The sequence below is a fragment of the Pseudomonas sp. LTGT-11-2Z genome, assembly GCF_003691445.1.
Taxonomy (GTDB): domain Bacteria; phylum Pseudomonadota; class Gammaproteobacteria; order Pseudomonadales; family Pseudomonadaceae; genus Aquipseudomonas; species Aquipseudomonas monteilii.
Genome location: NZ_CP033104.1, coordinates 2184133 through 2298703, shown reverse-complemented (window position 1 = coordinate 2298703; position 114571 = coordinate 2184133). Strand labels below are relative to the sequence as shown.

At 61.5% G+C, this 114571-nt stretch carries 108 protein-coding genes and 1 tRNA gene (2 of these 109 running past the window's edge); 44 read left to right on the top strand and 65 right to left on the bottom strand.

From position 1 onward, the window contains the following. Positions 1–342: the 5' end (the start) of an AMP-binding protein gene (locus tag D8767_RS10645; RefSeq protein WP_016711543.1), read on the bottom strand. The gene continues 1341 nt to the left of window position 1, outside the view; the window shows 342 of its 1683 coding nt (coding positions 1–342); the start codon lies at positions 340–342; its stop codon lies off the left edge, out of view. Between the two features lie 208 nt (positions 343–550). Between D8767_RS10645 and D8767_RS10640 the strand changes: the two genes are divergently transcribed. Genes D8767_RS10640 through D8767_RS10625 form a run of 4 tightly spaced genes read left to right on the top strand, consistent with a single transcriptional unit; the run spans position 551 to position 6109 of the window. Continuing rightward, a complete protein-coding gene (locus D8767_RS10640) occupies positions 551–1714 on the top strand; it encodes an isovaleryl-CoA dehydrogenase (protein ID WP_016711544.1) in 1164 nt (387 codons plus the stop codon). Between the two features lie 19 nt (positions 1715–1733). Beyond that, positions 1734–3341, top strand: coding sequence for a carboxyl transferase domain-containing protein (locus D8767_RS10635; protein ID WP_016711545.1), 1608 nt, complete (start codon positions 1734–1736; stop codon positions 3339–3341). A gap of 3 nt (positions 3342–3344) precedes the next feature. After that, on the top strand, positions 3345–4160 hold the full coding sequence (locus D8767_RS10630; protein ID WP_016711546.1) for a gamma-carboxygeranoyl-CoA hydratase: 816 nt from the start codon (positions 3345–3347) through the stop codon (positions 4158–4160). Beyond that, positions 4157–6109 (top strand): acetyl/propionyl/methylcrotonyl-CoA carboxylase subunit alpha, encoded by a 1953-nt coding sequence (locus tag D8767_RS10625; protein WP_016711547.1) that lies wholly within the window; start codon positions 4157–4159, stop codon positions 6107–6109. The genes D8767_RS10630 and D8767_RS10625 overlap by 4 nt, the downstream gene beginning before the upstream one ends. Positions 6110–6142: 33 nt before the next feature. Here D8767_RS10625 and D8767_RS10620 read toward each other — a convergent pair whose 3' ends face one another. Continuing rightward, complete coding sequence (locus tag D8767_RS10620; protein WP_121757729.1) at positions 6143–6850, bottom strand: LexA family transcriptional regulator; 708 nt, start codon at positions 6848–6850, stop codon at positions 6143–6145. 88 nt (positions 6851–6938) lie between these two features. Between D8767_RS10620 and D8767_RS10615 the strand changes: the two genes are divergently transcribed. Both D8767_RS10615 and D8767_RS10610 read left to right on the top strand, forming a co-directional pair. Further along, positions 6939–7250, top strand: coding sequence for a DUF6124 family protein (locus D8767_RS10615; RefSeq protein WP_016711549.1), 312 nt, complete (start codon positions 6939–6941; stop codon positions 7248–7250). 438 nt (positions 7251–7688) lie between these two features. Then, positions 7689–8204 (top strand): DUF4880 domain-containing protein, encoded by a 516-nt coding sequence (locus D8767_RS10610; RefSeq protein ID WP_016711550.1) that lies wholly within the window; start codon positions 7689–7691, stop codon positions 8202–8204. A 422-nt stretch (positions 8205–8626) separates the two neighbouring features. Here D8767_RS10610 and D8767_RS10605 read toward each other — a convergent pair whose 3' ends face one another. From D8767_RS10605 to D8767_RS10440, 34 genes are all read right to left on the bottom strand, one after another. Beyond that, entirely contained in the window at positions 8627–9646 is a 1020-nt protein-coding gene (locus D8767_RS10605; RefSeq protein ID WP_016711551.1) for an IS630 family transposase, read from the bottom strand. Between the two features lie 151 nt (positions 9647–9797). Beyond that, positions 9798–11069, bottom strand: a complete 1272-nt coding sequence (locus tag D8767_RS28670; protein WP_155738425.1) for a hypothetical protein — start codon at positions 11067–11069, stop codon at positions 9798–9800. Between the two features lie 141 nt (positions 11070–11210). Next, positions 11211–11690 carry a hypothetical protein gene (locus tag D8767_RS10595; protein WP_080578073.1) on the bottom strand — a complete coding sequence of 160 codons (480 nt, stop codon included), beginning with the start codon at positions 11688–11690 and terminating at the stop codon, positions 11211–11213. 84 nt (positions 11691–11774) lie between these two features. Then, positions 11775–12221 (bottom strand): hypothetical protein, encoded by a 447-nt coding sequence (locus D8767_RS10590; RefSeq protein WP_016711553.1) that lies wholly within the window; start codon positions 12219–12221, stop codon positions 11775–11777. Next, positions 12211–12930: an oxygen-regulated invasion protein OrgB gene (locus D8767_RS10585; protein ID WP_167470813.1), complete on the bottom strand. Its 720-nt coding sequence runs from the start codon at positions 12928–12930 to the stop codon at positions 12211–12213. The genes D8767_RS10590 and D8767_RS10585 overlap by 11 nt, the downstream gene beginning before the upstream one ends. Continuing rightward, positions 12902–13474 carry a hypothetical protein gene (locus D8767_RS10580; RefSeq protein WP_016711555.1) on the bottom strand — a complete coding sequence of 191 codons (573 nt, stop codon included), beginning with the start codon at positions 13472–13474 and terminating at the stop codon, positions 12902–12904. Before D8767_RS10580 ends, D8767_RS10585 begins: the two co-directional genes overlap by 29 nt. Continuing rightward, positions 13458–14180, bottom strand: coding sequence for an EscJ/YscJ/HrcJ family type III secretion inner membrane ring protein (locus D8767_RS10575; RefSeq protein WP_016711556.1), 723 nt, complete (start codon positions 14178–14180; stop codon positions 13458–13460). Before D8767_RS10575 ends, D8767_RS10580 begins: the two co-directional genes overlap by 17 nt. Next, positions 14177–14485 (bottom strand): type III secretion system inner rod subunit SctI, encoded by a 309-nt coding sequence (sctI, locus tag D8767_RS10570; protein WP_028699025.1) that lies wholly within the window; start codon positions 14483–14485, stop codon positions 14177–14179. The genes D8767_RS10575 and sctI overlap by 4 nt, the downstream gene beginning before the upstream one ends. A 68-nt stretch (positions 14486–14553) precedes the next feature. Then, the gene (locus D8767_RS10565) at positions 14554–14814 is read right to left on the bottom strand and encodes an EscF/YscF/HrpA family type III secretion system needle major subunit (RefSeq protein WP_016711558.1); all 261 of its coding nucleotides are present in this window, start codon (positions 14812–14814) and stop codon (positions 14554–14556) included. 16 nt (positions 14815–14830) lie between these two features. Further along, positions 14831–15997 carry a PrgH/EprH family type III secretion apparatus protein gene (locus tag D8767_RS10560; RefSeq protein ID WP_177412718.1) on the bottom strand — a complete coding sequence of 389 codons (1167 nt, stop codon included), beginning with the start codon at positions 15995–15997 and terminating at the stop codon, positions 14831–14833. Between the two features lie 94 nt (positions 15998–16091). Next, entirely contained in the window at positions 16092–16772 is a 681-nt protein-coding gene (locus D8767_RS10555) for a winged helix-turn-helix domain-containing protein (protein ID WP_080578074.1), read from the bottom strand. Between the two features lie 211 nt (positions 16773–16983). After that, the gene (locus D8767_RS10550; RefSeq protein WP_016711560.1) at positions 16984–17265 is read right to left on the bottom strand and encodes an acyl carrier protein; all 282 of its coding nucleotides are present in this window, start codon (positions 17263–17265) and stop codon (positions 16984–16986) included. After that, the gene (locus tag D8767_RS10545; protein ID WP_028699022.1) at positions 17258–18211 is read right to left on the bottom strand and encodes an IpaD/SipD/SspD family type III secretion system needle tip protein; all 954 of its coding nucleotides are present in this window, start codon (positions 18209–18211) and stop codon (positions 17258–17260) included. The genes D8767_RS10550 and D8767_RS10545 overlap by 8 nt, the downstream gene beginning before the upstream one ends. Positions 18212–18225: 14 nt before the next feature. Continuing rightward, entirely contained in the window at positions 18226–19254 is a 1029-nt protein-coding gene (locus D8767_RS10540) for an IpaC/SipC family type III secretion system effector (protein ID WP_016711563.1), read from the bottom strand. A 19-nt stretch (positions 19255–19273) separates the two neighbouring features. Next, positions 19274–21031 carry a type III secretion system translocon subunit SctE gene (gene sctE, locus D8767_RS10535; RefSeq protein ID WP_016711564.1) on the bottom strand — a complete coding sequence of 586 codons (1758 nt, stop codon included), beginning with the start codon at positions 21029–21031 and terminating at the stop codon, positions 19274–19276. Next, a complete protein-coding gene (gene sicA, locus D8767_RS10530; RefSeq protein WP_016711565.1) occupies positions 21031–21528 on the bottom strand; it encodes a type III secretion system translocator chaperone SicA in 498 nt (165 codons plus the stop codon). The genes sctE and sicA overlap by 1 nt, the downstream gene beginning before the upstream one ends. Before the next feature lie 138 nt (positions 21529–21666). After that, a complete protein-coding gene (locus D8767_RS10525) occupies positions 21667–22698 on the bottom strand; it encodes an EscU/YscU/HrcU family type III secretion system export apparatus switch protein (RefSeq protein ID WP_016711566.1) in 1032 nt (343 codons plus the stop codon). A 1-nt stretch (position 22699) separates the two neighbouring features. Continuing rightward, positions 22700–23479: a type III secretion system export apparatus subunit SctT gene (gene sctT / locus D8767_RS10520; protein WP_016711567.1), complete on the bottom strand. Its 780-nt coding sequence runs from the start codon at positions 23477–23479 to the stop codon at positions 22700–22702. 6 nt (positions 23480–23485) lie between these two features. After that, a complete protein-coding gene (locus D8767_RS10515; RefSeq protein WP_016711568.1) occupies positions 23486–23740 on the bottom strand; it encodes an EscS/YscS/HrcS family type III secretion system export apparatus protein in 255 nt (84 codons plus the stop codon). A 9-nt stretch (positions 23741–23749) separates the two neighbouring features. Next, a complete protein-coding gene (locus tag D8767_RS10510; RefSeq protein WP_028699021.1) occupies positions 23750–24412 on the bottom strand; it encodes an EscR/YscR/HrcR family type III secretion system export apparatus protein in 663 nt (220 codons plus the stop codon). Next, positions 24405–25313, bottom strand: coding sequence for a FliM/FliN family flagellar motor switch protein (locus D8767_RS10505; protein WP_060709680.1), 909 nt, complete (start codon positions 25311–25313; stop codon positions 24405–24407). Before D8767_RS10505 ends, D8767_RS10510 begins: the two co-directional genes overlap by 8 nt. Beyond that, complete coding sequence (locus D8767_RS10500; protein ID WP_016711571.1) at positions 25310–26299, bottom strand: hypothetical protein; 990 nt, start codon at positions 26297–26299, stop codon at positions 25310–25312. The genes D8767_RS10505 and D8767_RS10500 overlap by 4 nt, the downstream gene beginning before the upstream one ends. Continuing rightward, entirely contained in the window at positions 26296–26751 is a 456-nt protein-coding gene (locus D8767_RS10495; RefSeq protein ID WP_016711572.1) for a hypothetical protein, read from the bottom strand. Before D8767_RS10495 ends, D8767_RS10500 begins: the two co-directional genes overlap by 4 nt. Next, the gene (gene sctN / locus D8767_RS10490; protein ID WP_016711573.1) at positions 26735–28036 is read right to left on the bottom strand and encodes a type III secretion system ATPase SctN; all 1302 of its coding nucleotides are present in this window, start codon (positions 28034–28036) and stop codon (positions 26735–26737) included. The genes D8767_RS10495 and sctN overlap by 17 nt, the downstream gene beginning before the upstream one ends. Positions 28037–28047: 11 nt before the next feature. Continuing rightward, complete coding sequence (locus D8767_RS10485) at positions 28048–30099, bottom strand: EscV/YscV/HrcV family type III secretion system export apparatus protein (RefSeq protein WP_016711574.1); 2052 nt, start codon at positions 30097–30099, stop codon at positions 28048–28050. A 21-nt stretch (positions 30100–30120) separates the two neighbouring features. Then, positions 30121–31224, bottom strand: coding sequence for a type III secretion system gatekeeper subunit SctW (gene sctW / locus D8767_RS10480; protein ID WP_016711575.1), 1104 nt, complete (start codon positions 31222–31224; stop codon positions 30121–30123). 1 nt (position 31225) lies between these two features. Beyond that, the gene (gene sctC, locus D8767_RS10475) at positions 31226–32884 is read right to left on the bottom strand and encodes a type III secretion system outer membrane ring subunit SctC (protein WP_080578075.1); all 1659 of its coding nucleotides are present in this window, start codon (positions 32882–32884) and stop codon (positions 31226–31228) included. A 4-nt stretch (positions 32885–32888) separates the two neighbouring features. Next, positions 32889–33659, bottom strand: a complete 771-nt coding sequence (locus D8767_RS10470; RefSeq protein WP_029380202.1) for a helix-turn-helix domain-containing protein — start codon at positions 33657–33659, stop codon at positions 32889–32891. A gap of 335 nt (positions 33660–33994) precedes the next feature. Then, positions 33995–34070, bottom strand: a tRNA-Gly gene (locus tag D8767_RS10465). Between the two features lie 64 nt (positions 34071–34134). Beyond that, complete coding sequence (gene pgsA, locus D8767_RS10460; protein WP_016711578.1) at positions 34135–34695, bottom strand: CDP-diacylglycerol--glycerol-3-phosphate 3-phosphatidyltransferase; 561 nt, start codon at positions 34693–34695, stop codon at positions 34135–34137. Between the two features lie 33 nt (positions 34696–34728). Continuing rightward, the gene (gene uvrC / locus D8767_RS10455; RefSeq protein WP_016711579.1) at positions 34729–36552 is read right to left on the bottom strand and encodes an excinuclease ABC subunit UvrC; all 1824 of its coding nucleotides are present in this window, start codon (positions 36550–36552) and stop codon (positions 34729–34731) included. 5 nt (positions 36553–36557) lie between these two features. Beyond that, on the bottom strand, positions 36558–37196 hold the full coding sequence (uvrY, locus tag D8767_RS10450; protein ID WP_003251380.1) for a UvrY/SirA/GacA family response regulator transcription factor: 639 nt from the start codon (positions 37194–37196) through the stop codon (positions 36558–36560). Between the two features lie 63 nt (positions 37197–37259). Then, a complete protein-coding gene (locus D8767_RS10445; protein WP_016711580.1) occupies positions 37260–37649 on the bottom strand; it encodes a helix-turn-helix domain-containing protein in 390 nt (129 codons plus the stop codon). A gap of 117 nt (positions 37650–37766) precedes the next feature. Further along, positions 37767–38198 carry a GNAT family N-acetyltransferase gene (locus tag D8767_RS10440; RefSeq protein ID WP_016711581.1) on the bottom strand — a complete coding sequence of 144 codons (432 nt, stop codon included), beginning with the start codon at positions 38196–38198 and terminating at the stop codon, positions 37767–37769. A gap of 211 nt (positions 38199–38409) precedes the next feature. Between D8767_RS10440 and D8767_RS10435 the strand changes: the two genes are divergently transcribed. Next, on the top strand, positions 38410–40026 hold the full coding sequence (locus D8767_RS10435; RefSeq protein WP_028699015.1) for an inorganic phosphate transporter: 1617 nt from the start codon (positions 38410–38412) through the stop codon (positions 40024–40026). Between the two features lie 5 nt (positions 40027–40031). Here the strand turns inward: D8767_RS10435 and D8767_RS10430 are convergent, their stop codons facing one another. The 3 genes from D8767_RS10430 to D8767_RS10420 form a co-directional block, all read right to left on the bottom strand. Then, positions 40032–40727, bottom strand: coding sequence for a glutathione S-transferase N-terminal domain-containing protein (locus D8767_RS10430; RefSeq protein WP_016711583.1), 696 nt, complete (start codon positions 40725–40727; stop codon positions 40032–40034). Between the two features lie 87 nt (positions 40728–40814). Continuing rightward, complete coding sequence (locus D8767_RS10425; protein WP_016711584.1) at positions 40815–41312, bottom strand: PaaI family thioesterase; 498 nt, start codon at positions 41310–41312, stop codon at positions 40815–40817. Positions 41313–41369: 57 nt separating this feature from the next. Beyond that, a complete protein-coding gene (locus tag D8767_RS10420; protein WP_016711585.1) occupies positions 41370–42752 on the bottom strand; it encodes an amino acid permease in 1383 nt (460 codons plus the stop codon). A 255-nt stretch (positions 42753–43007) separates the two neighbouring features. Here D8767_RS10420 and gcvA point away from each other — a divergent pair, with 255 nt between their 5' ends. After that, a complete protein-coding gene (gcvA, locus tag D8767_RS10415) occupies positions 43008–43904 on the top strand; it encodes a transcriptional regulator GcvA (protein ID WP_016711586.1) in 897 nt (298 codons plus the stop codon). Positions 43905–44024: 120 nt separating this feature from the next. Beyond that, on the top strand, positions 44025–45275 hold the full coding sequence (locus tag D8767_RS10410) for an aspartate aminotransferase family protein (RefSeq protein ID WP_016711587.1): 1251 nt from the start codon (positions 44025–44027) through the stop codon (positions 45273–45275). Between the two features lie 3 nt (positions 45276–45278). Here D8767_RS10410 and D8767_RS10405 read toward each other — a convergent pair whose 3' ends face one another. After that, a complete protein-coding gene (locus D8767_RS10405) occupies positions 45279–45581 on the bottom strand; it encodes a hypothetical protein (RefSeq protein WP_016711588.1) in 303 nt (100 codons plus the stop codon). A 140-nt stretch (positions 45582–45721) separates the two neighbouring features. On the opposite strand from D8767_RS10405, the gene D8767_RS10400 reads away from it, so the two are divergent. Then, positions 45722–46147: a hypothetical protein gene (locus tag D8767_RS10400; protein ID WP_016711589.1), complete on the top strand. Its 426-nt coding sequence runs from the start codon at positions 45722–45724 to the stop codon at positions 46145–46147. Positions 46148–46220: 73 nt separating this feature from the next. After that, the gene (gene fusA, locus D8767_RS10395; protein ID WP_016711590.1) at positions 46221–48332 is read left to right on the top strand and encodes an elongation factor G; all 2112 of its coding nucleotides are present in this window, start codon (positions 46221–46223) and stop codon (positions 48330–48332) included. 69 nt (positions 48333–48401) lie between these two features. Here fusA and D8767_RS10390 read toward each other — a convergent pair whose 3' ends face one another. Together D8767_RS10390 and D8767_RS10385 are read right to left on the bottom strand one after the other, a co-directional pair. Continuing rightward, the gene (locus tag D8767_RS10390; protein ID WP_016711591.1) at positions 48402–49844 is read right to left on the bottom strand and encodes a SulP family inorganic anion transporter; all 1443 of its coding nucleotides are present in this window, start codon (positions 49842–49844) and stop codon (positions 48402–48404) included. Between the two features lie 91 nt (positions 49845–49935). Then, a complete protein-coding gene (locus D8767_RS10385) occupies positions 49936–51096 on the bottom strand; it encodes a hypothetical protein (protein WP_016711592.1) in 1161 nt (386 codons plus the stop codon). A gap of 165 nt (positions 51097–51261) precedes the next feature. Between D8767_RS10385 and D8767_RS10380 the strand changes: the two genes are divergently transcribed. From D8767_RS10380 to nuoN, 16 genes are all read left to right on the top strand, one after another. After that, on the top strand, positions 51262–51996 hold the full coding sequence (locus D8767_RS10380; protein WP_028699013.1) for a secretin N-terminal domain-containing protein: 735 nt from the start codon (positions 51262–51264) through the stop codon (positions 51994–51996). Between the two features lie 493 nt (positions 51997–52489). After that, positions 52490–53815 (top strand): isocitrate lyase, encoded by a 1326-nt coding sequence (aceA, locus tag D8767_RS10375; RefSeq protein ID WP_016711593.1) that lies wholly within the window; start codon positions 52490–52492, stop codon positions 53813–53815. 464 nt (positions 53816–54279) lie between these two features. Then, the gene (locus D8767_RS10370; protein ID WP_016711594.1) at positions 54280–54543 is read left to right on the top strand and encodes a hypothetical protein; all 264 of its coding nucleotides are present in this window, start codon (positions 54280–54282) and stop codon (positions 54541–54543) included. Positions 54544–54924: 381 nt separating this feature from the next. Then, positions 54925–55338 (top strand): NADH-quinone oxidoreductase subunit A, encoded by a 414-nt coding sequence (locus tag D8767_RS10365; RefSeq protein WP_003251427.1) that lies wholly within the window; start codon positions 54925–54927, stop codon positions 55336–55338. A gap of 10 nt (positions 55339–55348) precedes the next feature. Further along, positions 55349–56026 (top strand): NADH-quinone oxidoreductase subunit B family protein, encoded by a 678-nt coding sequence (locus tag D8767_RS10360; RefSeq protein ID WP_003251429.1) that lies wholly within the window; start codon positions 55349–55351, stop codon positions 56024–56026. A gap of 79 nt (positions 56027–56105) precedes the next feature. Beyond that, entirely contained in the window at positions 56106–57887 is a 1782-nt protein-coding gene (nuoC, locus tag D8767_RS10355; protein WP_016711595.1) for an NADH-quinone oxidoreductase subunit C/D, read from the top strand. Positions 57888–57889: 2 nt separating this feature from the next. Beyond that, the gene (gene nuoE, locus D8767_RS10350) at positions 57890–58387 is read left to right on the top strand and encodes an NADH-quinone oxidoreductase subunit NuoE (RefSeq protein WP_012273294.1); all 498 of its coding nucleotides are present in this window, start codon (positions 57890–57892) and stop codon (positions 58385–58387) included. After that, positions 58384–59763 (top strand): NADH-quinone oxidoreductase subunit NuoF, encoded by a 1380-nt coding sequence (nuoF, locus tag D8767_RS10345; RefSeq protein ID WP_016711596.1) that lies wholly within the window; start codon positions 58384–58386, stop codon positions 59761–59763. The genes nuoE and nuoF overlap by 4 nt, the downstream gene beginning before the upstream one ends. 133 nt (positions 59764–59896) lie before the next feature. Continuing rightward, positions 59897–62611 carry an NADH-quinone oxidoreductase subunit NuoG gene (gene nuoG / locus D8767_RS10340; RefSeq protein ID WP_016711597.1) on the top strand — a complete coding sequence of 905 codons (2715 nt, stop codon included), beginning with the start codon at positions 59897–59899 and terminating at the stop codon, positions 62609–62611. After that, positions 62608–63615, top strand: coding sequence for an NADH-quinone oxidoreductase subunit NuoH (nuoH, locus tag D8767_RS10335; protein WP_003251440.1), 1008 nt, complete (start codon positions 62608–62610; stop codon positions 63613–63615). Before nuoG ends, nuoH begins: the two co-directional genes overlap by 4 nt. 11 nt (positions 63616–63626) lie before the next feature. Beyond that, the gene (gene nuoI / locus D8767_RS10330; RefSeq protein WP_016488223.1) at positions 63627–64175 is read left to right on the top strand and encodes an NADH-quinone oxidoreductase subunit NuoI; all 549 of its coding nucleotides are present in this window, start codon (positions 63627–63629) and stop codon (positions 64173–64175) included. 10 nt (positions 64176–64185) lie between these two features. Further along, a complete protein-coding gene (gene nuoJ / locus D8767_RS10325; protein WP_016711598.1) occupies positions 64186–64686 on the top strand; it encodes an NADH-quinone oxidoreductase subunit J in 501 nt (166 codons plus the stop codon). 3 nt (positions 64687–64689) lie between these two features. Beyond that, positions 64690–64998, top strand: a complete 309-nt coding sequence (gene nuoK / locus D8767_RS10320) for an NADH-quinone oxidoreductase subunit NuoK (protein ID WP_003251446.1) — start codon at positions 64690–64692, stop codon at positions 64996–64998. Then, a complete protein-coding gene (gene nuoL, locus D8767_RS10315) occupies positions 64995–66848 on the top strand; it encodes an NADH-quinone oxidoreductase subunit L (protein ID WP_016711599.1) in 1854 nt (617 codons plus the stop codon). Before nuoK ends, nuoL begins: the two co-directional genes overlap by 4 nt. Before the next feature lie 40 nt (positions 66849–66888). Continuing rightward, the gene (gene nuoM / locus D8767_RS10310) at positions 66889–68421 is read left to right on the top strand and encodes an NADH-quinone oxidoreductase subunit M (RefSeq protein WP_016711600.1); all 1533 of its coding nucleotides are present in this window, start codon (positions 66889–66891) and stop codon (positions 68419–68421) included. Positions 68422–68428: 7 nt separating this feature from the next. Next, on the top strand, positions 68429–69898 hold the full coding sequence (gene nuoN, locus D8767_RS10305) for an NADH-quinone oxidoreductase subunit NuoN (protein ID WP_012273301.1): 1470 nt from the start codon (positions 68429–68431) through the stop codon (positions 69896–69898). A gap of 90 nt (positions 69899–69988) precedes the next feature. Here nuoN and D8767_RS10300 read toward each other — a convergent pair whose 3' ends face one another. Beyond that, complete coding sequence (locus tag D8767_RS10300) at positions 69989–70252, bottom strand: ogr/Delta-like zinc finger family protein (protein WP_028699011.1); 264 nt, start codon at positions 70250–70252, stop codon at positions 69989–69991. A 179-nt stretch (positions 70253–70431) separates the two neighbouring features. Here D8767_RS10300 and D8767_RS10295 point away from each other — a divergent pair, with 179 nt between their 5' ends. Then, positions 70432–70824, top strand: coding sequence for a helix-turn-helix domain-containing protein (locus D8767_RS10295; RefSeq protein ID WP_016711601.1), 393 nt, complete (start codon positions 70432–70434; stop codon positions 70822–70824). Here D8767_RS10295 and D8767_RS10290 read toward each other — a convergent pair. Genes D8767_RS10290 through D8767_RS10280 form a run of 3 tightly spaced genes read right to left on the bottom strand, consistent with a single transcriptional unit; the run spans position 70821 to position 71783 of the window. Further along, a complete protein-coding gene (locus D8767_RS10290; protein WP_016711602.1) occupies positions 70821–71183 on the bottom strand; it encodes a hypothetical protein in 363 nt (120 codons plus the stop codon). The genes D8767_RS10295 and D8767_RS10290 overlap by 4 nt on opposite strands. Further along, positions 71176–71523, bottom strand: a complete 348-nt coding sequence (locus D8767_RS10285) for a head completion/stabilization protein (RefSeq protein WP_016711603.1) — start codon at positions 71521–71523, stop codon at positions 71176–71178. Before D8767_RS10285 ends, D8767_RS10290 begins: the two co-directional genes overlap by 8 nt. 11 nt (positions 71524–71534) lie before the next feature. After that, complete coding sequence (locus D8767_RS10280) at positions 71535–71783, bottom strand: helix-turn-helix domain-containing protein (RefSeq protein ID WP_016711604.1); 249 nt, start codon at positions 71781–71783, stop codon at positions 71535–71537. 220 nt (positions 71784–72003) lie between these two features. Here D8767_RS10280 and D8767_RS10275 point away from each other — a divergent pair, with 220 nt between their 5' ends. Next, a complete protein-coding gene (locus D8767_RS10275; protein WP_063977225.1) occupies positions 72004–74067 on the top strand; it encodes a TonB-dependent receptor domain-containing protein in 2064 nt (687 codons plus the stop codon). Positions 74068–74120: 53 nt separating this feature from the next. On the opposite strand, the gene chrR is transcribed toward D8767_RS10275, so the two are convergent. Then, on the bottom strand, positions 74121–74681 hold the full coding sequence (gene chrR, locus D8767_RS10270) for a class I chromate reductase ChrR (RefSeq protein WP_016711606.1): 561 nt from the start codon (positions 74679–74681) through the stop codon (positions 74121–74123). A gap of 157 nt (positions 74682–74838) precedes the next feature. Between chrR and D8767_RS10265 the strand changes: the two genes are divergently transcribed. Beyond that, on the top strand, positions 74839–75057 hold the full coding sequence (locus D8767_RS10265) for a hypothetical protein (RefSeq protein ID WP_016488235.1): 219 nt from the start codon (positions 74839–74841) through the stop codon (positions 75055–75057). Here D8767_RS10265 and D8767_RS10260 read toward each other — a convergent pair. The 4 genes from D8767_RS10260 to D8767_RS10245 form a co-directional block, all read right to left on the bottom strand. Next, positions 75041–77290: an Orn/Lys/Arg decarboxylase N-terminal domain-containing protein gene (locus D8767_RS10260; protein WP_029380205.1), complete on the bottom strand. Its 2250-nt coding sequence runs from the start codon at positions 77288–77290 to the stop codon at positions 75041–75043. The genes D8767_RS10265 and D8767_RS10260 overlap by 17 nt on opposite strands. Before the next feature lie 146 nt (positions 77291–77436). Next, complete coding sequence (gene dnaQ / locus D8767_RS10255) at positions 77437–78195, bottom strand: DNA polymerase III subunit epsilon (protein ID WP_016711608.1); 759 nt, start codon at positions 78193–78195, stop codon at positions 77437–77439. 51 nt (positions 78196–78246) lie between these two features. Further along, positions 78247–78693: a ribonuclease HI gene (gene rnhA, locus D8767_RS10250; protein ID WP_016711609.1), complete on the bottom strand. Its 447-nt coding sequence runs from the start codon at positions 78691–78693 to the stop codon at positions 78247–78249. A 13-nt stretch (positions 78694–78706) separates the two neighbouring features. After that, on the bottom strand, positions 78707–79480 hold the full coding sequence (locus tag D8767_RS10245) for a class I SAM-dependent methyltransferase (RefSeq protein WP_016711610.1): 774 nt from the start codon (positions 79478–79480) through the stop codon (positions 78707–78709). Positions 79481–79565: 85 nt separating this feature from the next. Between D8767_RS10245 and gloB the strand changes: the two genes are divergently transcribed. From gloB to D8767_RS10200, 9 genes are all read left to right on the top strand, one after another. Then, a complete protein-coding gene (gene gloB / locus D8767_RS10240) occupies positions 79566–80345 on the top strand; it encodes a hydroxyacylglutathione hydrolase (protein ID WP_016711611.1) in 780 nt (259 codons plus the stop codon). Between the two features lie 100 nt (positions 80346–80445). Continuing rightward, positions 80446–81876: a lytic transglycosylase domain-containing protein gene (locus D8767_RS10235; RefSeq protein ID WP_016711612.1), complete on the top strand. Its 1431-nt coding sequence runs from the start codon at positions 80446–80448 to the stop codon at positions 81874–81876. A gap of 122 nt (positions 81877–81998) precedes the next feature. Next, complete coding sequence (locus D8767_RS10230) at positions 81999–83828, top strand: extracellular solute-binding protein (protein ID WP_201296070.1); 1830 nt, start codon at positions 81999–82001, stop codon at positions 83826–83828. Further along, positions 83825–85660: an extracellular solute-binding protein gene (locus tag D8767_RS10225; RefSeq protein ID WP_016711614.1), complete on the top strand. Its 1836-nt coding sequence runs from the start codon at positions 83825–83827 to the stop codon at positions 85658–85660. Before D8767_RS10230 ends, D8767_RS10225 begins: the two co-directional genes overlap by 4 nt. A gap of 1 nt (position 85661) precedes the next feature. Then, positions 85662–86735 (top strand): microcin C ABC transporter permease YejB, encoded by a 1074-nt coding sequence (locus tag D8767_RS10220; RefSeq protein ID WP_016711615.1) that lies wholly within the window; start codon positions 85662–85664, stop codon positions 86733–86735. A gap of 1 nt (position 86736) precedes the next feature. Continuing rightward, positions 86737–87756 (top strand): ABC transporter permease, encoded by a 1020-nt coding sequence (locus tag D8767_RS10215; RefSeq protein ID WP_016711616.1) that lies wholly within the window; start codon positions 86737–86739, stop codon positions 87754–87756. 1 nt (position 87757) lies between these two features. Continuing rightward, positions 87758–89383: an ABC transporter ATP-binding protein gene (locus D8767_RS10210; protein WP_016711617.1), complete on the top strand. Its 1626-nt coding sequence runs from the start codon at positions 87758–87760 to the stop codon at positions 89381–89383. Positions 89384–89674: 291 nt separating this feature from the next. After that, positions 89675–92605 carry an aminotransferase gene (locus D8767_RS10205; RefSeq protein WP_028699006.1) on the top strand — a complete coding sequence of 977 codons (2931 nt, stop codon included), beginning with the start codon at positions 89675–89677 and terminating at the stop codon, positions 92603–92605. A gap of 375 nt (positions 92606–92980) precedes the next feature. Next, positions 92981–93886, top strand: a complete 906-nt coding sequence (locus D8767_RS10200; protein ID WP_016711619.1) for a LysR family transcriptional regulator — start codon at positions 92981–92983, stop codon at positions 93884–93886. A 32-nt stretch (positions 93887–93918) separates the two neighbouring features. Here the strand turns inward: D8767_RS10200 and D8767_RS10195 are convergent, their stop codons facing one another. From D8767_RS10195 to D8767_RS10130, 14 genes are all read right to left on the bottom strand, one after another. Beyond that, the gene (locus tag D8767_RS10195) at positions 93919–94614 is read right to left on the bottom strand and encodes a response regulator (protein WP_016711620.1); all 696 of its coding nucleotides are present in this window, start codon (positions 94612–94614) and stop codon (positions 93919–93921) included. After that, positions 94611–97265, bottom strand: a complete 2655-nt coding sequence (locus D8767_RS10190) for a sensor histidine kinase KdpD (RefSeq protein WP_016711621.1) — start codon at positions 97263–97265, stop codon at positions 94611–94613. The genes D8767_RS10195 and D8767_RS10190 overlap by 4 nt, the downstream gene beginning before the upstream one ends. A gap of 77 nt (positions 97266–97342) precedes the next feature. Continuing rightward, a complete protein-coding gene (gene kdpC / locus D8767_RS10185) occupies positions 97343–97894 on the bottom strand; it encodes a potassium-transporting ATPase subunit KdpC (protein ID WP_016711622.1) in 552 nt (183 codons plus the stop codon). Positions 97895–97904: 10 nt separating this feature from the next. Further along, entirely contained in the window at positions 97905–99959 is a 2055-nt protein-coding gene (gene kdpB, locus D8767_RS10180; protein ID WP_016711623.1) for a potassium-transporting ATPase subunit KdpB, read from the bottom strand. A 9-nt stretch (positions 99960–99968) separates the two neighbouring features. After that, positions 99969–101663 (bottom strand): potassium-transporting ATPase subunit KdpA, encoded by a 1695-nt coding sequence (gene kdpA, locus D8767_RS10175; protein ID WP_016711624.1) that lies wholly within the window; start codon positions 101661–101663, stop codon positions 99969–99971. A 9-nt stretch (positions 101664–101672) separates the two neighbouring features. Next, complete coding sequence (gene kdpF / locus D8767_RS10170; RefSeq protein ID WP_003251485.1) at positions 101673–101762, bottom strand: K(+)-transporting ATPase subunit F; 90 nt, start codon at positions 101760–101762, stop codon at positions 101673–101675. Between the two features lie 176 nt (positions 101763–101938). Then, positions 101939–102991, bottom strand: a complete 1053-nt coding sequence (locus D8767_RS10165) for an AI-2E family transporter (RefSeq protein WP_016711625.1) — start codon at positions 102989–102991, stop codon at positions 101939–101941. Positions 102992–103003: 12 nt separating this feature from the next. Then, positions 103004–103798, bottom strand: coding sequence for a DUF4892 domain-containing protein (locus D8767_RS10160; RefSeq protein ID WP_016711626.1), 795 nt, complete (start codon positions 103796–103798; stop codon positions 103004–103006). Between the two features lie 109 nt (positions 103799–103907). Beyond that, positions 103908–104762 (bottom strand): alpha/beta hydrolase, encoded by an 855-nt coding sequence (locus D8767_RS10155; RefSeq protein WP_016711627.1) that lies wholly within the window; start codon positions 104760–104762, stop codon positions 103908–103910. Next, complete coding sequence (locus D8767_RS10150; RefSeq protein ID WP_016711628.1) at positions 104759–105547, bottom strand: alpha/beta fold hydrolase; 789 nt, start codon at positions 105545–105547, stop codon at positions 104759–104761. Before D8767_RS10150 ends, D8767_RS10155 begins: the two co-directional genes overlap by 4 nt. A gap of 93 nt (positions 105548–105640) precedes the next feature. After that, a complete protein-coding gene (locus D8767_RS10145) occupies positions 105641–106027 on the bottom strand; it encodes a hypothetical protein (protein ID WP_016711629.1) in 387 nt (128 codons plus the stop codon). Positions 106028–106124: 97 nt separating this feature from the next. Next, complete coding sequence (gene sixA, locus D8767_RS10140) at positions 106125–106583, bottom strand: phosphohistidine phosphatase SixA (RefSeq protein ID WP_016711630.1); 459 nt, start codon at positions 106581–106583, stop codon at positions 106125–106127. After that, positions 106580–106927 carry a DUF4389 domain-containing protein gene (locus tag D8767_RS10135; RefSeq protein WP_016711631.1) on the bottom strand — a complete coding sequence of 116 codons (348 nt, stop codon included), beginning with the start codon at positions 106925–106927 and terminating at the stop codon, positions 106580–106582. The genes sixA and D8767_RS10135 overlap by 4 nt, the downstream gene beginning before the upstream one ends. Before the next feature lie 36 nt (positions 106928–106963). Then, positions 106964–107989, bottom strand: a complete 1026-nt coding sequence (locus D8767_RS10130; RefSeq protein WP_121757731.1) for an NAD(P)H-dependent glycerol-3-phosphate dehydrogenase — start codon at positions 107987–107989, stop codon at positions 106964–106966. Between the two features lie 139 nt (positions 107990–108128). Here D8767_RS10130 and D8767_RS10125 point away from each other — a divergent pair, with 139 nt between their 5' ends. The 5 genes from D8767_RS10125 to fabB form a co-directional block, all read left to right on the top strand. Beyond that, positions 108129–110276 (top strand): TonB-dependent siderophore receptor, encoded by a 2148-nt coding sequence (locus D8767_RS10125; RefSeq protein WP_016711633.1) that lies wholly within the window; start codon positions 108129–108131, stop codon positions 110274–110276. After that, positions 110276–111166: an ABC transporter substrate-binding protein gene (locus tag D8767_RS10120; RefSeq protein ID WP_016711634.1), complete on the top strand. Its 891-nt coding sequence runs from the start codon at positions 110276–110278 to the stop codon at positions 111164–111166. The genes D8767_RS10125 and D8767_RS10120 overlap by 1 nt, the downstream gene beginning before the upstream one ends. After that, positions 111163–113094 (top strand): ATP-binding protein, encoded by a 1932-nt coding sequence (locus D8767_RS10115; RefSeq protein WP_016711635.1) that lies wholly within the window; start codon positions 111163–111165, stop codon positions 113092–113094. The genes D8767_RS10120 and D8767_RS10115 overlap by 4 nt, the downstream gene beginning before the upstream one ends. Positions 113095–113301: 207 nt before the next feature. Then, complete coding sequence (gene fabA / locus D8767_RS10110) at positions 113302–113817, top strand: 3-hydroxyacyl-[acyl-carrier-protein] dehydratase FabA (RefSeq protein WP_003251509.1); 516 nt, start codon at positions 113302–113304, stop codon at positions 113815–113817. Positions 113818–113828: 11 nt separating this feature from the next. Then, positions 113829–114571 carry the 5' portion of a beta-ketoacyl-ACP synthase I gene (fabB, locus tag D8767_RS10105; protein WP_016711636.1) on the top strand. It continues 478 nt past the right edge of the window, so only the first 743 of its 1221 coding nucleotides appear in the window; its start codon is at positions 113829–113831; the stop codon falls past the right edge of the window.

The window sequence follows — 114571 nt, the reverse complement described above, 5'->3', positions numbered from 1 at the left end:
GCGCAACACGTATTCCAGTTCGCCCACGCGGTAGGCGGGGTTGATGTTGACGAGAATGGCGCCGACCTTGGCGCTGGCCAGTTGCAGGATGCACCACTGCGCGCAGTTGGGTGACCAGATGCCGACCCGGTCCCCGGTGTTGACGCCCAGGGCCATCAGGGCGCGGGCATGGGTATCGACCTGCTCGGCCAGCTGTCGCCAGCTGTAGCGAAAGCCCTGATGACGCGACACCAGTGCCTCGCCGTCAGTACAACGGGCCACCGTGGCATCGAAGGCCTGGCCGATGGTCTGGGTCAGCAAGGCTTGGTCCTGGCGACCGCGGGTATAGCTCGGTTGACTCATGGGTGTCCCTTCTTGTGGTTGTTCTGGGCACGGCTGAAGCAGCGGGAATACTCTGGCGCAGATTTACGTTTACGTAAAGGTGACGAGCAGATTGACAGTCATCGCACACAGGTTTACGTTAACGTAAAGGTGATCAACAGCACAGGGCCGGTGTAAAGGCCTTGAGCTACGGTGTAACCCAATTTCAAGAACAAGAAGGTGCCCCAGCATGCATTACCCCTCCCTGAACTTCGCCCTGGGCGAAACCATCGACATGCTCCGCGACCAGGTCCGCGCCTTCGTCGCGACCGAACTGGCCCCGCGCGCCGCACAAATCGACCACGACAACCTGTTCCCTGCCGACATGTGGCGCAAGTTCGGCGACATGGGCCTGCTGGGCATCACCGTGTCGGAAGAGTACGGCGGCGCAGGCCTGGGCTACCTGGCCCACGTGGTGTCGATGGAAGAAATCAGCCGTGGCTCAGCCTCGGTGGCACTGTCCTACGGGGCCCATTCCAACCTGTGCGTCAACCAGATCAACCGCAACGGCACCCATGAGCAGAAGCTCAAGTACCTGCCCAAGCTGATCAGCGGCGAGCACATCGGCGCACTGGCCATGAGCGAGCCCAACGCCGGCTCCGACGTCGTGTCGATGAAGCTGCGTGCCGAGAAGCGCGGCGACCACTATGTGCTCAACGGCAGCAAGACCTGGATCACCAACGGCCCCGACGCCAACACCTACGTGATCTATGCCAAGACCGACCTGGACAAAGGCCCGCACGGCATCACCGCCTTCATCGTCGAACGTGACTGGAAAGGTTTCAGCCGCAGCAACAAGTTCGACAAACTGGGCATGCGCGGTTCCAACACCTGCGAGCTGTTCTTCGACGGTGTGGAAGTGCCGCAAGAGAACATTCTCGGCCAGCTCAACGGTGGCGTGCGCGTGCTGATGAGCGGCCTGGACTACGAGCGCGTGGTGCTGTCCGGCGGCCCGACCGGCATCATGCAAAGCTGCATGGACCTGGTGGTCCCCTACATTCATGACCGCAAGCAGTTCGGCCAGAGCATCGGCGAGTTCCAGCTGATCCAGGGCAAGATCGCCGACATGTACACCCAGCTCAACGCCAGCCGTGCCTACCTGTACGCCGTGGCCCAGGCTTGCGACCGTGGCGAGACCACCCGCAAGGACGCCGCCGGGGTCATCCTGTACACCGCCGAACGCGCCACGCAAATGGCCCTGGAGGCGATCCAGATTCTCGGTGGCAACGGCTACATCAACGAATTCCCGGCCGGCCGCCTGCTGCGCGACGCCAAGCTGTACGAAATCGGTGCCGGCACCAGCGAAATCCGCCGGATGCTGATCGGCCGCGAACTGTTCAACGAAACCCGCTGAACATAAAGGACGGGCGCACATGGCTACCTTGCACACCCAGATCAACCCGCGTTCGGCGGAGTTCGCCGGCAACAGCGCGGCCATGCTTGAACAGGTCCAGGCCCTGCGCGGCCTGCTTGCCCAGGTGGCCCAGGGCGGCGGGCCCAAAGCCCAGGAGCGGCACACTTCACGCGGCAAATTGCTGCCGCGCGAGCGCATCGACCGCCTGCTGGACCCAGGCTCGCCGTTCCTCGAAATCGGCCAGCTGGCCGCCCATGAGGTGTACGGCGAAGACGTGCCGGCTGCGGGCGTGATTGCGGGTATCGGCCGCGTCGAAGGCGTGGAATGCATGATCGTGGCCAACGACGCCACGGTGAAGGGCGGTTCGTACTACCCGCTGACGGTGAAAAAGCACCTGCGCGCGCAGGCCATCGCCCTGCAAAACCGTCTGCCATGCATTTACCTGGTGGACTCGGGCGGCGCCAACCTGCCGCGCCAGGACGAAGTATTCCCGGACCGCGAGCACTTCGGCCGGATCTTCTTCAACCAGGCCAACATGAGCGCGCAGGGCATCCCGCAGATCGCCGTGGTGATGGGTTCGTGTACCGCTGGCGGTGCGTATGTGCCGGCCATGGCCGACGAAGCGATCATGGTACGCCAACAGGCAACGATCTTCCTCGCCGGCCCACCGCTGGTAAAAGCCGCCACCGGTGAGGTGGTCAGCGCCGAAGACCTCGGCGGCGCCGATGTGCACTGCCGCACCAGCGGCGTGGCCGACCACTATGCCGACAACGACGAACACGCCCTGGCGATCGCCCGGCGCAGCGTGGCCAACCTCAACTGGCACAAGCTGGGCAAGCTGCAGCGCCTGGCCCCGGTGGCGCCGCTGTATGCGGCCGACGAGCTGTATGGCGTAGTGCCGGCCGATGCCAAGCAACCGTTCGATGTACGTGAGGTGATCGCTCGGCTGGTCGATGGCTCGGTGTTCGATGAGTTCAAGGCGCTGTTCGGCACCACCCTGGTGTGCGGTTTCGCCCACCTGCATGGCTACCCGGTGGCGATTTTGGCCAACAATGGCATCCTGTTCGCCGAAGCCGCGCAAAAAGGCGCGCACTTCATCGAACTGGCCTGCCAGCGCGGCATCCCGCTGCTGTTCCTGCAGAACATCACCGGCTTCATGGTCGGCAAGAAGTACGAAGAAGGCGGCATCGCCAAGCACGGTGCCAAGTTGGTGACCGCCGTGGCCTGCGCCCAGGTGCCCAAGTTCACGGTCATCATCGGCGGCAGCTTCGGCGCTGGCAACTATGGCATGTGTGGCCGCGCCTACGACCCGCGTTTCCTGTGGATGTGGCCCAACGCACGCATTGGCGTGATGGGCGCCGAACAGGCCGCAGGCGTGCTGGCCCAGGTCAAGCGCGAGCAAAGTGAGCGTAGCGGCCAGCCGTTCAGTGCCGAGGACGAGGCCAGGCTCAAGCAGCCGATCCTCGACCAGTACGAGCACCAGGGCCACCCCTACTACTCCAGCGCTCGCCTGTGGGACGACGGCGTCATCGACCCGGCACAAACCCGCGACGTGCTTGGCCTGGCGTTGTCTGCCGCGCTGAACGCGCCGATCGAACAGAGCCGCTTCGGCATTTTCCGGATGTGACCCATGAGCGATTTCAGCACCCTCGAAGTGATCCGCGACCCACGCGGTTTCGCCACCCTGTGGCTGAGCCGCGAGGACAAGAACAACGCCTTCAATGCGCAGATGATCCGCGAGCTGATCGTGGCCATCGACCAGTTGGCCGAAGACGCCAGCCTGCGTTTCGTGCTGCTGCGCGGCCGTGGCCGGCACTTCAGCGCCGGCGCCGACCTGGCCTGGATGCAGCAATCGGCGCAGCTGGATTTCAACACCAACCTGGATGATGCCCACGAACTGGGCGAACTGATGTACGCACTGCACCGCCTCAAGGCCCCTACCCTGGCCGTGGTGCAAGGTGCAGCCTTTGGCGGCGCGCTGGGCCTGATCAGTTGCTGCGACATGGCCATTGGCGCCGAAGACGCCCAGCTGTGCCTGTCGGAAGTACGCATCGGCCTGGCCCCGGCGGTCATCAGCCCGTTCGTGGTCAAAGCGATGGGGGAACGCGCCACACGCCGCTATGCCCTCACTGCCGAGCGTTTCAGTGGCGTGCGGGCCCGCGAGCTGGGCTTGTTGGCGGAGGTGTATCCGGCCAGCGAACTGGACGCTCAGATCGAGTCCTGGGTAACCAACCTGCTGCAGAACAGCCCGCAGGCGTTGCGCGCCACCAAGGACCTGCTGCGCGAAGTGGACGACGGCGAACTCAGCCCGGCCCTGCGTCGCTACTGCGAGAACACCATCGCCCGTATCCGCGTCAGCGCCGAAGGCCAGGAAGGCCTGCGCGCCTTCCTGGAAAAACGCCGCCCCGCCTGGCAAACCGATGACAAGAAGGAGCCGCGCCCATGAGCCGCCCCGTTTTGACCACCCTGCTGGTCGCCAACCGCGGCGAAATCGCCTGCCGGGTAATGCGTACCGCCAAGGCCATGGGCCTGACCACCGTCGCCGTGCACAGCGCCACCGACCGTGACTCACGGCACAGCCGCGAAGCGGATATCCGCGTTGACCTGGGAGGCACCAAGGCCGCCGAAAGCTACCTGCTGGTCGACAAACTGTTGGCCGCCGCCAAGGCCAGTGGCGCCCAGGCCATCCACCCGGGCTATGGCTTCCTGTCCGAGAACGCAGGCTTCGCACGCGCCATCGAACAGGCCGGGCTGATCTTCCTCGGCCCACCGGCCAGCGCCATCGATGCCATGGGCAGCAAGTCGGCAGCCAAGGCGCTGATGGAGGCTGCCGGGGTGCCGCTGGTGCCGGGCTACCACGGTGAAGCGCAGGACGTGGACACCTTCCGCGCCGCTGCCGAACGCATTGGCTACCCGGTGCTGCTCAAGGCCAGTGCCGGCGGCGGCGGCAAGGGCATGAAAGTGGTCGAGGAAGAAAGCCAGCTGGCCGACGCCCTGGCTTCCGCCCAGCGTGAAGCACAGTCGTCGTTCGGCGATGCGCGCATGCTGGTTGAAAAGTACGTGCTCAAGCCTCGCCACGTAGAGATCCAGGTGTTCGCCGACCAGCACGGCAACTGCCTTTACCTCAACGAACGCGACTGCTCCATTCAGCGCCGCCACCAGAAAGTGGTCGAAGAAGCCCCTGCTCCCGGCCTGTCACCTGAACTGCGCCGGGCCATGGGTGAGGCGGCAGTACGCGCAGCCCAGGCCATCGGCTATGTAGGAGCCGGTACCGTAGAGTTTCTGCTCGACGCTCGCGGTGAGTTCTTCTTCATGGAGATGAACACCCGTCTGCAGGTAGAACACCCGGTCACCGAGGCCATCACCGGCTTGGACCTGGTGGCCTGGCAGATTCGCGTGGCCTGCGGTGAGGCGTTGCCGATTACCCAGGAACAGGTGCCGCTGATCGGCCATGCCATCGAAGTGCGCTTGTATGCCGAGGACCCGGCCAACGAATTCCTGCCGGCGACCGGCAAGCTGGCGCTGTACCGTGAGTCGGCGCCGGGTGAAGGCCGGCGGGTGGACAGTGGGGTCAGTGAAGGTGACGTGGTGTCGCCGTTCTACGACCCGATGCTGGGCAAGCTGATCGCCTGGGGCGAGGACCGCGAACAGGCCCGCCTGCGCTTGCTGGCCATGCTCGACGAGTTCGCCATTGGCGGGCTGAAAACCAACATCGCCTTCCTGCGCCGCATTCTGGCCCACCCGGCATTTGCTGACGCTGAGTTGGATACCGGCTTCATTCCGCGTCACCAGGAGGTGTTGCTACCAGCGCCAAACGCACTGCCGGCCAGCTTCTGGGAGGCAGCAGCCGAAGCCTGGCTGCAATGCCAGGCCGGGCATCAGCGTGAGGACGACCGCCGTTCGCCGTGGGGTGAGCGCAACGGCTTGCGCTTGGGCCTGCCGGCACGCACCAGCCTGCACTTGGTAAGCAGCGGGCAGGACCAGGCGGTTGCCCTGGAGCGCAGCGCTACGTCCACCTACCAGCTGGTGGGCGAACAGCTTGTGCATGACCAGGCCGGTGTGCGCCGCCAGCACCTGGCGATCCGCCGGGGTGGCACGCTTTACCTGCACTGGGATGGCGAGATGCACGCCATTGAGGCCTTCGACCCGATTGCCGAAGCCGAGGCCAGCCACAGCCATCAGGGCGGCTTGGGCGCGCCCATGAACGGCAGCATCGTGCGGGTACTGGTCGAGCCGGGGCAAGTGGTGGAAGCAGGTGCCGCGCTGGTGGTGCTGGAGGCCATGAAGATGGAGCACAGCATTCGTGCGCCGCATGGCGGGACAGTGAAAGCGTTGTTCTGCCAGGAAGGGGATATGGTCAGCGAAGGGACGGTGTTGGTCGAGCTGACAGAGTGAGGTCAGCGGGGGCTGCTTTGCAGCCCCTTCATTCTAGAAGGCACCGTGCACTCGCACGACCACTCCGAGAAACTCGCAACCTTCTTCACAGAGCAGCGTCGGGTAGTTGTTATTGAGGGCCTTCAGGTACCGCTGCCCGCCGTCCTCAACCAACTCGCGAAAAATCGCGGGTTTGCCCGGCTGACGAGCGATAACCAAACGCCCCGCCTCAACCTCCACCCCAGGATCAACCAGCATCCGCATGCCCTGTGGCACACTGCGACCACTGACGGCGCTCATCGCGTCGTTCTCAACTGTCAGCCAGAATGCTTTGCCTTGGGCTAGGTAATCCGTCTGTTCGAACACGCTGGGCTCCACAGCATCTGTAGCACCCAACTCACTCCAGTCCTTGACCGGGTAGCGGAAACACACGATGTACTGCATGAGGTCCAGGTCGTCCTCGGCATCATCCACCCCGTAGGCGCCACGCTCCTCGCCAACCTGGCCCTGAATGCGCAGCTGCAGACTGACGTTGTAATGGGGCATGCCAATCTCGACAAACGTGCGGTTCATCGACTCGATCTTCGGCTGACGCCGCTTGTTCACCCAATGCCCCACACTGCCTTGAGACACACCAACGCGCTCGGCAAGCTGCTCTTGGGTGAGCCCTAGCTCCTCCATCCGGTCGCGGACGAGGGCAATCCATTTATCCATATTCATCGCTGGCACGATACGGACTGCCTTCAGGCGCTCAATAAACATTCAGTATTATTTATCTCAACGCATAAAAATACTCTAGGTATTAGTATCGGGTTCACCCCTTTCCTTACTGGCTCTAGCAGGTATCAGGATGAAACCATCGAAAAACGACGAAACAGATCTCGACAGCGAAGCAGCCCGTCGCGCGCTCGACTACTACCTCAACCCCAACCCGCCACGCCCCACGCTGGACAACAAGATCTGGACCTTGCACGAGGGCGTAACCGGCGACCAGGCCCAGGAGCACGCCATCGCTCTGCTGCGCTGCGCTGCCGCCACCGCCCAGGAAACAGCCACCCACCAGCACGGCAGCCAGCGCGAGCTGACCTTCGCCCTGATGCACATGATGGACATGGCCCGCGCACTGCTGGAGCACAAACGCGCCGCAGAACCGGGTTTATAGGCAAGAAAGAAGGGAGAAAACGTGATAGCCGCGTATCGGCAAAGGCCCCGATTGCCGGGACAAGGAAGCGCATCGGTAAAACTTTTTTACCGAAAGGACGAAAATTCATTTGACTGGCAAATGATAACGATTATTATTGCACTCAGCTGATCGCAAGATCCGCTGGATAACCTGGAGCTTAGGTCGCTCTCAGATTATCTCCTCATCAGGCTAATCACGGTTTTTGACCCGGCTTTTTGCCGGGTCTTTTTTTTGGCTCTTCAGGCTAATGAAGATCGTGATGGCGCGCATGATAGCAAAGGTGTTTCAGGGCGTGAACGCTCATTACAAAACTTTGCGGAATCAGCAGTTGAGAATCAATCTCGTTTCGTCTACGCTGATCACGCATCAAGGAAGATGCCCCCATCCCCTCCCCCTTTGTAGAGCAAGGAGCTGTCCATGACCCGTCTGCTACTGCCCCTTGAGCACCCAGGCCCGGTTGCCGCACATGATGCCGACCACGCCCTGCTGCATGCCCTGAAACGGCTGCCCCGGCGCGTACAGCAAGTGTTCCTGCTCAACCGCCTCGACCAGCTGGGCTTCGCCGCTATCGCTGCCCGCCTGAACCTGCCATTGGCCAGTGTCGAGCGGAACATGGAACAGGCGCTGCAGGCCGGCCGCTCGCGCCGGGATGTGCTGGCGAGTGTTGCCGGGCAATGGTATGTGCGCTTGCAAAGCCCACAGGTGACGGCTTGCGAGCGGATCGACTTTCGTCGCTGGCTGGATGCAGACCCGGCAAACTTGCAGGCGTTTCACGAGACGGAGCTGCGCTGGCGCAGCCTGCTGGCACCGGCTCGGCAGCTTGGCCACGACGGCTGGTACCGGCAAGGCCGGGCGGCGTTGTCGCTGGGCGGTTGTTCGGTTGCGGTCGGGCTGGGTGTGGCGGCGTTGGTGCTGTTTGGTTTCTGGGCTTGATCACCTCCTTAGGCTCTGTAAGAAGAGAAATGCTGGAAACACCGCATGAAACAAGCCAGCGAGACCATGGGGTGTTTGAAGGCGGGCCTGCAATCGCGGCTGAAAAAGCACCGCTATGAGCTTTTTATGAAAGCGGGTCGTTCGACTTCGATGCATCTTAGGTCCTGTGTGAAAAGTCTGAAACGAAGGTAAGGCATGGCGAAAACAGCCGAGGCGCGGCCGGATTTCGCCCGACTTTACGGGTTGCAAATGAACATTCCGAGGCTGCTCTAAACGCAGCATCACCGAGTTCAAGGCTTTTCACACAGAGTCTACTGCCCCCTATTCCGAACAGACCTAGTGTGGTGTTTCAGAAATACCACTGAAAATCATTTGCCCAGCGCTCGCGCCGCGCGAGCGACTGAGGCAAGGATGTCCTCGGCCTATTTGTGCCACCGAAATGGCTTCGGGTTCTGGTTGTAGGTTTCCAGATAGTGCTCGATCGACGCCTCCAGATCCTTAACGCTGACATGTGCCTGCCGCTTGATCCACCTCTCGCTCAGCGTTGAGAAAAACCGCTCAACCAGATTCAACCAAGACGCCGAGGTAGGCGTGAAGTGGATGTTGTAGCGCGGTCGCGCCGCAAGCCACGCCCTGACTTTGTCGGTCTTGTGAGTCGCGTAATTGTCCATGATCAGATGGATCGGCATATCGGCAGGCACTGACACATCGATCTCCCTTAGAAAGGCGAGGAACTCAATACTGCGATGTTGTCGTTTGAGTCGGCCAATCACCTCACCGGTTGCCACATCCAGGGCCGCGAACAGCGAGGTCGTTCCGTGTCGTTTGTAGTCATGTGTGCGGGTTGCAGGGTTACCTGGAGAGAGCGGTAGGCCAGGCTGTGTGCGGTTCAGCACTTGGATCTGGCTCTTCTCATCAACGCAAAGCACCAAGGCTCGTTCGGGTGGGTTCAAGTAGAACCCAACGATGTCGTGAACCTTGTCGACAAACAACGGATCAGTGGAAAGCTTGAAGGTCTTTTCCAAGTGCGGCTTGATCCCGAACGCGTGCCAGATGCGCATCACGCTTGCAGGAGAGAGGCCCGTCTCACGACTCATCCGTCGCGTGCTCCAATGACTGGAATCGTCGGGCTTACCTTGCAGCACTTGGTTTACCACTTGCTGAACTTGCTCATCGGAAATGGTGCGAGGCCGGCCAGAGCGCGGTTCATCGTTCAGCCCCAGCAGCCCCAACTTAGAGAAGCGCTGACGCCACCGTGACACAACATCCTTGCTCGTCCCCAAGCGCTGAGCGATGTCATTGCCTGACTCGCCTGCGGCACAGGCGAGGATTATCTCCGCACGCAGCCGAGCGTCTTGAGCGCCTTTACGGAGCTTGATGCGGCGTAGCAGCTCTGACTTTTCGGTTTCGGAAAGGGTAATGACGGTTGCTGGTCGACCCATGTCGATGGCCTTGGAGAGTTGGCTTCTACAGAGCCTAGCTCAGATTTTCAGCGGTATTTCTGAAACATCACACTAGATCTGCACAGTCAATAGTCACATACAAGGCTCCACTACTATAAGTGACACCTCATGTGCCCAGCAATAGGCTTAATCACTCCCGGAGAGGATCGCGCCCTTTCAGTTTGAAATGGCCATTATCATCTTTAAAATATCCTCCAACATATTCAAATTTTACCGAATTCTCTCCTCCTAATTCTGCGACCATATCTATAGGCTTTTGCTGCTCCAAACCTTTCACCGATTGTGCACGTTCGTAAATCAAATCAAATATGTCATCATGTGATTCCAAATGCTTAATTACATCATCTAAACGAAAGCTTTTCGTTGCTTCCCTTGGGGCCATTTCTTGATTTAGGCGAGAATGCAAGTGCAGGGTAGTGGTAACTCTAGCATATGGCATATGAAAGTATTGATTGAGTTTATCTTTCGTCGCATCGAAGCCAAATTTTTCTTCGAAGAACCGCTGGCTATCAGCTTTTAATTGTTTTAGCTTGGGCAAATCCTCCTTAGTCAAGTCAAGAGGAGTCGCCAAATACTTCTGCCCAATAAGCTGACCTGATTCAATCTGTAAACGCTCTGCTTTATTTTTTGCGAACCGAGCATCCTTGATTTGAGCAGCGCCAGCTGTTGGGGTTGAACTTGGCTCAACATGTTCCCCAGACAGCTTAAGCTGTTGATGTTTTGCAGCAACCTGTCTAAAGGTAGCGTAGGAATAATCATTGATTGTTCTTTTCTTTGTTTCTGCATCCACAAACGACCTTGGATGAACAAACCAACTCAAAAATGACACGCCACCCTCTTTGTGCTTCTGCTCCATAGGATTCGAAATAATATCATCGAGATTATTGACCTTATTGGTTGGATCGACCTGAGTGAAAAAATTTTTGCTACGATGAGCAACTTGCGTTGGAGCCTTAACATATGCATCCATCCAGCGAGTATCATAACCTGACGACAACGCGCTCTCTTTTTTGAGAAAATCTGGTACCGATTGGTTCGCACGATACGCATCTCTCAATCCTTTCAATTGAGTTCTTGCCGTCTCTCTATCGTCACTCAGCTTCATCAGATAGATACTCGGTGTATAGGCATACTTCTCCTCATCTCCCGGCTTGAACATAAAGCTACCATTTTGACTAATGTTTCCACGAGCTTGGTACTGATTTTTCTCTTCTTTCGCTGGAGAAGCAAAGTACTGAGCTAATGTACCAGGAGGAAATGACAAATGTTTTTGACTTGTGTTAGACACTTTTTTTACTGGCAAGCTCAAAGGCGACAACGAATCTGAACCACTACTTCCTTGCAAAGCAGCGCTAGCACTATTTGCTGCCAGATAGGAACTCACAAACATTGAGTATTGCATAAAAGCCCTCTTTATACATGTTAATTACAACATCAAAAGCAGAAGACGAAAAATTAAAACTTGCTTATGCGCCCGCAAGTTCTGAAAACCAAGGGTTCGCCTTGACTTTCAGTAGCCGGCACCCGCATTAAACATATAACCTCATCGGCAGCCATCTATAATTTTGAGCGCACCATGAAAACCATGTAAAATCTCATTGAACTTATTCTCAATCAATGCACGCGGATTAATTAATGCCTTTAACTCAAAACCATCACCACACTTACCCAATGTTAAATGACCCGTTTCAACGCACTCCACTACGGTTGTAATAACAGGCATAATGCTCCTGGCATTGTCTATCAATAGATCCTCGCCCATCGGGACAAACGACCAAACAAAGAGACGATCGTCGACCAGAGAAATATTAATAGATGGACCTTCATCTAAATCAATGGTTATGGTTGAATGCGAGTCGAGACCGTGCAGCAATTGATCTGAGACTCCCAACTCAATTAACGCATCGCAAACCAACGAGCTAAGCTCGCGATGAATATTCTGCGAGAATGATAATGGGCTATAGGTTATGGATTTCAACGATCTACGCCAAGCGCCGGCCTGATGATCGCTTTTTTCGCTCATGGTATCCCCTTCAAAAACAACAGCTCAGGCTTTTATATATAACAAAAGAATCGCCAAACATCTTACAAAAAAAGCTTATTTAGATTACCAACTGACATTCTCGCGACTGTCTTCGTCCTCAGATGGCTTGAACACCTCCTGCATAAACTCCTTGACGAACATATTGGCCGATGAAACCGATACCAACGCAGCTCTTATCTCCTTGTAAGTCTCACTTTCTTCCAAACCTTGCTCTTTCATCCGCACCATCACCTGCGTCAACGCATCCATTTGCTTCTGTGTCGTTTTATAGGGCAGCTCGCCACCGGCATTCGCGTATTGTTTCAAGTAACGCTGAATACTGCCCGGTGAGGGTGCCGTGGACGCTATCCACTCCATGAACGCGCCGTAGAACTGGGCAAACTCAGGATCCGGATCAACGCTGGTTTCCGCGCCCTGAAGCCCCATGCGCTGGTCCAGAGGCACAATCGTCTCGGCGCCTCGATGCGGGGCCTGGCCGGGACCTGCAAGCGAGTAGTTATCAATGTTCATCGCTGTTATCCGACTTCGAAATATTCATCGCGCTATAGCCTTCCTTGTTCAGGTCGGCAGCCCAATTGACAAACACGTTCTTCGACGCTTCATCGAGCTGCCGCACACTCTCCGGTAACTGCTTGAGCTGGGCGATCAGACGCGGCGACAGGCGCTCCTGAGAGGCGCCGATATCAAGCTCGACCACCTGATCCGCGAGGCGAAACAGGTAACGTTCCTGGGCATGGAAACGGATATCCACCCGCTCGACACCCAAGCCCTTCAACCTGGTGTTCAGCGCCATCTGCCCGGCCTTGCACCGCAGCGGCAGCATGATCTGCAGCGGCTCCCGGCCTTGGTCTACCCACCCCGAATGCCAACGCTGCAGCAGCGCATCAAGCAGACGGTCGTCCATCAGCAAATCCCCCAGCAATGACCGGGCGGCCTGTACAAGCTCTGCCTGCAACGCGCTTGCCATCACTCGCGACTGCAGTAAAAGCCCGCTCACGTCAGCAGCGGCTTGCAGCACGCCTTGGGAATAACCGTCCTGAAAGGCGTTCGCACGAACACTGTCTGCCTCTTGTTGCGCTTCTGCCATACAGGCCTTGGCGCGCTCGCGGGCTTGCTGCATCAACAACCGACGATTACGCGCAGCCGTGCGTTCTTCATGCCTCAGCAGCAGGGCATCCGTCGAAGGAATGTCAGCAAGCGTTCTGATGGATTCGAGCATGTTGTACCGCCAGGATGAAAAGTGACGAATTCGGCGCCAGGATCGGCAAGGTTTGCTGCAACTCGACCACTCGCGGCGAGAACTGCAAGAACAGACGCTGCATGAGCGCATCCGGGATGTATTGATGCCAAGCTGCCAAGGCAGCGAGCCCCAGGGCGTCGAGCGATGGCTCAAGTCCTTGCGCTTCGCTGATCACGACCGCTGGCCGATTGCCCAGGTTGATGCGGGCGAAGGCTCTTGTCGGAACATCGAGCTCACGCATGCGCGCCCCGCGAGCCAGTTGCGGCCACATCAGGTGCGCCCCCATAAGGCGGGCGACTGCGGGCAAATGCTGCCAATGTGCGACCCAGCAATCAGTCCATGGATTGCGCTTGAGCTGTTGCGGATCGGGGCAACTGAGTGCCAACCCTCTTAGCAACGATTGGTTGAGCAGCGCGCGGGCTGCCGGCTCGCCAAACAGCGCTGGCACAACACCCCGGTGAGGATGCAGATAGTCCAGCGGCTGCTGGAGGATGGCGCGCAGCGCTTCAGTCCCGCGAAGCATGCCCGATCTCTTTCGACTGTCGATACCGCATGACCCAGTACGCTAGCGCAGCCAGAATGCCTAAGACGAACACGCCATAGAGCCAGGTAAAGGCGTAAGTGCGAGGCTCCGGGAAGGGGGCGGCATGCTGAATTAAAGCCCGCTTGGACAAGACCACCGAAATGTGTTCGTAGTCCACGGCCGAGAAACTGTTCTTGAGAAAACGCTTGATATCGCTGATCAGTAGCTGTGGCTCGCTGTCACGCTCATACACCACCAACGCCGAGACATGGATGGGTGCTACCTTGCGACCGCTTTCTCCGGTCTCCAGGTCGTAACTCACATGTACCCGTGCTGAAACCACACCCTCCAGGGTATTCAACGACTGCTCCAGGCGCTGCTCCAGCGCACTGTACAGACGCGCCTTCTCGGCTCGCGGCGAAGCGACCAGAGAGTCCGCAGGAAACATCTGGGCGATTTCAACACGCGGCCTGGAAGGCAGCGAATACAGGGCCAACAGGTCGACCGCCGCCGCGAAATCCCCTTGCGCGATTTGCACCGAGTATCCGGTCTTACCGTTATCCACTTTGGTCGCAGTGATGTTATTGCGCTGCAGTACCGAAATCACTTCATTGACCTGCTGTTGGTCAAGGCCCTCAAGCAAACTCGGTTGTCGACAGCCAACCAGCATCAAACAGAACAGCGCAAGCCAGGCAAATACCTTCATGACGAACGCAACAAGGTTTCGGCCGTTGTCACTGTTTTACGGACCAGGACGTTGAGTAAGGAGACATCGATGTTGTACTGCGCAGTGAGCAGCTGCAATTCGCTCAACACTTCCGGGTTGGTGATATCCGGGCGTTTGAGCATGGCAGTGATCCTTGCATGATCACGCTCGGTGCCCACAGCGGAGCTGGCGAAACTTTCGATCAAACGACCCTCCAGGGAAACCACTGAGCCAGGCTCGGGACGCGCCAATTCGGCCATCCGAAGCGGACTCAGGTTCACTGACGTCAGGGAAGAAACAGACATAGGAACCCCACAAGAACAGTGCCCGGCTGGCATATGAAATTCCTGCCAGCCGAGCGGAGACGCAAGGCTTAACGCGCGGCGGAAACTATCGCCGTGTCAATTTCCTTGAAGCCCTTGATCGTATTGGTCGCAACGTTACGGAACACGTTGTAGGAAGAGAATGCAGCCTGATAGGCCGCCAATAGCGTGGGGTCCGACGCATCTTCATGCAATGCGGCCAGTGCCTCATCGAGTTTGGTTTTGAGACCGGTAGCGCCGTCCTCGAAGCCCTGAGCCTGTCGACCCAGGAAGTCATCATGAAACTCAATAGGATTTGAAACCGTACTCATATATCAACCGTTATTATCAAAGGGATTTAGGAAAGTACCAGGATGACGGCGTCATCTTGATGTAGCCCTGAGGGCCGTACTGGAACGACTTGCTCTTCAGCCAGTCATCTTTGAGCTCGATTGCGAAATGAACGTATCGCGCACCCCATTGGCGACCGAACGCTGCGACAAAGTCACCCAGTGCCTGTAACTGCGCGTCCTCAAGGCTGCCCTCGACCGTAAAGGTCACATCGTCAGCACGCTGGTGCCGAGTAAAGGGCAATGCCAAGCGTTGCAAGCCTTGCTCGGCCAGATGCAGGAGTTCGTCATCGTCACGTTGTACGATCTTTATTTCGTGAGCGTAGGGCGCGACGGCGACCAAAGCGCTCTCCAGGCGACGCTGCAATCCCGCGGACAGCACGCTGCGCTGGCGACTGATCCATAACTGCGGAACCACCGGATCACTGAGGTCCATACGGTGAAAGGCGAGTTGTGGCGCCAGGCTGGACACTAAACTCTCCAAGCGGTAGCGCTCGTCCTCTGTGGTCATCACCTGAGTCGCCGAGTACCCATTGCGCACCAATACCTGCCTTCCCCATGCGGCATCGCGCTCGGAGTGGGCGAAGACGTAAATCGCCTGGTCGCGGCCGTACAGGGCGACCATGTTGTTATTACCCCCGGCAATCAGCGCCTCAACATTCGACACAGGGGTGGAACTCGAAGCGTACCAACCGAACATGGCCAAGCCAGCCATTATTACCAGCACCGCTGCAACAGCCACTCGCCGCGAAACGATAACGGGCATCCGAGCCGGCTCAGGCCCAGCAAGCACAGCTGCCCCTTGTACCAACAACTCGCTCCGCCACGCTTCATCGAATGGGCGTACGGCGATTAGCAACTCCGATATATGCTCCAGAGACTGGAATGGTATGGGCCGCTCAACCACACCTTCGTCGCCCAGGATTCGCACGACACACTCCGCGCGGTCATCATCCCCAAGCAAGACCTCAAAGTTGCATCCCCCATACGCCAGCGGAATGTAGATGGCATCTTCCGGAACACTGAGCGGATGTTCAATCGAGCAAAACTTTGCCTCGGAACCAACGACAAAAAGAGTACGCTGCTGCGCCAGATCAAATTCGCAACCCTGCAGCGGGCCGTTGAACACCCTCAGGACGCATTGCGTTGCAGGAGAGTCCTGCATGCTGTTCACCACTTGGTCTAACTCTATGAAAAGCGCCTACCGCTTCGGCGTGCGATCAATGATAGGGCGTGGAAGGTAGAGAATCCTGATCAGATTATGAGGAACATCTGTTGCAAGCGATCAGAATCCGGCTAGAAGAATGCCGGTCACCGGCTTCGAACCAGCAACGAACACTGAGATAATGTTCACGTGTTATTCGCTCGACTTTCGACAGGTAATCATCGGAAGCTTGCGCATTAGCTGTAGGCCCCGCCGGCATCACACAAACACGCCCACCAAATGCGGCGGCCAATCGGCGAACCTCTTCGCACTGCATTTCCAGGGCACACTCATCATCCTGCGCCAGCAACGGCAAGACTAATAACGAGGGCACCGATGAAGGCGCCCCCCCTCGTTCGACGACCTCCCCAACAAAGCGATAACCCTTGCCATAGACCGTCTTGATATAGTCATTTTCACGCCCCAGCAACTTGCGCAACGCATAAATGCAGCGGGTAAGGGACTCCTCGGCCACGTCGCAGTTGGGCCACACCTGGTCCAGCAGCCAGCCCTTGGGAACTAGCGATCCCGCCGCTGCCAACAATAGCTGTAGTACATGCAATTCCTTGGGTGGAAGATGTAGTCCGGTACCGTCACGCAGAAGTAACCCATCCTCCTGCAATATCCATTGGCCAAACACAAACGACCGCCCTGGCAATTGATCAGTAACCCCTTCCATAACGCAAATTGCCCCATCCCAATGCGATGAATATGCCGTGACATTGGCGGAGTTCATCCGCACCCGGCGTGAGTGACCAACTATAGGGGAAGTGATACCTACGATATTTGAGATTTCTCTACAAGAAGCTAGAGACTAATCCGCATTATCCAAGGAAAGGCTCTAATTCACCATTGAGTCGCCGACGCATACCGTGTGCGGCATATTAGAGATATCTTGCCGAAAAATGGCTACGCACCCTTACCAGTGCGCACGTTCGGGAGAGTGCTCAGACAGACGCCTGAGCGATTGCCTTATGAACCACGCGATAAAGATCCTCCACGTTACGAATACTGGCCAAACCCTCTGGAAGCAGTTCAATACCCAGGACATAGTTAATTTCCAAAGCAATATCCAGAAAATTCAACGAATCCGCACCGAGCTCCTCCACCAAGCGGGCGCTTGAGGTAACGGCCTCGACATCGACCACGAGTTTATCAGCGAGAATTGCGACAATAACGGTCTCGATTTCAAGCTTCATCATTTGCTTCATAACGACGACGTCAGCCAATCCCGCTCGCGAGCGCCTTGAGCATCTCTGCATACTGGCTCAATTGCGAGGAGAGAATCTTGTTGAAGTTCTCGTGATACGAGTTGGCGTTACCGTACTTGGTAGTGAATAACTGTAGCTGGTTCTTCAAATCGCCTTCCTGGCTGTTAAACCCGGTTTGCCAAGCCTGGAATTTCGCGGTATCCCACTTCACGGTACCGTTGGGAGCCGCTGCGATCATTGCATCCAGCGGTGACAAGTCCATCATCACTCGATAACCACCCTGGCCATCAGGCTGCACACATGAATCGGGCAACCCCAAGGCCTTGGCCCACTTCTGTGCCTCCTCCTGTGTCGCAGACCCCGAAACGGGATAGAGGACGCCATCCGGGGCTTGCTGGTACTTATTACGCAACGCTTCTAACGCAGCGCGCAGTCCCCCGCTGATTTCGACTTCCTTACCGTCCGACTTACCCGTAATCCAGTCCCCCATCTTCGCCATGATGGTTTCGTTGAATTCCTTGTAGAAGTCCGAGTATTTGGTCAGCAGCGCTTCGTAGATCGCCAGGTATTCGCCCTTGATAAAACCGATCATCGCCAGCAATTGCTCAAAAAAATCGGCGCTGCCACTGAACGGGTTCAACGCATTGCGAGCAGCTTCTGGCGCCAACGGCAAATCGCCTATTTTCTTGAGTGTCTCATCCTTCCACTCCTGGATGTCAGGGCTAGCAGGGTGGGCAAGGGCTGCCCATTTGCGCAACTCGGCTTCCAGCAAATGCCCCTGAACCTTATTGGGCTTTACGGTTCCGAGCACTGCAGTGCCTAACCGGGACACTACCGACTGCGTCAGCCGTTCAGCCGCCGACAGGCGCGGACGATGCTCGACCTCAAGACTGCCAACCTTTTCATCCGCCGGCTGATCGATACGCAGCGCAATGGCAGGGTAGGCCCTTGTGACAATTTCCATGATTTGCCTCCTGATCAAGCGCGCACAGAGGCGATTGCGTTCATGGTGGAGCCGCGGCTGTCGACCAACTGCTGGATGGCGTCGAGCGTTTTGCTGAGCAGCGTCGTATATTCATTGATACTCTGGCTGGCGACATCACTGACCGCCTTGTTCAAACCCTGCTCGGACTGGTGCAGCACTTCACGCTGGCGCTCTGAATACTCTTGCAAACGCAGGATGGCGGACAACCCGGAGCTGATGATCATCGCCATAGAACTGATGGCACCGCCAACAGTCAGGTTGCCTTCGTAGGTTTTCGCCTGCAGCGCACTTTTCATGCGCGCTTGCGTGGCCTGATCAACCGCCTCACGAATCTTCGACTCAAGGACTGCCCGCTTGCTCGGGTCAATTTCCAAGTCAACGCGCATCTGGTGTGCCTGCGCATCGAACTTCGCCGCAGCCGACTGGTTGATCTTGATATCAGTATGCTTCTGGCTCTGCCCACGCAAGGACAACCCGGCACCCGCGACGGCCATTGTAGTGGCAACGACCGCACCACTGACCGCAGCCCACATCGCGGCCTCACCACCGGCCATGATTGCAACGCCTTGCGCAATGGCGGCCTCATAGGCCATCTGCGTGAACTTGCCGCTCATTTCAGCGCTCGATTTGCGTGCGATATTGAGCGCGACAATCGATGCCACCAACACACCGATATGTTTTTCCCACACGGCGGGGTCGAACGACAACAGGTCCGCCACCGGATCTTTCACCGCACCTTCGGTACCTTCTTTCTCCTGCTGGACCACAGTGGCCAGAAACAAGCCCATCATCGCCTGGCTTTCGCTCTCACTGAACCCTGAGGTTTCCAGGTGCTGATTCAACTGCTGAGACGTCATTGCTTCGCCAGCCTGCGCGTGCCGAGACATCAACACCTGCGCTTCGAACCGTCCACTGATACTGCTGATCGACAGCGGCTGCTTTTGATCGACGACCTTACCTGCCACCTCTGCAATCTGAAGGCTGCTTACCGATGTGGAACGACTACTGATTGAAAAATCCATGAGTGCTAATCCTGTTGAATCAAATGTTGCGTGCCATGCTCAAGCTGCTGCTATTGATACTGTCCTGGATGCCGAAGGCTTGCTTGATGGCGTTATCCTTGGCCTTCATCGACTGATCGAAGAGTTGAACCATGTCGCTCAGATAGTTCTTCATCTGCTCGGAGATAACCTTGGCGAGCTCGAATTCAGCCAGATGTTGCGCCGCGTTGCGCTGGTGAATACCCGACTTGGTTTCCAACGCGGACTGGGCAGCGACACCGCCCGCCTCTACGACCGCCACTGAAGCAGCCAGGCGCGATGCATACATCTCCAGGGAGATTGCATCCGACTTGAGGCCTATGCTGGTACGGGCCTTGGTCATGACACTGGAAAAACCATTGCTGACCGCCCGAGCGGCCTGCTTGAGCATTTGTGGCGCCATCTTGTTGGCCAATTTGCCGAACATGTTGCCCATCGCACTGGCGACCCGGCCCGCAGCGGACTTGCCAACGACTGCTACAACCACCAGCACCGCGACCATGACCACGGCACCAATGATTGCGCCCATGATCATCCCCGCCATATCGGCCGACGCCGCATCGACGCCGGCCTTCTTCAGAAGATCGGCAATCCCCTTACCGATGCCCTGAATCATCGGGCCGAGGATATTGTCCATCAGAGGCTTCATGGCCTTCTCCATGAACGACACCCCGGTCAACTCCTTGACTACCATGTCCGCTGCCATCAATCCCACACCGACAGCTGCCAGCGCCAGACTGGCTCCGCCCGTGAAGGCAGCCCCGACAACACTGACCACGGTCAGCACGGCGCCCAGAATCTTACCGATACAGCCTGCCGTCTTGCTGGCAGCTTCGGCTTTACGCACTTGTTCCAGGTACTCTTCAGATTTTTTCTCCATGTACTCCTGACGCGCCGCCTGCATGCTGCGGAACAACTCCTGTTCCGCTTCAATCTTGTTTTCAGCGCTTTCGCCCATCAACGCTGCAAAACGTGTCATCAGCAGCACCATGGTCGCAGCCGCGTTCAGCTGACGCTTGATGCCATCGAGCACCGGCTTGTCGCCCAGCCCCGCATTTTCCACCGACCTGGCCAGAGCCTCAGCCTTTTTGCCCGCCTCCCCAGCCACCTTGACTGCGGCCAGATACTTCAGCTCGGCCTTGCTCAGTAATTGTTGGGCGGCGGTCAAGTTGCCTTGCGCCAGATCACGGGCGGCCAAGGCTTTGGCATGCTCGGGCGTACCCGGCTCGGTTTTCCCCAGCGCCGCTTCAGCATCGGCCAGCGCCCTTTGCGCACTGTCGACTTTAGCCTTGGCTGCGGCGAGCTCTTGCTCGGATACGCTCGCAGAGGCGACAGCCGCTTCCAGTTCCGCCAGCGCACTCAGATAATCGTCTGACAATGCCTTGTTGCCCTCAGCGCTGGCCTTGGCCGCCGACCTGAGGATTTCCATGCGCGACTTGAGTGACTCCAGGCTGACGTCACCCAACAAGTTGATGAGCGAGGCCATCAACAAGGTGAACCTGTCTTCAGACCCCTTTCTCGCACGCTCAGCACTTGGCGGTGGCGAAGCCAGAAGCGGCCTACCCAGCGCAGCAGTATTTTCACCTTGCGACTGAGCGGCGTAGCTCACACCTTGCAGGTTGGCCAGTGCCGTATCGGCAGCGCGCTGCCAGGCCTTGGTGTTGGCCGCTTTACTCGCCGCTTCGGCATAACGTTCCCTGCCGGCCTGACTGGCCTGCGTTTCCGGGGATAGGCGTGAGTACAAAGCCCTGATATCCATTACAACTCTTTCTCCGAATGATCGGCGTCGATAGTGGTCAACGCATTCAGGTAAGCCTGGGCCTGCTCGCGCATACCCGGCTCCTGAACACGCTCGATGACATACTCAAAACACAACTTGGCCTTGCCGGCTTTACCCAGCGCCAGCTGGCATTGGCCGGTATAGAGCATCGGGCGGTAATCATTTTTACCTTGGGCAAAAGCGACGGCATACAGATCAACCGCTTTCTGATAGTTCTGTTTGAGCTGATGCACCGCCGCCAGCCCCATCCAGTACTGCGCGTTGTAGAAGTCGTAGATACACAGGAAATGGAAAAACTTTTCCGCATCGTCCAGACGCCCCTGCTCGTAGAACTCATAGGCAAAGGCGTAGAGGTCATCCATCTGCTCGGTACTGACGCCGCGCAACTCTTTGAGCGACGCACCATCAAGTACGGCCTGCATCACATGCTCGGCAATCCGGTCCTCTTCCTGCTCTGTATGTTTTCGACTACTCATGACTACTTACTCCTGAATGTTTCTTCAGCGGTGCTGACAAGGCTATTGAGCCAGCTGAAGGCAAGGGGCGCCGTCACAAAACGCTCATCGTGGTGTTCGTGAATCACTCTGCCTGCATTCGGTTTCGCAGGAAGCCCGTCAGGCCTGCTCGACCTGTTCAAGCCAGACCAGCAGTCGCAGGACATTTTCGATTTCCTGCAGCTGTATGAAGGTGTAGCGCTGATGCGTCTTGAAGATGCGTCTGGCCAGGGCAATGTCACTGATCACCGGCACACCTACCTCAGCCGCGTACTTGCGCACGGCCAATGCCCGCTGGTTGGTTTCCATCAGTGAGATGAACGGCATCACTGTGACTTCCGGGCGGAAGTAAATACCCACAGCGATGTGTGTGGGGTTGGCGACAATCACTCGCGAACCACGAATGTCGGATTTGACTTGTTCGGATAGCAGCTCCCGATGCAACTCGTGCCGCCGCCCCTTGATTTCCGGATTGCCTTCCTGCTCCTTGTGCTCGCGCTTGACCGACTGCTTGTCCATCTTCAGATCCTTGATGTACAGCCAGTACTCACACAGCGCATCGAGCATGACGATCAGCAATATGCAGCCCAGAAATGCCAGCGCCAGCACCACAAGCAAATGAGCCCAGATCGGGAACAGACCCACCGGTTGCGCATGGAGTTGCGCAAACAGTAAATGCCGCTGAGTCAGCCAGACCATCCAGAATGCGATTACAAAACTGCCCAGATACAACAGGGATTTAACGGAATCCTTAACGGTTCTGAGACTGAACAGCTTTTTGAAGCCGTTAACCGGGTTCAGTGCGCCGAAGTTAAGCTTCAAGGCTTCGCTGGCAATGGCCAGGCCGGTCTGCAACAACGTGGGCAAGGCGCTGGCGAGAAAACACACAACGATCAGCGGGGCCACGACCTTGAGCATCAGCACCCCGAGCTCGGCGGCATATCGCTGCTGATCGGCGGCGAAACCCGAAGCGATGATGCGCCGGTAAACCTCCATCACCTCCAGCAAGCTGCCGCTGCTCGTCAGATAGATGATCGCGCACAGCATCAGGCAGGAACTGGAGAGATCCTTGGCCTTGAAGGTCTGGCCCTTTTTCGCCGCGTCGCGGCGTTTCTTGGCCGTGGGTTTTTCAGTTTTCGAGGCGCTGGACATATCAGCGGGCCTCCGGTTGTGCGACCCAGTCCGCCAGCTGATCCGGCTTGGAGGCCATGCGCAGTATTTCGTCAGGCAGGTGTGCGCTGAAATACAGAAGCAACACCACTAACGCGATGGCTCCCTTGACAGTGAGCGACACCGAAAACGCGTTCATTTGCGGCGCAAAACGCGCCAGCAGGCCAAGCAGCGCCTCGGTGAGCAGCAAGGTCGCCACCACCGGCGCACTGATAATCAGCGTTTTACTGATCAACGGATCGAGCAGGCCGAGCAACGGCTGAATCCGCAGTTCGCATCCGAATACCGGCGAGCAGAGTTGGTAGCTGCGGCTCAGGGTTTCCACCAGCAACGCCATTCCCCCGCCCTCCAGATAGATCACTGCCGCGAACAGCTGGAGAAAATTGGCCAACTCCGAGGTGTCGTCGCCGTTGGCCGGATCGATCGTGTTCCCTAACATCGCTCCACGCTGGTTATCGATCAGGTTGCCCATGCCGTGCAACACCCAGAGCGGCCAGGACAACAGGCAGCCGAGAATCACGCCCACGCCGGCCTCTCGCAACAACAACCCGTAGAAGCCAAGCGAGTCCAGGCGAGGCAACGTGCCAGCGGTATAAGGCCAGAGCGCCATGCCAACCAGCACGATCACAGCATTTCGCGGTGCTCCGGTGAGCGCGCGACTGTTGAGAAACGGCAACATGAAAAAAACCGGTGCCAGGCGAGCGAAGCAAATCATTGCACCGGCCAGCCAGCCATGCAGGTCAAAAAAAAGGCTAACGTTCATCGCGATTCACTTCAGGGCCAGGCGCATGACTTCCCGACTGAAACCCAGCAACGTCTCACCGTACCAGCCAGAAAGCAGAAACAGACAGATCGACACCGCTAGCAGTTTGAAGCCAAAGGGCAAGGTTTGCTCCTGAAGCTGGGTCACGGTCTGAAACAGACCGATGAGCAATCCCACCAGCGTGGCGACGATGATCGGCCAGGCCACCAGGATCAATATCAGGTACAGCGTCTTGTTTCCGGCAAACACCAGGTCATTCATCACTGATTCTCATTGAGCCAGGGACAGGTATTGCCCAACCAGTCCGGTAGAAAGCAGGGCCCAGCCATCCAGCGCAACGAACAGCACCAGCTTGATAGGTACGGAGATGATCACCGGGCTCATCATCATCATGCCCAAGGCAAGCAAGATACTGGAGACCACCAGGTCGACGATGACGAAAGGCAGATACAGATAAAAACCAATCTTGAAAGCGGCTTTGATTTCGCTCAGTGCATAGGCTGGCAGCAACGCGAACAACGAAGGCTCCAGCGTCTCATCAGGTTCGACATCGACGGCATTCGGATTCTCGCGCGCGATCTGCGCCCGCTCGAAGAACTGTGCCAGGTCTGGGTCGGTGTACTTGGTCAGGTATTCGCGGTAACTGCCCAGACCGTTATCGAGGAACGCCACCACCGCATCGATGTTGGTGAACTCAACCCGGTTTTCCTTGTAATAGTCATAGCCTTCTTGCACCACCGGGCTCATGACGAACATCGCCAGCAACAGCGCAACGGCGTTGAGGGTCATGTTCGAGGGCACCTGCTGCAAGCCCAATGCGTTGCGCACGATGACGAAGACAATAGAGAACTTGATGTAGCAGGTGCCTGCGGCAATCAGGAATGGCAGCAACGAAGCCACTGCCAACAGCCCGATCATTGAAATGTCATTCATTACCCGTGCCCCGCCCCACCTCACGCAACTCGACGCCGAGGCGACCGCCTAGCTGGACCAGCTCACCCACGGCGATACACATGCCAGCGACACGCACTTCAACGTTGCTCACGGCCGTGGGCTCCAGGGGCAACACCTGGCCTTCGATGAACGCGTTGAGCGTAGCCATGCTCAGGGTCAGCTCGCCCAACACGAATTCAAGTTTGACCGGCAGCTCCGTTAGCGCGCCGAGAGCGCCCGGCGAAAGATTGTCCGGGGGAGTGAGTTCCATATGCAGACCTTCCTTGACAAAGGTGAACTGGCCGATGCACCGATCAGCCATGAAGAGTTTTCGGGTTTGCTCGGCGATGACGAGCACATCGCCCTTCGCCAGTGGCCGGTAGGGCAATCGAGCCATCGCGCTGTTGCCGAGCACGATTCGCAGGGCCTGCGGCACTGCCTGCAACCAGGCTTGCAACGGGCGCGAAGCCTCCTTGCGCTGGCTCGGCCCTTGAAGGATCCACACGTCACTCTGGGGCGTTCCAATGCAGGGCAGGCAAGCGCCTTGCAGCGCCTCTCCCTGAATGAGCTCGAGCGCGAACAGGCGCTGGTAATCCAACAGATCGGACGCAATTTCGATGGGCCGGCTGACCGTCGAGAACAGCTCCAGAATCTCCTGGCCCTCGCTCTCCTGAAGCAGCCATTGCGACCATTGCGGAGCCACGGCGTGCAACCAATCGCGCGCCCCGATCATGCCTTGCCAGAGGCCGTGACAACCTTGCGCCCAGAAGGCTAGATAACGTGTCTGTGGCGAAGGTTGGCTCAGCAGCACAGGGTGCCCCTCACGCTGCCAGCGGGCCACCGCCTGGCGCCGCTCATAATCAAGTTGCTCAACACAGCGCAACAACAGAGTGGAGGTCACGCCTGCTGCCCTTCCTGCTCACCTGTGTCTCGAAGCGTTTGACGGCTTTGCTCTTCGAACGCCTCCTCCGCTCGCGCCTGCTGATGACGGTCACGGTGTTTGTGCTCCTGCTGATCAGCCAAACGCCAACGCGGATCCGGCACCTGCGCCAGATTGTCGCTCAAATAGCTGGAAACCAAGGAGCTGTCTGGATTGAGCAACAACTGCTCGGGACGTTCGCCCCCCGCCTTGCTGACTGTGATCAGCCCCACAGCATTACCTTTGCTGAAGGGCACCTGAAGATAGCGCCTACCCTCCTGGGCAGTGCTGGCTTCTGGCGCCGGCTTCGGTTCAGATGTCGGCTTAGCAGCCACTGCCGAGTGCGTTACGCGGTGCACATGCAGTGACTTTTCCAGCAATGGCAGTGGTTGCGCCGGTAAGGCTTGAGGCGTTTCCTGCTTGACCGGTCTGTCGGCGACAGCTCGATCGCAGGCCGAAAGCGCACTGGCAACAGCGGTCCGGTCAGGCTCCTGTGTCCGCATGACGACCGGCAAGCGGGTAGACGACGATGGCGCTTTCTGCTGGACCGACGCATCGATGGCAGCCTGACCGGGTGTGGCGAGCGCAGTGGCAACGGACGCCTGAACAAGCACCTGCGCAGCGACCGGTAAACGCGTAGCCTGCAACGCAGGTCGAGCATCACCCCGTGCCGGCGATGAAGGCACGGACGGCTGCTTCATTGGCCAATGTATCGTCTGACCCACCGATACTTTGGTCGACCTGGACTCAGTCTCCGCCTCGGGGCGCAGCGCTGCCAGCGTGGGCTTTAGCGGGAGCTCGCGCAGTGGCTGCAACTGCGCCAACATCACAAGCGCGCCCTGCGGCAAGTCATCCAGTGTATTACGGTCTTCATAGACCTGCGGCTGAACTTCATGGCCGAGCTCATCGGAGGCTAAAAAATCTTTGACCGGACGGACTGTCACTACCAGAGGGCGCACTACGCTCATTTCCAATTCACCAATAGTTCATCAATGTCATTTTCTTCCTGGCGCCACAGACGTGAACGACGTTCGCCCAGCAAACGTTGCTCCAGACACTGGTACTTCATATGCTTTCTCTGCAGCGTCTTGATATGCCGTTGCAAACGCTCAACCCCTTGAGCCGCCTCCTGGAGCTGGTCCGTCACGCGGATGCGCTCTAGTGCCAGGTTACCGATCTGCCGCCGAATGACCGCCTGACGCCGCAACAGCGTTAGCAACTGGGCATGGCTCAACCGCTGATCCTCGGGACGTTGGCTGATCAGGAGCTCATCGAGCCCTTGAGCCTGTTGCTCGATCGCCTGCAACTCACACTGAAGCGGAACCATTGCGCGCAAGGCTTTATCGAGCATTCGCTCACACTCAAGCTGCCGGTAGTCGCTGAACTCCAGCAGGCGCCGGACATTAGCCAAGCAGACCATGCAGGCTCTCCAATGCAGCCTGAGGTGCACATCGTTCACTCAAATCCTGGCGAAGCCAGCCCATCAACGCTTCACGACAGGCCATGGCCTGATCGTTAGCCGCATTTTCCCCGGGTCGGTATTCCCCCAGATCGAGCAATACCTGCAGCTGCTCGATGCGGGCCAACACCTTGCGGGTGTTGGCCGCCAGTTGCTGAACATCGTGCCCGGTGACCTGATGTGCCACCCGACTGGCGCTACGGAGCACGTCGATTGCCGGGAAATGACCACTGGCGGCCAACGTTCGGCTCAAGTAGATGTGCCCATCGAGGATGGAGCGAATCTCCTCGGCAACAGGGTCGGGTTCATCGTCGCTTTCCAGCAATACGGTGTAGAACGCGGTGATGCTCCCGTTGACGGTCACGCCCGGACGCTCCAGCAAACGCGGCAGGGAGTCGAACACCGAAGCGGGATAACCACGCCGCGCCGGTGCCTCCCCTGCCGCCAGCGCGAGGTCGCGGCGAGCACGGGCATACCGGCTCATCGAGTCGAGCATCAACACCACCTGCCGGCCTTGATCACGGAAATACTCGGCGATTGCCGTTGCCTGTAAGGCTGCATTGCAGCGGTCGATCGAGGAGAAGTCCGAGGTCGCGTAGACCACCACACACCGCGTGCATTTATCCGAATGACGCAACGTCTCGACAAACTCGGTGACCTCCCGCCCCCGCTCACCGATCAGCCCGATCACGAACACATCTGCTTCGCTGTGGGCGATCAACATGTTCATCAATGACGTCTTGCCTGATCCCGCCGCGGCAAAGATGCCAATGCGTTGGCCTATTCCGCACGTCAGCAAACCATCGATCGCCCGTACGCCGGTGGCCATCGGCTGGTTTACCGGGCGACGCAGGTGGTAGGCCGGAGGATCAGCATCCACCGGACAGTCGCGACCATCGAATGCATCGCCGGGGGCCAAACGTTCGACTATCCGCCCCTGGGGGTCGATCACGCTACCGAGCATGGCAGCGCTGCAATACAGGTTGAGCAATGAACCGGTAGGCACGATCAGCGATTCACGGGACAACCCTCGCGCATCACCCAGCAAACTGAGCAATACCGCATCGGGACTGAAGCCGATCACTTGCGCGCGAGCGCTCACCGCAGTGTCCCGCCAGTTTCCGCGCACCTCGCAGACTTCGCCGATCACCACATCGTGCAGTGCCGCTTCGAGAAGGGGACCATTCAAACGCAACGGGTGGGCAGCACGGCGCTCCAGCGATGGCCGACTCATTGGCAGTTGCATAGCGCATTCTCCTAAAGGGTCTTGAGCACAGTCACTGAAATGGCGTCGGAAATCTCGCCAAACGACACCACATCCAGCTCCCTGAAACGGCCCTCGATCAGTTTCTTGATGTAGCGCCGAACATCCACCGAGGCCAGGATGACCATGTCTTTCTGAGGGATGTGCAGGCTATCGAGCCCGACTGCCAGCCGGTCCATGAGCTCTTCGCTGGCGGAGGGCTCCAGGTTGAGGAAGCTTCCGCCAGAAGTCTGACGTATGCCCTTGCGCACCACGTCCTCGAACTCCGGCGAAAGCAGCAACACGCGCAGGTCGTTACCGTTGGCAAATTTGTTACTGATGTAGCGCGCCATACCGCCACGCACGTGCTCAACCAGAACAATCACGTCTTTCTCGCGTGAGCCCCAGTGAGCAAGCGTTTCAAGAATCAGTTTCATGTTGCGCACCGAGATGCGCTCGGCGACCAGGCGTTGCAGGAGCTCCGCGACTTTCTGTACCGGGGCATGGCGATAGACCTCTTTGACCAGGTCCGGGTAGCGCGCTTCCATCTCGTCGAGCAGGACCTTGCTCTCCTGCACCCCGAAAAACTCCGAAATATTGCGAGCCAGCAGGGTTACCAGGCAGCGATAGAATTCGTCATAAGCCGTACGCAACTGATGCCCCAGGTTCTGCAGTTTTTCGCGCTCGCTGCTGCGCACCCATACGCTGGTTTGCTTGTTGCTGTCGACGCCCGTGGTCAGGTCCAGGCCGAGATGTTCAAGTTCTGGCTTGTAATCGACAACTCGTAGCAGATCGAAGTGGATATCGAACTGGTCTGCACGCACTTCGTTGATCAACACCGCGACTTGCCCCAACGGCAGTGAATCGGCACCGCGCAATCGGGGCTCGGGAATCCGGATACCGTAATCGATGAAGAACTGGCTACGAAAACGCTCACATAATCGAGCCTCGCGCAGCGCTTCGACGCGAGCGCTTGGCACCAGCAGCATCAAGGCGACGGTTTCGGTGGCCATGTCATCGACGTTCTCGATCAGGCCCAAATCGCTTTCGGGTTCCCCCTCTTCATCCGCCAAAGACACGACGGGGGCAGTACCCGAGTTCTTCTTCTCCAGCCGGTAGCGAAAGAACAGCAATGCCACCAGCGCACCGGCGATGATCAGAAACACCGCAACCGGGAACCCTGGCAGCATCGCCACACCGACCGCCAGCAAGGCAGTGATACCCAGCACAAAAGGATGCCCCAGCAGTTGGGTCATCATGTTTCGCCCCAGGTTGGCCTCGTCTCCGTTGACACGGGTCACGATGAAACCTGCACCAATGGCGATCAACAGCGCGGGAATCTGCGCTACCAGGCCGTCACCGATAGTCAGCAACGTGTAGGTCGACAGCGCCTCGGACATGTCCATTCCCAGTTGCCCGACACCGATTGCGATCCCCCCCAGAAAGTTGACGAAGATGATGATGATGCCGGCGATCGCATCGCCCTTGATGAACTTCATGGCGCCATCGAAGGCCCCGTACAACTGGCTTTCGCGCTCTAGCGTGCTGCGCCGCTCACGCGCCTCCTTGGCATCGATGACACCGGCTTTGAGGTCGCCATCGATGCTCATTTGCTTACCCGGCATGCCGTCGAGGGAGAACCGCGCCGCCACTTCCGCCACGCGTTCGGAACCCTTGGTAATGACGATGAACTGCACGATGGTGACAATCGCGAAGATCACGAAGCCCACCACCAGGCTGTCGCCAATCACAAACTCACCGAAAGACGCGATGATCTCACCAGCATCGGCCTGCACCAGGATCAACCGACTGGTACTGATCGATAACGCCAGACGGAACAACGTAGTGATCAGCAACAGCGCGGGAAAGGTGGAAAAACTCAGGATCCGCTCGATGTAGAACGACCCCATGAGGACAAGGATCGCAATGACGATGTTCAGACCGATCAGAAAATCCACCAGCGGCGTCGGCAATGGAATGATCAGCATGGCGATGATCATCACCATCAGGGCCAGAATCAGCAGCTCGGGGCGAGCAGTGACATTACGCAGGAATTTATCGAGCATGATAAGTACCGACCTTCAAGATCAGGAGGCGAAACGAGTCGTCAACGCAGCGTGTCGCTCGATGGTTTCATGGGCAAACACCAGGTCGGCCAAATGCGTGAACTGCGCTGCGATGCGCGCCAGTGCCTCGTCATCGCCAAACAACTCCAGCGGCAGCGCCAGGCAGGCCAGTCGCAACAGTTGCAACAGTTGCGCGCGCTCGTGGTGTTCAACCAACAACAAGTGCTCCCCAAAGAGACCTGACAGCAACGGGTCGAGCTCGTCGGGAAACTGCAACAGCCCCAACAGGAACACCAACCAGTCCGGCTCGCTGGCGTTATGCTGGCAAACCAGCTCGTGTACGAGCAGCCTGCGGATGAACACGACATCAACCGAACGCAGACGCTTAAGGTCACCCAGTTTTTTCAGCAACTGGCCAAACTCGTCGCGTGAACAACTGGGATCCTGGGCATTGATGTCGGTCAGCAAGGCAGCCTCGATGAAATCCAGGACCGGGCCACGGTGCTGATAGCCGTAGAGGGCTATCCAGTCCTCATAAGACTCGACCGGGCCGACTTCGGACTCCAGGAACGAGCGATAGGTGTCACGCAACAAGGCCGCCCGCAACGCCAGCGCCTTGCCAAACATCTTGGCTTTGAGTGCCGAATTGATACCGGCCTTCAAACGCTTGGGCGGCGACTGGACCAATACCTGATTCAGTAGCGCTTCCAGACGCCGGCGAGTCGCCTCGGCCATCACTTTTTCCTGCAACAGTTGGCGCAGCACCAGCACCAGATCGCTGTCATCGGGAAACAGCCCCCGGGCTTGTGCCAGCAGCCATTCGATGCTGCGCTCGGCAAGCTTGGCCAGCGACTGTATTTGCCGAGCCTTGGGGACAACATCTTCATCCAGAACCCGCTCGAAGCTGTCTGCCAAGCCTTCGAACTTGTCACCGAAATCGCCCCTACGGCGAAACTGCGAACGCAGGGACGCCGCCATCTCATCGCTGTTTTCAACAAATCGCTGGACGCTAGCTGCTGGAGAAGTATCGTCGTCTGGCGCTTCAACGACCTTTGCCTGGGGCTCGCGGCCCTGATGCGTGCGCGCCATCTGCATGCGCGACAGCACTGCGCCAATAGCAGCCATATCAGCGCTCCAGCGCGCGCAGCACCGCACGGTCGGCCGGGTCACGGGCCACCTTGCCGATCACCTGCGAACCAATCTGCATAGCGCCTGGTTCCAACGGACTGTCGAGCTCTTTAGGTTGAATCAGAAATACCCGAACCGTGTTGGATTCACGGGTCTGCCGATAGCTGAACATCCTCCCCAGATAAGGAATATGCCCCAGCACCGGAATACGCTTGATCACCTCCCCACTCTCGTCACGGGTGAAGCCGCCTACCAGCAGGCTTTTGCCACGCGGCACTCGAGCAACAGTGCTGATACGCGTTCGGCCAACCGTCGGCAACGCGTCGATCGCGGACGACTCCGTGGTCGAGTCGACCACACTGCCGTCCTCGATATTGAGCGCCATCTCAACTTCTCCGGAGGCTGATATCCGTGGCAAGACGCTGACCAGGGTGCCGTAAGTGACATGTTCGAGCTCAACACTGCGCTCACCGATCAGTCGTGCATAGAACGTACGGTTATTGTCGAAAATCGCCGGAACGTTTTCTTGGGTCAGCACGACAGGCCGCGAAACCACCCGGGCGCGGTTGTCGGTTTCCAGCGCCGAAATGGCAGCCATGAACGAAGTGCTATCCAGCGTGCTCAGCGAGCCGCCGTTGAGCGATGCTGCCACCTTCGAGCCGACCTTGAACGACCCCTTCCAGTCGACGCCCAACTCATTGAGGTCGTCCTTCTGCAGGTCGATGATCCACAGGGAGAGCTCGACATGGCGCTTTGGCTCATCGAGCGCAGCAACCAGATTCTCGATAAAAAGCACCTGTTCCGGGAGCCCCTTCACCAGAAGGCTATTGGTATCGGGGTAGGCCACTACACGGATATTGCCGGCAGCCAGATCACGAGCAATAACCCGCGGCGTAGCCGTGTCGGAAGATGCGACGTCGGGAACACCCAACCCCTCCAATGGAAAGCCCGGCATGCCACCCGCACGTCCTTCTCCGTCCTTGTTGATCACCGCGTCGACACCACGGCTTTCCCCCTTGAGCAGCGTCTCGATAGCCGTCGCAATGCCGGGTACCGTGATGCTTTGGTCGCGCAACTCGTAATTGCGATCTGCAACGAAGGTATTGCGCAAATTGATAACGCCAATGCGCTGCTGTCCGAGTTGCAAGCCGGCACTTTGGTTGTCCATGAACTGCGCGGCCTGCGCCACCAGGTCGACATAGATCGGCGGGCCGGAAATGTAAAAGGTTCGCAACCCGTCGTGACGCAAAGGGTATCGGGCATCGCGCAAACCAGAGTTGCGCAGGAAGGCCTCCAGCTTCTGAACCGTGATGGTATTCAACGAGATGACCGTGCTTTTCGCTTCGGCCGCCTCATAGACATACAACGTCTGACCATCGCTGTACCAGATTAGCGCCATTTGCCGAACAATACGCTCAAGCGTCTGCTGCGGTGCGGTAAGCGAAAAGTCGCCACTGATGGTGCGACGAGCAGCCGCTTTGCTGAGGATGACCGGCTGCCCCAAAGACGCTGATAGTGCATCGAAGAACGTGCGCAGGCCCTCCTGACGAGCCACATAACCCTCTGCAGCACGAACAGAGGCAACCGATGAAGCCATAGGCAACACGCAACAAACCACGAGCATGACAGCTCGCGGACACATACTTTTAAACGTCATGAATTCATTCGCCAGACAGGCCGGTTATATCGATCAAACTACTCGGCGCAATGCCGACCAGCTCTCGAATCTCTTTGGAAAAATGCGAGGAAGAGGCGTAACCAAACTCCAAGGCAACATCTGTCAGGGAGGCAGGGCCTTCAGCCATGCTCAAAAGCGCTCGTGCCGTACGCCACACACGCAACTCGGACTTGGCAGCACCACCCAGGGCTTGACGGCAAAGCCTTCTGAAGTGTGAAACCGATACGCCATAACGGCCTGCAAGGTTCTGGAGCTTTTCACCGCCCGAACCTTGCTCCAGCAAAAAGCCGAGCAACTGATAACGCTCGCTACTGCGCAAATGACGGGCGAAAGCTCGATAGGCCGCACCACCTTGCAGCGCAAGGGTGAGATACCAGGACTCCAGCGCCGGCGCAGTTCGCCCTGGGTCACAACCTTCGCTCAACACGGCCCAGGGCTCGCTTCGAGCAGGCCGTACCTCAGGCACGCCCCCCTGATCGATGAACAACTGCAACTTGAAAAGATTCGTTTGCGACAACGGCAGCACCCAGGCACTGCCACTGAGCACTTGCAACCCCGGGCGTAAAACCAGCAAGCCCTGCCAACCTGGCGCCAGCCACAAGAAAGCCGAACGCTCGCGATGCGCCAGACACAGAACGTCACAGCCATTGCGGATACGAATGACTTGCTCACCAGACTGCGTAAGGGCACACCAATCCCTCAGGGTTGAAACCGAGTCTGGTTTATCGTCCGCCCCCACTTCAGTTGCCACCATCACAATCACCCGGCATAGATTCCCAGCCACTATGCTGGAGACCCGCCGAACGATCTTGATGAGAAACTGATGACAACTGCCTGTACCGACCTCTTCGCGGGCAGGCCGGGCCCACAGTTACCGCACCACCTTCAGCCCTGTGAAATCCCTGTGGGAGCGGGTTTACCCGTGAAGAGGCCGGCCCTGCCGAGATAGGTTTCAGCCACTGTGCAGCGGGCTCATCCGCAAGTGCGGTGACGCAGCATGAAAGGAGGGATTGAAAAATGCAGGCATAAAAAAAGAGGCCCTTAGGCCTCTTCTTTTTGTGACCCCAGCGCTGCACTGAGGATCGAATTTGGAGCGGGAAACGAGACTCGAACTCGCGACCCCGACCTTGGCAAGGTCGTGCTCTACCAACTGAGCTATTCCCGCGTCGTGATGGGTGCCATTCTAGCGATTTCTAAAACAGCGTCAACCCCTTGATTCAAAAAAACTTTTATTTCTGCTCCGAACCTTCGCGCAGGTGCGGCCAGGCAGCCAGCAGGTAATGCACCATCGACCACAGCGTCAGCCCCGCAGCCACCAGCAGCAGCCCGTAACCCAGGATGACCCAGAAAGTCACCGCCGGTGGGTTGGCCAGCAGAATCACCAGTGCCAGCATCTGCGCGGCAGTCTTCCATTTGCCAAGGTTGGACACCGCCACATGCGCCCGTGCGCCCAGCTCCGCCATCCACTCGCGCAGTGCCGACACCACGATTTCGCGGCCGATGATGACCGCAGCCGGCAGGGTCAGCCAGAAGTTGGCGTGGGTCTGCACCAGTAGCACCAGGGCCACGGCCACCATCAGTTTGTCGGCCACCGGGTCCAGAAAGGCACCGAACGGGGTGCTCTGCTGCAGCCGACGCGCCAGATAACCGTCCAGCCAGTCGGTGGCCGCAGCGACGGCAAACACGCTGCTGGCGGCCATATAGCTCCAATGGTAGGGCATATAGAACAGCAGGATGAAAATCGGGATGAGCAGGACGCGTAGAACGGTGAGCAGGTTTGGAATATTCATCGGTACGACTGGCTGCAAGTTGAGCCCGGCATTCTACTCGCTATGCAGGCTGGCATAAATTGATTCGGCAAGCTTTTTACTGATGCCGGGGGCTTTGGCGATTTCATCGATACTGGCGCGGTTGAGCTCTTGCAGGCCGCCGAAATGTTTCAGCAGGTCGCGGCGGCGCTTCGGCCCTACCCCGGCCACATCTTCAAGGCTGGAAACGCGGCGGGCCTTGCCACGACGGGCGCGGTGACCAGTGATGGCAAAACGGTGGGCTTCATCGCGGATCTGCTGGATCAGGTGCAGAGCGGCAGAATCGCCCTTGAGGGTAAATTCGTGGTGCACGTCGTTCAGATAAAGGGTCTCGAAGCCTGCCTTGCGGGTAACGCCTTTGGCCACGCCAAGCAGGGTCAGGTCGTTGAAGCCCAGTTCCTGCATCACATCGCGGGCCATGTTCAGCTGGCCCTTGCCGCCGTCCACCAGCAATACATCGGGCAGCTTGCCCTCGCCGTCCTTGATACGCCCGTAGCGGCGAGTCAGCGCCTGATGCATGGCGGCATAGTCATCACCACCGGTGATGCCTTCGATGTTGAACCGACGGTAATCGGACTTCAGCGGGCCTTCAGGGCCGAACACCACGCAGCTGGCCACGGTGGCTTCGCCGCTGGAATGGCTGATGTCGTAGCACTCCAGGCGCTGCGGCACTTCATCCAGGCCCAGCACTTCGGCCAGGGCCTCGAAGCGGGCAGCCATGTGCTGGCGGTTGGCCAGGCGGGCGTTGAGCGCCTGCTCGGCGTTGGTCACTGCCAGCTGCTGCCAGCGGGCGCGTGTGCCGCGTACCCGGTGGCTGATGGTCAGCTCGCGGCCACGCAGCGTGTGCAGCGCCTCGGTGATGGCTTCGAAGTCTTCGTGAACCACGTTGACGATCAACTCGCCAGGCAGTTCGCGCTCTGCATTGCCCAGGTAGTACTGGGAAAGGAATGCGGCCATGACCTCGGCCACCTCTTCCTCGATACCCACCTGCGGGAAAAAGTTCTTGCTGCCCAGTACTCGCCCACCGCGCACGCTGATCAGGTGCACGCAGGCGCCGCCCGGGTTGACGAAAGCGGCGATGACGTCGACATCGCCACTGCCACCTTCTATGTACTGCTGGTCCTGCACGCGCCGCAACAGGGCGATCTGGTCACGCAGCTCGGCAGCTTTCTCGAAATTGAGGGCCATGGCGGCCGTTTCCATCTCGGCATTCAGTTCGTTGCCCAACTGCTGGCTACGCCCTTCCAGGAACATGACCGAGTGGCGCACATCCTCAGCATATTCCTCGGCAGTCACCAACCCGGTGCAGGGCCCTTTGCAGCGTTTGATCTGGTACTGCAGGCAAGGCCGGGTGCGGTTTGCGTAATAGCTGTCCTCGCACTGGCGCACGGAAAAGGCCTTTTGCAGCAGGCTGAGGCTTTCGCGGATGGCCCCCGCGCTGGGGTACGGGCCGAAGTAGCGGCCCTTGGCCTTTTTCGCCCCACGGTGAATGCCCAACCGTGGGAACTCGCCATCGGACAGGAACACATAGGGGTAGGATTTATCGTCGCGCAGGAGGATGTTGTAGGGCGGGCGCCATTCCTTGATCAGGTTCTGCTCCAGCAACAACGCCTCGGTTTCGTTGGCGGTGATGGTGGTTTCGACCTGCGCAATACGCGCTACCAGCGCGGCGGTCTTGGGCGCCAGGCCAGTCTTGCGGAAATAGCTGGCCAGGCGCTTTTTCAGGTTCTTGGCCTTGCCCACATAAAGCAGCCGGGCTTCACCGTCGAACATCCGGTAAACGCCCGGGCGACCGCTGCAGGTCGCCAGGAATGCGCTGGCATCAAACACTTGGGACATGAGATTTACAGGCTTGCGTCAACCATGCCGTGGCGAACGGCCAGCAAGGTCAGTTCGACGTCGCTGGTGACCGAGAGTTTTTCAAAGATCCGATAACGGTAAGTATTGACGGTCTTGGGCGAGAGGCACAACTTGTCCGAGATGATCTGCACTTTCTGGCAGCCGACGATCATCAGGGCAATCTGGATTTCCCGTTCGGACAACGCGTCAAACGGCGAACCTTGCGGCTGAAACGGTTTCAGTGCCAGCTGCTGGGCGATCTGCGGGCTGATATAACGCTGGCCGGCAAAGGCTAGCCGAATAGCCTGGACCATTTCATCAAGGCCTGCCCCCTTGGTCAGATAGCCGGCAGCGCCGGCCTGCAGCAAGCGCGTGGGGAACGGGTCTTCCTCGCACACCGTCACGGCGACTACCTTGATGTCCGGATGGCTGCGCAGCAATTTGCGGGTAGCCTCCAGGCCACCGATGCCGGGCATTTTCACGTCCATCAGCACCACATCCGGCTTGAGCTCACGGGCCAGTTTGAGCGCCGACTCGCCCGAGTCCCCCTCACCCACTACCTGCAGGCCGTCGATGTCGGCGAGCATGCGCGTAATACCGGTTCGTACCAGATCGTGATCATCGACCACTAAGACCCTAATCAAGCACACACCTCGTCAGCAGGGCGATTGGATCCCGCCACCTTAACAAAATTTTTCACGGTGGGCCTAACGCATTGATTCCGTCAGAAACGCCTGACGTTCAACGGCGAGCGGCCTCATTGTTTGCCGGGGTTGACCGTTGCTGGACAAGCGCCCCAACAGGTGCCATAACGCCGCCTGATCGTCGAACGATAACTGCCGGAATGCCCCAAGCAAACCAGACTCATCGGTACTCAAACCTTCCAGCTGTGCTGGGGTACGAATACCGCTGAGCACATACAGCGCGTCCACGCCCCGAACCGACAACGCCGCGAGGTAATCGACCCGAGGGGTACGCTCACCGCTTTCATACTTGCCCTGAGCGTTGGGTTCAACACCGCCGATTTCGCCAAATACTCGCTGGGTCATGCCCAGTCGTTCACGCTCTTCCCGCAGCCGCGGACCGAATCCATTCATTGGGGGCTCTCCTCTTCCCTGATATCCCAGATGCCCACCCTACCGTCCGTAGGCGGCACAAACATGTGGATCCACTATGCCCATGGTCTGGGGTCACGACAAGCCATCATTGGGCTATTAATTGATGGCTCGCTGCATACGCACAAAGCAATCGTCTTCTCCCATTTCAACGAAACCGTGGCGCTGATACAGCTGACGGGCCGGGTTGCTGCGAAACACCATAAGCCGCAGCAGCGGCAGGCGCCGCTGCCTGGCCCAGAGCGCCAACTGCTCCAATACCCAGCTGCCGACCCCGCGCCCACGGTGCTCGGGCAACAGGTGCAACTCGCGGATGAACAACGCCTGGCGGTCCTGGCTAAGGCTGCAGAAACCCAGCAGGGTGTCGCCTTCGGTCACCAGCCACTGCTCGCGCCAGCCCCAGGCCTCGTCGAAGGCTTCTTCGATCCACAACAGGTCGTATTCGCGGTAGTACGGCAACATGGCGCGGCGCGTGAGGTCACGGGCAAAGGTGCAGTGGCGGTCGTTGGCGGGGGTTAACTGTAAAGGCATCGCATTTCGCTCATCGGGGATGACACACGGTCGCACAAACACCGCCCCTGCGGGTACACCTCGCGTTTCTTGTAGCGAATCATCGCGCGACCCTGCCGTTACCGTCTGTCTTGAGCCTAGATAATTCATTGATCGAGGTCACGGCCGGGTTACGAATTGTTTCTATGCTCAAAGCCTTCGGCACCCACGCCCAACGCCAACCGGAGCCCCCATGGCAACCCCGTCACTGGCCAGCCAGCCGCAACTGGCCCGGCGCGATTCCCGCCCGCAGCTTGCCCACACGCCAGGGCGCGCCACCCTCGTGTTGTTCTTCGGCCTGCTACTGGCCGGTATTGCCTATACCGTCTGGAGCCTGAAACAGGATGTAACGGCCAGCGGAACGGTAATCACCACGGTCACACCGTTCCTTCTACTGGGCCTGGCGCTGCTGATTGCCCTGGGCTTCGAATTCGTCAATGGCTTTCATGACACCGCCAATGCAGTCGCCACGGTCATCTACACCCACTCGCTGCCAGCACCGGTGGCGGTCGTCTGGTCCGGGCTTTGCAACTTCCTTGGCGTGTTGCTTTCCAGCGGCGCGGTGGCGTTCGGCATCATTGCCCTGCTGCCGGTGGAGCTGATTTTGCAGGTCGGCTCCTCGGCCGGCTTTGCCATGGTCTTCGCCCTGCTGCTGGCCGCCATCATCTGGAACCTCGGCACGTGGTGGCTGGGCCTGCCAGCCTCGTCCTCACACACCTTGATCGGCTCGATCATCGGCGTGGGTGTGGCCAACGCGCTGATGCATGGGCGTGACGGCACCAGTGGCGTAGACTGGGCCCAAGCCAGCAAAGTCGGCTATGCCTTGCTGTTCTCACCCCTGATCGGCTTTGCCTGCGCGGCCTTGTTGCTGATGGCGTTGCGCGCACTGGTCAAGCGCAAGGAACTGTATCAGGCGCCGGAAAGCTGCACCCCACCACCGTGGTGGATCCGCAGCGTCCTGATCCTCACCTGCACCGGCGTATCCTTTGCCCACGGCTCCAACGACGGCCAGAAAGGCATGGGCCTGATCATGCTGATCCTGGTCGGCACCCTGCCCATGGCCTATGCCCTGAACAAGACCATGCCCAACGAACAGGCTTTGCAGTTTTCTGCCGTCGCCGAAGTAACCCGCCAGGCGCTGGTGCGCAGCGACCCGCAAGCGGCCCCGGCCGACCCGCGCCAAGTACTGACCTTGTTCATTGCCGAGCCCAGGGCCAGCCCGCAACTGGTGCCGGCACTCGCGGCGCTGACCGGGATGATCGGCGACCAGGTCAAAGGCTATGGCTCGCTCAAGCGCGTGCCGGCCGAAGCCATGGCCAATGTGCGCAACGACATGTACCTGACCAGCGAAACCATTCGCCTGATCGAGAAAAAACACCTGGTGGCATTCGATGCCGACACCCGCAGCCATGTAGAACTGTTCAAGGCCCAACTGGACGATGCCACCCGCTACATTCCACTGTGGGTGAAGGTGGTCGTGGCCATCGCGCTGGGGCTGGGCACCATGGTTGGCTGGCGGCGTATCGTGGTGACGGTGGGCGAGAAGATCGGCAAGACCCACCTGAGCTATGCCCAGGGCGCCTCGGCTGAAGTGGTTGCGATGTGCACCATCGGCGCGGCGGACGTGTTCGGGCTGCCGGTTTCGACCACCCATGTGCTGAGCTCTGGCGTGGCCGGCACCATGATCGCCAACGGCTCAGGCATACAGAAACGCACACTGATCAACCTGCTGATGGCCTGGGTGCTGACCCTGCCGGCAGCCATGGTGCTGGCAGGGTCGCTGTACTGGTTGTTGAACCAGGTCCTCTAGGTCCGTCAGGCAGGAATCTTCAGGCCGCGCTGCACGGCTGGCCGTTCAAGGAAGGCGGCCAGTACCCGTTGCACTTCCTTGAACTGATCAAAGCCTACCAACTCCCGCGCGTTGTAACGTTCCACCAGGTTGCGTACCCACGGGAAGATGGCGATGTCGGCGATGCTGTACGCGCCCACCATCCACTCCCGCCCTTTCAGGTGCCGATCCAGCACACCCAGCAGCCGTTTGGACTCGTTGACATAGCGATCACGCGGACGCTTGTCTTCATATTCCTTGCCAGCAAAGAAATGGAAGAAGCCAACCTGGCCAAACATCGGCCCGATGCCGCCCATCTGGAACATCAGCCACTGCAGGGTCTGGTAACGCTGGGCAGGGTCCTGACTGAGCAGTTGGCCGCTCTTCTCCGCCAGGTACTGCAGGATCGCCCCCGACTCGAACAGCGGCAGCGGCTGACCACCCGGCCCGTTGGGGTCGAGGATGGCCGGGATCTTGTTATTCGCGCTGAGCGAGATGAACTCGGGGCTCAACTGGTCATCGTTGTCAAAACTGACCTTGTGCGCCTCGTAGGCCAGGCCGATTTCTTCGAGCATGATCGACACCTTGACGCCGTTGGGTGTCGGCAGCGAATACAGCTGCAGGCGTTCTGGGTGTTTGGCGGGCCACTTGCGGGTAATCGGGAAAGCACTGAGATCGGTCATGATCAGCCTTGCCTGGGGAATGAACCTGTCACTCTAGAGACATCCCCGGCCGCTGACCATCACCGACCATTTATCAGCGCTGGCAACTCAGGCCTGACCGTGGGCCTTGAGCTTGAGCTTTTCGGTGTCGACACGCACGAACACCGAGTCGGCGGTCACGGTCAGCACATCGTCGGCCCAGACCTCGCAGATCACCCGGCTCTTGCGCCCCACGTCCCCTTCCACACGCGCCTTGAGCAACAGCTCGACGCCCATGGGCGTGGGTTTCAGGTAGGTCAGGTTGAGCGTACCCGTGACGCAGTCGATGCGCGGCAGGCTGCCCGGCTCGCGGCCTTCATTGCGGTAGTGGTAAGCCATGGCCGTCCAGTTGGAATGACAGTCGACCAGCATCGCCAGCAGGCCGCCGTAAACCAGGCCGGGCCAGCCGATGAAGGTGCTGTCGGGCGCATGGCGGCATATCAGATGAACGCCGTCGGCGTCCCAGTGGCTTTGCAGGTGCAGCCCGCTGGGGTGGGAGCACCCGCAGCCATAACACGTGCCGTCGGGTGCCGCGAGGGCCTGGAGGGAAAGGGCTTGGTCGTTCATACGCTTCCTGTGCTTATTGAAATGGGGGCGCGCAACGCCCCCATTAAAGCAGAAACATCAGGCCGTCTGGGCAACCACCTTGGCACGCCGCTGGGTCAGCGAAACCAGCAGGATGAACAGGGTGACGCCAGCAGTCATCAGGGTTTCGTAGCGGTAGGCATCGCTGAACAGCATGTAGCCCAGCACCATGACGATGGTGCCGATCACCAGCCAGGTCAGCCACGGGAACAGCCACATTTTCAGTTCCAGCGGCCGCCCTTCGCGCTCGGCCCGGGCACGCATGCGCAGTTGCGACACGGCAATCACCAGGTACACCAGCAAGGCGATGGCACCGGTGGTGGACAGCAGGAAGCCGAACACCTTGCCCGGGAACACATAGTTGACGAAGCAACCGGCAAAGCCTGCCAGGGTGGAGAAGATCACCGCCACGGTCGGTACGCCGGAGCCGGAGATGCGCTTGGTAACGCTCAGTGCCTGACCACGGGCACCCAGCGAATAGAGCATGCGCGATGCGGTATACAGACCCGAGTTCATGCAACTGGTCACCGCTACCAGCACCACCAGGTCAACCAGCAGTTTGGCACCCGGCACGTTCAACACCTCCAGTACGCGCTGGAACGAACCGACCGCCTTGAGTTCAGGGTCGTTCCAGGCCACCAGCGACACCACCAGGAAAATCGACGCCAGATAGAAGATGGCGATGCGGTACACCACCAGGTTGGTGGCGCGGCGGATCTTGTCTTTCGGGTTGGCGGTTTCGTCAGCGGCAATGGTGACGATTTCGGCACCGAAGAACGAGAAGATGGTGATCAGTACACCACCCAGCACCGTCCCGAAGCCGTTGGGCATGAAGCCGCCGTTGTCCCAAAGTCGGCTGACCCCGGACACCTCTGCCAGCGGCCAGAAGCCGAACACGGCCAAGGTGCAGACCACGATGAAGGCAATGATCGCCACCACCTTGACCAGGGCAAACCAGTACTCGAAGGCACCGAAGTTCTTCACGCTGATCAGGTTGGTGCCCGACAGCACCAGCATGATCAGGAAGGCGAACAGCCACGATGGCACCCCAGGGAAGTAGGCGTGCAGGATGTCAGCGCCGGCAATGGCCTCGACAGGAATGATCAGCACCCAGAACCACCAGTACAGCCAACCGATGGTAAAGCCCGCCCATGGGCCAATGGCTTCGGAGGCATAGGTGGAAAACGAGCCGCTGTTAGGGTTGGCGATGGCCATTTCGCCCAGCATACGCATCACCAGCAAGACCAGCAGGCCGGTCATGGCGTAGGAGATGAGGATGGCCGGGCCGGCGGTGGCAATGGCGTTGGAGGAGCCGATGAACAGGCCGGCGCCGATGATGCCCGCAATGGAAATCATGGAAACCTGACGGGAGGTCAGGCCGTGCTGCAGGGAACGCTGTTTCTTGTTGTGTTGCGAAGCCATGAAGAACCCTCGAATGGGTCGGCCGCAGCGAAGCGGCTGAAGGTCGGAGCAGAATTCTTATAAATTTCTGATGTTCGTTGTTGTTGTTTTGCAGATGCCGGAAGCGGTTACAAACCTCCTCTTCGCACGACCGGTTGTAATCGTTGATCCAGGTCAGTATTAATCTATAGGCCGGGGTCAACAAACGACCTTTTCGAACCACATGATTCCGCTTTGGAATGAACTTCTTCCTTTTTTGCTCGGTATTTGCCCGTCATGTCCAAACGCCTGATGCCTTCGACCACCGCCCTTCAGTGCTTCGAAGCGGCCGCCCGCCACCTCAGCTTCACCCGCGCGGCGCAGGAACTGCACCTGACCCAGAGCGCCGTCAGCAAGCAGGTGGCGCAGCTTGAGGACATGCTCTCGCACTCGCTGTTCCAGCGCATTCGCCGCCGCCTGCACCTGACCCCGGCCGGCGCGCTGTACCTCACCGAAGTGAACAAGATCCTCACCCAGATCGACATTTCCAGCCGCTACATCCTCAGCTACGGCGATGAAACCGAAGTGCTGCGCATCGCCACCCAACCCACCTTCGGTGCACGCTGGCTGGTGCCCAGACTCAAGGGTTTTGGCGACCGCTACCCCCGTATTCACCTGGACGTGCGCAACGAGTTGGAACCGTTCGACCTGGTGCAGGCCAAGGCCGATATCGCGTTTTTCTTCGGCCAAGGCACCTGGCCCGGGGCGACCTGCATCGAGCTGTTCAGCGAAGAAGTGGTGCCGGTGTGCAGCCCGCAGCTATTGGCCAACCACCCTTTCGACAGTGCCCAGGCGCTGACCGAGCACCGGCTGCTGCAGTGCGTGTCACGGCCAGAGGCCTGGCACGAATGGTTTCTGGGGCTGGGGCTGCATAGCCAGAACAGCTACCACGGGCCGCGTTTCGACACGTTCTACCTGTGCATTCGCGCAGCGATTGCAGGCTGCGGTATCGCCCTGATTCCGCGCTATCTGGTGGCAGAGGAGCTAAGCGAGGGCAAGCTGGTGGTGGCCTGGGACCACCCGGTGGCGAGCAATGGCCGGCACTTCATCGCCCATGCCGAGCATGCGGCCGAAGTGCCGAAGATCCGGGCCTTTGTGCAGTGGATTCGGGAGCGGGTGGCTGAGGGCGATTGATATTGACCGCGCCGGCAAGATCACGAATCCACGGAATGACCGCAATCGAATAATTCGTTTGCGGAATAACCCGCCAACACGCTTGGATAATAAGAAACTCGAACAAGGTCCCGCGTGCCCATGAACCAGGAAAGTATCAGCCAATCCATTGCCATCGTTCACCCGATCACACTTTCCCATGGCCGCAATGCCGAAGTCTGGGACACCGACGGCAAACGTTACATCGACTTCGTCGGTGGTATCGGTGTGCTCAACCTGGGCCACTGCAACCCCGCCGTGGTCGAGGCGATCCAGACCCAGGCCACCCGCCTGACCCACTACGCCTTCAACGCCGCCCCGCACGGCCCGTATCTGGCACTGATGGAACAACTGAGCGGGTTCGTGCCCGTCAGCTACCCATTGGCCGGCATGCTCACCAACAGCGGTGCGGAAGCGGCCGAAAACGCCCTGAAAGTTGCTCGCGGCGCCACCGGCAAACGGGCCATCATCGCCTTCGACGGCGGCTTCCATGGCCGCACCCTGGCCACCCTGAACCTCAACGGCAAGGTCGCCCCGTACAAACAGCGGGTCGGTGAACTGCCTGGGCCGGTGTACCACCTGCCCTACCCCAGCGCCGACACCGGCGTGACCTGCGAGCAGGCGCTCAAGGCCATGGACCGCCTGTTCAGCGTCGAACTGGCTGTGGAAGACGTGGCAGCGTTCATTTTCGAGCCGGTGCAGGGAGAAGGCGGCTTCCTCGCCCTTGACCCCGCCTTCGCCCAGGCCCTGCGCCGCTTCTGCGACGAGCGCGGCATCCTGATTATCATCGACGAAATCCAGTCGGGCTTCGGCCGCACCGGCCAACGCTTCGCCTTCCCACGCCTTGGCATCGAACCCGACCTGTTGCTGCTGGCCAAGAGCATTGCCGGTGGCATGCCACTGGGTGCGGTGGTCGGGCGCAAGGAATTGATGGCCGCCCTACCCAAGGGCGGCCTGGGCGGCACCTATTCGGGCAACCCGATTGCCTGTGCGGCGGCGCTGGCCAGCCTGGCGCAGATGACCGACGAGAACATCGCCACCTGGGGTGAGCGCCAGGAGCAGGCCATCGTCAGCCGCCATCAGCGCTGGCAGGCCTCGGGCCTGAGCCCGTTCATCGGCCGCCTGACCGGCGTGGGCGCCATGCGTGGCATCGAGTTCGTCAATGCCGATGGCAGCCCGGCGCCGGCACAACTGGCCAAGGTGATGGACGCCGCGCGGGCCAAGGGCTTGTTGCTGATGCCCAGCGGCAAGGCACGGCACATCATCCGCCTGTTGGCACCACTGACCATCGAGGCCGAGGTGCTCGAAGAAGGCCTGGATATCCTCCAGCAGTGCCTGGCCGAGCTGAACTGAGGCTTACAGCCCCAGTTCTTGCGGGGTGAGCATGTCGGACTCGAAGGCAATCCAGCCGCCTTCGAGTTCGGCATGGCCGTTGACGATCGGGCCGTAGTAGGTCAGGCCGTTCTCCAGGGTCACGCAAATGTGCGTGGCCGATTTCTCGGGGGCTGCGAGCGTACCGACGAAATGCACCTTCTTCAGGGTTTCGGTCACCGCTTCCAGGCCAACGCGCATGTTGGGGTTTTCCGAGGCCTCGGTATCTGCGCCGCGGTCTTCAGCGCTGATGGTCACGGTGGCGATGTACGGGTACTTGGTGCTCAAGCGGGGTTACCTCAGTGGATGTGTAGGCGTATGGGCGCGTAGAGTACGGCAGGCGGTCCCGGTTGTCTCTACAGGTGATCTGAATGCCTCGATCTGTTAGGGTGCCCGCCGATGCACGCCACACCACACGAGGATCCCGAGTGAGCGCCGAAGAACCCCTGATCGCCGACCTGTTCGATGTCGACAAACGCCTGTCCCTCAAGCCCGTCGTGGACTTCAACAGCTACCTGCGCAATGCCTTCGGCGAAGGCCCGTGCCGCTGCCACCGCTGCGCCGAAGGTGGTGACGAGAGCACCTACAGCCACGCCCACAGCTTCACCTTCGACGGCCGTCAGTGGCACCGCCGGTTTGCCAGCACCTCGGGTAGCGATGTTGCCCAAGCGCTGAAGAAGGCCTGGCTGTCGTACACCAAGGTCGACCTCAACCTGGTCGGCGCGCTGGACCTGAGCACCCTCAAGACCTTCACCGAAGCCGCGCTGCACCCGCGCCTGCTGGCCCTGCTGCCAGCCAGCGGCCTGGCCCGTGAATTGGATGGCCAATGGATGCTGCAAGCCCAGGGCGACTGACGGCCCGGCGGCAGGGCAGGATTCCACCGGTCTGCTAACGTGGTGGAATCCGCCCATCCGCAGGTAGTCCGCCATGGCCCGCACAACGCCCATCGAGCTGTACCGCAATATCGGCATCGTCGCACACGTTGACGCCGGCAAGACCACGACTACCGAGCGGATCCTGTTCTACACCGGGGTCAACCACAAGATGGGCGAGGTGCACGATGGCGCCGCGACCATGGACTGGATGGCACAGGAGCAGGAGCGCGGCATCACCATCACCTCGGCGGCGACCACGGCGTTCTGGCAAGGCTCGACCAAACAGTTCGCGCACAAGTACCGCTTCAACATCATCGACACCCCCGGCCACGTCGACTTCACCATCGAGGTGGAGCGCTCGTTGCGCGTGCTCGATGGCGCGGTGGTGGTATTCAGCGGCGCTGACGGGGTGGAGCCACAGTCCGAGACGGTCTGGCGCCAGGCCAACAAGTACCATGTGCCACGCCTGGCCTACATCAACAAGATGGACCGTCAGGGTGCTGACTTCCTGCGCGTGGTCAAGCAGATCGACCAGCGCCTGGGGCACCACCCGGTACCCATCCAGCTGGCCATCGGCAGCGAAGAAAACTTCGTCGGCCAAATCGACCTCGTGAAAATGAAGGCCATCTACTGGAACGATGCCGACCAGGGCACCAGCTACCGCGAAGAACCCATTCCCGCAGAACTGCAGGCGCTGGCCGACGAATGGCGTGCGCATATGATCGAGGCCGCCGCCGAGGCCAACGATGAGCTGACCATGAAGTTTCTCGAAGGCGAGGAATTGAGTGTCGACGAGATCAAGGCTGCGCTGCGCCAACGCACCATCGCCAACGAAATTGTACCGACCATCCTCGGCTCCTCGTTCAAGAACAAAGGCGTGCCGCTGATGCTCGACGCGGTGATCGACTACCTGCCCGCCCCGTCGGAAATCCCGGCGATCAAGGGCACCGACCCCGACGACGAAGAGAAGCACCTGGAGCGCCACGCCGACGACAAAGAGCCGTTCTCGGCCCTGGCATTCAAGATCGCCACCGACCCCTTCGTCGGCACCCTCACCTTCGCCCGGGTGTATTCCGGCGTACTCAGCTCGGGCAACGCAGTACTGAACTCGGTCAAGGGCAAGAAGGAACGCATCGGCCGCATGGTGCAGATGCACGCCAACCAGCGCGCCGAAATCAAGGACGTGTGCGCCGGCGACATCGCGGCGCTGATCGGCATGAAGGACGTGACCACCGGCGACACCCTGTGCGACATGGACAAGCCGATCATCCTGGAGCGCATGGACTTCCCCGACCCGGTGATTTCCGTGGCCGTCGAGCCGAAGACCAAGGCCGACCAGGAAAAAATGGGCATCGCCCTGGGCAAGCTGGCCCAGGAAGACCCGTCATTCCGCGTGCGCACCGACGAAGAAACCGGCCAGACCATCATTTCGGGCATGGGCGAGTTGCACCTGGACATCATCGTCGACCGCATGCGCCGCGAGTTCAATGTCGAGGCCAACATCGGCAAGCCGCAGGTGGCCTACCGCGAAAAAATCCGCAATACCTGCGAGATCGAGGGGCGTTTCGTCCGCCAGTCCGGCGGCCGTGGCCAGTATGGTCACTGCTGGATCCGCTTCGCCCCTGGCGACGAAGGCAAGGAAGGCCTGGAGTTCATCAACGAGATTGTCGGTGGCGTGGTACCACGCGAATACATTCCGGCGATCCAGAAAGGTATCGAAGAGCAGATGAAAAACGGCGTACTGGCCGGCTACCCGCTCATCAACCTGAAAGCGGCGGTGTATGACGGCTCTTACCACGATGTCGACTCCAACGAAATGGCCTACAAGATCGCTGCGTCGATGGCCACCAAACAGCTGTCGCAGAAAGGTGGCGCGGTGCTGCTGGAGCCGGTGATGAAGGTGGAGGTGGTGACGCCGGAGGAATACCAGGGCGACATTCTGGGTGACCTGAGCCGACGCCGCGGGATGATTCAGGACGGTGACGAAACGCCGGCAGGCAAGGTGATCCGTGCCGAGGTGCCGCTGGGCGAAATGTTCGGCTATGCCACCTCGATGCGCTCGATGACCCAGGGCCGAGCGAGCTTTTCGATGGAGTTCACCCGCTATGCCGAGGCACCGGCCAGTATTGCCGATGCCATTGTGAAGAAGAACCGCGGGGAGTGACTCATTAGCCTGTGCCGGCCTCTTCGCGGCTAAAGCCGCGAAGAGGCCGGCACAGGCTACCACCCACCCTCAGTGCTGCTCACCTGCCCGCTTCAGTAGCTTCTTGCACCGCTCCGACAAGTGCACAACCCGCAGCTGCTTGCCCGCCTTGGCATACCGTTCACGCAGGGTCTTCAATGCCGCAATCGCCGAGTAATCGACAAAGCTCAGATGCTGGCAATCCAGCGTAACCTGAGCAGGGTCGCTGGCCGTATCGAACTGGTTGAGGAACGAGGTGGTAGAGGCAAAGAACAACGTGCCATGTACCTGATAATGCTTGCCGCCCTGCGCATCCTCATGGCAGTCCGCATACAACTCCCGCGCATGCTGCCAGGCAAAGTTAAGGGCCGCGATGATGATGCCGAACAGCACCGCCATGGCCAGGTCGGTAAACACTGTCACGACAGTGACCGCAATGATCGCCAGCACGTCATTCACCGGCACTTTGTTAAGCACCCGCAGCGACGCCCAGGCAAAGGTCTGCTGGGCCACCACGAACATCACCCCGACCAGCGCTGCCAGCGGAATGCGCTCGATCAGCGGCGACAGGAACAACACGAACAGCAAGATCATCACCCCGGCCACCACCCCGGACAGCCGGCCACGGCCATTGGAACTGAGGTTGATCACCGTCTGCCCGATCATCGCGCAGCCACCCATGCCGCCGCACAGGCCCGAGACCATGTTCGCCGCACCCAGCGCCACGCACTCGCGGTCCGGGAAGCCTCGGCTCTCGGTGATTTCATCGGTCAGGTTGAGGGTAAGCAGGGTTTCCAGCAGCCCGACCATGGCCATCAGCACTGCGTAGGGGGCGATGATCTTCAGGGTTTCCAGGTTCCAGGGCACATCCGGCAGCGCCAGCCCCGGCAGGCCACCGGCGATGTGCGCCATGTCACCCAGGGTGCGGGTGGGCAGCCCGAGCAGGTACACCAGCAGGCCAACACCCAGGATCGCCACCAGCGCCGGCGGAACTGCACGGGTCAGCTTCGGCAGCACGTAAACCACCGCCATTGTCAGGGCTACCAGCCCGATCATCAGGTACAGCGGCGCACCACTGAGCCAGTGCTCACCGTCCTTGAAATGCTCCAGCTGAGCCATGGCGATGACGATGGCCAAGCCGTTCACGAAGCCAAGCATCACCGGGTACGGCACCAGGCGTACCAGTTTGCCCAAGCGCAGCAGGCCGAACAGGATCATCACCACCCCGCCCAGCAACACCGTCGCCAGCAGGTACTGCACGCCATGCTGCACCACCAGCGCGACGATCACCACGGCCATTGAGCCAGCGGCGCCAGAGATCATCCCGGGCCGACCACCGAACAGCGCAGTCAGGGTACAGATGATGAATGCGCCATACAGGCCCATCAAAGGGTTGAGGTGGGCCACCAGGGCAAAAGCGATGCACTCGGGCACCAGGGCGAACGAGGTGGTGAGGCCGGCGAGCAGGTCGGCACGTAGTCGGGCGGGTTTCATGGATATCCTGTGGTGCGGCCCGGGCGGGCGATACAAAAACAAGGGGCGCGATGTTACGGAATTTGTCTGGCAGCGGCCACCGCGAAGGCCGCTAGCGCGCAGCGCGGGTCAGCCACTCGGCCATGGCGGCATCCTCCAGCGCATACTCACCACGATTGGCTTTCCATACCAGTTCCTTCTCGCGCAAAGCATCCAGCGCTTTCTGTACGTTAGGCGTGCTGGCGATGACCTCTGCCTGAGCCTGCTCCAGCTTGCGACTTACCTCGACCAAAGTCTGCTCGGTAAATGGCGAAAACGGTTGGCGGCCTAGCGTGCGCTCGGCCATGACCTCAAGCACAGCTTGCTGCAAGGGTGAGAGTTCGTTCCAGGCACTTTCGTAGTCGCTCCACACGCCAGCCTGATGATTGAGCGCCCCGGTGCGCAGAAGTTCGCCCAAATTGCCCGCTTCTCCCAGACCAACGCTGACCTCGGCCAGTAATTTGTTGAGCATTTCCGGGCGCCGCCCCACCCGCTCAAAAGCGTACGCCAGGTCATCAACCTTGAATTGATTACTGTCTGCCAGGCGCCGATTCCACAGCGCAGTGATGAACTCGACATATTCACCCCCCAACAACGGGAATGGCGTGATACTGGCGCCGAAGAAGGGCTGCTTGCTTTTGAGCACCAGGTTGGCCAACTTGTCCCGGCTGGAGCCAGTGAACACCAGCCGCAGGCCATCCGGGCGATCACCACGGTTCAGGTTGTCACGCGCAGCCTTGAGGGCGAACATCGCGTTAAGGCCATCTTCGCTGTTGAGGGCATGCTGGGCCTCATCGATGATCAGCACAACCATCTGGCCCGACACTTGGTGCAATACAGCAAGTGCCTGAGCGAGGGTAGTACCCGACGGTAGTTGAGGCCGAGTGAAATCCCAGCTGAGGGTGCGCAGCAGGTTGATCTTGTCGATACCGGCCTTTTTCGCAGTTTTCGTGAGCGCGCCTTCAAAGCTAGCCAGCGCTGCACCGATCGCACCACTGATGAGCTCGGCCGGATCCGCATTACGGTCCGACCAGAGGTCGACGTAAACCGGCAGCCAACCCAGATGCACGCACTCAGGGATGAAGTCGTTATTGAGGAAGGTGCTTTTCCCTGTACGCCGTGGTGCGGCAAGGAACATGCCCGAACTGTAGTCGACCAGTGACTCGCCAGCCAGGTCTTTGGCCAGGGCCTTGGCCAATTGGTCGCGACGCAGGAGCGGGCGGATCGGAGACATGGCTTTATCCTCAATTATCTCGCTGACTATAATTTATAGCTTACAAGATAAAGCAAGATAAATCACATTTCCGCATTTCTCTCCATTGCGGCGCTTGTGATCCATGGCCGGCAAATCCCCGACAAATTTGCCATCATGTTGATTCCCCCCGCGGAGATCATGGACATGCCGCTACGCCCCCTTTTCACCACCCTGCTGCTGGTTACCAGCCTCGTCGCCCAGGCCGCCACCGAGGTGGTGCCGCTGCAGCACCGCGCCAGCGCCGAACTGCTGCCTGCGGCGCAGGCATTCGTCGGCAAGGACGGCACAGTCAGCGCCTTCGAGAACAAGCTGATCGTCAACGCCAGCCCCGAGCGCATCGACGACCTGCGCGCCCTGCTGCAACAACTGGACACCGTCCCCAAACGCCTGCTGATCAGCGTCGACAACAACGACAGCAACTTCCAGGACAACCGTGGCAATGCCCATGTTATCCACTACGGCACCAGCAACCGCGACGGCGGCATGCAACAAATCCAGGCCAGCGAAGGCCAGCCGGCGCTGATCCAGGTTGGCCAGAGCATCCCGATCACCAGCACCAGTACCGACGGCTACGGGCGCCTGCAGAGCAACACCGAATACCGCAACGTGACGCAGGGTTTCTACGTTACGCCAAGCCTGAGCGGCGATACGGTTCGTCTGCAAATTAGCACCAATAATGACCGCATCAGCCATGAACGTGCAGATGTAGTGAAAGTACAAAGTACCGACACGACCGTCACCGGCAAGCTCGGCGAATGGATCACCCTGGCAGGCTACAACCAGCAGAGCCAAGCCGACCGCAGCACGTCAAGCCGCAGTTACAGCACCCAGCGCGGTGAAAACATGACGCTGCGTGTCAAAGTCGACCTTCTCGACTGATCCCAGGCAATTCAAGGCCTCGACCAAAGGCCTTGAAACTGACTGCCAAGTCGCATTAGACCAAAGATGTAGTAAGCGAAAAATTCCACTACAAAACATTTGACATGCCCTTTTTCCCAAGGGCATGATGGCCTCGCTCCCGCTAATCAGGGGCCCTGGCAAGGGCCTTCGAGGCGTGCTCCTCCCACCCCTGGAGGCGCCTCGTGTCTATACGGCCCACAAGGCGGTTCGACGGGATTGCGACTGCAACGAAGAAGTTGTCCCGAGGGACGGAAGCGCATCACCGCAGTACTGGCAATCGCGTAGCACCGCAGCAAGGCAACCACGAGCCGACCTGCCGGAGCACACCTTCGCCTGGCCTGCCCACCCTTCCCCCTTCGAGCCTTCGCGTTCGCCGCCGCACTCTCTAGAACAGGACAGCCGCCAGGCACCCTGATCTGCACCCGGGCATCAGCACAATTAACCCAAGATCGATGCGACGAGGTTTATTTCCATGGCACTGACACGCGAACAGCAAATTGCAGCCCTCGAGAAAGACTGGGCCGAGAACCCGCGCTGGAAAGGCGTGACCCGCACCTACTCCGCCGCCGATGTCGTTCGCCTGCGTGGCTCCATCCAGCCGGAGCACACCTTTGCTCGCCAAGGCGCAGAAAAACTGTGGAAGCTGGTCACCGAAGGTGCCCACCCGTCCTTCCGCCCAGAAAAAGATTTCGTGAACTGCATGGGCGCCCTCACCGGCGGCCAGGCAGTGCAACAGGTAAAAGCCGGCATCCAGGCCATCTACCTGTCCGGCTGGCAAGTAGCCGCCGACAACAACTCGGCCGAGTCCATGTACCCTGACCAGTCGCTGTACCCGGTCGATTCGGTACCGACCGTAGTCAAGCGCATCAACAACGCCTTCCGCCGCGCCGACCAGATCCAGTGGAAAGCCGGCAAGAACCCAGGCGACGATGGCTACATCGACTACTTCGCCCCCATCGTGGCTGACGCCGAAGCCGGTTTCGGTGGCGTACTGAACGCCTACGAACTGATGAAGAACATGATCGAAGCAGGCGCCGCCGGCGTGCACTTCGAAGACCAGCTGGCCTCGGTCAAAAAATGTGGTCACATGGGTGGCAAGGTACTGGTACCGACCCAGGAAGCCGTACAAAAGCTGGTGGCCGCGCGCCTGGCAGCCGACGTGTCGGGCGTGCCTACCATCATCCTGGCCCGCACCGACGCCAACGCCGCCGACCTGCTGACCAGCGACTGCGACCCGTACGACCAGCCGTTCGTGATCGGCGAGCGTACCCGTGAAGGCTTCTACAAGGTACGCGCCGGCCTCGACCAGGCCATCGCCCGCGGCCTGGCCTATGCGCCGTACGCCGACCTGATCTGGTGCGAAACCGCCAAGCCAGACCTGGACGAAGCCCGCCGCTTCGCCGAAGCGATCAAGAAGGAATACCCGGACCAGATCCTGTCGTACAACTGCTCGCCTTCGTTCAACTGGAAGAAGAACCTGGACGACGCGACCATCGCCAAGTTCCAGCGCGAGCTGTCGGCCATGGGCTACAAGCACCAGTTCATCACCCTGGCTGGCATTCACAACATGTGGCACGGCATGTTCAACCTGGCGCACGACTACGCCCGCAACGACATGACCGCCTACGTGAAGCTGCAAGAGCAGGAATTCGCGGACGCCAGCAAAGGCTACACCTTCGTGGCGCACCAGCAGGAAGTGGGCACTGGCTACTTCGACGACATGACCACCGTGATCCAGGGTGGCGCATCGTCGGTGACTGCACTGACTGGTTCGACCGAGGAAGAGCAGTTCCACTGATAGTGGGCTGCTGCTGAACGAAGGCCCGGAGCTTGTGAAAGCTCCGGGCCTTTATTTTCAGAAGCCTTTGAAAATGTTTCTGGGCTGGGAGGTGTTCGCCACAGCATCTTCAACGCCCGTGATACCGAGCGCCGCCTGCGCGGCGCATCGCGAGCTGCGCTCGCTCCTACGTCTGTTTCGGGCCAATTATTCCTGGGGGATTTGCGCGCGTACGCCTTGGCGCGTGGCGTGAAATCGCGCCTTACAAACAAGGCGGTCGCGCGCGCCTGTCACTGGCTTTATTGGTCCGAAACAGACGTAGGAGCGAGCGCAGCTCGCGATGCGCCGCGCGGGCGGCGCTCGATCTCACTGGCGCCCCATTCCTTTCGCCAAGCCCATGGCAGCCCTCACACAATCCAAATGCATCACCAGCAAAACCCAGGATCAGGTCTATGCTTCAGGCAGCACAGCAGCAAGGACCGCCCATGCCTCGTCCAAGCCACCTGATCATTCTCGCCCTGGCCGCCGCCCTCTATATATATGCACTGTCCAGCGACAAGTCCCTGCTTGCCCTGCCGACCAAGCCCATCCCTGGGCCGACCCTGATCGTTTGGCTGCACAGCGCCGCGCCCTACCTGATCATCCTGACCTACTGGCTCGGTCAGTGGGCGATCGCTTCATCAGTCGGTCATCGCTCAATCGATAAAGTATTGACCCAGAGCGGTGCACGAAGCGCCGGAAGCTGCTAGAACAAGAGCCTTTCGCATTTGCAAGTAGGGAGAATCGCCAGATGAACTTTGCAAGGCGCAGAACAGCCAAATTAGAAGGCATCAGGTCAAATGATATTAATTATCATTTAGAAAATTATAATTCGTTACCACTCGCAAGAAACATAATTAACAAAACAGCACGCAATGCCCGAATCTCAAGGCTTTCAGCCAGTTACGCGCGTGTTTTGTTCTTAATCCTACGAATAAATTTGCGACAGAAATTTTACTTGCACCGGGTTTACCCATAAAATCAGCGCGATTGATTCAGCTGCGACATTTGGTCACTGCACCTGCGACACCACGTCGCCGCTTTACTTATTTCAGACTGCAGAGCTGGGTCTCTGTATAAGGATCTCTAGCATGTCCGATTCGGCAGGACTCATCGCCCACAACTGGGGCTTTGCCATCTTCCTCCTGGGTGTCGTCGGCCTGTGTGCCTTCATGCTCGGCCTGTCCAGCCTGCTCGGTAGCAAGGCCTGGGGCCGCGCCAAGAACGAACCCTTCGAATCCGGCATGCTGCCCGTCGGCAGCGCCCGCCTGCGCCTGTCCGCCAAATTCTATCTGGTCGCGATGCTGTTCGTGATCTTCGATATCGAAGCCCTCTTTCTCTTTGCATGGTCTGTGTCCGTCCGCGAAAGCGGCTGGACCGGGTTCGTCGAAGCTCTCGTTTTCATAGCAATTCTGTTGGCAGGTCTTGTCTACCTATGGCGCGTCGGTGCTCTTGATTGGGCTCCCGAAGGTCGCCGCAAGCGGCAAGCGAAGCTGAAACAATGAGGCTTTGGCAATGCAATACAATCTCACCAGAATCGATCCGGATGCGCCTAACGAGCAGTACCCGGTAGGTGAACGGGAAACCGTCACCGACCAGCTGCTAGAGGACCAGGTCCACAAGAACATCTTCATGGGCAAGCTTGAAGATGTGCTACGTGGCGCGGTCAACTGGGGTCGCAAGAACTCCCTCTGGCCGTACAACTTCGGCCTGTCCTGCTGCTACGTGGAAATGACCACGGCCTTCACGGCACCCCACGACATCGCCCGCTTCGGCGCCGAAGTCATCCGGGCATCGCCGCGTCAGGCCGACTTCATGGTCATCGCCGGTACCTGTTTCGTCAAAATGGCGCCGATCATCCAGCGCCTGTACGAGCAGATGCTCGAGCCCAAGTGGGTCATCTCCATGGGGTCGTGCGCCAACTCCGGTGGCATGTACGACATTTACTCGGTCGTTCAGGGGGTCGACAAGTTCCTCCCCGTGGACGTCTATGTGCCTGGCTGCCCGCCACGCCCTGAGGCTTTCCTGCAAGGCTTGATGCTGTTGCAGGAGTCGATCGGCCAAGAACGACGCCCGCTTTCGTGGGTTGTTGGTGATCAAGGTATTTACCGTGCCGAGATGCCAGCCCAGAAAGACCTGCGTCGTGAGCAGCGCATTGCAGTAACCAACCTGCGCAGCCCCGACGAAGTCTGATCCAGCGACCTGCCGCCCGCTCCCGAAGGAGCCGGCGGCCTGGCTTCATTCTTAACGTTGACCCAAAGCGACCGAGACCATGACAGCGGACAACGCTATTTTCATTCCGCCCTACAAGGCTGACGACCAGGATGTGGTCGTCGAACTGAACAACCGTTTTGGCGCCGAAGCATTCGTCGCCCAGGAAACCCGCACCGGCATGCCCGTGCTGTGGGTCAAGCGCGCCCAGCTCAAAGAGGTGCTCAGCTTCCTGCGTGGCGTGGCCAAGCCGTACAGCATGCTGTACGACCTGCACGGCGTCGACGAACGTCTGCGCACTCAGCGCCGTGGCCTGCCAGCTGCCGACTTCAGCGTGTTCTACCACCTGCTGTCGGTCGAGCGTAACAGCGACGTGATGATCAAGGTGTCGCTGAGCGAAGGCGACCTGAACCTGCCGACCGTGACCGGTATCTGGCCGAACGCCAACTGGTACGAGCGCGAAGTCTGGGACATGTTCGGCATCGACTTTGCCGGCCACCCGCATCTCAGCCGCATCATGATGCCGCCCACTTGGGAAGGCCACCCGCTGCGCAAGGACTACCCGGCCCGTGCCACCGAGTTCGACCCCTACAGCCTGACCCTCGCCAAGCAACAGCTTGAAGAGGAATCGGCGCGCTTCAACCCGGAAGCCTGGGGCATGAAGCGTCAGGGCGCCAACGAGGACTACATGTTCCTCAACCTCGGCCCCAACCACCCTTCGGCGCACGGTGCGTTCCGTATTGTCCTGCAGCTGGACGGTGAAGAGATCGTCGACTGCGTACCGGACATCGGCTACCACCACCGTGGTGCCGAAAAAATGGCCGAGCGCCAGTCCTGGCACAGCTTCATCCCCTACACCGACCGTATCGACTACCTCGGCGGGGTGATGAACAACCTGCCGTACGTGCTCGCGGTCGAGAAGCTGGCCGGTATCAAGGTGCCGCAGAAAGTCGACGTGATTCGCATCATGCTCGCAGAGTTCTTCCGCATCACCAGCCACCTGCTGTTCCTGGGCACCTACATCCAGGACGTCGGCGCCATGACCCCGGTGTTCTTCACCTTCACCGACCGCCAGCGCGCCTACACCGTGATCGAAGCGATCACCGGCTTCCGCCTGCACCCGGCCTGGTACCGCATCGGCGGCGTCGCCCACGACCTGCCACGCGGTTGGGACAAGCTGGTCAAGGACTTCGTCGAATGGCTGCCCAAGCGCCTCGACGAATACACCAAGGCTGCCCTGCAGAACAGCATCCTCAAGGGCCGTACCATCGGCGTTGCCGCGTACAACACCAAGGAAGCCCTGGCCTGGGGTACTACCGGTGCCGGCCTGCGTGCCACCGGTTGCGACTTCGACCTGCGTAAAGCCCGCCCTTACTCCGGCTACGAGAACTTCGAGTTCGAAGTACCGCTGGCCCACAACGGCGATGCCTACGATCGCTGCATGGTCCGTGTCGAGGAGATGCGCCAGAGTATCCGCATCATCGACCAGTGCCTGCGCAACATGCCGGAAGGCCCGTACAAGGCGGATCACCCGCTGACCACGCCGCCGCCGAAAGAGCGCACCCTGCAGCACATCGAAACCCTCATCACGCACTTCCTGCAAGTCTCGTGGGGCCCGGTCATGCCGGCCAACGAGTCGTTCCAGATGATCGAGGCGACCAAGGGCATCAACAGTTACTACCTGACGAGCGATGGCGGCACCATGAGCTACCGCACCCGGATCCGTACCCCGAGCTACCCGCACCTGCAGCAGATCCCTTCGGTGATCAAAGGCAGCATGGTCGCCGACCTCATCGCGTACCTGGGCAGTATCGACTTCGTTATGGCTGACGTGGACCGCTAAGCATGAACAGCACGCTTATCCAGACAGACCGTTTCGCCCTGAGCGAAACCGAGCGCTCGGCCATCGAGCACGAAATGCATCACTACGAGGACCCGCGCGCGGCGTCCATCGAAGCCCTGAAGATCGTCCAGAAGGAACGTGGCTGGGTGCCGGACGGCGCCATTCACGCCATCGGCGAAGTGCTGGGCATCCCGGCCAGCGACGTCGAGGGTGTCGCCACCTTCTACAGCCAGATCTTCCGTCAGCCGGTCGGCCGCCACATCATCCGCGTGTGCGACAGCATGGTCTGCTACATCGGCGGCCATGAGTCCGTGGTCAGCCAGATCCAGAGCGAGCTGGGCATTGGCCTTGGCCAGACCACCGCCGACGGCCGCTTCACCCTGCTGCCCGTATGCTGCCTGGGCAACTGCGACAAGGCCCCGGCGCTGATGATCGACGACGACACCTTTGGCGACGTACAGCCGGCTGGCGTTACCAAACTGCTGGAGGGTTACGTATGACCATTACTTCCTTCGGCCCGGCCAACCGCATTGCGCGTACCGCCGAAACCCACCCGCTGACCTGGCGCCTGCGTGACGACGGCGAACCGGTATGGCTGGCCGAGTACGAGTCCAAGAACGGCTATGCCGCAGCGCGCAAGGCGCTGGCGCAAATGTCGGCCGACGACATCGTGCAAAGCGTCAAGGACTCCGGCCTCAAAGGCCGTGGTGGTGCAGGCTTCCCCACTGGTGTGAAGTGGGGCCTGATGCCCAAAGACGAGTCCATGAACATCCGCTACCTGCTGTGCAACGCGGACGAAATGGAGCCGAACACCTGGAAGGACCGCATGCTGATGGAGCAACAGCCCCATCTGCTGGTCGAGGGCATGCTGATCAGCGCACGCGCCCTGAAGGCCTACCGCGGCTACATCTTCCTGCGTGGCGAATACACCACCGCAGCAAAAAACCTCAACCGCGCCATCGATGAAGCCAAGGCCGCAGGCCTGCTGGGCAAGAACATCCTGGGCAGCGGTTTCGATTTCGAGCTGTTCGTGCACACAGGTGCCGGCCGCTACATCTGCGGCGAAGAAACCGCCCTGATCAACTCGCTGGAAGGCCGCCGCGCCAACCCGCGCTCCAAGCCGCCCTTCCCTGCCGCCGTGGGCGTGTGGGGCAAACCGACGTGCGTGAACAACGTCGAAACCCTGTGCAACGTGCCGGCCATCGTCGCCAACGGTAACGACTGGTACAAGTCGCTGGCCCGTGAAGGCAGCGAAGACCACGGCACCAAGCTGATGGGCTTCTCCGGCAAGGTGAAAAACCCTGGCCTGTGGGAACTGCCGTTCGGCGTCACCGCCCGCGAGCTGTTCGAAGACTACGCCGGTGGCATGCGCGACGGCTTCAAGCTCAAGTGCTGGCAGCCAGGCGGCGCCGGTACCGGCTTCCTGCTGCCCGAGCACCTCGACGCGCAGATGTACGCCGGTGGCATTGCCAAGGTCGGCACCCGTATGGGTACCGGTCTGGCCATGGCGGTGGACGACAGCATCAACATGGTGTCGCTGCTGCGCAACATGGAAGAGTTCTTCGCCCGCGAGTCGTGCGGCTGGTGCACCCCCTGCCGTGACGGCCTGCCGTGGAGCGTGAAGATGCTGCGCGCACTGGAGAAAGGCCAGGGCCGCGCCGAGGACATCGAGACGCTGCTGGGCCTTGTCAACTTCCTCGGCCCTGGCCGCACCTTCTGTGCTCACGCACCCGGTGCCGTCGAGCCGCTGGGCAGTGCCATCAAATACTTCCGGTCCGAGTTCGAGGCCGGTGTCGCTCCAGCTGCGGCTGGCGATGCCCTGCGCCCCAACCTGGCCAAGCCAATCCAGGCCGGGCCGATCGTGGTCGGCGCATAACAAGATGATTGAGGCGGGTGGTCCGTGCCACTCGCCAGCTTGCCGGCAGGCCCGAGAAATCGTGGCGTGCCGCAAGCTCACCGATTTCCATTAGCCACGCCCGCTCACGCGGGCCAACGAAGAACTTTGAACAATGGCCACTATCCACGTAGACGGCAAAGCGCTCGAAGTCAACGGTGCAGACAACCTGTTACAGGCCTGTCTGTCGCTCGGCCTCGACATCCCTTATTTCTGCTGGCACCCGGCGCTTGGTAGCGTTGGCGCCTGCCGGCAGTGCGCGGTCAAGCAGTACACCGACGAGAACGACACCCGCGGTCGTATCGTCATGTCCTGCATGACCCCTGCCTCCGACGGCACCTGGATCTCCATCGACGATGAAGAGTCCAAGGCGTTTCGCGCCAGCGTCGTCGAATGGCTGATGACCAACCATCCGCACGACTGCCCGGTGTGCGAGGAAGGCGGTCACTGCCACCTGCAGGACATGACGGTAATGACCGGCCACAACGAGCGCCGCTACCGTTTCACCAAGCGTACCCACCAGAACCAGGACCTCGGCCCGTTCATCGCCCATGAGATGAACCGCTGCATCGCCTGCTACCGCTGCGTGCGCTACTACAAGGACTACGCCGGTGGTACCGACCTGGGCGTTTACGGCGCCCACGACAACGTGTACTTCGGCCGCGTCGAAGACGGCGTGCTGGAAAGCGAGTTCTCCGGCAACCTGACCGAGGTCTGCCCGACCGGCGTGTTCACCGACAAGACCCACTCCGAGCGCTACAACCGCAAGTGGGACATGCAGTTCGCCCCGAGCATCTGCCACGGCTGCTCCAGCGGCTGCAACATCAGCCCGGGTGAGCGTTACGGCGAACTGCGCCGCATCGAAAACCGCTTCAACGGTTCGGTCAACCAGTACTTCCTGTGCGACCGTGGCCGCTTCGGTTACGGCTACGTCAACCGCAAGGACCGCCCACGCCAGCCGCAACTGGCCGACGGCACCAAGCTGGGCCTTGACGCTGCCCTGGACAAAGCCGCCGACCTGCTGCGCGGCCGCACCATCGTCGGCATCGGCTCGCCACGCGCCAGCCTGGAAAGCAACTACGGCCTGCGTGAGCTGGTCGGCGCCGACTACTTCTACTCGGGTATGGAAGCCGGCGAGCTGGCCCGCGTGCGCCTGGCCCTGAACGTGCTGAACAACAGCCCGCTGCCAGTGCCGACCCTGCGCGACATCGAAGACCACGACGCGGTGTTCGTGCTCGGTGAAGACCTGACCCAGACCGCTGCCCGCGTTGCCCTGTCCGTGCGCCAGGCCACCAAAGGCAAGGCCGAGGCCATGGCCGAAGCCATGAAAGTGCAGCCGTGGCTCGACGCCGCCGTGAAGAACATTGGCCAGCACGCGCTGTACCCACTGTTCATCGCCTCCCTGGCTGAAACCAAGCTGGACGACGTTGCCGAAGAGTGCGTACACGCCGCCCCGGCCGACCTGGCCCGCATCGGCTTCGCCGTGGCCCACGCCATCGACCCGAGCGCACCTGCCGTTGCTGGCCTGGACGACGAAGCCAAGGCCCTGGCCCAGCGCATCGCCGACGCCCTGGTCGCTGCCAAGCGCCCACTGGTGGTCGCCGGTACGTCCCTGGCCGACCCGGCGCTGATCGAAGCTGCCGCCAACATCGCCAAGGCCCTGAAGCTGCGCGAGAAGAACGGCTCGCTGAGCCTGGTGGTGCCTGAAGCCAACAGCATCGGCCTGGCCATGCTCGGTGGCGAGTCCGTCGATGCTGCGCTGGACGCCGTCATCAGCGGCAAGGCCGATGCCATTGTCGTGCTGGAAAACGACCTGTACGCCCGCGTACCGGCCGCCAAGGTCGACGCAGCCCTGGCTGCGGCCAAGGTGGTGATCGTTGCCGACCACTCGAAAACCCCGACGGTCGACCGCGCCCACCTGGTGCTGCCGGCTGCCTCGTTCGCCGAAGGCGACGGCACCCTGGTCAGCCAGGAAGGCCGTGCCCAGCGCTTCTTCCAGGTGTTCGACCCGCAATACCTGGACAGCAGCATCCAGATCCACGAAGGCTGGCGCTGGATGCACGCCCTGCGTGCCACCCTGCTGAACAAGCCGGTCGACTGGACTCAGCTGGACCACGTCACCAGTGCCTGCGCCGAAGCCGCCCCGCAACTGGCCGGCATCGTCAACGCCGCCCCAAGCGCCGCGTTCCGCATCAAGGGCATGAAGCTGGCCCGTGAGCCGCTGCGCTACTCTGGCCGCACCGCCATGCGCGCCAACATCAGCGTGCACGAACCGCGCACCCCGCAAGACAAGGACACCGCGTTCGCCTTCTCCATGGAAGGCTACTCGGGCTCCGCCGAACCGCGCCAACAGGTGCCGTTCGCCTGGTCGCCGGGCTGGAACTCGCCGCAAGCCTGGAACAAGTTTCAGGATGAAGTCGGTGGCCACCTGCGTGCCGGTGACCCGGGCGTGCGCCTGATCGAGTCGCAAGGCGACCGCCTGAACTGGTTCACCGCCATTCCGGGGGCCTTCAACCCGGCCCGTGGCACCTGGACCGCTGTGCCGTTCTTCCACCTGTTCGGCAGCGAAGAAAGCTCCTCGCGCGCCGCCCCGGTGCAAGAGCGCATCCCGGCAGCCTACGTGGCCCTGGCCAAGTCCGAAGCCGACCGCCTGGGCGTCAACGACGGTGCCCTGCTGAGCCTGAACGTGGCCGGTGTGGCCCTGCGCCTGCCGCTGCGCATCAATGAAGAGCTGGGCGCAGGCCTGGTCGCGTTGCCGAAAGGCCTGGCCGGCATTCCGCCTGCCATCTTCGGTGCATCCGTCGAAGGTCTGCAGGAGGCAGCACAATGAGCTGGTTCACCCCCGAAGTAATCGACGTGATCCTCACCGTGCTGCGGGCCATCGTGGTCCTGCTGGCGGTAGTGGTCTGCGGCGCGCTGCTCAGCTTCGTCGAGCGCCGCCTGCTGGGCTGGTGGCAGGACCGTTACGGCCCGAACCGCGTAGGCCCGTTCGGTATGTTCCAGATCGCAGCCGACATGCTGAAGATGTTCTTCAAGGAAGACTGGAACCCACCTTTCGTCGACCGCGTCATCTTCACCCTGGCACCGGTCGTGGCCATGAGCGCCCTGCTCATTGCCTTCGTGGTCATCCCGATCACCCCGACCTGGGGCGTTGCCGACCTGAACATCGGCCTGCTGTTCTTCTTCGCCATGGCCGGCCTGTCGGTCTACGCGGTGCTGTTCGCCGGCTGGTCGTCGAACAACAAGTACGCCCTGCTGGGCAGCTTGCGTGCTTCGGCACAGACCGTGTCGTACGAAGTGTTCCTGGGCCTGGCGCTGATGGGCGTGGTGGTGCAGGTGGGCTCGTTCAACATGCGCGACATCGTTGAATACCAGGCCCAGAACCTGTGGTTCATCATTCCGCAGTTCTTCGGCTTCTGCACCTTCTTCATCGCTGGCGTCGCCGTGACCCACCGTCACCCGTTCGACCAGCCAGAAGCAGAACAGGAACTGGCCGACGGCTACCACATCGAGTATGCCGGCATGAAATGGGGCATGTTCTTCGTCGGTGAGTACATCGGCATCATCCTCATCTCGGCGCTGCTGGTAACCCTGTTCTTCGGCGGCTGGCACGGCCCGTTCGGCATCCTGCCGCAACTGTCGTTCCTGTGGTTCGCGCTGAAGACCGCGTTCTTCATCATGCTGTTCATCCTGCTGCGCGCCTCGATCCCGCGCCCACGCTATGACCAGGTGATGGACTTCAGCTGGAAGTTCTGCCTGCCGCTGACCCTGATCAATTTGCTGGTGACCGCTGCGATCGTGCTCTACAACACGCCAGCCGTCGCGGCCCAGTGAGGATTTGACCCATGTTCAAGTATATCGGCGACATCGTTAAGGGCACCGGCACACAGCTGCGCAGCCTGGCCATGGTGTTCTCCCACGGGTTCCGCAAGCGCGACACCCTGCAATACCCCGAAGAACCCGTGTACCTGCCGCCGCGCTACCGCGGCCGCATCGTCCTCACCCGCGACCCCGATGGCGAGGAGCGCTGCGTAGCGTGCAACCTCTGCGCGGTGGCCTGCCCGGTTGGCTGCATCTCGCTGCAGAAAGCCGAGACCGAGGACGGCCGTTGGTACCCGGAATTCTTCCGCATCAACTTCTCGCGTTGCATTTTCTGCGGCCTGTGTGAAGAAGCGTGCCCGACCACCGCGATCCAGCTGACGCCGGATTTCGAAATGGCCGAGTTCAAGCGTCAGGACCTGGTGTACGAGAAAGAAGATCTGCTGATCTCCGGCCCCGGCAAAAACCCTGACTACAACTTCTACCGTGTTGCGGGTATGGCCATCGCTGGCAAGCCGAAAGGCGCTGCGCAGAACGAAGCCGAGCCGATCAACGTGAAGAGCTTGCTCCCATAAGGACAGAAAGATGGAATTCGCTTTCTACTTCGCATCCGGGATCGCCGTGGTCTCCACCCTTCGGGTGGTGACCGGTACCAACCCCGTGCACGCCTTGCTTTACCTGATCATTTCGCTGATTTCCGTGGCCATGATCTTCTTCTCCCTGGGTGCGCCGTTCGCCGGCGCCCTGGAAGTGATCGCCTACGCCGGCGCCATCATGGTGCTGTTCGTGTTCGTGGTGATGATGCTCAACCTGGGGCCGGCCTCGGTCGCCCAGGAACGGGGCTGGCTCAAGCCCGGCATCTGGGTCGGGCCAGTGATCCTCGGCGCCCTGCTGCTGGCAGAGCTGCTGTACGTGCTGTTCGTCACCCCGAGCGGCGCTGGCATCAGCGGTACCACCGTGGGCCCGAAAGCAGTGGGTATCAGCCTGTTCGGCCCTTACCTGCTGGTGGTCGAACTGGCTTCGATGCTGCTGCTGGCTGCAGCCGTCACCGCCTTCCACCTGGGCCGCAACGAGGCGAAGGAGTAAATCATGGGTGCTATCCCTCTCGAGCACGGTCTGGCAGTCGCCGGCATCCTGTTCTGCTTAGGTCTGGTTGGCCTGATGGTCCGCCGCAACATCCTCTTCGTGCTCATGAGCCTGGAAGTCATGATGAACGCCTCTGCCCTGGCGTTCGTCGTCGCCGGTGCCCGTTGGGTCCAGCCCGACGGCCAGGTGATGTTCATTCTGGTGATCAGCCTGGCAGCCGCCGAGGCCAGCATTGGCCTGGCCATCCTGCTGCAACTGTATCGCCGCTTCCACACTCTCGACATCGATGCTGCCAGTGAGATGCGCGGATGAACCTTCTCTTCCTGACTTTCGTCTTCCCCCTCGTCGGCTTCCTGCTGCTGTCGTTCTCGCGCGGTCGGTTCTCGGAGAACCTGTCCGCCCTGATCGGCGTCGGCTCGGTGGGCCTTTCGGCCGCCACCGCCGCCTATGTCATCTGGCAATTCAACGTCGCCCCGCCTGAAGGCGGCGCGTACAGCCAGCTGCTGTGGCAGTGGATGTCGGTGGACGGCTTTGCGCCGAACTTCACCCTGTACCTGGACGGCCTGTCGGTCACCATGCTGGGCGTGGTCACTGGCGTGGGCTTCCTGATCCACCTGTTCGCCTCTTGGTACATGCGTGGCGAAGCCGGCTACTCGCGCTTCTTCTCGTACACCAACCTGTTCATCGCCAGCATGCTGTTCCTGATCCTGGGCGATAACCTGCTGTTCATCTACTTCGGCTGGGAAGGCGTGGGCCTGTGCTCGTACCTGTTGATCGGTTTCTACTACAGCAACCGCAACAACGGTAACGCGGCACTCAAGGCCTTCATCGTCACCCGTATCGGCGACGTGTTCATGGCCATCGGCCTGTTCATCCTGTTCGCCCAGCTGGGTACCCTGAACGTGCAGGAACTGCTGGTGCTGGCACCGCAGAAGTTCCAGGCGGGCGACACCTGGATGGTATTGGCAACCCTGATGCTGCTAGGTGGTGCGGTCGGTAAATCGGCCCAGCTGCCACTGCAGACCTGGCTCGCCGACGCAATGGCAGGCCCGACCCCGGTTTCGGCACTGATCCACGCCGCGACCATGGTGACCGCAGGCGTCTACCTGATTGCCCGTACCAACGGCCTGTTCCTGCTGGCGCCGGACATCCTGCACCTGGTAGGCGTTGTCGGCGGTGTGACCCTGGTGCTGGCCGGCTTCGCCGCGCTGGTACAGACCGACATCAAGCGTATCCTCGCCTACTCGACCATGAGCCAGATCGGCTACATGTTCCTGGCCCTGGGCGTCGGTGCCTGGGACGCGGCGATCTTCCATCTGATGACCCACGCCTTCTTCAAGGCCCTGCTGTTCCTTGCCTCCGGCGCGGTGATCGTTGCCTGCCACCACGAGCAAAACATCTTCAAGATGGGCGGCCTGTGGAAGAAGCTGCCACTGGCTTACGCCAGCTTCGTGGTCGGTGGCGCTGCCCTGGCGGCACTGCCAATCGTGACCGTGGGCTTCTACTCCAAAGACGAGATCCTCTGGGAAGCCTTCGCCAGCGGTAACACCGGCCTGCTGTACGCTGGCCTGGTGGGTGCGTTCATGACCTCGCTGTACACCTTCCGCCTGATCTTCATCGCCTTCCACGGCGAAGCCAAGACCGAAGCCCACGCCGGCCACGGCATCAGCCACTGGCTGCCGCTGGGTGTGCTGATCGTGCTGTCGACCGCCGTCGGTGCCTGGATTCACCCGCCGCTGGCAGGCGTGCTGCCTGAAAGCGCCGGCCATGCCGGTGGCGAAGCCAAGCACGCGTTGGAGATCACCTCCGGTGCCATCGCCATCGCCGGTATCCTGCTGTCCGCCCTGCTGTTCCTGGGCAAGCGCACCTTCGTCAGCGCAGTTGCCAACAGCGGTATCGGCCGCGTCCTGTCGGCCTGGTGGTTCGCCGCCTGGGGCTTCGACTGGATCTACGACAAGCTCTTCGTCAAACCGTACCTGCTGATCAGCCACATCCTGCGCAAGGACCCGGTTGACCGCAGCATCGGCCTGATTCCTCGGATGGCACGTGGCGGCCACGTCGCCATGAGCAAGACCGAGACGGGCCAACTGCGCTGGTACACCGCCTCTATCGCCGTGGGTGCCGTGCTGGTGCTCGGCGCTGTGGTAGTGGCTGCGGTATGACTATGAATCTTGCGACTTTGCCAAAGGAAACCAACCCGTCATGATTTTGCCTTGGCTGATCCTGATCCCCTTCATCGGCGGCTTCCTGTGCTGGCTGGGTGAGCGCTTCGGCGCCACCCTGCCGCGCTGGATCGCGCTGCTGACCATGTCCCTGCTGCTCGGCATCGGCCTGTGGCTGTGGGGCACCGGCGACTACACCCTCGCCCCCGCTCCGGGCGCCGAGCCTGCCTGGGCCCTGGAATACAAAGTCCAGTGGATCCAGCGCTTCGGCATCAGCATCCACCTGGCCCTCGACGGCCTGTCGCTGCTGATGATCCTGCTCACCGGCCTGCTCGGTGTGCTGTCGGTACTGTGCTCCTGGAAAGAGATCCAGCGTCACGTCGGCTTCTTCCACCTCAACCTGATGTGGATTCTCGGCGGCGTGGTCGGTGTGTTCCTGGCCCTGGACCTGTTCCTGTTCTTCTTCTTCTGGGAAATGATGCTGGTGCCGATGTACTTCCTCATCGCGCTCTGGGGTCATAGCTCGGCAGACGGCAAGAAAACCCGGATCTACGCGGCGACCAAGTTCTTCATCTTCACCCAGGCCAGCGGCCTGATCATGCTGGTGGCGATCCTGGGCCTGGTGCTGGTCAACTACAACACCACCGGCGTGCTCACCTTCAACTACAGCGACCTGCTCAAGGCCGAGTTGCCAGCCGGTGTCGAGTACGTGCTGATGCTGGGCTTCTTCATCGCCTTCGCGGTGAAGCTGCCAGTGGTGCCGTTCCACTCCTGGCTGCCTGACGCTCACGCCCAGGCACCGACCGCAGGCTCCGTGGACCTGGCCGGTATCTTGCTGAAGACTGCGGCCTACGGCCTGCTGCGCTTTGCACTGCCGCTGTTCCCGAACGCCTCGGCAGAGTTCGCGCCCATCGCCATGACCCTGGGCCTGATCGGTATCTTCTACGGTGCCTTCCTGGCCTTTGCACAAACCGACATCAAGCGCCTGATCGCCTTCTCCAGCGTCTCGCACATGGGCTTCGTGCTGATCGGCATCTACTCCGGCAGCCAGCAGGCCCTGCAAGGCGCGGTGATCCAGATGCTGGCCCACGGCCTGTCGGCCGCCGCACTGTTCATCCTGTCCGGCCAACTGTACGAGCGCCTGCACACCCGTGACATGCGCCAGATGGGCGGCCTGTGGCATCGTATTGCCTACCTGCCGGCCATCAGCCTGTTCTTCGCGGCGGCATCGCTGGGCCTGCCAGGTACCGGCAACTTCGTCGGCGAGTTCCTGATCCTGATCGGCAGCTTCGTGCATGTACCGTGGATCACCGTCATCGCCACCACCGGCCTGGTCTTCGGTTCGGTGTACTCGCTGATCATGATCCACCGCGCCTACTTCGGCCCGGCCAAGAGCGATACCGTGCTGGCCGGCATGGACGGTCGCGAGCTGGTCATGGTGCTGGGCCTGGCGGTGTTGCTGATCCTGCTGGGCGTGTATCCGCAGCCGTTCCTCGACACCTCTGCAGCCACCATGAGTGGTGTGCAGCAGTGGCTCGGTTCCGCTTTCACTCAACTCGCTTCGGCCCGGTAAGAGCGCTATGGAATTCACCACTCAACACTTCATCGCATTGGCGCCGATGCTGATCACCACCATCACCACGGTGGTGGTGATGCTGGCGATCGCCTGGAAGCGCAACCACTCGCAGACCTTCCTGCTGTCCACCGTGGGCCTTAACCTGGCCCTGCTGTCGATCCTGCCGGCGCTGAAGGTTGCGCCACTGGCGGTCACCCCGCTGATCACCATCGACAAGTTCGCCTGCCTGTACATGGCGATCATCCTGGTGGCGACGCTGGCTTGCGTCACCCTGGCCCACGCCTACCTTGGCGAAGGGTCCAAGGGCTTCCCGGGCAACCGTGAAGAACTGTACCTGCTGCTGCTGATGTCGGCCCTGGGTGGCCTGGTGCTGGTCAGCGCCAACCACCTGGCCGGCCTGTTCATCGGCCTGGAGCTGCTGTCGGTACCGGTCTACGGCCTGGTGGCGTATGCCTTCTTCAACAAGCGGTCACTGGAAGCCGGCATCAAGTACATGGTGCTGTCGGCTGCCGGTTCCGCCTTCCTGCTGTTCGGCATGGCCCTGCTGTACGCCGATGCCGGTAGCCTGAGCTTCGACCAGATCGGCAAGGCACTGGCAACCACCAGCATGCCAAGCCTGGTGGCCCAACTGGGCCTAGGCATGATGCTGGTTGGCCTGGCCTTCAAGCTGTCGCTGGTGCCGTTCCACCTGTGGACCCCGGACGTGTACGAAGGCGCCCCGGCGCCGGTCGCCGCGTTCCTGGCCACCGCCAGCAAGGTGGCGGTATTCGCCGTGGTGGTGCGCCTGTTCATGCTCTCCCCTGCTGCCAGCAGCGGCGTGCTGAGCACCGTACTGGCAGTCATCGCCGTCGCTTCGATCCTGATCGGTAACCTGCTGGCGCTGACCCAGAGCAACCTCAAGCGCCTGCTGGGTTACTCGTCCATCGCCCACTTCGGTTACCTGGTGATTGCCCTCGTCGCCAGCAAGGGCCTGGCCCTGGAAGCCATGGGTGTGTACCTGGTCACCTACGTGATCACCAGCTTGGGCGCCTTCGGTGTCATCACCCTGATGTCCTCGCCATACGGCGGCCGTGACGCCGATGCGCTGTACGAGTACCGCGGCCTGTTCTGGCGTCGCCCGTACCTGACCGCAGTACTGACCGTGATGATGCTGTCGCTGGCGGGTATCCCGCTGACCGCTGGTTTCATCGGCAAGTTCTATATCATTGCCACCGGCGTCGAGTCGCACCTGTGGTGGTTGGTCGGTGCGCTGGTGATCGGTAGCGCCATCGGCGTGTACTACTACCTGCGCGTCATGGTCACCCTGTACCTGGTCGAGCCGAACCTGCGTCGCCACGACGCCCCGCTGAAGTGGGAGCAGCGCACCGGTGGCGTCATGCTGCTGGCCATTGCCATTCTCGCCTTCGTGCTGGGTGTGTACCCGCAGCCACTGCTGGAACTGGTTCAGCAAGCCGGCTTGCAACTGATCGGCTGATTGCCCCGGCAGTTTCGGCAAAACAAAACACCCCGCCTAGGCGGGGTGTTTTTTTATCTGCATGTTTTATTGCCTGTACCTGACGGCGCCTCACCCAAGCGGGCTTCCCTGCCCTGTACCCGGCAGGGCGGCCTTGCGCAAATCACCATTGGCTGAAGGCAGGTAGACTTCCGGGTTGGGCATACCGCTCGGGGAGAGTTCGTGGGTCATTTCGAATTCGGCCCGCACTGACCAGCCACACGCCTCGGTGGTGCATTGCAAATAAGCGATCCGCAGGAAAATATGGCGCCCTTCGCTAGTGCGTATGCGCATACGGCTGTGGCAATGCGGACAAACCAGCTTGTAAGTACTCACGGCAAGTACCTGCTAGCATTGACCGGGCAGGCCTGTGTGTAAGTATTGGCTGCAACTATGGGTGTATTCTTCAATTTGATGGTTCTCATTGCAGAAATGCTCCTTGAAACGCAGGGCTGTATTCATAACGAGTAGTTTAAGCCCATGGAATATCATTAAACCAGTCATGGATATTTGTTATGAGTACTAACGTACTTGCCGAGGTGCTCACGCGCCTCAAGCTTCTTACCTGCTCCCAGTCCGACGCCGACCTGTCCCGTGCACTTTCCATCAGCCCGCAAACACTCAGTAGCTGGAAGGTGCGCGACAGCATCCCGTACGCACTTTGCGTGGATATTGCCAGGCAGCATGCATGCTCCCTGGACTGGCTACTGCTGGGTGAAACGGCACAGCGCCCCGTGCATGAATGTGAAGCCGGCTGGGAGGGCGACGTGCTCGAACGCCTGCGCGCACTCTCAGCGGACGATCGCAACACCATCCTGTTGCTCATCAAGGACAAGCAACGTATCCAGCAGCTGGAACAACAATTGAGCGAACTGCGCAGCCAGCTACCTCAGACCACCGGCAGCTAACCCCGGCGGCGCCAGCGCTGTATGAGCTCACGTGGGTCGAGCGTATCCAGCCAGACCATGACCTTGAGGCTGATGGGAATGACCACCACGGCGGCCACGAATGCCGCCATGCCTCGGGTCAGCAAGGGTGCCAGCGATGAAATCAGCGGCTCGAACAGGTGCCCCACCCCCACGGTCACGAACACCAGCAGCAATTTCTTGCCCAGCGTCAGGCGTCTGGTTGCATTGGTGATCAACCGGTCACGCGCAGCACTCACCAACAAAGCCCCTAGCAAAGCAGCGAACAACACACTGCCATCAACGCCCAACAGTTCGATCAGCGCCGAGGCAAAGCGGTCGAGAAAGGACTCGTCAGGCACGGGCAGCACTCCGACGGGACTTCGGCAGGTACGCGCCCGAGCCAAGGCTGTACAGGACCGCAGCTTCGACAAAACGGATGTAGCACACCCGCAAAGCGCGCCCCTGGTCGTGCCCGGTCACATCTTCAAGGCGCTTGTAACCGCGCTCTCGCAGCACTGCGCGCCAACGCGCGAACTCCCGTGCCGCATCAATGGCGGCGCAACGTGCAGCCACTTCCAGCGCGGCCTCACTGACGGGCTGCTGCATGTTCAGGCGTTCGCGTAGCCTGCCCAGGTGTACGCGGGGCCAGAACGGGTCATGGCTATCGGCATAGCGTGGCAATCCAGGTTCGTTGCTCATGCCCTACCCCCTCACTGCTCGGCCAGCATGCCGTAGCGAATGGCCTTGATTACCGCAGCCACCCGGGTAGGCACGTCGAATTTGCGCAGGATGTTGGACACATGAAAGTTCACCGTCGATTCCTTGCACTCAAGGATACGGCCGATCTCCCACGAGCTCTTGCCATAGGCACACCACAACAGCACTTGCCGTTCACGTGGCGTCAGGCGAACCGGGGCGTCCACCGGGGGTTGCTGCGGGTGTCGTGCGTTGTCAGTCATGCTTGTACTCCACAGGTGATTAAGGGGGGCATCGCTGCCGATCTGCAGTCACCTTACGAAGCGCATGCCGCGCCGCTCCACTGCTGCGGCTTGTAAAGAACTTTCGTACAAAACCGTCTGACGAAGGCTGCGCAAGATTTGCTGACTTTCTTCGTGCTCCAGGCGGCATTTCGCTCGTCTCAACGCCGTTGTCCATTCGCCTTTCGCCTGGAGTCGTACAATGCGTTCCGATTTACCCCTCTCGTCCTGCCTCGGCCTGCTGGCTGCCTTGACTGCCGCCCAGCCCGCCTTGGGGGCATCCTCGGTCGAGCTGGGCCAGGTGCTGATCACCGATGAGGAGCAGAACGAACTGACGGCAGCCAGCGAACGCCTGCGCGAAGTACCCGGCGCCAGCAACCTGGTGGACATGCAGCGCGTGCGGCAAGGCCGGGTGGCCAGCAACCAGGACGTGCTCGCCTACCAGCCTGGGGTGTTCGCCCAATCTGCGGGCAACGACGGCATCAAGCTGTCGATCCGCGGTTCGGGCATCAACCGCGCACCTGGGGCCCACGGTTCGGGGGTTTACACGATGTTCGACGGCCTGCCACTGACGGGCCCGGGCGGCACGCCCTATGAGTTGTTCGAACCGCTGTGGCTCAGCCGCGCCGAAGTGCTGAGCGGCGCCAATGGCTTCGACCAAGGCGCCTTGGCGCTCGGCGGCGCCATCAACTACATCACCCACACCGGCTACGACGCCGCGCCGTTGCAAGTGCGCTATGAGGTCGGCAGCCGTGGCTATCAGCACCGGCATATCAGCTCCGGCCAGGTGCTGGGCAACCTCGACTACTACGTGGCCCTGACCGATTCCGAGTATGACGGCTACCAGGCACACAGCAGCGGCAGCGCCAAAGGCATTGCCGCCAACGTCGGCTACCGTTTCAACCCCAACCTGGAAACCCGCTTTTACCTGCGCTACCGGGAAACCGAAAACGAACTGGCCGGGCGCCTGACCAAGGATCAGGTCAAGCACCACCCACGCGCGGCCAACCCAGCCTACCTGGCCCGCGACGACAGCCGTCCGCAACCGGGCAGCACCTGGGTCGGCAACAAGACCACCTTCTACCTCGACGACGATGCGCGCCTGGAAGCCGGGCTGGTCTACCACGACTACCCGATGGACCTGCGTGAAGGCCCGATGCGCCTGAAGGTGGCCTACACCGATGTGAGCGGTACGCTGAACTACTCACGCCGCGACACTCTGTTCGGCCACGAGAGCAAGACCACTGTCGGCTGGCGTACTACCAAGCACCTGCCCAACAGTGGCGCGTCACAGTTCGCGCGCAGTGGTGATGTGTTCGGTCCACGTACCCGCGACTTCACCTATCAGGGCTCGGACACCGTGGTGCATGCCGGCAACGACCTGGAACTGATCCCCAACCTGTGGCTGACCACCGGCCTGGCACTGATCTACACCCGCCGCGAGAGTGACGTGACCTACCCTGCCGAAGGCGGCAAGGTGAGCATGCATGACTGGGACTACGCGCCACGCCTGGGGTTGCGCTACGACATCCGTCCAGACCTGCAGGTGTACGGCAACCTCAGCCGCTCGGTAGAACCGCCGCATCCCTGGGCCCTGATCTGGAGTGCACCCACAGCCAACCAACCGATCGAAATGCAAAACCAGACGGCCACCACACTGGAATTGGGCACACGCGGCGAATCGGCATTCGGGCATTGGGATTTGGCATGGTACTACTCACAGGTTCGCCATGAATTGTTGGCGGTGGAAATCGTGCAAGGCGCCCCTGCCAAGGAGTTCAATGCCAGCGCCACCGTGCACCAAGGCGTGGAGGCGGGCCTGGACAGCACCCTGTGGGAACGCAGCGGCACCGGCAGGCTCAGCCTGCGCCAGGCCTACACCTTCAGTGACTTCCACTACCGCGATGACGACACGTTCGGTGACAACCGCCTGCCGGGCATCCCCATGCACTACTACCAGGCCGAATTGCGCTATGACTGGCCGAGCGGGTTCTATGCAGGGGTGAATACCCAGATGGCGTCCAAGGTGCAGGTGGACTACGCCAACAGCTACCACGCCGATGAATATGCCTTGCTCGGCGCGCGCCTTGGCTGGGATTCACCCAAGCAGGACTGGCAGACCTGGCTGGACCTGCGCAACCTCACCAACAAACGCTATGCCGCCACGGTGACGCCGACCTACAACGATGCCGGCAAGGACAATGCCCGCTCTACGCCGGGTGAAGGGTTCGGTGTATACGCCGGGGTTTCCTACAGTTTCCGCTAAACAGTAGGGGCCGCTGTGCGGCCCCAATGAAACCACCCCCGAATGAGCAGGTATCAAACCGCCCTGTTCAACTTCACCCACGAAGCAAACTTGTCGACAAACGCCTGCAAGAACGGCCGGGTATTGTCGTTGAGCTTGCCCGAGTCCTCGAACAGGCTCGCCGCGCCGCCAATATAGGCCTCGGGCATCTGCATGCAAGGCATGTCGAGAAACACCAGTGACTGGCGCACAGCATGGTTGGCACCAAAGCCGCCAATGGCCCCCGGCGACACACTCACCACCGCCGTCGGCTTGCCGCTCCAGGCACTTTGCCCGTAGGGCCGCGAGCCCACATCGATGGCATTTTTCAGGCAACCCGGCACCGAGCGGTTGTATTCCGGCGTGACAAACAGCACGGCATCACTGTCGCGGATCTCTTTTCGAAAACGCTCCCACGCCTTGGGCACCGCTTCGGCCTCGACGTCCTCGTTGTACAACGGCAAATCACCAATCTCGATAATTTTCAGGGCTAGGCTGGACGGCGCCAGCTCCGAAAGTGCGCGGGCGACCTTGCGGTTGTAGGACTCCTTGCGCAAGCTGCCGACGACAACCGCTACCGAATACACCTGGCTCATGGCAATTTCCATCCTGTGCTGGGTAAAGGGAAGTTCTAGTTATAGATGACCGTTCCTCGGTACTTTGGTTTTTTTTCCTCATGGAGAAAACTTCCGAGGCTGTTGTACGGTCTATGCCTTCAGACATTTTCTACGCAATTCAGAGGTTTCCACCCAAATGGCAGCAGTAATGGTCGGCCAATTCCACGCCCGTGACGCCGAAGGCCGTATCTACCCCGTGCACGAGTTCCAGGAGTCCACCCTGCAACTGGACGGCAGCACGCTGGGCGCCCCCATCACCACTTACCGCCTGGCCATCGGCGACAAGGTCAACCACCTGGGTGAAAACCGTTTCGAACTGGCACGCTCCGGCGTCGAGATCATTCGCATTCCTTGATGCAGTCCACAGTGTAGCCACCACTCTCGTTCTGCAGGCCATGCACGTCGGCGATAAAACCGGGAAACCCTTGGTTGAACGCCCGGGCAAAGGCCAGGTAATCGAGTATCGAGCGGGTCGCCTCGGTGAACCGCTCCCCCGGCATGATCAACGGAATGCCGGGCGGGTACGGCACCAGCATCACTGCCGCCACACGCCCCAGCAGTGCCTCGATCGGCACCGCCTCCACCTCGCCACGCACCATCTGGTCATAGGCCTGGGCCGGGCTCACGGCCACCTCCGGCAAGCGCGTGAACAGCCGTTTCAGTTGCTTGGCCGTGGCGTTGCTGCGGTAGCAGCCATGCAACTGTTCGCACAGGTCGCGCAGGCCCATCCCCCGGTAGCGTGAGGCATCGGCGGCCACCACGCTCGGCAAGCAGCTGCTCAGGGCAGTATTGCCATCGTAGTGGCGCTTGAACTCCAGCAACTCGGTCAGCAACGTGCTCCACTTGCCCTTGGTGATGCCCATGGAGAACAGCACCAGAAAGCTGTACAGGCCGGTTTTCTCCACCACCAGCCCCCGCTCCCAGAGAAACTTGCTGACCACCACCGCCGGGATACCGTGCTCGTCCAGTACACCACCCGCACTAAGGCCCGGCATCACCAGGGTTACCTTCAGCGGGTCGAGCAGCACGTACTCCTCCACCACCTCGCCAAAGCCATGCCACTCTGCGCCTGGTTGCAACAACCAGTCCTGCGCTTGCAGATGGTGAATACCTTCAGCGCTCGGCGGCTGCCAGATACTGAACCACCAATCGTCCGCAGCAATGTGTTCGCGCAGATTGGCCAGGGCCCGGCGAAAGCTCAGTGCCTCGTCGAACATTTCTTGCAGCAGCGAGCGCCCGGCCGGCCCCTCCATCATGGTCGAGGCCACGTCCAGCGAAGCGAGGATGCTGTACTGCGGCGAGGTCGAAATGTGCATCATGAACGCTTCGTTGAAGCGGTCGCGGTCCAGTTGGCGCCTGGCCCCGTCTTGCACATGAATCATGGAAGCCTGACTGAACGCCGCCAGCAGCTTGTGGGTGGAATGGGTACTGAACACCAGCGGGCTATCATCCGCGCAGGCAGTGCCCATGGCATAACGCCCGGTGAAGAATTCATGAAACGCCGCATAGGCAAACCAGGCCTCGTCGAAGTGCAGCACCTCGACACTGCTGCCCAAGGTCTGCTTGATCAGCCCTGCGTGGTAACACAAGCCGTCATAGGTGGAGTTGGTCACCACCGCCAGCTTGATGCGCGGCGCCCGACCACGGGCGAGCGGGTTGGCCTGGATCTTCGCCTGAATTGCCTCAGGGCTGAACTCGCTGAGCGGGATCGGGCCGATGATGCCCAGTTCGTTACGCTCCGGGCACAGGTACAACGGAATGGCGCCGGTCATGATGATCGCGTGGACCACCGACTTGTGGCAGTTGCGGTCCACCAGCACCAGGTCGTCACGGCCTACCATGGCGTGCCAGACGATCTTGTTGGCCGTAGAGGTGCCATTGATGACAAAGAAGGTATGGTCGGCGCCGAAGTTGCGGGCGGCCCTGGCCTCGGCTTCAGCCAAGGGGCCGGTGTGGTCGAGCAGCGACCCCAGCTCCGGCACCGAAACCGACAGATCGGAGCGCAGCGTGTTTTCCCCGAAAAACTGGTGAAAGGCCTGGCCTACCGGGCTTTTATGGTAGGCCACGCCACCACCATGGCCCGGGGTGTGCCAGGAATAGTTGGACTGCGCGGTGTGCTGCACCAACGCCTTGAAGAAAGGCGGCAACAGGCCATCGAGGTAGCTGTGTGCGGCACGCGCCACCTGGCGGGCAAGAAACGGTACGGTGTCTTCGAACAGGTACAGGATGCCGCGCAGCTGGTTGAGCTCGCTCATGGCTTCGGCAGGGGCGTTTTCCAGGGTGACCTGCTCACCCAGGGCGAAGATCGGCAGGTTGGGTGCACGCAGGCGAGCCAGGCGGATCAGCTCGGCCATGTTCTGCAACAGGTGGGTATTTTCGCCGGCGCCTTCTGCGGCAATCAGCATACAGGCCAGGCCGTGGTGGGTGGCGGCGACCAGCCGCGCTTCGGCGTGGTCGGCGGCGGCGAGGATGGCGAAGCCGTCCTGGCGCAGCTCCTCGGCAATGCCCCTCACGCGCTCGCCGGCAACACTGTCAGCCTTGATGGCGCGGTGGACGATGAGGATGGGGAACTTGAGGTCCTTGTACATCAGGTGGCTACCTCCGAAGGACAGGGCGTCCATTTCAGGGTAGTTGACGTGCCTGTCTTGAGTGTTGAGGTGGCGCGTAAATCGAGCGCCGCGCGGGCGGCGCTCGATCTCACTGGCACCACAAAACCCGCGACAAGCGCAGAAAATCAGCCAGCAGGTGTCTCGGTAAGAACCTGCCACATGGAAGGCCCACCCGCCGACTTGGCAATGGCCGCCAGGCGCTCGGCATGCGCCTCAAGCTCCTCGGCACTGGCCATGATCACCCGCCCAGGCGCACGCCCGGTAATCCGGCGGATCTCGCTGCCACCACTGCCCTGCCCATCACCCTCGGCATCTGCCCCATGCCCAGCCAGCGAAAGGCTGGTCTGGCCACCGGTCATCGCCAGATAGACATCTGCCAGCAGTTCCGAGTCGAGCAGTGCGCCGTGCAGTTCACGGCCCGAGTTGTCGATGTCGTAGCGTTTGCACAACGCATCAAGGCTGTTGCGCTGCCCCGGGTGACGCGAACGTGCCAACAGCAGGGTATCGAGGATGGTGCAATACTGCGAAACGTCCGCACGGTCGTGCTGACCGAGCAGGGCAAATTCGTTGTTGATGAAGCCAACGTCGAACGCCGCGTTATGGATAACCAGCGTGGCGCCCTGAATGAAATCGAAGAACTCTTCGGCCACATCACCAAAGCGCGGCTTGCCGACCAGGAAGGCATCGGTGATGCCGTGGACGTTGATCGCGCCCTCGTCACTCTCGCGGTCCGGCTGCAGGTAAACGTGGAAGTGCCGCCCGGTCAGGCGCCGGCCGATGACTTCGACACAGCCGATCTCGATGATCCGGTGGCCTTCGCTGACCGGCATACCCGTGGTTTCGGTATCGAGAATGACGAACCGCTTATCTTGCTGCTGCTCCACGCGGGGCGCTCCAACTTGCATCAGTTACAAAGGCGGCAATTGTACCCCAGCTCAACGCTGGGCGCGTACTTCGTCCACGCCCCGGTTGGCCAGCTGGTCGGCGCGTTCGTTGCCGGGGTGGCCGATGTGGCCGCGCACCCACTTCCAGGTCACTTTGTGGCGGTTGACCTGTTCATCCAGTTGCTGCCACAGGTCGGCATTCTTGACCGGCTCCTTGGCCGCTGTCTTCCAGCCGCGCTTCTTCCAGTTGACCATCCACTCGTTGATGCCCTTCATCACGTACTGCGAGTCGGTAGTCAACACCACTTCGCATTCACGCTTCAGCGCCATCAACCCCTGGATCGCGGCCATCAGCTCCATGCGGTTGTTGGTGGTTTCGCGTTCGCCGCCCCACAGTTCCTTCTCGACGCCCTTGTAGATCATCAGGACACCCCAGCCACCCGGGCCAGGGTTGCCCTTGCAGGCACCATCGGTAAACATCTCGACGCTTTCGCTCATGTACCACTCATGTTCAGTGCTTTTCAGTATCAGGGTTCACCGCCGTGCGGTTGACCTTGGCCAGCGGCAGCGGCAGCAACTTGCCCATTGGTTCGCGGCGCTCCGGCCGCAGCGGCCGCAGGCCGACCACCATCTTGCGCGCCACCAGCAGGTACACGCCACCACCCGAGCTTTGCCAGCCACCTGCCAGCCGTTCCCAGCCCTCCAGGCGTTGCTGCCAGGCCGGTGAGGCAAGCGGCGGACGATAGCACCCGAAGCGGCGTTTCTCCAGCGCGAAGCCCAGCAGGTTGAGCCAGTCCCCCACCCGAGACGGCGAGATGCACCGGGCCTTGCGCAACGCCCCATGGCTGAAGAAATGGCGCATGCCCCAGCTGCTCCAGGGGTTGATCCCGACAATCAGCAGATGCCCGCCCGGGCGCACGGCGCTGGCGGCCTCGCGCAGCAGGCCATGGGGCGACAGGCAGAAGTCCAGGCCATGTTGCAGCACCACCACGTCGGCAGCATGCTCGCTCAGCGGCCAGGCCTGTTCCTCGCACACAATCTCCACGCCCGGTAGCGGCGCGCCGAGGCGCACGTTGCGCTGCACCTGGGGCGCGCTCGGTGGCGGCTCGGCACAAGGCCCGTAATGCACAAGGTACCCGCCGAAGAAGCGCCCCAGCTCTTCTTCCAGCAGTTTTTCCTCCTCTTTGAGCATCAGCTGGCCGAGTGGGCCGTTGAACCACTCACGGGCCAGGCTGATCAGCTTGACCCAGTCCGGGTCGGCCTGGGCAAAGGCTTGGTCGGTCATTGCGCTCTCCCTCGAAGGTTCTCGCACCGCGCCATCGCGGCTAAGATGCCCTCATGTGCCACGCTAGGCGAATCGGATCCGCACCATGATACAGATCGATGCTCTCCCCGCTTTCTCCGACAACTACATCTGGTTGTTACAGGATACTGCCAAACGCCGCTGCGCGGTGGTCGACCCAGGTGACGCCGGTCCGGTGGAACGCTGGCTGGCGGCCAATCCCGAGTGGGTGCTCAGCGATATCCTGATTACCCACCACCACAACGACCATGTCGGCGGCGTAGAACGGCTCAAGCAACTGACCGATGCGCGTGTCTGCGGCCCGGCCCACGAACGTATTCCCTGCCGCGACCTGGCGCTGGACGAAGGCGATCAGGTCACTGTGCTGGGCGTGGCCTTCCAGGTGCTGGCCGTACCCGGCCACACCCTGGGGCATATCGCGTTCTTCAGCGACCAGCCGGCAACGCCCGTGCTGTTCAGCGGCGACACCCTGTTCGCCGCCGGATGCGGTCGCATGTTCGAGGGTACACCCGAACAGATGCAACCCGCCCTCGCCCGCCTAGCGGCGCTGCCGGCGCAAACAGAAGTGTACTGCGCCCACGAATACACCCTCAGCAACCTGCGTTTTGCCAGAGCGGTGGAACCCACCAACCCGCACGTTCTGAAGCGGTTCGAGGACGTTACCCGTTTGCGCGCCGACAATCGCATCACCTTGCCATCAACCATTGGCCTGGAACGCCTGACCAACCCCTTCCTGCGTACCTCTGAAACATTAGTTAAACAAAAAGCAGACGAATGGAAGGGACATCCAAACGACTCGCAGGTCACTGTTTTTGCTGCCTTGAGGTCTTGGAAGGACACCTTCTGATAACCGCAAGATATATCGCAAGTGATGGTCAAAGGTTGACCAGGCCCGGAGCGGTTTCTAGAATCGCCGAAATTTTTCGCCCGGATACCTGTGTCAGCCGATGTCTTCCCGTAGCCGCAGAACCTCTCATTCCGTTGCCCTGACGCGCCTGGCCCAAATCAGTGCGCTGGCCCTGGCCGCCACCTTGGTGGGCTGCCAGAGCACCCGTCAGCTCGACGAATCCGAAAGCGTTCGCGCGCACAACTACCAGGCGCGGATCAAGCACAAACCTTCACCGCTGCTGGTCAAGCCGGCCGAACAGGCACCGCAGGATGTCTGGGAGCGCATGCGCCAGGGCTTCGCCCTGCAGGATGGCATCGACGTCAACCCGCGTATCGAGCAGCAGCGCCTGTGGTTCGCCAGTAACCCGAGCTTCATCGAAAGCGCCGGCGAGCGTGGCAGCCTCTACCTGCATTACATTGTCGAACGCCTTGAAGAGCGCGACATGCCGCTGGAACTGGCCCTGCTGCCGGCCATCGAAAGCGCCTACAACCCGATGGCCTACTCGCGTGCCCACGCGGCGGGGATGTGGCAGTTCATCCCGTCAACCGGCCGCCACTTCAACCTGCGCCAGACCAACTTCTACGACGGTCGTCGCGACGTCACCGCTTCGACCAACGCAGCGCTGGACTACCTGTCCCGCCTGCACGACATGTTCAACGGTGACTGGCTGCTGGCCCTGGCCGCCTACAACGCCGGTGAAGGCACCGTCAGCCGCGCCATCGAACGCAACGAACGGCTCGGCCTGCCAACCGACTACTGGAACCTGCCCCTGCCACAGGAAACCCGCGACTACGTGCCCAAGCTGCTGGCCCTGTCGCAGGTGGTGCTCACCCCTGAAGCCTACGGCGTGAACCTGAACCCGATCGCCAACGAACCCTACTTCGAGGCGGTGGCCATCAACGACCGCCTGGACCTTTCGCGGGTGGCAGCCTTTGCCAACATCGACGAAGACGAGCTGATCCAGCTCAACCCGGCGTTCAAGAAGCGCATGACCGTAGACGGCCCGCAGCAGTTGCTGGTGCCGACCGCCAAGGCACAACTGCTGAGCGACAGCCTGTCCAACCTCAAGCCCGAGCAATTGGTCAGCCTGCAGCCGAACAAAGCCGTATTCGCCCGTGCCGTGGCCGAAGCCAAGGCACCGGTTGCAGCGCGTAGCTACCGGGTCAAGCGCGGTGACAATCTGGTCGCCATCGCCAAGGCCAACCGCGTGTCGGTCAAGGACATCAAGCGCTGGAACCGCCTCTCCGGTAACAACCTGCGCGCAGGCCAGGTACTGGCCTTGCGCGGTGGCAACGCACCGAGCGCCGCTGGCAACCGGGTGGCGGCATCCGGGAAGCGCTCCACGCAATACAAGGTACGCAAGGGCGACTCGCTGTACCTGGTGGCCAAGCGCTTCAACGTGGAAATGCAGCACCTCAAGCGCTGGAACCCGCGCAGCGGCCATGCCCTCAAGCCAGGCCAGACCCTGACCGTCTACCTCTCGCATTGATTCAGGGCCAAGGGGCTGCCTTGCAGTCCCTTGCAATCCTCTGAACCGCACTCTTTTTCCAACCCTACCAAGCTGTTACTGTACCCCGATCAAAGCCCAACGCCTCTGGATCGGATGCCGACTTGATACGTCCCCTCCTGCTGTCACTCAGCCTGGCCTTGAGCTTTCCCGCAGCCGCGATGGTGAGCGAAAGCCACGGATACGCGCAGTTCGGCACGCTCAAGTACCCAGCCACCTTCACCCATTTCGACTGGGTCAACCCGCAAGCGCCCAAGGGCGGCACCTTGCGGGCCATGGCCTTTGGTACGTTCGATACCCTCAACCCCTACACCTTCAAGGGGTCGAGCCCGATTACCACGCCCAATTTCCAGCAATACGGCATCAGCGAGCTGAACGAGCCACTGATGGTCGGCACCGGCCAGTACGACCCGTCCGGCGACGAGCCGACCTCCAGCTACGGCCTGATCGCCCGCTCGGTGGAGTACAGCGAAGACCGCAGCTGGGTGGTGTTCAACCTGCGCCCGGAAGCCCGCTGGCATGACGGCCAGCCGATCACCTCGGCAGACGTGGCCTTTTCCTACCGCACCCTGCTCAAGGACGGCCACCCGATCTACCGCACCAACCTGCAGGAAGTGCAACGGGTGGACATCCTCGGCCCACTGCGTATCCGCTTCGTGTTCAAGCGCGCCGGCAACCCGCTGCTGATCCTGCGCCTGGGCGAAATGCCGGTGCTGCCCAAGCACTACTGGCAAAAGCGCGATTTCAAGGCCACCACCTTCGAGCCACCGCTGGGCAGCGGCCCCTACCGCATCACTGAAGTTCAGCCCGGCCGCCGGCTGGTGTTCGAACGGGTGAAGAACTACTGGGGCAAGGACCTGGCAGTCAACCGTGGCAAGTACAACTTCAAGCGCGTGGAGTACGAGTTCTACCGCGACGCCACCGTGGCCTTCGAAGCCTTCAAGGCCGGCGAATTCGACATCTATATCGAGCACCAGGCCAAGAACTGGGCCAACGGCTACAACTTCCCGGCCGTGCGCCGTGGCGAGGTCATCAAGGCCCAGATCCCGCACCAGATCCCCACGCAAACCCAGGGCCTGTTCATGAACAGCCGCCGCGCCACCTTCAGCGACCCGCGGGTACGCCAGGCGCTGGGGCTGATGCTCGACTTCGAGTGGACCAACCGCGCCCTGTTCAGCAGCGCCTACCGCCGCTCGACCAGCTATTACCCCAACAGCGAGTTCGCCGCCAGCGGCCTGCCCACCGGCAAGGAATGGCTGCTGCTGGCGCCGTTCCGCGACCAGTTGCCGGCAAAGCTGTTCAGCGAACCCTACAAGGTCAGCCAGACCGATGGCCGCGGCATCAGCCGCCAGACCCTGCGCCAGGCCCTGGGCCTGCTTGCCGAGGCCGGCTGGAAGCTCAATGGCCAGCGCCTGGTCGACAGCAAGGGCCAGCAGCTGCGTATGGAACTGCTGCTGGTAAACCCCAACCTTGAACGCATCCTGCAACCTTATGTCGAAAATCTGTCCAGCATCGGCATCGATGCGCGCTTGCGCACCGTGGACCGCGCCCAGTACAAACAACGCCTGGACCAGTTCGATTTCGACATGATTCTGATGACCCTGAACCAGACCCTAAGCCCCGGCCTCGAACAGTGGTTGTACTTCCATTCCAGCCAGGCCGCCACCAAGGGCAGCAAGAACTATGCTGGGGTCAGGGACCCGGTGGTCGACCACCTGCTCGACACCCTGCTGGCTGCGCGTACCCGCGACGACCAGATCGCCGCCGCCCGCGCCCTGGACCGCGTGCTTTCATGGCAGTACTACATGATCCCCAACTGGTACCTCGACAATCATCGCCTGGCCTACCGCAACCGGTTCGCCTTCGTCACCACCCCGCCCTACACCCTGGGGCTGAACAGCTGGTGGATCAAGACTTCGGAGAAAGCCCAATGACGCCAACGCACCCACTGCGCCGGCTGGCAGGCAGCCTGTTGCTCGCCTGCCTGAGCCTTCCCGCCCTGGCCGCACCGCAACACGCACTCACCCTGTACGACGAGCCGCCCAAGTACCCCGCCGACTTCAAGCACTTCGACTACGTCAACCCGGATGCGCCCAAGGGCGGTACCTTCCGCCAGTCCAGCTTCGGCGGCTTCGACAGCCTCAACCCGTTCATCAACAAAGGCGTATCGGCCGAGAACATCAGCATCATCTACGACACCCTGATGCGCCAGAGCCAGGACGAGCCGTTCACCGAGTACGGCCTTGTGGCCGCCAGGATCGAGAAGGCACCTGACAACAGCTGGGTGCGCTTCTACTTGCGCCCGGAGGCTCGCTTCCACGACGGCCACCCGATGCGTGCCGAAGACGTGGTATTCACCTTCAACGCGTTGATCAAGGACGGTGCGCCGCTGTACCGCCAGTACTATGCCGACGTCGCCGAGGTGGTCGCCGAAGACCCGCTCAAGGTGCTGTTCACGTTCAAGCACAAGGGTAACCGCGAGCTGCCGCTGATTCTCGGCCAGCTGCCAGTGCTGCCCAAGCATTGGTACGAAAACCGCGACTTCAACCGCGGCAACCTGGAAATCCCGCTGGGCAGCGGCCCGTACAAGGTCGCCGAGGTGAAGGCCGGGCGCTCGGTGCGCTACGAGCGGGTCAAGGATTACTGGGGCAAGGACCTGCCGATCAACCGCGGGTTCTATAACTTCGATGCCATGACCTTCGACTCCTACCGCGACACCACCGTCGCGCTGGAAGCACTCAAGGCCGGCGCGTTCGACTACGCGCTGGAGGTCAGTGCAAAAAACTGGGCCACCGCCTACAACGTACCCGCCGTGCGCGACGGCCGCCTGATCAAGGAAGAGCTGCCCAACGGCAACCCCACCGGCATGCAAGGTTTCATTTTCAACATCCGCCGCCCGGTGTTCCAGGATATACGCGTGCGCCAGGCCCTGAGCCTGCTGCTGGACTACGAGTGGACCAACAAACAGCTGTTCAACGGCGCCTACACCCGCACCGGCAGCTACTTCGACAACTCGGAAATGGCCGCCCACGGCCTGCCCAGCGCCAGCGAGCTGAAAATCCTCGAACCGCTGCGTGGCAAAGTCCCCGAACAGGTCTTCACCGAGGCCTTCAAGAACCCGGTCAGCGATGGCAGCGGCATGATCCGCGAGCAACAGCGCCAGGCCTACAAGCTGTTGCAGGAAGCCGGCTGGAAGATTGTCGACGACAAGATGGTCGACGCTCAGGGTAAACCGGTCAGCATCGAGTTCCTGCTGGCACAAACCGAGTTCGAACGCATCCTGCTGCCGTTCAAGCGTAACCTTGCCGACCTCGGCATCGACCTGAACATCCGCCGGGTCGACGTTTCCCAGTACATCACGCGCCTGCGCTCGCGTGACTACGACATGATCGTTGGCGGCTACCCGCAGTCCAACTCGCCGGGCAACGAGCAGCGCGAGTTCTGGTCCAGCGCCGCCGCCGACAACCCCGGCAGCCGCAACTTCATCGGCCTGCGCGACCCGGCTATCGACCAACTGGTGGAAGCGCTGATCAACGCCGACTCGCGCCAGAGCCTGGTCGACCACTGCCGCGCCCTCGACCGGGTGCTGCTGTGGGGCTACTACGTGATCCCCAACTGGCACATCAAGACCTGGCGCGTGGCCTACTGGAACCACATCGGCCACCCGGATGTTTCGCCCAAGTACGACATCGGCATCGACACCTGGTGGATCAAGCCCGGGGTAACCCCGGCGGTCAGCGAAGCCCCTGCGGACGAGGCCAACTAAGATGCTGGCCTATATCCTGCGCCGCCTGCTGCTGATCATCCCGACCCTGTTCGGCATCCTGATCATCAACTTCATCATCGTCCAGGCCGCCCCCGGTGGCCCGGTCGAGCAGATGATCGCCAAGCTCGAAGGTTTCGAAGGCGCCACCAGCCGCATTGCCGGTGGCGGCGCCGAGGTCTCCGTGGCCGGCTCCAACTACCGTGGCGCCCAAGGCCTGGACCCGGCGCTGATCGCCGAAATCGAGCGCATGTACGGCTTCGACAAGTCGCCGCCCGAGCGCCTGTGGATCATGATCAAGAACTACGCCCAGCTGGACTTCGGCGACAGCTTCTTCCGTGATGCCAAGGTCGTCGACCTGATTATCGAGAAAATGCCCGTGTCGATCTCGCTGGGGCTGTGGAGCACGCTGATCATGTACCTGATCTCGATCCCGCTGGGGATCGCCAAGGCGGTGCGCCACGGCAGCCACTTCGACGTGTGGACCAGCTCGGCAATCATCGTCGGCTACGCCATCCCGGCGTTCCTGTTCGCCATCCTGCTGATCGTGCTGTTCGCCGGCGGCAGCTATTTCGACTGGTTCCCGCTGCGCGGCCTCACTTCCAACAATTTCGACGAGCTGAGCACCACAGGTAAAGTGCTGGACTACTTCTGGCACCTGGTGCTGCCGATTACCGCGCTGGTCATCGGCAACTTCGCCACCATGACCCTGCTGACCAAGAACAGCTTCCTCGACGAGATCAACAAACAATACGTGGTCACCGCCAAGGCCAAAGGCCTGAGCCGGCCACGGGTGCTGTATGGCCACGTGTTCCGCAATGCCATGCTGTTGGTGATCGCCGGCTTCCCTTCGGCGTTCATCGGCATCTTCTTTACCGGCTCGTTGCTGATCGAGGTGATCTTCAGCCTCGACGGCCTGGGGCTTATGAGTTTCGAGGCGGCCATCAACCGCGACTACCCGGTGGTCTTCGGCACCCTGTTCATCTTCACCCTGCTGGGGCTGGTGGTGAAACTGATCGGCGACCTGACCTACACCCTGGTCGATCCACGCATCGACTTCGCCAGCCGGGAGCAATGACATGGCCTTGTCCCCCCTCAACCGTCGGCGCTTCGAGCGCTTCAAGGCCAACCGCCGTGGCTGGTGGTCGCTGTGGCTGTTCCTGATCCTGTTCGGCCTGAGCCTGGGCGCCGAGCTGATCGCCAACGACAAGCCAATTGCCGTGCGCTACGACGGCGAGTGGTACTTCCCGGCGTTCAAGCGCTACCCGGAAACCACGTTCGGCGGCGAGTTCCCGCTGGAAGCCAACTACAAGAGCCCGTACATCCGCGAACTGCTGGAAAAGAAAGACAGCTTCGTGCTGTGGGCGCCTATCCCGTTCAGCTACCAGAGCATCAACTACGACCTGCGCGTGCCCGCCCCTGCGCCGCCCTCGGCGGACAACTGGCTGGGCACCGACGACCAGGGCCGCGACGTACTGGCGCGGGTGATCTACGGCTTCCGCATTTCGGTGCTGTTTGCCCTCACCTTGACCGTGGCCAGCTCCATCGTCGGCGTCATTGCCGGCGCTTTGCAGGGCTTTTATGGCGGCTGGGTCGACCTGGCCGGGCAACGTTTTCTGGAGATCTGGTCCGGCCTGCCTGTGCTGTACCTGCTGATCATCCTGGCGAGCTTCGTGCAGCCCAACTTCTGGTGGTTGTTGGGCATCATGCTGCTGTTCTCGTGGATGAGCCTGGTGGACGTGGTACGCGCCGAGTTCCTGCGCGGGCGCAACCTGGAATACGTGCGCGCCGCCCGCGCGTTAGGCATGCGCAACGGCGCGATCATGTACCGGCACATCCTGCCCAACGCCATGATCTCGACCATGACCTTCATGCCGTTCATCCTCACCGGGGCCATCGGCACCCTCACCGCCCTGGACTTCCTCGGCTTCGGCCTGCCTGCCGGTTCACCATCGCTGGGCGAACTGGTGGCCCAGGGCAAGTCCAACCTGCAGGCGCCGTGGCTGGGCATCAGCGCCTTTGCCGTGCTGGCGCTGATGCTGAGCCTGCTGGTGTTCATCGGCGAATCCGCCCGCGATGCCTTCGACCCGAGGAAGTGACATGAGTGAACAGAACCTGATCGAAGTGCGCGACCTGGCCGTTGAGTTTGTGACCGGGGACCAGGTCAACCGCGTGGTCGACGGCATCAGCTTCGACATCCGCAAGGGCGAGACCTTGGCACTGGTGGGCGAAAGTGGCTCGGGCAAGTCCGTCACCGCGCACTCGATCCTGCGCCTGCTGCCCTACCCCCTGGCCCGCCACCCCAGCGGCAGCATCCGCTACGAAGGCAAAGACCTGCTGCAGCAGAACGAGAAGACCCTGCAACGCATTCGCGGCAACCGCATTGCGATGATCTTCCAGGAGCCGATGACCTCGCTCAACCCGCTGCACTGCATCGAAAAGCAGATCAACGAAATCCTGTTGCTGCACAAGGGCCTGACCGGCAAGGAAGCGACGGCACGCACGTTGGAGCTGCTGGACCTGGTCGGCATACCCGAACCGCAAAAGCGTTTGAAGGCCCTGCCCCACGAGTTGTCGGGCGGACAACGCCAGCGGGTGATGATTGCCATGGCGCTGGCCAACGAGCCGGAGTTGCTGATTGCCGACGAACCGACCACGGCGCTGGACGTGACCGTGCAGCTGAAGATCCTCGACCTGCTCAAGGAACTGCAGGCGCGCCTGGGCATGGCACTGCTGCTGATCAGCCACGACCTGAACCTGGTGCGCCGCATCGCCCACCGCGTGTGCGTGATGCAGCGCGGGCAGATTGTCGAACAAGCCGAATGCGCCACGCTGTTCAGTTCCCCGCAGCACCATTACACGCAGATGCTGATCAACGCCGAGCCCAGCGGGCTGCCGGCGGACAACCCGGTGGGCGCGCCGTTGCTTGAGGTGGATGACCTGAAGGTGTGGTTCCCGATCAAGAAGGGGCTACTGCGGCGCACCGTTGACCATGTGAAGGCGGTGGACGGCGTCAACTTCAGCCTGCCTCAAGGACAGACGCTAGGCATTGTCGGCGAATCCGGGTCGGGCAAGTCGACGCTCGGCTTGGCGATCCTGCGGTTGATTTCCAGCCAGGGTGGCATTCACTTCCATGGGCAGAATTTGCAAGGGCTGAACCAGAAGGCCGTGCGGCCGCTGCGACGGGAAATGCAGGTGGTGTTTCAGGACCCGTTCGGCAGCCTGAGCCCGCGCATGTGCGTGGCGGACATTGTGGGCGAAGGGTTGCGCATTCACGGCATTGGTACGGCGCAGGAGCAAGAAGCGGCGATCATTGCAGCGCTGGAGGAAGTGGGGCTGGACCCGCGTACACGGCATCGCTATCCGCATGAGTTCTCGGGCGGGCAGCGCCAGCGTATTGCGATTGCACGGGCGCTGGTGTTGAAGCCTGCGTTGATCCTGCTGGATGAGCCCACCTCCGCGCTGGACCGCACCGTGCAGCGGCAGGTGGTGGAGTTGCTGCGTAATTTGCAGCAGAAGTACAACCTGACCTACCTGTTCATCAGCCATGACCTGGCGGTGGTGAAGGCGCTGAGTCACCAGTTGATGGTGATCAAGCATGGGCATGTGGTGGAGCAAGGGGATGCGCAGGCGATCTTCCATGCGCCGCAGCATCCGTATACGCGGCAGTTGCTGGAGGCGGCGTTTCTTGAGGTGGATGATGCCGAACCGGGCATGATGCGCTAAAGATCAAAGTATGGGCGGTTGCTGCAACTGCCCATACGCTGACCGCTGCAGGACCGTACAGCATTGGAGGCTTCCTCGTGACTATCTCACCGTCCCCCATCGGCCCGATGCTCAGGCACTGGCGCATGCTGAACCGGGTCAAGCAGCTGCACGCCGCGCAGATGTTCGGGGTGTGCCAGTCCCCATAGTTCAGCCATTCATCAGATTTTCTGACAACAATCGTCTTTCATCATCAGCCAGAACAGGCATAAATTCTCCACCGTCAACTCCCAGTAGCAACGGTAGAGCCTCATGTCCAGCCCACAGCACCCGTCCGCCTCCCCTGCCCTGACCACGCTGATCAGCCGTTCCGGCCTGCCCAGCCCTTCACTCAGTGAAACGCAGGCTCACGCCGTATTGCAGGCGCATTATGGTCTCGACGGTGACCTGGCGGCACTGGGCAGCCAACAGGACCTCAACTTCCGCGTGGACGCGCCGCAAGGGCGCTACGTGCTCAAGGCATGCCACGGCAGCTATGCCCAGTTGGAGCTCGAAGCACAACATGCCGCCCTGGCCTACTTGCGCGAACAGGGGTTGCCAGTACCCGCCGTGCGCCCTGCCAGCAACGGCGAAGGATTGCTGGCACTGGACATCGACGGGCAACCGCTGCGCCTGCGGCTGCTCGACTACATCGAAGGCCAACCGTTGACCCGCCTCAAACACCTGGAGCCACGCCTGATCGCTGAACTGGGCGGGCTCTGTGCGAAGCTGGACAGGGCGCTGGTCGACTTCGATCACCCCGGCCTGGTGCGCACCCTGCAATGGGACCCGCAACATGCCCAGGCGCTGATCGACCACCTGTTGCCGGTTCTGCAAGACAGCGGACAACGCACCCGCATCGAACACGCCACTCGCCAGGCCTGCGCGCGCCTGACGCCGCTGGTGGACCAACTGCCGATTCAGCCTGTGCACCTGGACATCACCGACGACAACACCGTGTGGGCGCGCAACAGTGAGCGCCAGTGGCAACTGCAAGGGGTGATCGACTTCGGCGACCTGATGCGCACCTGGCGTATCGCCGACTTGTCTGTGACATGCGCGTCGCTGCTGCACCACGCCGAGGGCGACCCGCTGCGCATCCTGCCGGCAATTGGCGCCTATCAGGTGCTCAACCCGCTGACCGAGGCCGAGCTACGCGCCCTGTGGCCACTGGTGATCAACCGCGCTGCGGTACTGGTGTTGAGCAGCGCGCAGCAACTGGCCGTGGACCCCAGCAACCAGTACACCCGCGACAACGTGGCCCATGAGTGGGAAATCTTCGACACCGCCACTGCCGTGCCTTTCGCGCTGATGGAGGCCGCCATCCTCCAGGCGGCAGGCGTGCAGATCGACGTTCCAGACTTGAACGGTTGCGCCCCCCTGCTCCCCGACCTGGCCGGGCAGGAAGTAACGCGGGTCGACCTGGGTGTGCTCAGCCGCCATTGTGAAGCGGGTAACTGGGAGCAACCCGGTTTCGACCAGCACCTGCTGAGCGCGCAAACGGCCCCGGCCTGCACCCTGCACGGGCAGTATCGCCTGTCGCAAACCCATATCGACCGGCCCGAAGAGCCTGCGACCTGCGCCCTCGGCGTTGAGTTGCATGTGCCCAACGGCAGCCAGGTGCAAGCACCCGAAGCCGGCACCTGGGTGCGCCATGGCGACGGCCGCGGTTGCCTGCAAACCGCGCACTGGGCCTTGTGGTTGCAGGGCCTGGAAGATGCACCCGCCGATGGGCAGGCGATGGAAAAAGGCCAGTCGCTGGGCCATAGCTGTGGTTTCCTCAGCGTACAGCTGTGCCTGGACCTTGCCCTACAGCCGCCCTTCTTCGCCACCCCGTCCCACGCCGACGCCTGGCTGGCCCTGTGCCCGTCGCCGGCCGCGCTGCTGGACCTGGACTGCGATGCCGAGTCGCTGCCCGACCCACAGGCCTTGCTGGCCCGCCGCGACGCCAGCTTTGCCCGCTCGCAGAAGCACTACTACGCGCAACCGCCACACATCGAACGCGGCTGGCGCAACTACCTGATCGACATGCAGGGCCGTTCGTACCTGGACATGCTCAACAACGTCGCGGTACTGGGCCACGGCCACCCGCGCATGGTCGCAGAGTCGGCGCGGCAGTGGTCGCTGCTGAACACCAACTCGCGCTTCCACTACGCGGCCATCACCGAGTTCTCCGAACGCCTGCTGGACCTGGCGCCCGAAGGCTTCGACCGGGTGTTCATGGTCAACAGCGGCACCGAGGCCAATGACCTGGCCATTCGACTGGCCTGGGCCTACAGCGGCGGGCGCGACTTGTTGAGCGTGCTGGAGGCCTACCACGGCTGGTCGGTGGCCACCGACGCCATCTCCACGTCCATTGCCGACAACCCGCAGGCCCTGGAAACCCGACCGGACTGGGTGCACCCGGTCGAGGCGCCGAACACCTTCCGTGGCCGATTCCGCGGTGCCGACAGCGCGGCTGACTACCTGCGTGACGTCGATGCCAAGCTGGCCGACCTCGATGCCCGTGGCCGCCAGCTGGCGGGCATCATCTGTGAACCGGTGTACGGCAACGCTGGCGGCATTTCGTTGCCGGCCGGTTATCTGCGCGACGCTTACGCCAAGGTCCGGGCCCGTGGCGGCGTGTGCATCGCCGACGAGGTGCAGGTGGGTTATGGCCGCTTGGGCGAATACTTCTGGGGCTTCGAGGAGCAAGGCGTGGTGCCCGACATCATCACCATGGCCAAGGGCATGGGCAACGGCCAGCCGCTGGGTGTGGTCATCACCCGCCGCGAAATCGCCGAAGCGCTGGAGGCCGAGGGTTACTTCTTCTCCTCGGCCGGTGGCAGCCCGGTCAGTTGCCGCATCGGCATGGCGGTACTGGATGTGATGCAGGAAGAAGGCCTGTGGGACAACGCCCGCGACACCGGGCGCTACTTCAAGGCCCGCCTGCAGGCGCTGGTCGACAAGCATCCGCTGGCCGGCGCAGCGCATGGGTCTGGCTTCTACCTGGGGCTTGAACTGGTGCGCAATCGCGAAACGCTGGAGCCGGCTACCGAAGAAACCATGGCCCTGTGCGACCGTCTGCGTGAGCTGGGCATCTTCATGCAACCCACCGGCGACTACCTGAACATTCTCAAGATCAAACCGCCGATGTGCACCACCCGGGCGAGCGTGGACTACTTTGTCGACAGCATTGACCGGGTGCTGGGCGAGGGGCTGTAAGGTTGGGGTGAAGGCCTAGAGGTGCCTGCCGTGGGTTTTGCGGTGGCGCACAAATCGAGCGCCGCCCGCGCGGCGCATCGCGAGCTGCGCTCGCTCCTACGTTTGTTTCGGGCCAATTATTCCTGAGGGATTTGCGCGCGAGCGCCTTGGCGCATGGCGCGATTTCGCGTCGTATAAACAAGGCGGTCGCGCGCGCCTGTCACAGGCGTTACTGGCCCGAAACAAACGTAGGAGCGAGCGCAGCTCGCGATGCGCCGCACGGGCGGCGCTCGATCTCACAGGCGCTGAAAACACCCCGCCAAACACCCCAAAACCCCCAAGGCATGTTCAAATAAACACCCCATACTTGCCCCACCATGATCAGGTTTACTGACAATGGCCTTTTCCAGCGACTCCCTGGCAATCTTCCTCGCCGTGCTCGACGCCGGGTCGTTCTCGGCCGCCGCCCGCAAGCTGGGCCGTGTGCCTTCAGCCGTCAGCATGGCGGTCGCCCAGCTGGAAGCAGAACTGGACCTGGTGCTGTTCGACCGGGCCACGCGCAAGGCCTTGCCCACCAGCGCCGCCCTGGCGCTGGAGCCGCAAGCCAGGCAGGTGATCTGCCAGCTCAACCTGCTCGACGCCCAGGCCCTGCAACTGCACAAGGGCCTGGAAAAGCGCCTGACCATCGCCATGGCCCCCGAACTGCAAACCGGCCGCTGGAGCCAGCCACTGGAAGTTTTGGCCCAGGAGTTTCCCAGCCTGGAAATCGAAGTGCGCTCGGCCACGCAGACCGAAGCCGTTCGCTTGCTGCACGAAGGCAGCGTGCAACTGGCGCTGGTGTTCGAGCGGCCCGGTATCGACGAACGGGAGTCGTTCCTTGAAGCCGGCAGCCAGCTGCTGGTAGCGGTCGCTTCGCCCCGCCACCCTGCCGGCCAGAACAGCGGCACGCCATTGCCTGAAGAAGCCTTTGCAGAACAGCGGCAGATCATCGTGGCCTCGGGCAAGGCCACCGGGTCGGATCCGCGGATGGTGCTGTCGCGGCGCATCTGGCTGACCGACAGCTACCTGGCCACGCTGGACTTGGTGCAGTCTGGCCTCGGCTGGGCCTACCTGCCGCAGCCGCTGGTCGAACCGCTGATTGCCTCAGGCGCACTGGCAGAGGTGCGCTTTGACAACATGGCCAGCCGCTTGCGCTTGTGGGTGGATATCATCTGGGTCAAGCCGCGTCCCTTGGGCTTGGGAGCGCGGCGCTATCTGGAAATCATGCGCCAGCTGTTCGACAGGGAGCCGGCCAGAACCTGATGCCCTTTCACCCACCGGGGTAGATGCCCGGATCAAGCGACCGGCGCTACCAACCTGTACCCTACCCCCGCCTCGGTAATGATGAACCGTGGCGCCGTGGGGTCGTCACCCAGCTTCTGGCGCAGATGCCCGACCACGATCCGCAAGTAATGGGTGTCTTCCACATGGGTAGGCCCCCAGATGTCCTTGAGCAACTGCTGCTGGGTAATCACCCGCCCCGGATGCCCGGCCAACAGCGCCAGCAAGGCATACTCCTTGCGCGTCAGCGCCACCTCGACGCCCTCCAGCGTCACCCGGCGGAAGGCAAAATCCACGGTCAACGGCCCGAAGCTGGCCGCCACCTCCGAACCACCGGTCTGCGGCACCTGGCGCAGCAGGGCACGCACCCGCGCCAAGAACTCCTGGATGCCGAAGGGCTTGGTCACATAGTCGTTCGCCCCGCCATCCAGCGCATCCACCTTCTGGACCTCACTAGCGCGCACCGACAACACCATTACCGGCACCGCACTCCACTCGCGCAGCTCACGCAGCACCTGCTGGCCGTCCATGTCCGGCAGGCCCAGGTCCAGCACCACCAGGTCCGGCTTGCCCAATGCTGCCTGAGTGAGCCCTTCCTCACCGGTTGCGGCTTCGATCACCTTGTAGCCCTGGGAGGCCAGGCTGATGCGCAGGAACTTGCGGATCTGCGGTTCATCGTCGATGACCAACAGGGTGGCGGACTGGCTCATGGGGTTTCGCTTTCGGCTTCAGGTTGAGGAGGCAGTGGCAAGCATAGAGTGATGCCGGTGCCCTGGCCATCGATGCCTTCGCCTACCAGAATCTGCCCGCCATGGGCGCCGATCATGCCCTGGCAGATGGCCAGGCCCAGGCCGGTACCCTGCCCGCCACGGTCACCACGGGCGGCGGTATAGAACATGTCGAAGATCTTCTCGCGGTCGGCCACCGGAATGCCGGGGCCTTGGTCAAGGACGGCAAAACGCAACTGCATGTCCTGCACCGATACGTGGAGTTCAAGCCGACCATTGGCCGGCGAGAACCGTGCCGCGTTTTCCAGCACATTGACCAGCGCCTGCTCGATCAGCGCTGCATGCACGAACAGCAGCGGTAGCTCGGCCGGCACGTCAGTGTGCACACGCAACGGGGCAAGCACTACGCGCAGGCGGTTGAGCGCACTGCCAGCGATGTCGCCCGGCGCCACCCAGTCGCGTGCCAGCTTGAGACCGCCGTGGCCCAGGCGGGTCATGTCCAACAGGTTCTGGATGTAGCGGTCGAGGCGCTCGGCCTCGTTGCGGGTGCCTTCCAACAGCTCACGGCGGTCTTCAGGCGGGATGGCCTCGCCCAACGCCAGCAGGCTGTCGATGCTGCCACGCATGGCGGTCAACGGCGTGCGCAAGTCGTGGGAAACGGACGCCAGCAAGGCACTGCGCAACTGCTCGGTTTCGCCATGCAGGCGTGCGGCCTCCAGCTGCTCGGCCAGGCGGGCGCGGGCCAACGCCTGCGCCAGCGGCTGGCCAAGGGCGGTGAGCAGGCGCCGGCGCGGGTCGCTGAGCGGCTGGCCGGAACGCGGGCGTACACCGAGCAGGGCCAGGGGTTGTTCGTCTACCGCCAGCGGCCACCACCACCAGCGGCCATTGGGTAGGGTGTCACTGCCATGGCCGGCGGCCTGGCCATGCTGCCAGGCCCATTGCGCGGCGGCGCGTTCGTTTTCGCTAAAGGCGTGGGCTTCACCACTGGCCACCTGCAGCTGGCCTTCGGCGTTGCGCTCCAGCAGGCACACCTGCATATCCTGCCAGCCATCCAGATGCTGGCCGGCGGCATTGAAGACGGCCTGGCGGTCGGTGGCCACCGTCAGCCGGCGCGACAGGTCGAGCAACTGGCTGGTCTGTGCCTGGGTCTCGCGCAGCGCCTGCAGTTGGCGACGCTGGCGGGCGGCCAGGTTGCCGGTTAGCGCGGCCATCAGCAGGAAGAACACCAGGGTCAGCACATCTTCTTCACGCTGGATGCTGAACGAGAAGTTGGGCGGAATGAACAGGAAATCGTAAGTCAGGAACGACAACGCAGCACAGGCCAGCGCAGGCCCCAGGCTGCTGCGTACCGCCACCAGCAACACCGCTGCCAGGAACACCAGCGAAATGTTTGGCAACGCCAGCACACTCGACACCGCCCAGGACAGGCCTGCTGCCATGACGGTGGCCACTAGCGCCAGCAGGTAATGCCGCCACACCCACACCCGCCGCACCGCCGAACGCGGCGCTTGCGGCTGCACATCGCGGTCCAGCACGTTGATTTCCAGGCCATGGCTCTCACGCAACAGCCGCGCAGCCACCCCGGCACCGAACAGGCGCCGACGCAGGCGGTCGCGGGACTGCCCGACCAGCACCAGGCTGGCCCGTCGCTCGGCGGCATGCTGGATCAACGTGCGCGCCACTTCGCCGGCACGCAGCAGCACCACCTCCCCGCCCAGGCGCTCGGCCAGTTGCTGCGCGGCCTGCAGGCGATGGCGAGCGGTTTCGTCACGCAGGCGGCCGTTGTCCACATGCACCATGCTCCAGGGCAGGTGTCGACGCTGGGCCACGCGGCTGGCATGACGCACCAGGCGCTCGGCCTGGTCGTCGCCATCCACGCCCACCAGCAACCGGCCACGCAATGCCGGAGCCTCCTGGCCGCGCTGACGATAGCCATGGGCCAGGTCGGCATCGACCTGCGCGGCGGCAGTCTGCATGGCCAGTTCGCGCAGCGCGGTTAGGTTGGTTTGCGAGAAGTACGCGTCGATCGCGGCCCGCGCCTGCTCCGGTACGTACACCTTGCCTTCGCGCAAGCGTTCGAGCAGCTCGCGCGGCGGCAAGTCGATCAGCACCAGCTCGAAAGCTTCCTGCAACACCCAGTCCGGCAGGGTTTCGCGTACGAGCACGCCGGTAATGTCGCGCACCTTGTCGTTGAGGCTTTCCAGGTGCTGGACGTTGACCGTGGTGTACACGTCGATGCCGGCGGCCAGCAATTCCTGCACGTCCTGCCAGCGCTTGGCGTGCCGGCTGCCGGGGGCATTGGTGTGGGCCAGTTCGTCGACCAGGGCCAGTGTTGGCGCGACCTTGAGCAGGCCGTCGAGGTCCATTTCTTCAAGCGTGACGCCGCGGTACTGGCTGCGCAGCAGGGGTTGCTGCGGCAGGCCGGCGAGCAACGCCTCGGTTTCGGCGCGGCCGTGGGTTTCGACAACCCCCGCAAGCACCTGAACGCCCTGGCGTTGCAGGGCGTGGGCGGCCTGGAGCATGGCAAAGGTTTTGCCGACGCCGGGGGCGGCGCCGAGGAAGACCTTGAGCCGGCCCCGGCCTGTGCGAGGGAGGTTAGCCAGCAGCGCGTCTGCGCGGGCGGAGTCACTCATGTTTCATCCTTCAGAATCTGTGACGGTCGACCAAAGGGCCTACTTTGCCCGCGAAGGGCCGCAGAGCGGCCCCAACATCAGTGGTTCAAATGCTCAAGTGCCTGGTTCAGCGCCAGCACATTGACCACCGGCGGGCCGATCAATGGGTGGAGGGTGGCCTCTTCCACCAAGGCTTGCAAGCGCTCCTCCGGCAGTTGCCGCGCTGCTGCCACGCGCGGAATCTGGTAAGCCACAGCCTCTGGCGGCAGGTGCGGGTCAAGACCGCTGCCCGAGGTGGTCAGCAACGCCTGCGGTACCGGGCCCTGCGGCGCCTGGTACAGCGTTGCGGCGTCCCCCTTGACCCGCTCGGCCAGCGCCGGGTTACTCGGCGACAGGTTGCTGGCACCGCTGGCCACGGTGGCATAGGCACCCGCCGAAGGCCGCGCATGGAACCAGCCATCACCCTTGAACGCCTGGGCGATCAGCGCCGAGCCACGCACCTGCCCCTGGTCATCGCGCACCAGGCTGCCATTGGCCTGTTCCGGGAAAGCGACCTGGGCAATGCCCGTGACCGCCAGCGGATACAGCGCGCCAGTCACCAGCGTCATCAACAGAGCCAGGCTCAACGCCGGGCGTACATAAGCATTCATGGCGGCCTCCTCAGACCAGATTCAGGGCATTGAGCAGCAGGTCGATCAGCTTGATCCCGGCAAACGGCACCACAATGCCGCCCAGCCCGTAGATCAGCAGGTTGCGCCGCAACAGATGCGCCGCACTGGCCGCCTGCACCCGCACGCCACGCAGCGCCAGCGGGATCAGCGCGATGATGATCAGCGCGTTGAACACGATGGCCGACAGGATCGCGCTCTGCGGGCTGGCCAGGTGCATCAGGTTGAGCACGCCCAGCTGTGGATAGATGGCAGCGAACAGCGCCGGCAGGATGGCGAAGTACTTGGCCACATCGTTGGCAATGGAGAACGTGGTCAGTGCGCCACGGGTGACCAGCAGTTCCTTGCCGACCTGTACCACGTCCAGCAGCTTGGTCGGGTCGCTGTCCAGGTCGACCATGTTGGCCGCCTCGCGCGCGGCCTGGGTGCCGTCGTTCATGGCCATGCCCACATCGGCCTGCGCCAGTGCCGGGGCGTCGTTGGCACCGTCGCCGCACATGGCCACCAGGCGGCCGTCGTTCTGCTCCTGGCGGATACGCGCCAGTTTCTTCTCAGGGGTGGCCTCGGCCAGTACGTCATCCACCCCCGCTTCGGCTGCGATGGCGGCGGCGGTCAGCGGGTTGTCGCCGGTCACCATCACCGTGCGAATGCCCAGTTTGCGCAACTCGGCGAAGCGCTCGCGGATACCCGGCTTGACCACGTCCTTGAGGTGGATCACGCCAAGCAGGCGCTTGTCGATGCACACCAGCAGCGGTGTGCCGCCACTTTGGGCGATGCGCTCCACTTCGCGGGCCAGCGCCGGGGGCATTTCCAGCCGTTGCATGCCGACGAACGCCAGCACCGCATCGACGGCGCCCTTGCGGTAGCGGTGCTGCTGGAAGTCGATACCCGACAGACGTGTTTCGGCACTGAATGCCACGGCCTCGAACTGCCCGGCAGCCGGTTCGATAAAGTCGTGCAGTTGGCGCAGGTACTCGACAATCGACTTGCCTTCGGCGGTGTCATCGGCCAGCGAGGCCAGCAGCGCCCCCTCCCCCAATTCCTTGGCGGTGATGCCCGGTGCAGCATGCAGCGCGCTGCAGCGGCGGTTGCCAAAGGTGATGGTGCCGGTCTTGTCGAGCATCAGCGTATGCACATCACCGGCTGCTTCCACCGCCCGGCCGGAACGGGCGATGACGTTCAAGCGCACCAGACGGTCCATGCCGGCGATGCCGATGGCCGACAGCAGGCCGCCGATGGTGGTAGGGATCAGCGTCACCAGCAGCGCGGCCAGGAAAATCAGCGGCAGGCTGCCACCCGCGAAATGGGCGAACGGCTGCAAGGTCACCACCACGATCAGGAAGATCAGCGTCAGGCCGATCAGCAGGATGTCGAGGGCAATCTCGTTCGGCGTTTTCTGGCGCTTGGCGCCTTCGACCAAGGCAATCATGCGGTCGAGGGTCGATTCGCCCGGGTTGCTGGTGATACGGATCAACAGCCAGTCGGAGACCAGCCGGGTATTGCCGGTCACGGCCGAGCGGTCGCCGCCGGATTCACGGATCACGGGGGCAGACTCACCGGTAATGGCGGCCTCGTTGACCGCCGCGATACCTTCCAGCACCTCGCCGTCGCCGGGGATCATTTCGCCCGCGACTACGCGCACTACGTCATCTTTGCGCAATGCGCTGGCTGCAATGGTTTCGTAGCTGCCATCACGCTTGCGACGCTGTGCGGTCAAGCCTTGGCTACCGGCCTTGAGGCTGTCGGCGCGGGCCTTGCCACGGCCTTCGGCCAGCGCCTCGGCAAAGTTGGCGAACAGCACGGTAAACCACAGCCACAGGGCGATTTGCACGGCAACCCCGGTGCTCACGCCACTGCCGGGAGCGAAGCACAGCACAGTGGTCAGCACCGCGGTCAGGGCCACCACCAGCATCACCGGCGAACGTTTGAGCTGGCGCGGGTCGAGCTTGACGAACGCCTGCACCAGCGCCGGGCGCCACAACGCGGCGAAGCGAGTCTGGTCCTTGGCGGTGTGCCGCGCTTTAACTTCAGGAATGGGCATGTTCATGGTCAGTCCTCAGAAACCCAAGCTCAGGTGTTCGGCGATTGGCCCCAGGGCCAGGGTCGGCAGGAAGGTTAGGCCACCCACCAGCAGGATGGTCACCAGCAGCAGGCCGGTGAACAGCGGGCCGTGGGTGGGGAAGCTGTTCTGCCCCTGCGGTGCGCTTTTCTTCGCTGCCAGGCTGCCAGCCAAGGCCAGGATCGGCAGGATGTAGCCGAAGCGGCCGATGAGCATGGCCAGGCCGATCATCAGGTTGTGGTACACCGTGTTGGCACCGAAGCCGGCGAAGGCCGAGCCATTGTTGGCCGTGCCCGAGGTGTAGGCGTACAGCAACTGGCTGAAACCATGCGCCCCTGGGTTGCTGACCGCACCCGCCGGGCCAGGCAGGCTGGCGGCGATAGCGCCCAGCACCAGCACGCCGACCGGCATCACCAGCAGGGTTGCCACCAGCAACTGCACCTCACGGGCTTGCAGCTTCTTACCCAGGTATTCCGGGGTGCGGCCAATCATCAGCCCGGCCAGGAACACCGCGATCAACACGAACAACAGCATCCCGTACAGCCCGGCGCCGACGCCGCCGAAAATCACCTCGCCCACCATCATGTTGACCATCGCCACCATGCTGGTCAGCGGGTTGAGGCTATCGTGCATGGCGTTGACCGAGCCGTTGGAGGCTGCAGTGGTGGTGACCGTCCACAACACCGAACCGGTAGTGCCAAAACGGCTTTCCTTGCCTTCCATGGGGGCCGCCTGTTGCACCTGGGTGCTTTCCAGCGCCGGGTTGGGCTGGTACTCGGACCACAACGCGGTGCTGCCGCCAATCAGGAACAGGGCAAGCATGCAGGCGAGGATCGCGCGGCTCTGACGCAGGTCCTTCACGTAGTGGCCGAACGTGAACACCAGCGCCACCGGAATGAGGATAATCGACGCCACCTCGAACAGGTTGCTCCAGGCCGTGGGGTTTTCGAACGGGTGCGCCGAGTTGACACCGAAGAAGCCACCGCCGTTGGTACCCAGTTGCTTGATGGCGATCTGGCTGGCGGCCGGCCCCAGCGGTATGGTCTGATCAGCCCCTTGCAGGGTCAGCGCATGGGCGTAGTCGGCAAATGTCTGCGGCACGCCCTGCGACACCAGCAGCAGCGCCAGCAGCAGGCACAGCGGCAGCAAGACATAGAGGGTGGCGCGGGTCATGTCGACCCAGAAATTGCCCAGCGTCGTTGCACTGCGCCGGGCAATGCCGCGACACAACGCGACCAGCACGGCCAGGCCGGTGGCGGCACTGACAAAGTTCTGTACGGTCAGGCCAAGCATCTGGCTGAGGTAGCTGACCGATGCCTCACCACTGTAGGCCTGCCAGTTGGTGTTGGTGACGAAGCTGACCGCTGTGTTGAACGCCAACGACCACTCCTGGCCTGGCAAATGCTGCGGGTTGAGCGGCAGATAGCCCTGCAACAGCAACACGGCGAACAGCAGCAGGAATCCGGCCAGGTTGAAGGCCAGTAGTGCCAGGGTGTATTGCCGCCAGTTCTGCTCCTGGCTGGCGTTCACGCCCGCTAGCCGGTAGCAGGCCTGCTCGACCGGGCTCAGCAGCGGCGACAGCCAGGTGCGCTGGCCTTCCATGACCCTGTAGTAGAACCGCCCGAGCCAGGGTGCCGGTAGCAGCACGATGGCAAAGAACGCCAGCAGCAAGGCGAAATCGTAACTGTGCATGGCCGCTCCCTAGCTGCGATCGGCGCGCAGCAGCGCCACCAGCAGATAAAACGCCAAGGCCACTGCCAGCAGCAGTGACAGCCCGTCGAGCATGTTCATGAGTGGTTCTCCCCGTGGTGCGGCTTGTGCCGCTATGGGGAAATTGTCTGAGGGAGGGGCGTAAAGAGGCGAGATCGGGGGGTGTGGGTGGGTATAAAGAAAGCGTAAAAATCAGCGTTGTGGGTTGTCTTTACTGGCCTCTTCGCGGGCAAGCCCGCGAAGAGGCCGATACAGGCTTACTGCTGGGGAGGTTGCTGCGCAGCGTTTCGGCTCCAGTCCAGCAGCAGGCTGTACCCGACCGCGAGCAAGGTCGGCCCGATGAACAGGCCAATGAAGCCAAAGGCAAGCAATCCACCGAACACTCCCAACAGCACGATCACCAGTGGCAGGTTACCGCCACGGCTGATCAGGTACGGTTTGAGCACGTTGTCCACACCGCTGATGACAAAGGTGCCCCAGATGCCCAGGAACACCGCCATGCCGTACTCGCCCTTCCACACCAACCAGGCCGTGGCCGGGATCCAGGCCAGTGGTGGGCCCATGGGGATCAGGCTGAGCATGAAGGTCACCAGGCCCAGCACGATGGCACCCGGCACGCCGGCAATCAGGAAGCCGATCAGTGCGAGCACAGCCTGCGCAGCCGCTGTGCCAATCACCCCGTTCACCACCCGCTGAACGGTGGCCGCCACCAGTTCCAGGTAGTACTCGCCGCGATCACCCATCAGGCGGTGCAGCAAGCGCAATACGAACGCCGACAAGCGAGGGCCGTCACGGTAGAAAAAGAACACGAACACCAGGCTAAGGGTCAGTTCCAGCACACCGCTGCCGATCTGCGCACTGCGCGCCAGCAACCAGTTGCCCACCTGCCCGAAGTAGGGCTTGACCGACGCCAGCAATGCCGCCCCCTGCTGGTCGAGCGACTGCCACCAGCTGACCAGGCGCTCACCAACGAACGGTATGCCCCCCAACCAGGCCGGTGCATCGGGCAAACCGTCCACCTGCACGTCGCGCACGAACGCCGTGGCATCGCGAATATGATCGGCCATGTTGAACCCCAGCCACACCAGCGGCAATGCCACAATCAGGATCCAGGCGGTGGTCAACAGGCTGGCCGCCAAGGTTTCGCGCCCGCCCAGCACACGCGTGAGCAAGCGCATCAACGGCCAGCTGGCAAAAGCCAGGATGGCCCCCCACAGCAACGCCGAGATGAACGGTGCCATCACCCACAGGCCGGCCCCCAGCAACGCCAACAGCAGAATCTGAACCAGCAGGCGATCATTGTTAACCATGGCGGCGCTCGTTCAACGGATCAGTTCAAGGTGCAGGCCGTCGGTGGGCGCGCTGCCGACTTCAAGGCGGCCATTGCGCACCCCTGCCTTGACCAGCGCCTCGCGCCAGGCTTCGGCCTGAGCGCCACTGAGGCTGGCACGCAGGGTGCTGTCCAGGTTCAGGCTGCGGGCCAGCAAATTCACCCAGGTGTCTTGCGGCGCAGCCAGGTCAGGATAGTCGAGCTTGCCGGTGTCGCGCATTTCGCGCAGCACCGTGGCGGCGGTCGGCAGCAGTTCGCCCAACGGGTTGCCGGCGACGAACTCTTCCACATGCAGGTAGGCGCGGCGGTTGCCCCGGGTAACGCTGTACAGCGCGACCAGGGTGTCGGCCTCTTCCGCCGAGCGACGCAGCAAGATGAAGGCCTGCTGTTCGTCACCACCGTTCAGGCGGGCATTGGCAAACACATCGTTGGCCCACAGGCTGGCTTCGCCGCAATCGCGGCCTTGGCACCAGAACAACGGGTAACCACCGTAGCGTTGCAGTTCTTCACGGGCAGTGGTGAAGGCTTCGCGGGCGGTGCGTTCGACCGGCAGTTCGTAGGTGACCGAGCTGACCTGACCACGGCTTTCGACCTTGTCTTCGACCCGCAGGCGGCCGCTGATCTTGCGCAGCGGGCCCATCGGGTAGACGCGTTCCTGCTCCACGGCCGGACGCTGGTCGACGACCTTGGCGTCCACCGGCACCGGCAGGCTGCCGGCCCACAACACGGGGCTGGCGAACACCAGGCAGGCGGCTACGGCATTACGGATGGCAACAGGCGCGCTCATTGGCGACCCAGGCGGCGCCCTGCGCCGAAATAAAGCTCCAGGATGTCTGGCAGTTGCATGGTTGTCTCCCTGTTCAACCCGCCAAGCCTCGACAGTTGTCCGGTGCAAGTCAAGCAAAGCCAAAGAAGCGATTGAAACAGTCTGCGACAAGGGCCGCGCCCTGCTCATCGTTCAGGTGCAGGTGATGGCCACCGGGAAGCGTCACCTGCTCAAAGGGTAGCTGCTCCAGCAACGCGGTGTGGCGCACCAGCATGCCATCGGCGGCAACCACTAGCTGCGCCGGGCAATCCACCCTGCGCACATAGGCCATGGCCTGGGCTTCGCTCAGGCGTAGTGGCGATGGCAAGGTCAGGCGGCTGTCACTGCGCCAGCTGTAACCGCCCGGCACCGGCATGAGGCCGCGCTGGGCCAGCAGTTCGGCGGCCTCGCGGCTGACCGCGACCATGCCTTTCATCCGGGCATGCACACCTTCCTCCAGCGTGGCGTACACCGACTTGCGCTTACCGTCCAGCCGCAGCTGGGCCTGCAGTGCCATCCCCAAACGTTCGCCTGCATCCTGCTCGGCACCGGTTGGCGGGATGACGCCGTCGATCAACGCCAGATGGCTGACCCGGTCGGGCAAGGCGCCAGCCAGCTGCACCGAAATGATTGCCCCAAGTGAATGCCCCAACAGTGCAAAACGCTGCCAACCGAGCTGCTCAGCCACCCGCAGCACATCATGGGCATAGTCGGCCAAGGCATAACCGGCGCCAGGCGGGCGGTGTTCGGAGTAACCGTGCCCGGCCAGGTCCAGGGCGACGATGCGCAGGCCTTTGAGTTGTGGCGCCAGGCGGGCGAAGCTGTTGGCGTTGTCCAGCCAGCCGTGTAGGGCAATCACCGGCAGCCCGTCCTCGGGGCCGAACAGGTGCGCGGCCAGCTCGATATGGCCCAGGTTCAGGCGGATTTCTTCGACGTGTGCGCTCATGCCTGACTCCAGCGGTCGAACAGGCCCTTGATCAGGCTGGCGGTGTCTGCGGGGCGCTCTAGCGGGAACATGTGCCCGCCCGGCACGCTGTGATATTCACCCTGGGGCATGCCCCGTACGGCCAGGGTGTGGTGGCGGCGAATGACATTGCTACGGTCGCCGCGCACCATGGCCAGCGGCACCTGCAACTGCCGCGCGGGCGCCGGGCTGGTATGCGGGATGCTGCGGTAGATGCTGATTTCGGTAGCCGGGTCGAAGCGTAGCTGCAGGCCCTGCTCTGCCGCCTGCAAGCCGTGTTCGACATAGGCGTCGAGGCAGTCGGGATCGAAATGGCGGAACAGTGACTTGGCGGCGAAATAGTCCCGGGCGCTGTCGCGGTCATTGAACGTTTCGCGGCGCCCCAACGTCCGCCCGGCCGGGGTGATACGGTCGATGAAGCCAAAGCGCTTGGCGGTGCGCAGCAGCCATTGATCGGCGCGGGTGAGTACTGGCGAGTCGAGCATCACCACGCCACGGTAGTACTCGGGGCAGCGCAAGGCAGCATGCAGGTGCAATACGCCACCCAGCGAGTGGCCGACACCCCAGACCGGCTGGTCCTGTTGCGCCAGGTGGTGCAACAGTTCATCGACCAGGCTCTGCCAGTTGTCATTCACCGGAAAGCGTGGATCGTGCCCATGCTGGGCCAGGTGCTGCACCTGGTAGTCCGGCGCCAGGGCAGCGAACAGCTTGCCGTACGTGGCCGAGGGGAAACCGTTGGCATGGGCGAAGAAGATCTGCTGCGGCATGGCGCCTGGTCCGGACGGAGGATGATGGCTCATTGTCGGCATCGGCGCGCCGTTCGGCAACGTCCGGAAAGGTCATCGGCGAGGGCTATCAGGTCACGCAGACCGGTCGAAACTGGCCAGTGAACGGCGCAGGCAGGCTTGCATGTAGGCCAACTGGCTTTCCAGTGCTTCGCGGGCCAGGCGCTGGTCCTTATAATCAAGCTGAAGGCGACGCAGAGCCAGGCAACTGGTTTGCAGCAAATGAGACACCCGCTGGCAGGTATCTTGAAGGATAAGAAAGTCCTGCAGACTGTTCTCTCTATCAGCAGCATTCAGCACGCTGCTGGCGTTGACCGTTTTCATCAGGCCATAGAGCTTGGCATCGGCCGAATCGCGTAGCAGGCTGTATCGGGCGAAGTCCAGAGCGACACCTTGCTCAACCATGTCCAGGGTAGGTTGCAAATCCACGGCGCTCAGCAACGCCCCCCTCTCACCCTTCATTCGCTGCTCCATGCCTTTTGCTTTCAGGCACGCTAACAAGGGGCCACTCACTGCGGCAACTGACAAAAATGCCAGTTGCCTTACCGGTTTCAGGGTTTCAAGGCGGATAACTGATCCCTTTGAGGGTCATCAGCCCAGCCAGCGGCCAATCCCCTTCCAGTTCCGCCAGGCTGGCGGTGCTCATGGCTGCGGGATGCTGCTGATGGCCATGCTCCAGCGCCCCGACCAAGGTCCCCACCAACGGCTGGTGGCTGACCAGCAGTACATGCTCCAGACCCAGCCGCTCGATTTCACCGATCACCTGCTGCACGTCACTTTCAGGGGTCAGCCAGGGCACGGTACGCACCGGCTCGCCGAAGCCCAGTGTGTCATGCACCAGCGCCGCCGTTTGCTGGGCGCGCACGTAGGGGCTGGCAATAATTGCCTGCAACGGCTGCCCGAGCAGGCGAGCAGCGCTGTGCAGCACCTGCTCGCGGCCATGGGCAGTCAAACGGCGTTCGGCATCCGTGTTGGCCCGTGGCTCCGCTTCACCGTGGCGCAGTACCCACAGCTTCACAGCTTGGGTTCCTCGTCACGCACCGGGTGTGGGGCCGGCGCCACGGCATGCGCTGCTTCACCTTCCGGCGCACGCGGCGCAGGCCAGTCAGAGAACGGCCATGGCTTCTGGTCGCTGTGGAAGCTGCCAAAGCGGCCGATCTGCGCCAGGAACTGGCTCAGGCTGTCGCCGAAGTTCATCAGGCTGGCGCTGGGTGCGCCGTACACCAGACGGTAGATCAGCTGCACCAGCACCAGCCCACCCAACAACAGTTCGGCCAGCTGCCAGACCACCAGGAACACCAGCATCCACAGCACCCGCAGGATGATCGACTCGCGCTGGGCGCGTTCGGGCGTATCGTTCATGTGTCGCTCCTTGCTCGTGTCAGAGCCGCCAAAGGCTCAGTTGAAACCGCTGATGGAAATGAAATCGACATCGGTCTTGGGTTCGGCGCGCATCAGGTACTCGATCACCTGGTTCAGCGTGCGGCCTTCGAACAGGATGGCATGCAGGCCCGCCACCAGTGGCATGTAGACCTGCACTTCCTGGGCTTTGGCCTTGAGCACCTTGATGGTATTGACGCCTTCGGCCACTTCGCCCAGGCGGTTGACCGCCTCTTCCAGGCTATGACCCTGGCCCAGCGCGTAACCCACCTGATAGTTGCGGCTCTTGGGCGAGGAACAGGTGACGATCAGGTCACCGACACCGGCCAGGCCGAGGAAGGTCATGGGGTTGGCCCCCTGACTGACGGCAAAGCGAGTCATTTCGGCCAAGGCACGGGTAATCAGCATGCTCTTGGTGTTCTCGCCCATGCCCAGCGCAACGGCCATGCCGGCGATGATGGCGTAGACGTTTTTCAACGCGCCACCCAGCTCGACACCAAAGCGGTCAGCGCTGGCATAGACACGGAACGTGCGCCCATGCAGCACAGCCTGCACCTGCTTGCAGAGTTTTTCGTCCTCGCTGGCGACCACCGTTGCAGTCAGCGCGTGCTCGGCGATTTCGCGGGCAAGGTTAGGGCCCGATAACACGCCGATACGCGCTTCGGGGGCAATTTCTTCAAGGATCTGGCTCATCAGCTTGAAGCTTTGCGCTTCGATGCCCTTGGTCAGGCTGACCAGGCCCTTGCCGCGCAGCAGCTCGGCATGTGGCGCCAGCACGCTGCGCAAGGCGCTCGACGGCAGGGCAACGAAGATCAGCTCGCTGGCCTGCAGGGTCGCCAGCAGGTCATTGACCGGCTCGACGCCATCATGCAGACGGATACCCTTGAGGTAGCGCGGATTCTCTCGATTGACGCGCATGGCCTCGGCTTGCACCGGGTCGCGCATCCATTGACGCACCGGCACACCGTTTTCCGCCAGCAGGTTCGCCACGGCGGTGCCAAAGCTGCCGCCTCCCAGAACTGCAACAGGTTGCTGTTCAGTCATATCCAATCCGTTAAAGCCAAAAATTAAGTGGCGACCCCGCCATTATACGGCTCGCCTGCTACAGAACCAGTCTCTGTTCCCGCGAAAGGGACAGGCTCGCTCATGCAGGTCACTGGCAAATGCGCCACGGTCAGTTACCATGCCTGTTTCAATCCTGATACAAGGCCGCCCTGTGTTCCCTGGCACGCCCCCGTACCCGCGCCTGCTCATACTGACCGCTCTGCTCGGCAGCCCGGCTGTGGCCGACGACCTGTTCATCGACAACACCGACCTGCCCCAGGTTCTGACTGCCACACGCCTGAAACAATCCCCGGCGGCAGTCCCGGGTAGCATGACCGTGCTCGACAGCGAGCTGATCCGTGCCAGTGGCGCCCGCGACATCCCCGAATTGCTGCGCTTGGTGCCGGGCATGATGATTGGCTACGGTGCCGGTAACCAACCCACGGTCAACTACCACGGCAGCAACGTCAACGATGCACGCCGCATGCAGGTACTGATCGATGGCCGCTCGGTGTACCGCGCGGGCCTGGCCACCGTGGACTGGAGCGACATCCCTCTGGCCATGGAGGATATCGAGCGCATCGAAGTGTTCCGCGGCCCGAACACCGTCAGCTACGGCGCCAACGCGCTGATGGCGGTGGTCAACATCCTCACCCGCAACCCTGCCGACAGCCATGGCACGCGGCTGAAGATGACCCGCGGCCAGGATGGCATCAACGACTTCTATGCCAGCCACGGCTTTGGCTGGGACGGCGGCGACATGCGCCTGTCGCTGTCCGGCCAGCAGGACGATGGTTTCGATGAAAACCAGTTTGGCCAGGATTACCGCGACAGCCGCCGGCTTACCCGCTTCAACCTCAGCGCCAGCCACAGCCTGGCAGTGGACCAGACCCTGGAGTGGCAACTGGCGGCGAAGGAAGGCAGCAACCAGCGGCCTTATACCTATAAGCCGGTCTTCCCCTATGTCACCCAGCAAGGTGACAACGCTGACGTCAATGCCAAGGACTACGCGGGCTCGGTGCGCTGGAGCATCGACTTCAACCCTGAGCACAGCCTGTATGTTCAGGGCTCGGCGCAGCACTTCGACCGTCAGCAGGTCTGGCGTGCCTGCGATGCGGCGCTGTCATTCAGCCCCGAACTGACCCAGCTTTGGCAGATGAACCCAAATTTCGCCGAGCTGGTAGCGCGCGGCGCCAACAACCCACCATCCAGCAACAACCCACAAGAGCAGGCCCTGGTCGAAGCCATCAAGGATCAATGGAACAAACAGGGTGGTAGTAATGTGGTCTGCGGCGACGTCGACCAGAGCACCCGCGAAACCCGCTACGACCTGGAAATCCAGGACACCCTGAGCCTGACCGACAGCCTGCGCCTGCTCAGCGGCATGAACTACCGCTATGACCGGGCCGACTCGCAGACTTACTTCAACGGCAGCCTCGACGACCAGACCTGGCGCCTGTTCGGCCAGCTGGAATGGCGCGCCGACGAACACTGGATCCTGCAGGGAGGGGCCATGTTCGAAGACTCCCGCCTGTCTGGCAGCTCGCTGACCCCGCGCGTGGCGGTCAACTACCTGATTACCCCGCGCCATGGCCTGCGCGCCGTGTACTCCGAGGCCGTACGCTCGCCCGACATGTTCGAGAACAACGTCAACTGGAGCTACACGGTCAAGAACCTCACCCCCAATGCATTTGGCTTGCAAAACGGCGAGTATTTCGTCAAGACCCGTGGCCCCGGCGACCTCGAACAGGAACGCATGCGCTCGCGCGAGCTGGGCTACAACGGCTACTTCAGCGACATCGACCTGAGCATGGATGTAAAGCTGTTCTACGACGAGATCACGGGAATGATCAGCGAGCCCTTGAAGAACAACCAGTACATCGCCAGCAACGCCAACAAGGCCCGTTTCAGTGGCAGCGAAGCACAACTGGACTGGCGCCCCACCCTGCGCGATCGCCTGCGCCTGACCTACGCCTACGTCGATGCCTGGGCCAGCAACCCCGACGACCGCCGCCTCAGCGCCCACAACAGCGGCTCGGCCGGATGGATGCGCGAGTGGGGGGCTGGCTGGTCGAGCGCGCTGTTCTACTACGGCGACGATGCACTCAACCAGTACCGCTACGAGCGCCTGGACCTACGCCTGGCCAAGCGTTTTCGGGTGCATGGCAGCAACCTGGAGCTGGCGGCGCTGTGGCAGCAGCGCCTGGACGATGAGCCCACTACGGCAATCCAGAACCGCTACGACAGCCGCCACCGCCTGAGCGTCAGCGCGGAGCTGGAGTTCTGATGGCCGTGTTGCTGCGCCTGTTGCTGCTGTGCCTGTGGCCACTTGGGCCATTGTCAGCCAGTGAAGTCCTGCTGGTGGGGGCTGAGGATCAGCCCGGCATCCGCAGTTTTGTCGCGGCGCTGGAAAGCCGTCGACCGCATGACCATGTGCATTTTCTGACCACTGCCGAGCTGCCGCGCCCGAGCAAGCTCAAAGCGGACCAGCGCCTGATTCTGCTCGACAGCGCCGCGCTGGAATGGCGCCTGGGTGAAAACGCCGGCCCACCAGCCCTGGCCATGCGGGTCAGCCGGGTACAGGCTGAACAGCGCCTGGGAAAGTCGCGCCCTGCGTTCCTCACCTTGTTGTGGAGCGACGCGCCGCTGGGCCGGCAATTGCGCCTGACGCGCTACTTGTTGCCGCAGGCCCAGCGCATTGGCGTGCTGTACGGTGAACACAGCAGTTTCTTGCTCGATGAGCTGCGCCATGCTGCCCGCCCAATGGGCCTGGAGATCATTGCCCAGGACTGGTCCGACCCACGGGACAGCCGGCCGCTGCAGCACCTGCTAGGCAACAGCGATGTGCTGCTGGGCCTGGACGACCCCAACCTGTACAACTCCAAGACGGCGAAAAACCTGCTGCTGAGCAGCTATGGCCGGCAAATGGCACTGATCGGCCCGAACGCCGGGTTTGTGCGGGCCGGCGCCCTGGCCAGCACCTACAGCGATCAGGACGACTGGCTGGCGGAGCTCGACCAGTTGCTCGACCAGCCGCCAGCGCGCTGGCCACGCAGCCTGTACCCGACGCGCTACGGCGTCAGTGGCAACCAGCAGGTGGCCCGCGCCCTGGGCCTTGAACCGATCGATCCGAACGCCGCTGCCAAAGCCCTGGCCGCAGGAGAACCCACCCCATGAGCAAGCGCCTGAGCTGGGATATCCACACCCGCACCCAGATCATCAGCCTGGGCCCTGCCTTGCTGCTGACCTTGCTGTTGATCAGCTTCTTTACCTTCGTGCGCATCCAGGACTTGCGCCAGGAGCTCAATCACACCGGGCAACTGATCGCCAATCAGCTGGCACCGGCATCAGAGTACGGGGTGATTTCGGGCAACAACGAAGTACTCGAAGGGCTGATGCGTGCCACCCTCAGCATCCCGCACGTACGCTTTCTGGAAGTGCAGGACAGCCGCAACCACATTCTGGTGTACGTCGAGCAGTCCGACGAAAGCGCCAACCGCGCGCAACAGGTTGAAGTGTTCCAGGCCCCCATCCGCCTGCAGCAAATCCGCCTGGACAACGACTTCCTGCAACAAGGCAAAGCCACCACCCCCGCCATCGGTGACGACTACCTGGGGCGGGTCATCGTTGGCATGTCCGATGACGCCTTCAGCCAGCGCCAGCAGGAAATCGTGATCAAAGCCGGCATCCTGGCGCTGTTCGCGCTGCTGTTCACCTTTTTGCTGGCGCGCCGCCTGGCCCTGAGCCTGGCCAAGCCTATCAGCGACATGGGCCATGCGGTAAAGGCTATTCAGCAAGGTCAGTACAACACCCCCTTGCCGGTGGTCGATGACAGCGAACTGGGCCACCTGGCACGCCACATCAACAACCTGGCCAGCGCCCTGGAACAGGCCAGCGATGAACAGAAGCAGGCCATTGCCGAGCTGATTCAGGCCCGTGAGGAGGCCGAGCAGGCCAACCGCGCCAAATCCGACTTCCTGGCGATGATGAGCCACGAGCTGCGCACGCCGATGAATGGCGTGCTGGGCATGCTGCAGCTGCTGGAGACCACATCGCTGAGCACCGAACAGGCCGATTACACGGCGGTCGCCAGCGAGTCCACCGGGCATTTGTTGAAGGTCATCAACGACATCCTCGATTTCTCGCGCATCGAACGCGCCGCGCTGCAACTGGAACACATCGACTTCAACCTGGGTGAGCTGATCACCAGCAGTGTCCAGTCGTTCCAGCACAGCGCCCAACAGCGCGGCCTGGGCCTGCACCTGCAACTGCCTGCCGGTATCAAGCAGCTGCAGGTGAACGGTGACCCCACACGCATCCGCCAGATCCTGCTGAACCTGGTGGGCAATGCCCTGAAGTTCACCGAGCGAGGCCAGGTGCAGGTCGAAGCACGCTGGCAGGTGCTTGACCGGCAACTGATCTGGCTGACCTGTAGCGTGCGCGACACGGGCATCGGCATTGACAGTGCCCGGCTGGAAATGATGTTCGTCGCCTTCCAGCAGGCCGACAGCTCGATTTCCCGCCGTTATGGCGGCACCGGGTTGGGGCTGTCGATCGCCCGCACCCTGGCCGAGCGCATGGGCGGCAAGCTGCGCGGTGAAAGCCGCGAAGGCCTGGGTTCGACCTTTACCCTGGAGATGCCGCTGGCACTTGCCAACCCTGCCCCCGTCCCGCTCGCGCCACCATTAGCTGCGCCAACGCCGGTCACCGACAATGACCAGGTACTGCTGGTTGAGGACAATCCGGTCAACCAGAGTGTCATCGAGGCCATGTTGCGCAGCCTGGGGATGGCCGTCTGCACCGCCGAGGATGGCCTGGAGGCGGTCGACCTGGTCGGCCGGCAACGCTTTGCCGCCGTGCTGATGGATTGCCGCCTGCCGCACCTGGACGGCTATGAAGCCACCCGGCGCATCCGGCAGTTGCCCAACGGCGCCGGGCTACCGATCATCGCCTTGACCGCCAACGCCTTGCAGGGCGATCGGGAGCGTTGCATGGCTGCCGGCATGGACGACTACCTGAGCAAACCCTTGCGCCGCACCGAGCTGCAACGGGTGCTGCAACGCTGGTTACCCGGTCGGACAACCGCGACTGGCGATAAATGCTAAAGTGCGGCAGTCTTAAACACTGGACAGGACCTTCATCGGACCTGAAAATAGACGTTTCAGTGCACACCTGTACTTCTTTCACCAGGTGCGCTGTGACTTTCACCACAACGCAATAGTCTACCTGTAGGCTGCCGCCCCGAACGCGTTGCGTATCGGGCCGGCCGGGAAGGTTCATCCCCTGCCACAGGGGGTTATTGAGGAGCTCGCATGACCAAACAACACGCCTTTACTCGGGAAGACCTGCTGCGCTGCAGTCGCGGTGAGCTGTTCGGCCCAGGTAATGCGCAACTGCCCGCGCCGAACATGCTGATGGTCGATCGCATCACCCATATCAGCGAAGAAGGCGGCAAGTACGGCAAAGGTGAATTGGTCGCCGAGCTGGATATCAACCCGGACCTGTGGTTCTTCGCCTGCCATTTCGAAGGCGACCCGGTCATGCCGGGCTGCCTGGGCCTCGACGCCATGTGGCAGCTGGTGGGCTTCTTCCTCGGCTGGCAGGGCCTGCCGGGCCGAGGCCGCGCCCTGGGTTCGGGCGAGGTGAAGTTCTTTGGTCAGGTACTGCCTGAAGCCAAGAAAGTCACGTACAACATTCACATCAAGCGCGTCCTGAAGGGCAAGCTGAACATGGCCATCGCCGATGGCTCGGTCAGCGTCGACGGCCGCGAGATCTACACTGCCGAAGGCCTGCGGGTCGGCGTGTTCACCTCCACTGACAATTTCTAAGGGTTATTCGCATGCGCCGCGTCGTTATCACTGGTCTGGGCATCGTGTCGTGCCTGGGCAATGACAAAGCTACCGTCACCGAAAACCTGCGCAACAGCCGTCCGGGTATCCGTTACAACCCGGAATACAAGGAAATGGGGCTGCGTAGCCAGGTTTCCGGGTCCATCGACCTCAACCTCGAAGAACTGATCGACCGCAAGGTCTACCGTTTCGTCGGCCACGCTGCCGCCTACGCCTACCTGGCCATGCAGGACGCGATCAAGGACGCCGGCCTGACCGAAGAGCAGGTTTCCAACCCGCGTACCGGCCTGGTAGCCGGCTCTGGCGGCGCCTCGACCCTGAACCAGATGGAAGCGCTGGACACCCTGCGTGAGAAAGGCGTCAAGCGCGTCGGCCCATACCGCGTTACCCGCACCATGGGCAGCACCGTTTCGGCATGCCTGGCCACCCCGTTCAAGATCAAGGGCATCAACTACTCGATCTCGTCGGCCTGCGCCACTTCGGCTCACTGCATCGGTACCGCTCTGGAGCAGATCCAGTGGGGCAAGCAAGACATCGTCTTCGCCGGTGGCGGTGAAGAAGAGCACTGGAGCCAGTCGTTCCTGTTCGATGCCATGGGCGCTCTGTCGACCAAGCGCAACGAAACCCCCGAACTGGCCTCGCGAGCCTACGACGCCGACCGTGATGGCTTTGTCATCGCTGGCGGTGGCGGCATGGTCGTGGTCGAGGAGCTGGAACACGCCCTGGCCCGTGG

Bases quoted from the DNA above. Each gene is read 5' to 3' on its own strand.
- D8767_RS10495 (WP_016711572.1), bottom strand. From the start codon at position 26,751: ATGGTCTGCTTGGCTAATGTCCGGCGCCTGCTGGAGTTCAGCGACTAC.
- D8767_RS10210 (WP_016711617.1), top strand. From the start codon at position 87,758: ATGAGTGAACAGAACCTGATCGAAGTGCGCGACCTGGCCGTTGAGTTT.
- D8767_RS10545 (WP_028699022.1), bottom strand. From the start codon at position 18,211: ATGGAAATTGTCACAAGGGCCTACCCTGCCATTGCGCTGCGTATCGAT.
- D8767_RS10235 (WP_016711612.1), top strand. From the start codon at position 80,446: ATGTCTTCCCGTAGCCGCAGAACCTCTCATTCCGTTGCCCTGACGCGC.
- D8767_RS10525 (WP_016711566.1), bottom strand. From the start codon at position 22,698: ATGTCCAGCGCCTCGAAAACTGAAAAACCCACGGCCAAGAAACGCCGC.
- D8767_RS10130 (WP_121757731.1), bottom strand. From the start codon at position 107,989: ATGACTGAACAGCAACCTGTTGCAGTTCTGGGAGGCGGCAGCTTTGGC.
- D8767_RS10590 (WP_016711553.1), bottom strand. From the start codon at position 12,221: ATGAACATTGATAACTACTCGCTTGCAGGTCCCGGCCAGGCCCCGCAT.
- D8767_RS10500 (WP_016711571.1), bottom strand. From the start codon at position 26,299: ATGAGCGTAGTGCGCCCTCTGGTAGTGACAGTCCGTCCGGTCAAAGAT.
- D8767_RS10615 (WP_016711549.1), top strand. From the start codon at position 6,939: ATGAAACCATCGAAAAACGACGAAACAGATCTCGACAGCGAAGCAGCC.
- sicA (WP_016711565.1), bottom strand. From the start codon at position 21,528: ATGAGTAGTCGAAAACATACAGAGCAGGAAGAGGACCGGATTGCCGAG.
- D8767_RS10385 (WP_016711592.1), bottom strand. From the start codon at position 51,096: ATGTCTCCGATCCGCCCGCTCCTGCGTCGCGACCAATTGGCCAAGGCC.
- nuoG (WP_016711597.1), top strand. From the start codon at position 59,897: ATGGCCACTATCCACGTAGACGGCAAAGCGCTCGAAGTCAACGGTGCA.
- sctC (WP_080578075.1), bottom strand. From the start codon at position 32,884: ATGACGTTTAAAAGTATGTGTCCGCGAGCTGTCATGCTCGTGGTTTGT.
- D8767_RS10445 (WP_016711580.1), bottom strand. From the start codon at position 37,649: ATGAATGGATTCGGTCCGCGGCTGCGGGAAGAGCGTGAACGACTGGGC.
- D8767_RS10135 (WP_016711631.1), bottom strand. From the start codon at position 106,927: ATGAACGATACGCCCGAACGCGCCCAGCGCGAGTCGATCATCCTGCGG.
- D8767_RS10515 (WP_016711568.1), bottom strand. From the start codon at position 23,740: ATGAATGACCTGGTGTTTGCCGGAAACAAGACGCTGTACCTGATATTG.
- sctN (WP_016711573.1), bottom strand. From the start codon at position 28,036: ATGCAACTGCCAATGAGTCGGCCATCGCTGGAGCGCCGTGCTGCCCAC.
- nuoM (WP_016711600.1), top strand. From the start codon at position 66,889: ATGATTTTGCCTTGGCTGATCCTGATCCCCTTCATCGGCGGCTTCCTG.
- rnhA (WP_016711609.1), bottom strand. From the start codon at position 78,693: ATGAGCGAAAGCGTCGAGATGTTTACCGATGGTGCCTGCAAGGGCAAC.
- D8767_RS10220 (WP_016711615.1), top strand. From the start codon at position 85,662: ATGCTGGCCTATATCCTGCGCCGCCTGCTGCTGATCATCCCGACCCTG.
- fabA (WP_003251509.1), top strand. From the start codon at position 113,302: ATGACCAAACAACACGCCTTTACTCGGGAAGACCTGCTGCGCTGCAGT.
- gloB (WP_016711611.1), top strand. From the start codon at position 79,566: ATGATACAGATCGATGCTCTCCCCGCTTTCTCCGACAACTACATCTGG.
- fusA (WP_016711590.1), top strand. From the start codon at position 46,221: ATGGCCCGCACAACGCCCATCGAGCTGTACCGCAATATCGGCATCGTC.
- D8767_RS10295 (WP_016711601.1), top strand. From the start codon at position 70,432: ATGAGTACTAACGTACTTGCCGAGGTGCTCACGCGCCTCAAGCTTCTT.
- D8767_RS10585 (WP_167470813.1), bottom strand. From the start codon at position 12,930: ATGCTCGAATCCATCAGAACGCTTGCTGACATTCCTTCGACGGATGCC.
- nuoF (WP_016711596.1), top strand. From the start codon at position 58,384: ATGACCATTACTTCCTTCGGCCCGGCCAACCGCATTGCGCGTACCGCC.
- nuoL (WP_016711599.1), top strand. From the start codon at position 64,995: ATGAACCTTCTCTTCCTGACTTTCGTCTTCCCCCTCGTCGGCTTCCTG.
- D8767_RS10565 (WP_016711558.1), bottom strand. From the start codon at position 14,814: ATGAGTACGGTTTCAAATCCTATTGAGTTTCATGATGACTTCCTGGGT.
- nuoJ (WP_016711598.1), top strand. From the start codon at position 64,186: ATGGAATTCGCTTTCTACTTCGCATCCGGGATCGCCGTGGTCTCCACC.
- sctE (WP_016711564.1), bottom strand. From the start codon at position 21,031: ATGGATATCAGGGCTTTGTACTCACGCCTATCCCCGGAAACGCAGGCC.
- D8767_RS10440 (WP_016711581.1), bottom strand. From the start codon at position 38,198: ATGCCTTTACAGTTAACCCCCGCCAACGACCGCCACTGCACCTTTGCC.
- D8767_RS28670 (WP_155738425.1), bottom strand. From the start codon at position 11,069: ATGCAATACTCAATGTTTGTGAGTTCCTATCTGGCAGCAAATAGTGCT.
- D8767_RS10390 (WP_016711591.1), bottom strand. From the start codon at position 49,844: ATGAAACCCGCCCGACTACGTGCCGACCTGCTCGCCGGCCTCACCACC.
- D8767_RS10595 (WP_080578073.1), bottom strand. From the start codon at position 11,690: ATGAGCGAAAAAAGCGATCATCAGGCCGGCGCTTGGCGTAGATCGTTG.
- D8767_RS10360 (WP_003251429.1), top strand. From the start codon at position 55,349: ATGCAATACAATCTCACCAGAATCGATCCGGATGCGCCTAACGAGCAG.
- D8767_RS10145 (WP_016711629.1), bottom strand. From the start codon at position 106,027: ATGAAGGGTGAGAGGGGGGCGTTGCTGAGCGCCGTGGATTTGCAACCT.
- nuoH (WP_003251440.1), top strand. From the start codon at position 62,608: ATGAGCTGGTTCACCCCCGAAGTAATCGACGTGATCCTCACCGTGCTG.
- D8767_RS10215 (WP_016711616.1), top strand. From the start codon at position 86,737: ATGGCCTTGTCCCCCCTCAACCGTCGGCGCTTCGAGCGCTTCAAGGCC.
- nuoC (WP_016711595.1), top strand. From the start codon at position 56,106: ATGACAGCGGACAACGCTATTTTCATTCCGCCCTACAAGGCTGACGAC.
- D8767_RS10580 (WP_016711555.1), bottom strand. From the start codon at position 13,474: ATGCTTCGCGGGACTGAAGCGCTGCGCGCCATCCTCCAGCAGCCGCTG.
- D8767_RS10610 (WP_016711550.1), top strand. From the start codon at position 7,689: ATGACCCGTCTGCTACTGCCCCTTGAGCACCCAGGCCCGGTTGCCGCA.
- D8767_RS10275 (WP_063977225.1), top strand. From the start codon at position 72,004: ATGCGTTCCGATTTACCCCTCTCGTCCTGCCTCGGCCTGCTGGCTGCC.
- D8767_RS10380 (WP_028699013.1), top strand. From the start codon at position 51,262: ATGCCGCTACGCCCCCTTTTCACCACCCTGCTGCTGGTTACCAGCCTC.
- D8767_RS10115 (WP_016711635.1), top strand. From the start codon at position 111,163: ATGAGCAAGCGCCTGAGCTGGGATATCCACACCCGCACCCAGATCATC.
- D8767_RS10285 (WP_016711603.1), bottom strand. From the start codon at position 71,523: ATGAGCAACGAACCTGGATTGCCACGCTATGCCGATAGCCATGACCCG.
- D8767_RS10640 (WP_016711544.1), top strand. From the start codon at position 551: ATGCATTACCCCTCCCTGAACTTCGCCCTGGGCGAAACCATCGACATG.
- D8767_RS10510 (WP_028699021.1), bottom strand. From the start codon at position 24,412: ATGAATGACATTTCAATGATCGGGCTGTTGGCAGTGGCTTCGTTGCTG.
- D8767_RS10625 (WP_016711547.1), top strand. From the start codon at position 4,157: ATGAGCCGCCCCGTTTTGACCACCCTGCTGGTCGCCAACCGCGGCGAA.
- sctT (WP_016711567.1), bottom strand. From the start codon at position 23,479: ATGAACGTTAGCCTTTTTTTTGACCTGCATGGCTGGCTGGCCGGTGCA.
- nuoI (WP_016488223.1), top strand. From the start codon at position 63,627: ATGTTCAAGTATATCGGCGACATCGTTAAGGGCACCGGCACACAGCTG.
- D8767_RS10200 (WP_016711619.1), top strand. From the start codon at position 92,981: ATGGCCTTTTCCAGCGACTCCCTGGCAATCTTCCTCGCCGTGCTCGAC.
- D8767_RS10195 (WP_016711620.1), bottom strand. From the start codon at position 94,614: ATGAGCCAGTCCGCCACCCTGTTGGTCATCGACGATGAACCGCAGATC.
- D8767_RS10245 (WP_016711610.1), bottom strand. From the start codon at position 79,480: ATGACCGACCAAGCCTTTGCCCAGGCCGACCCGGACTGGGTCAAGCTG.
- D8767_RS10280 (WP_016711604.1), bottom strand. From the start codon at position 71,783: ATGACTGACAACGCACGACACCCGCAGCAACCCCCGGTGGACGCCCCG.
- D8767_RS10425 (WP_016711584.1), bottom strand. From the start codon at position 41,312: ATGAACGACCAAGCCCTTTCCCTCCAGGCCCTCGCGGCACCCGACGGC.
- D8767_RS10125 (WP_016711633.1), top strand. From the start codon at position 108,129: ATGCCTGTTTCAATCCTGATACAAGGCCGCCCTGTGTTCCCTGGCACG.
- kdpC (WP_016711622.1), bottom strand. From the start codon at position 97,894: ATGAATGCTTATGTACGCCCGGCGTTGAGCCTGGCTCTGTTGATGACG.
- sctI (WP_028699025.1), bottom strand. From the start codon at position 14,485: ATGTCTGTTTCTTCCCTGACGTCAGTGAACCTGAGTCCGCTTCGGATG.
- D8767_RS10160 (WP_016711626.1), bottom strand. From the start codon at position 103,798: ATGAGCGCGCCTGTTGCCATCCGTAATGCCGTAGCCGCCTGCCTGGTG.
- D8767_RS10120 (WP_016711634.1), top strand. From the start codon at position 110,276: ATGGCCGTGTTGCTGCGCCTGTTGCTGCTGTGCCTGTGGCCACTTGGG.
- D8767_RS10155 (WP_016711627.1), bottom strand. From the start codon at position 104,762: ATGAGCGCACACGTCGAAGAAATCCGCCTGAACCTGGGCCATATCGAG.
- D8767_RS10540 (WP_016711563.1), bottom strand. From the start codon at position 19,254: ATGGATTTTTCAATCAGTAGTCGTTCCACATCGGTAAGCAGCCTTCAG.
- nuoN (WP_012273301.1), top strand. From the start codon at position 68,429: ATGGAATTCACCACTCAACACTTCATCGCATTGGCGCCGATGCTGATC.
- aceA (WP_016711593.1), top strand. From the start codon at position 52,490: ATGGCACTGACACGCGAACAGCAAATTGCAGCCCTCGAGAAAGACTGG.
- D8767_RS10265 (WP_016488235.1), top strand. From the start codon at position 74,839: ATGGCAGCAGTAATGGTCGGCCAATTCCACGCCCGTGACGCCGAAGGC.
- pgsA (WP_016711578.1), bottom strand. From the start codon at position 34,695: ATGAATATTCCAAACCTGCTCACCGTTCTACGCGTCCTGCTCATCCCG.
- D8767_RS10605 (WP_016711551.1), bottom strand. From the start codon at position 9,646: ATGGGTCGACCAGCAACCGTCATTACCCTTTCCGAAACCGAAAAGTCA.
- kdpB (WP_016711623.1), bottom strand. From the start codon at position 99,959: ATGAACATGCCCATTCCTGAAGTTAAAGCGCGGCACACCGCCAAGGAC.
- D8767_RS10575 (WP_016711556.1), bottom strand. From the start codon at position 14,180: ATGAAGGTATTTGCCTGGCTTGCGCTGTTCTGTTTGATGCTGGTTGGC.
- D8767_RS10435 (WP_028699015.1), top strand. From the start codon at position 38,410: ATGGCAACCCCGTCACTGGCCAGCCAGCCGCAACTGGCCCGGCGCGAT.
- D8767_RS10410 (WP_016711587.1), top strand. From the start codon at position 44,025: ATGAACCAGGAAAGTATCAGCCAATCCATTGCCATCGTTCACCCGATC.
- nuoK (WP_003251446.1), top strand. From the start codon at position 64,690: ATGGGTGCTATCCCTCTCGAGCACGGTCTGGCAGTCGCCGGCATCCTG.
- D8767_RS10260 (WP_029380205.1), bottom strand. From the start codon at position 77,290: ATGTACAAGGACCTCAAGTTCCCCATCCTCATCGTCCACCGCGCCATC.
- D8767_RS10150 (WP_016711628.1), bottom strand. From the start codon at position 105,547: ATGCCGCAGCAGATCTTCTTCGCCCATGCCAACGGTTTCCCCTCGGCC.
- D8767_RS10420 (WP_016711585.1), bottom strand. From the start codon at position 42,752: ATGGCTTCGCAACACAACAAGAAACAGCGTTCCCTGCAGCACGGCCTG.
- D8767_RS10365 (WP_003251427.1), top strand. From the start codon at position 54,925: ATGTCCGATTCGGCAGGACTCATCGCCCACAACTGGGGCTTTGCCATC.
- D8767_RS10485 (WP_016711574.1), bottom strand. From the start codon at position 30,099: ATGCTCGATAAATTCCTGCGTAATGTCACTGCTCGCCCCGAGCTGCTG.
- sctW (WP_016711575.1), bottom strand. From the start codon at position 31,224: ATGGCTGCTATTGGCGCAGTGCTGTCGCGCATGCAGATGGCGCGCACG.
- D8767_RS10555 (WP_080578074.1), bottom strand. From the start codon at position 16,772: ATGAACTCCGCCAATGTCACGGCATATTCATCGCATTGGGATGGGGCA.
- D8767_RS10165 (WP_016711625.1), bottom strand. From the start codon at position 102,991: ATGGTTAACAATGATCGCCTGCTGGTTCAGATTCTGCTGTTGGCGTTG.
- D8767_RS10635 (WP_016711545.1), top strand. From the start codon at position 1,734: ATGGCTACCTTGCACACCCAGATCAACCCGCGTTCGGCGGAGTTCGCC.
- D8767_RS10225 (WP_016711614.1), top strand. From the start codon at position 83,825: ATGACGCCAACGCACCCACTGCGCCGGCTGGCAGGCAGCCTGTTGCTC.
- D8767_RS10620 (WP_121757729.1), bottom strand. From the start codon at position 6,850: ATGTTTATTGAGCGCCTGAAGGCAGTCCGTATCGTGCCAGCGATGAAT.
- uvrC (WP_016711579.1), bottom strand. From the start codon at position 36,552: ATGTCCCAAGTGTTTGATGCCAGCGCATTCCTGGCGACCTGCAGCGGT.
- kdpF (WP_003251485.1), bottom strand. From the start codon at position 101,762: ATGAACATGCTCGACGGGCTGTCACTGCTGCTGGCAGTGGCCTTGGCG.
- kdpA (WP_016711624.1), bottom strand. From the start codon at position 101,663: ATGCACAGTTACGATTTCGCCTTGCTGCTGGCGTTCTTTGCCATCGTG.
- D8767_RS10560 (WP_177412718.1), bottom strand. From the start codon at position 15,997: ATGCAGGACTCTCCTGCAACGCAATGCGTCCTGAGGGTGTTCAACGGC.
- D8767_RS10630 (WP_016711546.1), top strand. From the start codon at position 3,345: ATGAGCGATTTCAGCACCCTCGAAGTGATCCGCGACCCACGCGGTTTC.
- gcvA (WP_016711586.1), top strand. From the start codon at position 43,008: ATGTCCAAACGCCTGATGCCTTCGACCACCGCCCTTCAGTGCTTCGAA.
- nuoE (WP_012273294.1), top strand. From the start codon at position 57,890: ATGAACAGCACGCTTATCCAGACAGACCGTTTCGCCCTGAGCGAAACC.
- chrR (WP_016711606.1), bottom strand. From the start codon at position 74,681: ATGAGCCAGGTGTATTCGGTAGCGGTTGTCGTCGGCAGCTTGCGCAAG.
- D8767_RS10370 (WP_016711594.1), top strand. From the start codon at position 54,280: ATGCCTCGTCCAAGCCACCTGATCATTCTCGCCCTGGCCGCCGCCCTC.
- D8767_RS10470 (WP_029380202.1), bottom strand. From the start codon at position 33,659: ATGGTGGCAACTGAAGTGGGGGCGGACGATAAACCAGACTCGGTTTCA.
- D8767_RS10430 (WP_016711583.1), bottom strand. From the start codon at position 40,727: ATGACCGATCTCAGTGCTTTCCCGATTACCCGCAAGTGGCCCGCCAAA.
- D8767_RS10190 (WP_016711621.1), bottom strand. From the start codon at position 97,265: ATGAGTGACTCCGCCCGCGCAGACGCGCTGCTGGCTAACCTCCCTCGC.
- D8767_RS10205 (WP_028699006.1), top strand. From the start codon at position 89,675: ATGTCCAGCCCACAGCACCCGTCCGCCTCCCCTGCCCTGACCACGCTG.